Raw genomic sequence first — 109,479 nt, 5'->3', positions numbered from 1 at the left:
ATCAAGTGGGGCCTGGACTACATGAACTCCCGCTACGGCAGCCCCGCCGGCGCCTGGACCTTCTGGCAGAACCACCACTGGTACTAAACCACCAGTGGCAGCAGACGAAGCAGAAGCAGCCGCCCCAGACGCAGGCGCACCAGACGCACCAGACGCACCAGACGCATCAGAACGAGCGGCACATGCGAAGGCCCCGGCGGCCGACCTCCCCAGGTCCGGCCTCCGGGGCCTTCGCGATCCCATCCCACAGGGTCCAAAGGCGGCGCAGCAGTGCCCGCTACAGCCGCTGGATGATGGTGCCGGTCGCCAGTGCGCCGCCCGCGCACATGGTGATCAGCGCGAACTCCTTGTCCCGGCGCTCCAGCTCGTGCAGTGCGGTGGTGATCAGCCGGGCCCCCGTCGCACCGACGGGGTGACCGATGGCGATGCCGCCGCCGTTGACGTTGACCTTCTCCAGGTCCTGGTCGAAGACCTGGGCCCAGCTGAGGACGACGGAGGCGAAGGCCTCGTTGATCTCGACGAGGTCGATGTCCTTGAGGGACATGCCGGCCTTGCCCAGCACGGCCCGGGTGGCGTCGATCGGCCCGTCCAGGTGGAAGTGCGGGTCGGAGCCGACCAGCGTCTGGGCGACGATCCGGGCGCGCGGCCGCAGCTTGAGCGCGCGGGCCATCTTGCGCGAGGCCCACATCACGGCGGCGGCGCCGTCGGATATCTGCGAGGAGTTCCCCGCGGTGTGCACGGCGGTCGGCATGACCGGCTTCAGCCGGGCCAGGCCCTCCATGGAGGTGTCGCGCAGGCCCTCGTCGCGGTCGACCAGCCGCCACATGCCCTGACCGGCGGCCTGCTCGGCCTCGGTGGTGGGCACCTGCACCGCGAAGGTCTCCCGCTTGAACCGCTCCTCGGCCCACGCGGCGGCGGCCCGCTCCTGGGACAGGACGCCGAGGCGGTCCACGTCCTCGCGGGTCAGGCCCCGGCGGCGGGCGATGCGCTCGGCGGCCTCGAACTGGTTCGGGAGGTCGACGTTCCACTCGTCCGGGAACGGCTTGCCCGGGCCGTGCTTGGAGCCGGAGCCGAGCGGGACGCGGGTCATGGCCTCGACCCCGCAGGCGATGCCGATGTCCATGACACCGCTGGAGATCATGTTGGCGACCATGTGGTTGGCCTGCTGGGAGCTGCCGCACTGACAGTCCACGGTGGTCGCGGCGGTCTCGTACGGGAGGCCCATGGCCAGCCAGGCGTTGCGGGCCGGGTTCATCGACTGCTCGCCGGCGTGGGTGACGGTGCCGCCGACGATCTGCTCCACGCAGTCGGGCTGGATTCCGGTGCGGGCGAGGAGCTCGCGGTAGGTCTCGCCGAGAAGGTAGGCGGGGTGAAGATTGGCGAGCGCGCCCCCGCGCTTGCCGATCGGGGTGCGTACGGCTTCGACGATGACGGGTTCCGCGGCCATGAGCTCGTCCTCTCCTGCTCCTGCGTAGCGCACAGCGCGCATCGGCTAGCGCGCCTCAGCTGACGGGCGGGCCGTCCCGGCGCCCCACCCGAACTAGTACGCGTTCTAGTTCTCCCCGCAGTCTTATGACCAGAACACCCGGTACGCAAGGGTCTTGCACGCGGCTTACACGGATTCCACACGCAACAGTTGGCGCGGGGCCCCTTGTCACTTCTAGAACTCGTTACTACCTTCAAGCCAACTTCTGATGGGCCGTCAGACTTTGGAGTCGCCCGATGACCTGCCCCGCGCTGCCCGAAGGCTTCGACGCCACCGACCCGGACGTGCTCCAAGACCGGGTCCCCTACCCCGAGTTCGCGCAGTTGCGGCAGACCGCACCCGTCTGGTGGTGCCCGCAGCCGCGGGGCGTCACCGGCTTCGACGACGAGGGGTACTGGGCCGTCACCCGGCACGCGGACGTCAAGTACATCTCCACGCACCCGGAGCTGTTCTCCTCGACCACGAACACGGCGATCATCCGCTTCAACGAGCACATCCAGCGTGATGCGATAGATGCCCAGCGGCTGATCATGTTGAACATGGATCCGCCGGAACACACCCGCGTACGCCAGATCGTCCAGCGCGGCTTCACCCCGCGGGCCATCCGCGGGCTGGAGGACGCCCTGCGCGACCGGGCCCGCAAGATCGTCGCGGAGGCCCTGGAAGCCTCGGCCGACGGCAGCTTCGACTTCGTCACCCAAGTGGCGTGCGAGCTCCCGCTGCAGGCCATCGCCGAGCTGATCGGCGTACCGCAGGAGGACCGGTCCCGGATCTTCGACTGGTCGAACAAGATGATCGCGTACGACGACCCGGAGTACGCGATCACCGCCGAGGTCGGCGGCAACGCGGCGGCGGAGATCATCGGCTACTCGATGAACCTGGCCGCGGAACGCAAGGAATGTCCGGCCAAGGACATCGTCACGCAGCTCGTGGCCGCCGAAGGCCAGGGCAACCTGGGCTCCGACGAGTTCGGCTTCTTCGTCCTCCTGCTGGCGGTCGCGGGCAACGAGACCACCCGCAACGCCATCAGCCACGGCATGCACGCCTTCCTGACCCACCCCGAGCAGTGGGAGCTGTACAAGGCGACCCGGCCCTCGACGGCCGCCGAGGAGATCGTCCGCTGGGCCACCCCCGTCGTCTCCTTCCAGCGCACCGCCACCCAGGACACCGAACTGGGCGGGCAGAAGATCAAGGCGGGCGACCGCGTCGGCATGTTCTACTCCTCCGCCAACCACGACCCCGAGGTCTTCACCGACCCCGACCTCTTCGACATCACCCGCGACCCGAACCCGCACCTGGGCTTCGGCGGCGGCGGCCCGCACTTCTGCCTCGGCAAGTCGCTGGCCATCATGGAGATCGACCTGATGTTCAACGCCCTGGCCGACGCCCTGCCCGACCTGCGCCTCGTCGGCGAGGGGCCGCGCCGGCTGCGGGCGGCCTGGCTGAACGGCATCAAGGAACTCCGGGTCAGCCACGGCTGACGGTCGCCGCCCGACCCGTGATCCAGGACGGCAGGGGCCCCACCTCCCACGCCCGGCCCCTGCCGTCCGCCCCCGCCCCTGCCCCTGCCGCCCCTGCCGGCCGCCGCTTGTTACCCACCAGTCACCGGTCGTTATCATCCCGCCACCTCCGGGATCATTGCCCTGACGGCGGACCGGACCCCAGACTGCCCGGATGAACCTCGATGACCCCAGCGCGAGACGTTGGCAGCGGCTGCCCACGACGTGGCAGCGGATGGTCGATCTCGGCGATGGGTCCGAGCCCATGAGCCAGGGCGTACTGGCCCTCATCGAGGCCGCCCGCGAGGAGCCGGAACTACGCCGGCTCTACCCGTACACCAGCCACTTCACCCTGTGGTTCAGCGCCTCCGCGGGCCACCCCTTCGCCGTGACCGCCCCGGCCGTGGAACCCCTCCCCGACGGCCGCTTCCGCGTCCGCGGCCCCCGCCAAACCACCGTCCTCGGCGAAGCCGACACGGCCCGGGCGGCGATAGCCCTGGTGGTGGCGAACCTGCCGGCCGAATAGCCCGGCCACCCCGCTGGACCGACCCCAGCGCCAATCCCAGCCCCTCCGGCGTTGGAGGAGCGGGGGTCCGGGGGCCGGCCCCCGGCAACGGCACCGCACCCGGCAACGGGTCCGGGGCACAGCCCCGCAGCAGGTCCGGGGCACCGCACGCGGCAGCGGGTCCGGGGCGCAGCCCCGGGGAACGGGCGAAGGGCGGGTAGGGGACAGCCCCGCAGGGCGGCCCGCACCCCCGGGCCCGCACCCCCCGTCCCCCACCCCACGCCCCCCCAGGGGCGGAAGCCACCCCGCGGGCGGATCCTGACAGCACGCGGCGATCCATCGCGAAGGGGTGCCGGGGCGGGCTGCTACACCGCCCCGGCACCCCTCCGTCGTCGCCGCCCAGGCGGCTAGGCCCGAGTCCGCTCCGCGGACCCCGCGGACCCCGCGGACCCCGCCCCAACCCGCTCGGGCCGCCGCGGCCGCGGCACGGAAACCCCCGCCGGCACGGCATCCCCCCGAGGCCCGGACAGCACGTAGACGAGCCCGAACCCGGCGCCCACGACGACCGCGCCGCCGACCGCGTCGAGCACCCAGTGATTGGCGGTCGCCACGATCGCGCACACCGTGATCGTCGGATGCAGCGCCCCGAGCAGCTTCTGCCACCGCTTCGGCGCGATCATCACGATCACGATCCCGCACCAGAGCGACCACCCGAAGTGCAGCGAGGGCATCGCCGCGTACTGGTTGGAGATCGCGGTCATGGCCCCGTAGCTCGGGTTCGCCAGATCCTGCACCCCGTGCACGGTATCCACGAAACCCAGCCCGGGCATCAGCCGCGGTGGCGCCAGCGGATACAGCCAGAACCCTATGAGCGCCAGCACGGTGGCCAGGCCCAGCGAGGCCCGCGCCCAGCGGTAGTCCTTGGGGCGGCGCCAGTACAGGACGGCGAGTATCGCCAGCGGCACCACGAAGTGGAAGGAGGTGTAGTAGAAGTTGAAGAACGCCTCCAGCCAGGGCGTGTTCACCACCGCGTGGTTCACCGCGTACTCGATGTCGATGCCGAGCGCCTTCTCGATCCCGTGGATCTGGCTGCCGTTGCCCTCCGCGAGGGTGCGACTGGTGGGGGCGGCGGCCCGGATGTGCGAGTAGAGCGAGTATCCGACCCGTATCAGGAGCAGTTCCAGCAACAGGTTCGGACGCGACAGCACCCGCCGCCAGAACGGCAGCAGCGGCACCCGCGCCCACCGCGCGGGCGCGGGCCGGCCGTAGGCGGTCGGCACCGGCTCGCGCCAGTACGGGGAGGAGCGCGGCAGGAACGGCACCGCGCAGGCCGCCGCGAGGGCCGCGAGCAGCAGCACGTTGTCCCGTACGGGGGCCAGCGCGACCAGGTTGGGCAGCAGTACGTCGCTCGGCAGGGTCATGGCGAGGACCACGGCCACCGGCCACACCGGCCGGTCGGCGGCCCGCTTGCCGACCTTGCCCGCGACCGCGAGCAGCACCCACACCAGCTGGTGGCGCCAGCCGGTCGGGGACACGGCGACGGCCACGCAGCCGGTGATCGCGACGGCGAGCAGCAGCTGGCCGTCGCGCGCGTAGCGGGCGGCGCGGCGCAGGCCGATCCAGAGGATCGGGGCCGCGAGAGCCGCGTAGAGGAGGATCTCACCGGGGCCGGAGAGGCCCAGGCGCAGCAGGGCACCGTGCACGGACTGGTTGGCGAGGCCGTCGGGTGCGCCACCGAGGCCGGTGCCGGCCAGGTGCTGGACCCAGTACGTCCACGAGTCGCTGGGCAGGGCCGCCCAGGACAGGGCGGTGGCGCCGGCGAAGGTCAGGGCCGCCGAGCGCGCGGTGGTCCTGCGTCCGGACATCCACAGCAGCGGCGCGAAGACCAGCAGTGCGGGCTGGAGAGCCGCGGCCAGGCCGATCAGGAACCCGGAGGGGCGCTCGCTCGGGACCCGGAACACGGCGAGGAGCACCAGCAGCACCGGCAGCACGGCGGTCTGCCCGGGCAGCGCGGCCTCGCGGACCGGCAGCGAGACCATCATCAGCGCGACCAGCACGGGCGCGGCGAGCAGCGCCGTGCGCCGGGGCACGGGATCGGGCAGGGCGCGCGCGGCGACCAGCCCGACGGCGGCGACGAGCAACAGGGTCACGCAGGTCCAGGCCACCTCCAGCGAGGGCGCGGCGAGGCCCAGGAGCGGCTTGAGGACCAGCCCCGCGAAGGGGGTCCCGGTGAACTGGCCGTTCGTGTAGAGCGAGCCCGGCAGGCTGCCCGGGAGGTGGAAGCCGCTGAGCCACTCGCCCGGTGGCACGCGCAGCACGACCGAGGCCTGCCTGACGGCGAGCAGCAGGGCCAGCGCCCACAGCATGAGGCGCGCCGCCCCGAGTCTTCCGCCGCTACCGCCTATGACCCCGGCATGTCCGTTCGCACCACTGTGCTCCGCCGCGTTAGCCACGCCTCGCCGGCCTCCCGCCCTGTTGACTGCAACCCTGACTTCGCCTGGCTGCCGCGTTTCGTACTGCGTTTCATCCCGCGTGCTTCATTTACCGGGACGACGATATCCCCCGCGCGATACCTAGGATGGCGGGCATGAGCATCGTGAAGATCAACGCCCTCACCGTCCCGGACGAACAGCGAGAGGTTCTGGAGCAGCGGTTCGCCTCCCGCGCCGGCTCCGTGGAGAACTCGGACGGCTTCGAATGGTTCGAGCTGCTGCGGCCCGTCGAGGGCACCGACCAGTATCTCGTGTACACGCGGTGGCGTTCCGAGGAGGACTTCCAGGCGTGGATGGAGGGGCCCATGAAGGCGGCCCACCAGGGTGGCGGCGCGGGTGGCGCGGGTGGCGGCGCGGGCAGTGCTGGTGGCGGCGCGGAGCGGCCGAAGCCCGCTGCCACGGGCTCTACGGTGTGGTCGTTCGAGGTCGTGCAGCAGGCGGCGCCGAAGCAGGGCTGACGCGGGCGGAGGGGCCCGGAGCCAAGGCTCCGGGCCCCTCCTCCGTTCTCTCCGGCCCAGCCCAGCCCAACTCAGCCCAACTCAGCTCAGCCCAACTCAGCTGAGCTGAGCTCAGCTCCAGAAGGCGTCCATCTCGTCGATGTCCTCGATGCAGACGTCGAGGTCGCTGATCTTCCCTCCGACGATCGTGAAGAAGACGCCCTCGTGGATCTCCATCCCGCGGTCGCCGCGATCGGCGCGCGTCGTGTGGAAACTCATGACGTGGCCACGGCCGTCAGCGAGCAGTCTGTCCAAGTGGAGCCGCATCGTGCCGTGCGTCTCCTCGCCCATCCGTCGGTAGAGGTCGAGGACGGCTTCCCGCCCCTTGTGGTGCCCGGAGATCGGACTGCTGCCGGGGACGTGCTGGATGACGTCGGCCGTCATCATCGTGCTCAGCTTCTCCATGTCGCCCTGGCCGAATGCCTCGTAGCCGCGGCGGATCAGGGCACAGTCAGGATGCTCCGACATGACGGTCACGCCCTTCGTGCGTACGGTTTGACCCTTTTCCTATCATCGGCCCGGCCCTGTGGATATTCCAGCGCGGGCGGGCGGGGGCCGCTCCACAATGGCGTCATGACCAGCAGAGAGACGCTCCCCACGACCGCACCCACGACCACGGCGTCGCACACCCGCACACCCGCGGTGTCGCCCGTCACCCCGCCCCGGGGCGGGACCTGGCAGGTCACCGCCGAGCCGTTCACCACCCCGGACGCCACGCTGCTGCGCCGCGCGTACTACGCGGAGGTCGCCGGCCGGTACTGGCGGCGGTCCGTCACCGAGGCCGAGATCGACCAGGGCCTCCTGGACTTCCCGGACGACGATCTCGCGGCGCCGACGGGCCGGTTCGTGGTCGGCAGACTCGACGGCCGCCCCCTCGCCTGCGGCGGGATACGCCTCCTGGACCCCGTCACCGCCGAGCTCACCCGGGTGTACGTGGACCCGCGCGCCCGCGGTACGGGTGGCGGGGCCGCTCTGCTCCGGGTCCTGGAGGACGCGGGCCGCGCGCTGGGAGCCGAGCGGGTCCGGCTGGACACCCGCTCCGACCTGGTGGAGGCCCGCGCGTTGTACGCGCGCCACGGGTACGCGGAGATACCCGCGTACAGCACCGGCCCCTATGCCGAGCACTGGTTCGAGAAGCGCCTGGCCTGACCGTTCACCGGGCGCGGCGGTTCACCGGGCTCGGCGGTTCACCGGGCTCGACGGTTCACCCGGCTCGGCGGTTCACCGGGCGGAGTGGTCCCGGCGGGGCAAGGTCTCGTAGGGCTCCTCGTCGACGGAACCGCAGAGCTCCGAGTTGATCTCGGCGACCAGCTCGGACAGGTCGGTCGGCCGGTCCGCCGTCCACCAGTCGCCGAGCAGCTCGGCGAGCGACTCCTCCCGCGCGGCGGACAGCTTCAGCGCGCTCTCGCGCCCCTTGTCCGTCAGGACCAGTGGCAGCCCGTCACGGACGGCGAGCCCCCGCCCCTCGATCTGGCGGCCCGCGTCCGTGATGGCCCGCAGCGGCACCATGGTCCTCTCGGCGAGCACGGCCGGGTCCGCGCTGCCGTACTTGTTGATCCGCAGCAGCAGCCAGCTGGCGGCGGGCAACAGGTCGTAGCCTGCCTTCTCGGTGATCTTCTCGTAGACGTGCTTGCGGCCCTGGAGGGTCCCGAGCGTCGTCAGGGCGCGGGCGACCTCCTCCCGTGAGGAGCGGTGGACGGGGTTGGAGGCGAGGGTCTCGGTGACATCGGGAGCCGTCACCGAGGCGCGCAGCTTGTCCTCCTTGAGGAACCAGGCCACGACGAAGGCGATCAGCACCACGGGCGCCGCGTACAGGAAGACGTCGGTGATGGAGGTGGCGTAGGCGTCGAGCACGCGCGGTCGCAGCGCGGCGGGGAGGGCGCCGATGGCGCGCGGGTCGGCCTCGAGCTTGCTCGTGTCCAGCCCCGGCGGCAGCGGAATCCCCTTGAGCGCACCGGCCAGCTTGTCGTCGAGCCGGTTGGTGAAGATCGTGCCGAAGATGGCGACGCCGAAGGAGGCGCCGATGGAGCGGAAGAAGGTGGCGCCGGAGGTGGCGACGCCGAGGTCGGCGTAACTGACGGAGTTCTGCACGACGAGGACGAGCACCTGCATGACCAGTCCGAGGCCGGCGCCGAAGACGAAGAAGTAGACGCTCATCTCCCAGGTGGAGCTGGTGCGCTCCAACTGGTGCAGGAGCAGCAGCCCTACCGCGGTCAGGGCCGTGCCCGCGATCGGGAAGACCTTCCAGCGCCCGGTACGGCTGACGATCTGGCCGGACACGGTGGAGGTGATCAGCAGTCCGAGCACCATCGGCAGCATGTGGACGCCCGACATGGTCGGGGAGACACCCTGGACCACCTGGAGGAAGGTCGGCAGGTAGACCATCGCTCCGAACATCGCGAAGCCGACGATGAAGCTGATCAGCGAGCAGAGGGTGAAGGTCCGGATCCCGAACAGCTTGAGCGGGAGCACGGGCTCCACGGCCCGCCGCTCGACGATGACGAAGGCGATCAGCAGGACGATGCCGAGTGCCGCGAGCCCGAGGATCTCCGGGGAGCTCCAGCCCCAGGTGCCCCCGAGCGAGGCCACGAGCACCAGGCAGGTCGCGACGGAGGCGATGAGGAAGGTGCCGAGGTAGTCGATCGTGTGCTTCTCGGAACGCACCGGGATCTTCAGGGCCGCGGCGATGACGACGAGGGCGACGAGACCGATGGGGAGATTGATGTAGAAGACCCAGCGCCACGACAGGTGGTCCACGAACAGTCCGCCGAGCAGCGGACCCAGCACGCTGGTGGCTCCGAAGACCGCACCGAAGAGCCCCTGGTACTTGCCGCGTTCGCGCGGCGGGACGATGTCCCCGACGATCGCCATCGACAGCACCATCAGCCCGCCGCCGCCCAGTCCCTGGAGCGCGCGGAAGCCGATGAGCTGCGGCATGTTCTGCGCCAGGCCGCACAGGGCGGACCCGATCAGGAAGAGCACGATGGCGGACTGGAAGAGCTTCTTGCGCCCGTACTGGTCCCCGAGCTTGCCCCACAGCGGAGTGGCGGCCGTCGAGGCGAGCATGTAGGCCGTGACCACCCACGACAGGTGCGACATCCCGCCGAGATCGCTGACGATCGTCGGCAGGGCCGTCGACACGATCGTCTGGTCGAGCGAGGAGATGAGCAGTCCCAGCAGCAGCGCGCCGATGGAAACGAGCACCTCACGCGAGGCATGTTCGGCGCTGGGGCCGGATGTCCGCTTCCGCGGGTCGGGCTCCGTGGTCACGTCCTGCACCATCGGCTCCTCCTCGGGCCTGATCGACTCCTCCATCCTGAGCGGTGTGTCCCGTTATGGCCTCTCGGGCGGGTTGGGCGGGTTACCGGGGGTCTGCATAATCGCAGGCAGCGGCCAGGGGAGGGATTCGAGTGAGCACTGAGCACTGTCCGGATTGCGGCACGGCGGAAGGAGCCTGCGACTGCGCACCAGGCTTCCAACCCCTGCGCGTCCGCCCCTACGTCACCCTCCCCACCCCGCCACCCCTACCCCGCCCGGCCACCCCGCCACCCCCGGGCCCGGAAGGCACCCCAGCGCCCCAACCGGGCCCGGAAGGCACCCCGGCGAACCCGGGTGCGCCCACCTCCACGTCCCGCACCGCGCCGCTCCCGACGGGGGCCGGGACTCCGCCGTACGGAACACCCGTGGCGTCCCCGCCCGAAGAAACGATGCAGCTGCGCCCCGTCCCGGCGTACGGGCCCTACGCGGCGCCCGGGACCCACGGCCCGTACGGGTCACCCGCGGCCCACGCGGAGGACCCGGCCGGCCCGGCTCACGGCGCATACGGGACGGGCGGCGCGGGCAGCACACACGGCATGGACCGCACGGGCGGCCCTTACCCGTCCGGCCCGCACCCGTCCGGCCCCGCGCGGCGCCGCATACCCGCGCTCCCCGCCGCCGCGGCCGCCGTCGTGCTGATCGGCGCGGCCGTCATCGCGCTGCGGGCCGTCTCGGGCTCCGCCTCACCGGAGGCCACCCTCGTCGACGCGAAGCCCTCCGCACCCCTGACCAGCCTCGCCCAGGTCGCCCCGTCACCGCCCGCCGAGAGCACCGGCCCCTCTCCGTCGCCGTCGCCCTCCCCGTCACCCTCCCCCAGCCCCTCCCGGTCGGCGTCCGCCTCCCCGTCCCCCTCGGCCTCCCCCACCCCGAGCCGTACGGCGACCCCCTCGGTCGCCCCGTCGCCCACCCCGAGCCGATCATCCGCGCCGACCTCGCGGCCCCCGACGCACGCGCCGACCCTCCGGTACGGGGATTCGGGCCCCGAGGTGAGGAAGCTCCAGCGCCTGCTCGCGGCGCAGGGCATCTACCACGGGAGGTACGACGGCCGGTACGGCACCAGTACGGAATCGGCCGTATCGACCTTCCAGGCGTACAACGGCATCGACGAGGACCCGTGGGGCGTCTACGGTCCGGCGACCCGTCGCGCATTGGAGGGATAGAACACACCGCATCTGGTGGCGAGCACCCCTCCGCGTTTTGTATTGTTCAGGAACAAAGTGGTTCCGTCCTCACTCCCTGACCGGTGGACGGAACCACTTGTTCTCTTTCCCGTCCCGTCTGGAGCCTCTCCGATGCCGGCCAGCACCACCGCCACCACCCCCACCGTCCTGACCGCCAAGGCACTGCTCCTGGACATGGACGGCACCATCGTCAACTCGGACGCGGTGGTCGAGCGCTGCTGGTACGACTGGGCCGTCGCCCACGGCCTGGATCCGGAGGAAGCCCTCAAGGTGGTCCACGGCCGCCAGGGCTACGCCACGATGGCGATCCTCCTCCCGGACCGCCCGATGGAGGAGAACCTCGCCGAGAACGCGGTGATGCTCGCCCGCGAGACCGCCGACACCGAGGGCGTCGTCCCGATCGGCGGCGCTCCCGCCTTCATGGCCGCCCTCAGCACCCTGCCGCACGCCCTGGTCACCTCCGCCGACGCGGCCCTGGCCACGGCCCGGATGACGGCCGCCGCCCTGCCGATGCCCGAGATCCGGGTCACCGCCGAGTCCGTACAGGCCAGCAAGCCCGACCCCGAGGGCTTCCTGATGGGCGCCGCCGCCCTCGGCGTGGACCCGGCCGACTGCATCGTCTTCGAAGACTCGGCCGCCGGCATCGCCGCGGGCCAGGCCGCGGGCATGCGGGTCGTCGGCGTCGGCCCCCGCGCCGCAGCCCACGGCCCGACCGCCCACGTCCTGGACCTGACCGCCGTCGCCGTCACCGCCTCCCCCGACGGCTCGATCACCCTCACCCTCCAGACGGCCTGACCCGGACGGCCCGACAGGCGGCCTGACCCGGACGGCCCGACAGGCGGCCTGACCCGGACGGCCCGACAGGCGACATGGCCTGGCCGGGCGGCGGGACGTTCTCGATCGCCCGCATCCCGTTCCGCACGCACGGACCGGCTCTCCGCGACCGGACCGGCTCTCTGCGACCGCACGGCCCTCCCGACGGACGGCCGGGTCAGCGAGGCCGCAGGGGCCTCGGGCCATCGCGCCCCGCGCATGCTCCTCGCCCCCGGCCCGGCTCCCGAGCGGATGGCCGCAGCCCCCGGCACCGGGCAGGGCACGGCTCTCCGCGGCCGACCCGGGTGACCTGCCCAGGCAGCCCAGGCAGCCCAGGCCCGGCCCGTGGCCGGTTCAGGCCACGCAGAACTCGTTCCCCTCGGGGTCCTGCAGCACCACCGCATAGTGCGTCTCCAACTCGTCCAGCACGCGCAGCACCGTCGCCCCCGCGCCGGTGAGCCGGGCCACCGTGTCGTCGACCCTCCGCGTCCGGAGCTCCATCGGAACACCGCGCCCACCGCTGACCTTCAGGTCCAAGTGCACCCGGTTCTTGCCGGCCTTGGGCTCCGGAACCTGCTGGAACCACACACGGGGCCCCCACCCGGACGGATCCACGATCGACTCCGGCACTTCCCCCACCCCTTCGGGCAGCTCCTCCGCGGGCACCCCCATGCCCTCCCAGTACGCGCGCCAGGTCGCGTGCCCGTCCGGCGCCGGCTCCGGTACGTAGCCCAGCGCTTCGGTCCAGAACGTCACCATCACCCGCGGATCGGCGCAGTCGATGGTCAGTTGCAGCGTGGTCTCCATGGCCTCACCCTCGCAGGCGGGTCCGACAACGCGAGGTACGGTCGACCGTGGCGCATCGAATCACCGGAATGCACAGGTGGAACACGGCGCACGGGGCCACGGACCCACAGAACCTCGGGGGAAATGCCATGACCGAACTGATCGCCCTCTTCGCCCTGATGGGGATCACCGGGTTGTACGCCGTCGCCAAAGTGATGCGCAGGGAAAGGCGCCGCCGCACGAAATCGGCGGACGGACTGCTGATCGAGCTGGAACGCACCGAGCAGCTGCGCAAGGACCGGACCACTTACGGCTCCAACGCCGTCCACAACAGCCCCTTCACCGCCGGACTCTGATTCCGGATCACGGCGCCGCTCCCGGAACGACCGGGCGCGGCGCCGTCGCCATGCCCGCCGCCGGCGCCCCAACCGAAAGCGCCGGCGCAGCGGCAGCGGCAGCGGCAGCGGCAGCGGCAGCGGCAGCGGCAGCGCCTCGAGAACGTTCACCAGCGGGCCGGGACACTGACCCCATTCCGCCCAACCCGGCCCAAACCCCCAACTCCCCCATCCCGAGAGCCGTCACCCACCTCGCCATGACATGCTCATGCCTTCAAACTGTCACCTCACGCCCACCCCCGCGAAACCCGGCGCGGCCAGCATGGCCACGCCCCACAGCTCACCCACCCCGCCACCCCACCACCCACCCACCCCGCTCGCCGGACCCGCCCCTCCCCCTCCCAGGAGCCCTACATGTCCTCCACGCCCTCCGTCTACGCGCGTCGACTCGGCGCGCTCGCCTCCATACTCGCGGCCGCCTCGCTGACCACCCTCCTCGCCGCCCCCACCGCCGCCGCCTCCCCTCCCACCCCCATCAGCGCCGCGGCCGCCCGCTCCTACCTCGCCACGGTCACCCCGAAGACCGAAGGCTCCACCACCGGTTACAGCCGCGACCTCTTCCCCCACTGGAGCACCGTCTCCGGCACCTGCAACACCCGCGAGACCGTCCTCAAGCGCGACGGTTCGGGCGTGGTCCAGGACTCCGCCTGCGCGGCCGTCAGCGGCAGTTGGTACTCCGAGTACGACGGCGCCACCTGGACGGCCGCCTCCGACATCGACATCGACCACATGGTCCCGCTCGCCGAAGCCTGGCGTTCCGGCGCCAACTCCTGGACCACCGCCAAGCGCCAGCAGTTCGCCAACGACCTCACCCGCCCCCAGCTCATCGCGGTGACCGACAACGTGAACCAGGCGAAGGGCGACCTCGACCCCGGCAAGTGGCTGCCGCCGCGCACCGCCTACCGCTGCACGTACGCGCGCATGTGGGTCCAGGTCAAGCAGTACTGGGCCCTGAGCATGGACTCGACCGAGAAGACGGCCCTGGTCAACATCCTCAACGCCTGCTGACACCCCCCGCGCCCACACCCCCGGGTCACCCACACGCCCCCACCCCTGGCCAAAGATCTTTCCCCCGCCAGGGGGAGGTGGACCACCCCCTTCCCGTCGTACGGTGATCGAACGGCAATGCCGGACGAAGGAGGGGGAGTTGCATGGGGACATTGCGCCTGGGACCGCTGCTGCGCCACGTCGACTGGGACACGGGCGGCTCCGCCACAGTGTGGATCGAGGCGGACCGCCCGTGCACCGCCGAGGTGCGCTGCGCCGACGGCTCCGGCGGGAGCGTCCACACCTTCCAGATAGCCGGCCACCACTACGCCCTGATCACCGTCACCGGCCTCACCCCGGACTCCACCACGGGCTACGAGGTCCTCCTCGACGGTCTCCGGGTCTGGCCGCTGCCCGACAGCCCGTTCCCCGCGAGCACCATCACCACCCCGCCCGCGCGACGGCCCGGCTCCACGACCGCTCCCGACCTGCGCCTGACCTTCGGCTCCTGCCGCCAGGCCGCCCCGCCGGCCGACCGGCGCGGACCGCACGGCCCCGACGCCCTCGACACCCTCGCCGCCGATCTGGCCGCCGACCCGGAGGCGGTGCGGCCCGACGTCCTGCTCCTCCTCGGCGACCAGGTGTACGCGGACCACCTCTCCCGCTCCACCCGCCGGTGGCTGGCGGCCCGGCGGGACCTCCGCGAGGCCCCCGGCGCCCAGGTCGCGGACTTCGAGGAGTACACCCGGCTCTACTACGAGTCCTGGCTCGATCCGGAGATCCGCTGGCTGCTCTCCACCGTCCCGAGCCTGCACATGTTCGACGACCACGACGTCATCGACGACTGGAACACCAGCGCCGCGTGGCTGGCGGAGATGCGTGCCACCCCGTGGTGGCAGGAGCGGGTGGTCAGCGGCCTCATGTCGTACTGGGTGTACCAGCACCTCGGGAACCTCTCCCCCGCCGAACTGGCGGCCGATCCCGTCTTCGAGGCGGTCCAGGCGACCCCCGACGGCACCGACGCGCTACGGGCCTTCGCCACCTCGGCGGACGCCGACCCGGCCACGGCGCGCTGGAGCTACCGGCGCGACTTCGGCCGGTCCCGGCTGCTGATGGTGGACACCCGGGCCGCCCGGGTGCTCGCCGAGGACGGGCGGGCCATGCTCGACCCGACGGAGCAGCAGTGGCTCCGGGAGAACGCCCTGACCGGACACGGGGGTTACGACCACCTCCTCATCGGCTCGTCACTGCCCTGGCTGATGCCCCCGCTCGTGCACGACGCGGAGGTGTGGAATGCCGCGCTGTGCCGCGGGGAGCGGGGCCCGAGATGGGCCCGGATCGGCGAGAACCTGCGCCGCCGGAGCGACCTCGAGCACTGGGCGGCGTTCCCGGCTTCCTTCGCGATGCTCAGCGACCTGATCGAGGAGGTGGGCACGGGCCCCCGGGCGCCGGCGACGGTGTGCGTGCTCTCGGGAGACGTGCACCACGCGTACGTGGCGGAACCCCGAATACCGAGCACGGCGCAGGTCTTCCAGCTGACCTGCTCCCCGGTCCACAACTCCATCCACACGGCCGTGAAATGGGGCTTCCGGCTGGGCTGGTCGCGGCTGGGCCGGTGGCTGGGCCGGGGCTTCTCCCGGCACGGCCGGACGGGCAGGCCTCCGCTGAGCTGGCGGCGTACGGGCGGCCCGTTCTTCGGCAACCAGCTCATGACGCTCGCGCTGTCGGGGCGCTCCGCACGGCTGCGCCTGGACCAGGCCCGCAAGGGCCCCCGCCTCGTGACGGTGCTGGACCGCGACCTCACGCCTCCCCACTGACGCGTGGCGGGGCGGCCCCGTCGCACCGGAGCACCGCCCCGGGCGTCCGGTCCGCGGACACCCGGCGTACGCTGTTCCGCTGTCAGCCGCCCCTGCCGCTCCCCCGCGACGTCGCGGCGCCTCACGCCGAGGCACGTCAACCGGACTGGGGAGTCCCGTTTTGCTTGAGACTCTGGGCTCGCTGACTTCGAGTCCGTGGATCTACGCCCTCGTGGCGCTGTCCATCCTGCTCGACGTGTTCCTGCCGGTGCTGCCGAGCGGGGTACTGGTGGTCACCGCCGCTGCCGCCGCGGCGGCAGCGGCCGCGGGGCCCGTGCCCGTGCAGTCCCAGGTGCCGGACATCCTGGCCCTCTTGGCAACGGCCGTCACCGCCTCGGTACTGGGCGACATGGCCGCGTACCGCCTGGCCCGGCGGGGTGGGGCCCGGCTCGACCGGGCCATCGCCCGTTCCCGCCGGCTCACCCGGGCGCACGAGCGCCTCGCCGTCGCCCTCGCGCGCGGCGGCGGCGCCCTGGTGGTGGTCGCCCGCTTCGCCCCGGCCGGCCGCTCGGTGGTCTCCCTCGGCGCGGGCAAGACCCACCGCAAGGTCCGGGAGTTCCTGCCCTGGTCGCTCCTGGCCGCCATCGCGTGGGCCGGCTACAGCATCGCCCTCGGCTACTTCGGCACCCAATGGCTGGGCACCACCTGGCTCGGCAGCGCGATCTCCCTGATCGCCCTCTTCGCAGCCGGCTCCCTGGCAGCCTTCGTAATCCGCCGCCCCACCCCCGCCCCCACCGCCTGACCCCACCCCCGCCACACCCACACTGGCACCCCCGCCCAACCCCACCCCCACGGCTCCCCAAGCCCACCCAGCCACCCAGCCCCACCTTGAGGCCCCTCCGGCTACCCACGCCCCCGCGAGACCACGCTCACCCCGTCCCGACGCAGGCTCCCGTCCCGACGCAGGCTTCGCCCCGAGACAGGCTCCGTCCCGACACAGGCTCCGTCCTCACGCAGGCTCCGTCCCGACACAGGCTCCGGTCAGCCCGTACCTCCGGGCCGGCGCGCCCACCCTCGCCCCTCCCCCAAGCGGAGCAGTCGCTCACCCGTTCACCCGGCAGCGATCGCCGCGGCCGCGCCGGGCTCCTAGCGTCCAGAGAACGGCGCGCAGCAGAATCCGCGCCGCGCCGTTCCCGGAGCCCGAGGAGTCCTCTCCATGCCCGCCACCACCCCCCACAGCCCGCACAGTCCCCGCAGCCCCCGCCGGTACCGTCCCCTCCCCCGCCTGCTGGCCGTCGCCGCCGCGACCGTCGCCTTCGCCGCGGCCGCGCCGCCGACCCTCGCCCAGGCCCAGCCCTCCGGCAGCGTCTCCCCCACCAACGTCGCCCCCGGGGGCCGGGTCAGCCTCAACGTCACCGGCTGCGGCACCCGCACCGGCAAGGCCACCTCCCGCGCCTTCGGCGACGTATGGCTGACCCCCGGCAACGCCGAGGCCACCAACCTCTTCGGCTCCGCCACCGTCTCCCGGAACGTCAGCGCCGGCTCGCATCCCGTCACCTTCGAGTGCGGCGGCCCCGGCGGCGAGCGCGTCACGGTGGCGCTGAACATCACCCCGGGCGCCGCCCGTGGTGGACTCGGCGGCAGCGTCGGCTCCATGAGCCCGGGCCAGATCGCCATCGGCGGCGCCCTCGTGGCCGGCGCGCTGGGCGCCGGTGCCTGGATCCTGCGCCGCCGTACGGGCCACGCCTCCTGAGCCGACCCGACGCCCCCCGCCCGCTCCGAGCCGCCGGCACGGGAGTGGCCGATGGTCCCGCCCCGTTCGAGACTTTCCCCACTCCCGCCGGGAGCTCCCTCCCGCAAGGCTGAGTCCACGCACCGCTGCCCCCGAGGAGCCCGCCATGGACCAGAGCCCGCGCCCCGTGATCGCCGCCGTCGACGGTTCCGCGAACGGCAACCGGGCCCTGGAATGGGCCGTCTCCCAGGCCCTGATGGCCGGAGCCCCGCTGCGGATCGTGCACGCCCGCCTCTCCATGAACACCATCGGCGCAGCCCTGTCCGGCGGCTTCGCCGAGCCGGGCCTCGACGACGATCCCGTACTGGTCCGGGTCCGCGAGGCCCTCGACGGCCGCGCCGGACTCCCTCCGATCGAGTACGCCTCGTACCCCGGCGCACCCGACCGGGTACTGCCCCGGCTGGGCGAGGACGCCCAGGTGATGGTCCTCGGATCGCGCGGCCGCGGCGGCTTCGCCGGCCTGCTCCTCGGCTCGAACGGCATCGCCTGCGCCGGCCAGGCCGCCTGCCCCGTGGTGGTGGTCCCGCGCGCCGAGCCGCCGCTGCACGACCCGTACGGGCAGGTCGTACTCGGCCTCAACAGCGCGGGGCCCGGCTCCAGGTCGTCGTCGCGCACGCCTGGCCCGGCCGGACCTTCACCGCGGCCGGCGCCATCGGCTCGGCCGCCGCGCACGAGGAGACCGGAAACGCCCACGAGGTCGCGGCCCTGGCAGCCGTACACCTGCGTCCGTACGCCGAGCGGTTCCCGGAGGTGGAGATCGAGCAGCCGTCGGCGCCCGGCGATGCGGCCGGCCATCTGGTCGCCGCTTCCCAGGCCGCGGACCTGATGGTCATCGGCCGCCACCGCAAGCGCCCGCTCGCCCCGCGCCTGGGCTCCGTCACCCACGCGGTACTGCTCCACACCGGCTGCCCGGTCGCGGTGGTACCCCTGGAGGAGAGCGCCGTCCCGGCAGCCGCCTGACCGCCGGCCCGGCCCTCACCCAGCGGACACGGCCGCCCCCGCACCCCTCACCCGCAGCCCCTCCAGCAGGTCCCGCGTAGCCTCCGCGACCGCGTCGACGGCGGCGTCGAAGACCTCCTGGTTGTGCGCGGCGGGCGCCCTGAAGCCGGACACCTTCCGCACGTACTGCAAGGCGGCGGCCCGAATCTCCTCCTCGGTCGCCTTCTCCGGAATGGCGGGCGGACGCAACGTCTTAATCGATCGGCACATACCCCCACTATCCCGCTCCGGGACGCGAAGGCCCCCGCCCAAGATCGGTCGGAGGCCTCGTCACTGGCGGGCACGCACGACCACGAACCTCCGACATCCACGGTGCCTCGCCGTGAACGCCCTCCCGAGGGGGCTCGCACAGGTCAGGGGGCCAGCGCGGCGGCCACGCGGGACAGTCGATCGGCCGGCCACGCGAAGGGGTTGGCGGGGTTGCGGAAGGAGTACGCGCCGTCGTTGACGGCGCAACCGCGGCCGTCCGTCGTCCAGCGTGCGGGGCCCGGCGCCCCCTGACCGTCCAGGAGGATGACTCCGAGGGCCTCGGGGTCCTCCACGCCCGAACGAGCGCGCAGCGCGGCCGTCAGCCGGTCCACGGCATCGTCGGGCAGTTCGTCGTCACCCAGCGCGGGAAGCAGGAGGAGCAGCCGGGCATGCGGGTCGGTGGTGCTCCCGCCGGGCAGCGCGTTGTCCGCGGCGGCCACCAGCTCGGGCCAGGACAGGCCCGGCCCCATGAAGTGCCCGTCGTCCTGGGCGAGGTGCTCGGCCGCCTCCCAGTCGGGGTGGTGGAGGAGGTAGTCGGTGCCGGCCTCGTCCGCGAAGGTGCGATAGACGACGTGGAGACGGTGATCCCCGGCAAGGGGGATGGTGAACGCCGGCCACTTGGCCTGCTCCCACAACCGCCGTTGGAACTCGCCCGCCGCGTCGTAGTCAGCGCCGAAGAGCAGTTCCTCGGCTTCCTCGGAATGGACACACGAGTAGAGGTGTCCAAGCCAGAACAAGGGCTCCTCCAGGAACCCCACCCCATGCGTGAGGGGGCCGCCGTCGTACCCCGGTATCCGGTCAGGATGCAGGTCTGCACTGTTCGTCACGCAGGCCATCATGCCGCCCATCGCCAAGCCCTCGGAGCCGGGCGCAGCACCACCCACCACCACGACAGGGCTCCGCTGCTCCGCTCCGCTCCCGCGGGCACCACCGCCCGCGTTGAGGCCCGATCCGGATGCAAAAGACCCCCCGCCATGATCGGCGGGGGGTCTTTCCACTGGTGGGCGCGGACGGTTTCGAACCGCCGACATCTGCTTTGTAAGCTCGCCCAGCACCCGCCCCTGACCGGTCAAGCCCAGGACCCACTAGTCCTGCTCGCCCGCTTGGGATCGCCGTCGACCACCCGTGTTGATGTCAGGCATGGATGTCAGGAGCCGGTCACCACCAGGACCACTTCTTCCTCCGGAGCTCCTGCATCTTCGCCGCGGCTTCCTTCTTCTTGCGCTGCACCCGCGCCTTAGCTGTCCAAGCCCCCTGATGCTTGAAGCACTGGCCAGAGCCCACATCTGCCGGCCTCTTGCACCGCCCTCCAGTCTCCGTAGGAGCCCCACACTTCGGCTGAGTCACTCCCCTCCCCCTCTCCTGCGCAGCCATACAGACCCCGGCATCGTCCTGCCCTCCACACGGGCCGGGAAGGCGCGAACAGGAGCGCAGTGGAGCACACGGCTCCCCAGGCCCCGTGCGTCTCAGGTGTGTAAGCAGGTCAAGAGCCTAGAAGCGGTCTGCCACGTCCGGCCGGTCCACAAATAGTCCGCGCGGTCAGCCGGGCTCGCTCTGCCTGTAGCGGCTGGCCGAGAGGTTAGAAGAACTCGTGTGCTTCAGGTCCACTGTGGCCCTGGCCAGGGCCGTAGCCGTCTATGAGCGCTTCCGGAAACGCCGTGTCCACACCTAGTCACCGGAGCACAGCATTCCGCAGACACCGCACGCTGCGCGTCAGCAGGAAGACTCGCGAGAGCTCTGCCGCCAGACTCGGCAGAGCCGTAGTCTCCCGACCCATGGAATGGACATCGCTAGTCGCCACGGTGCTGGGTGCGGTCATCGGAGTGGGCAGCACGCTCGCCACAGACCGACTGCGTTGGCGACGCGACACGGGCGAGCTCGACAGGGAGACCCTACGCACGGTGTCAGCCCAGTTCCTGGAGGCGCTCACCGAGGCGCGCGACGCCATAAGTGATGCCAGCCGCTCCGAGCACCTACCAGCGGATGAACGGAGCCAGCTCGCCCGCGCGAGCATCCTGGCCCACGGCGTGCACTCGAAGCAGTACCAACTGGAGCTACTGGCGACGCCCGAGGTCGCCCAGTTGGCTGGCGATGCCGCCTACCAGCTGCTCCTCTACCGGGACACGGTGGTCGCTGGCCATACTCGCGACGATCCTGAGTGTGCGCAGGTACGACGCGCCTTCCGGGAGGTCCGCCAGAAGCTCATGGCTGCTATTCGGTCCTCACTGGCCCGGACCTGAGAGCTGCTCAGGCGCACAGTTCACGCTGCGCGCGCTCGGAAGCACAAGTTTGGAAGATCGCGTACGCACCTACCGCCTGACCTGGCAAGTCGCCGAACTGCGTCTTTCTGGAATCTTCACTGCGGTTCCCCGTTGCCCCCCGCCCGTCGCTGCCGGATCGGGCATGTAGAGGGCACGGCGCTAGGGGGGATGTTGAGGTTGGCCTGGGCTGTGGGGCGAAGTCGCTAAAGCTCCGACCCCATCCAGCCGACGGACGATCGAGACGTGGGAACGTACGCCCCCGACGAGACAGTGTCCAAAAATGACGCTAGAATGTCCTCAATAGACGTTCGAAGGAGTCGCCGTGACCGTGTATGCCTTCTGGAACAACAAGGGGGGCACGGGCAAGACCAGCCTGTGTTTCCAGTCCATCTGCTTCTACGCGCACCAGCACCCCGAAGAGCGCATCCTCGCAATCGACGTCTGCCCGCAGGCCAATCTCTCCGAGCTCTTCCTTGGGGGGCTCGCCAACGACGGCAGCGCCAAACTGCTGGCTAGGCAGGGCGAGATCCCGCGGGCCACGATCGGCGGATACTTCCAGCAGAGGCTGCCGTCCCCTTACTCTCCGCCCAACCTGTCCCCCACGGATTTCATCACGCGACCCAGCCACTACAACCCGGCAGTTCCCGGAAACATTGACCTGGTCTGTGGCGACCCGCTCCTGGAGCTCCAGGCGAACGCGATTTCTACGCTGGCGAACAACCAGATCCCTGGGACCAACGCCTGGCTGGCGGTTGTCGACTGGATTCGAGACCTTCTGGATCCCATCAAAGACCAGTACGACGCCATCTTCGTCGACTGCAACCCGAGCTTCTCGATCTACACTCAGATCGCTTTGTCGGCAGTGGACCGTCTGATTCTGCCGGTGATGGCAGATGACTCTTCGCGGCGAGCAATCCAGAACGCCTTCTCGCTCGTCTACGGACTGAAACTGCCGTCCGACATCTATGCCACCTACGCCTTCGCGACGCGATTGAAGGCGGCTGAGCGCACGCTCCCCCAGGTGCATGCGATCGCGAAGAACCGTCTCACGCAGTACATGGGGCCGGCGTCGGCTTATGCGGCGGTGCTTCGTTCCATCGACGAGGACGTGGCCAAACTGCTCTACAGCAACCCGGAGATCTTCACCTTCGATGACCCGAATGACGGCGTGGTCGACATCCGAGACTTCCAGACGACCGGCGTGGTTGCCTTCGCTCGTGGCTGCCCGCTGTACGCGCTCCAGGCTGGACGGTTGGATGTAATGGGACATCGTGTTTCCGTGCACGAGGAATACAGGCAGAACTGTGTTGAGGCGATGAACGATCTAACCTCGATGCTTTAGTTTCAGGGTGGGCCGCCACGGCGGGTGTATGTCGATGGAGTGGCTTGGTCGATAGCCTGGCCGGCTTGCGGCCCGCCACGTGGAGCTGAATGGCTGGCCCAGCCACAATCTGCCCCGCTGTCATCCCGAACCACAACGGAGCCGCGGCCGCACGACTGGCCCCCGCATCCCAGAGTCAGAGCGCCCCCGCCGGAGGCAGCAGTCCTGACGGACAGCTCACCGATCAGGCGGGGCTCATCCAGCCCATCAAGTCCTTAGCCATTGGCGCGCGGCCGGCGTCCCGGGCTGGAGCGGGGCGCAGACAGGAGCGCAGGCCCGGGGCGACGGGCGCGCGACGCCGCCTTGGCGGCGGAAGCGCCCTTGATGAAGTAGGGAAACTTTGACCCCGCTCCACCCGGTGCTCGTCGTCGGTCTGGGCTGCCAGTCGTCGGTGTGCTGGGCTACGGTGCCAGCTGTGCCTTCATCGATGTTGGAGAGCCCCGAAGGGGCCCCCGGGCTGGCCGAATCGTTCTTGCCGCCGCTCGGCAACCGCTGGCTTCACACCCAGACCGTGGCGGAGCGTGCGAGAAAAGCAACGCCGGCCGTTCCGGAGCAGGAGAGGGATCTCCTCGTCGCTGCCGCATGGCTGCACGATATCGGCTACGCACCAGAGCTCCGCGACACCGGTTTCCGTCAGCTCGATGGGGCTCGGCACCTGGAAACGCTCGGAGCCACCTCCCGGCTTGTGCGACTTGTCGCTCATCACTCGGGGGCTGCCTATGAGGCAGAGCAGCGGGGGCTGTCCGCGCACCTTGCCGTCTACGAGCGGGAAGATTCAGCCCTGTTGGACGCGCTGATCTACTCCGACATGACCACGGGCCCGGCCGGGCAGCGCCTCGCCTTCGATGAACACATTGACGAGATCCCTCGTCCGGTACGAGCCGGGTAGCGAAGTCCATATGGCGATCAGCACAGCGCGTCCTTACCTCGCCGGTGCCGTCCATCGCGCCCTTGACCGCCTGAGCGATCAGCCGATGTAGGGCTCGGTTCGGCCGGCCAGCCCGTGGTCGATGCGCATCCTCATGGACGGGGGGATGTTCATCTCGTCCAGACGCTGAGAGAAGCAGATCGAGAATTGCTGGCGCACCTCCCGGTCGTCATAGGCCATGACGTGGTGAGGGTTGGTGTACAAGCCGACCAGTCCCGTGACCTCGACATCGAGTCGGTCTCTTCCTTGGTCTCTCGCACGGCTGCATCTGCCACCGCCTCGGGAGCTGTCGCCGTGGAGCCTCCAGGAGACGTTGGACTTCCTCGCCGCCGGCCGCAAGGACCCGCTGTTCGCCGCCTTCGTGCTGGCCATCGCGCTCGGCTTCCGGCGGGGTGAGATCGTCGGTCTGCGGTGGGAGAACGTGGACCTGGAGAAGCGGGAGATCCGGGTGCGCACACAGCGGCAGCGCGTTGGGGGCGAAGCCTACGAGGACGGCCCCAAGGGCAAGCGGCGCCGGCAGACGCTCCCCCTGCCCGGGATCTGTGTCGCTCCCCTGCGCTGGCAGCGGATGCAGCAGGCTGAGGCGCGGGCCAAGGCCGGGGAGAAGTGGGAGGAGACCGGGTACGTCTTCACCACCAGGACCGGGCGGCCCATCGAACCGCGGAACGTCTATCGGTCCTTCACTCGGGTGGCCAAGGACGCGGGTCTCAGGGTCATCCGGCTGCATGATGCGCGGCACGGGACCGCGACGCTGCTGACCGCCGCCGGCGTGCCGCCCCGGGTCGTGATGGAGATCCTCGGGCACTCCCAGATCGCCGTCACCATGAACGTCTACGCGCACGTCGTGCAGGACACGCAGCGCGAGGCCATCGGGCACATGGACCGGCTGCTCAGGAGGCGGGAGGCGATCCCAATCCGCTCCCGTTGATGTCAGATGTGGATGCAAAAAGGCCCCCCGCCATGATCGGCGGGGGGCCTTTTTGCTGGTGGGCGCGGACGGTTTCGAACCGCCGACATCTGCTTTGTAAGAGCAGCGCTCTACCCCTGAGCTACGCACCCGTGGATGAGTGGACAGCCTACATGCAGCGCGCACCCCCCACGCAAACCCGTTCCCGTGGGGGAGAATGGACCGGGGCAGGGGAATTGCGGACGGACCGGGTACGGGAGAGGCGACTGTGACGACGGCACCCCGGCGGTGGTTCGGCGGCGGGCGGGACGAGAGTCGGCGGGCGGATGCTCAGGCGGCGAAGGACGCCGCGGCGGCGGCGTTCTACGAGCTGGACTCCGCGCAGCGGGATCTGCGGATCTCGATCGAGACGATCGCGGCCGCGGACGGCTCGCCGGAGGCGCGCCGGGTGGGTGAGGGGTTCGCCGCGCTCGGGCAGCGCATCGACCAGGTGAGTCACGTCTACATCAATGCCGTCGACGCACACGATCTCGATCGGGTGGAGCTGGAGGCGTCCGCCGCGACGCGCGCCCGGGACGAGCTGACGCGGGCCAAGGAGGAGCTGGTCCGGGTCAAGGGCGAGCTCGACCGGTTCGCGCAGGGGCTGCAGCCGCTGCTGGACCGGGCCGAGACGCAGCTGGCCCGGGTGGCGCCCGCCCGGGAGCGGGCCAGGGCCGCGCTGCTCGCGGCGAGCACGGCACTGGACGAGGTGCGCGGCAAGGGGATCCGGGCCGATGATCTGGCCGCCCGGCTGGCCGCGCTCGGGCCGGAGCTGACCAAGCTGAACCAGGGCGCCGCGCAGCACGGCGTACAGGAGACCGTGCAGCGGGCCGACCGGATCCTGCGCGACGCCGAGGCGATACGGGCCGAGGCGGCGCGGCTCCCGGAGCGGGCCGCGGAGTTCGACCGGCGGCTGGTGAGCCTGCGGACCCGGGCGCAGGCCCTGCGCAACCGGGCGGACCGGGTGGATCCGGTGCTCAGCGAGCTGCGCCGGCGTTTCAGCGCGGCCTGCTGGCAGGACCTCCAGCACGTCCCGGAGCAGGCGGTACGGGACGTCGCGCAGGCGGAGGACCGGCTCGCGGAGGCCGGCCGGGCGCGCGACCTGCAGCAGTGGGCCGTCGTGGCGGCCCTGGTCGAGGTGGTACGGGCTGCGCTGGACGCCACCGACGAGGCGGTGTCGGCGGCGCAGGACCGGCTGACGCGGCTGGAGGCGGTGGCACGGGATCCGCAGGCGGAGGTGCAGCGGACCCGGTTCGCGATCCGGGACGCGCAGCGCCTGGCGATGGAGGGCCGCACGGTCCCCGAGGACCGGCACGCGCGCCCGCTGGACGACGCGGTGGCGCGGGTGGCCCGGGCGCTGGCCGCGCTGGAGGACCGCCACCCCGACTATTGGGCCTTCCTCCAGGAGATGGAGGCCGTACGGTCCTCCGTGCAGCGGGTCGTGACGGACATCCGGACCGAGCGCGGCCACGGCTGACCAGCCTCCGGCCGGGAGGCCGGACTTGTCGGGGTGGGGGCATCGGCGGATGCTGGAGGGGCCAACCCGGAGCAGAGGAGGGCGCCATGGCCGCCCAGCCTTCACACAGGCCGCAGGAGCCGCAGAAGACGCAGGAGCCTTACGCGCCCCACGCGCTCTACGGGTGTCACGAACCCCATGAGCACTACGCGCCCTACGTGGCCCACGAGCCGTACGCGACGGCGTCGCCGCCCCGGAGCTCGCCGGGGATCCTGCACCGCCTGATGCGTCCCGTCAACGCGCGCCTCGACGAGCACCTGCCCAGCGATCACCGGCTCAGCAAGGTCTACCGGGTGGGCGCCGGCCTGACCGGGCTGCTGCTGGTGGTCTTCGGGATCCTGGGGCTCATCGACCGGATCGGCTTCTTCGACACCGGCGGGGACACGGTGCTGGCGCTGAACACCAACGGCGCGCTGAGCGTGCTGTCGATCTGCTTCGGGCTGCTGCTGTTCGCCGGGATGGTCATCGGCGGCAGCTTCGCCTCGACGCTCAACATCGTGCTGGGCGTGCTGTTCATCGCGAGCGGGTTCGTGAACCTCGCGCTGCTCGACACGAAGATGAACTTCCTGGCCTTCCACATGCCCAACGTGCTGTTCAGCTTCGTGGTGGGCGTGATGCTGATGTGGTTCGGGATGTACGGGCGGGTGGGCAGCGCCCTGCCGCACGACAACCCGTACTGGCGTGCCCGCCACCCCGAGCAGGCGGCTCGGGAGCAGCGGGCACCACGTACGGCGAACCGGAGGCCCGTCGGCAGGCCGGCGTAGGCCTGCGCCTCGATGCCGAGGAGTGCACCTCGGTCGCCTGGCTCACCCCTGAGGAGATCACCGCCCGCATGTCCGAGGTCTACGCCGACCGCCTCCTCGACGCCCTCTCCCTCTCGGCCCCGCACGTCCGCACCCACGACGGCCGAAGCCTCCCTACGGCGCGGTAGCGGTTCCCGGCCGGGGGTCCACTGCGTAGCCTGTCCGCATGCCCCGTTATGAATTCCGCTGCCGGACCTGCGAAGACACCTTCGAGGTCAGCCGGCCCATGGCCGAGTCCTCCGCGCCCGCCGACTGTCCCGCCGGGCACGCCGATACCGTCAGGCTGCTCTCCGCCGTCGCCGTCGGCGGGACCAGTGCGGCCCCCGCCGCGCCCATGGGGGGTGGCGGCGGAGGCTGCTGTGGTGGGGGCGGCTGCGGCTAGCGCTTGCGGGACAGGGTGATGCCGTCGGAGATCGCCAGCAGCACCGATTCCATGCGGGGGTCCGCGGCGACGTGGTCGTTGTAGGCCTGGACCCCCGCCGCCCCACCGGTGGCCGCCGGGTCCAGCACCTGGCCGTGGTACAGCGTGTTGTCCGTGACGAGCAGCGCGCCCGGGCGCAGCCGGGGCACGAGCTCCTCCCAGTAGGCGATCTGGCTCTGCTTGTCCGCGTCCATGTACGCCAGGTCGATGTGCGGCTCGGCCGGCATCGCGCGCAGCGTCTCGATCGCGGGCGCGATCCGCAGGTCGATGCGGTCAGCGACCCCGGCCTTCGCCCAGGCCTCGCGCGCGTACGCCGTCCACTCCTCCGAGACGTCGCACGCGATGAGGCGTCCGTCCGCCGGCATGGCCTGGGCCATGGACAGGGAGGAGAAGCCGGTGAAGGTGCCGATCTCCACGATGTGCCGGGCGCCGGTCAGCCGGACCAGGAAGGCCAGCAGCGGCCCCTGCTCCTGCGCCGACTGCATTCCGGCCGTCTCCGGGAACACCTCGTACGTGGTCGCCACCAGCCCCCGCTGGACCTCGTCCAGCGGGGGGTTGTGCGCGAGGACGTACTGGTAGAGCTCGTCCGTGATCTTCGTGCTGTTGCCCTTGGTCATGGGGCCAGTGTGCCCAAGGTCAGGCGGCGTGCGTGACGAGTCGCGCGACTTCGCGGGTGAACGCGCGCACGATCTCCTCGCCGGCCAGTACGCCCGCCTGGGCCAGCGCCGTCACGTGCGGCGCCGTCCAGTCGGCGTCGGCCAGTTCGCCGTGGCCCGGCCGCCAGGCCGTGTCCGCCGCGAGCAGCAGGTCCGCGTCCAGCAGCGAGTCGCCGGCGGCCAGGGTGCTCGTGGCCCCCGTGCGCCGGGCCACCTCGTGCATGGCCGCGCTCTTGGTCAGCGGCCGCGGGACGGCGTAGATCTTCCGGCCCTGGAGCGAGACCGTCCAGCCGCGCGCCTCGGACCATTCCGCCAGCGCCTTGATCCACTCGGCGGGGACCAGTGCCCGCTCCACGACCAGGTACGCGAACAGGTCCTCGGCCACCCGCGCCTTGCGCAGCCACGCCGGGTCGGCCACGGACGTCAGGTGCGCGTTCATCTCCTCCAGCGGCACGGACTCCGCGGCGAGCCGCGCGGCGACCTGGCGGCGCCAGTCCCGGTCCGGGACCCCGTCCACCAGCAGCTGGCCGCCGTTGGCGCAGATCGCGTACTTCGCCGGCCGTCCGGGGAAGCGGATGCGCTGGTACTGCTTGCGGGTCCGGGTGGTGGTCGGCACGAACACCGCGCCCGGGTCGGCGGAAAGCTCCGCCAGCAGCCCCGCCGCCGTCTCCGTCATGTACGACAGCGGCTTGCTCTCGTGCACCTCCACGCACAGCAGCCGCGGGGCCACCGGGTCGGGCATGGTCAGGCCGAGCGCGGCCGCCGAGTAGATGAGCGTACGGTCGAGGTCACTGGCTACGAGAACGGTCACTTGGTGGCCACAGCCTTTCCGTCGGCGCCCGTGGCGCCGCGCGTGAATCGGGGATGGATGAGTCCTACGCAGCTGTACGGCAGCCCGTCGACCTCTTCCACCGGCACCCCCCGCTGCTCCGCGAGGAGGCGTACGTGGTCCAGGTCGGCCCCGGCGCCGCGCTGCGCGAGGATCTTCCACGGCACCCGGCGCAGCAGCACCCGCGTGGTCTCGCCGACGCCGGGCTTCACGAGGTTCACGTCGTGGATCCCGTACTCCTCGCTGATCCGCTCCACCGCCCGCCAGCCCACCCAGGTCGGTGTGCGGTCGGCGGCGAGGAGCTCCTTGACCTCGGCGTCCACGGCCTCGGCCACCTCCTCGAAGTGCGCGGAGACGGTGTCGACGAACGCGACGGACACATCGGCCCCGGCGAGCTCGCGGTAGAACTTCGCGCCGTGGAAATCGGCGGGCCCGACCAGGTCGGACCTGAGCACCGTACGCGAGACCAGTCCGGAAACGGTGGAATTGAGACAGGCGGAGGGGATCAGGAAGTCCTCGCGGGTGCCGTACGTCTCCACGCACGAGCCGGGGTCGGCGAGGACCACGATCTCCGGGTTGAAGCCCTCGAACTCGCCCAGGGCCTCGCGCAGTTCGCGGGTGATGGCACCCTTGCCGGTCCAGCCGTCGACGAAGACCACGTCGGCCGGGTCGTGGTGGGCGGCCAGCCAGCGCAGCGCGTTGGCGTCGATGCCGCGGCCGCGCACGATGGAGACGGCGTAGTGCGGCAGGTCCAGGCCGTGCCGGGCCTGCGCCCAGCGCCGCATCAGCACGCCCACAGGGGTGCCGGCGCGGGCCAGGGAGACCAGGACCGGGGAAGGTGAGCGCTCGGCGAGGACCGTCTCGGTGACGGTGCCGACGGCGCGGGCCATCCGGGCGGCGGAGGCGGTCAGCGCGCTCTGGTAGAGCTGCTGGTACTCCGGGGACGGCTGGAACTCCACCGGCAGCGATTCCGCGTAGTGCGCGCCGCCCGCCTGGATGGCCTCCTCGCGCTCCTCGGTCGGGGCCTCCAGCTCGACGTCGGAGAGGTCCTGGAGCAGCCAGCCGACGTCCTCGGCGGCGTAGGAGGAGAAGGCGGGCCCGCGCAGCGGCTCGCCCAGCGGTCCGCCCGGCGCTTCGCGCGGGGGCTCGGTCATGATCGGCTCCTGCCGGTCGGGTACGTACGAAGGTATGACCGCCAGCACGACCCGGCCGGTGTGCGGCGCGAGGGCGGCGAGCAGGCCGGTACGGAGTTCCGCGGTGTCCCCGGCCGAGTCCACGACGGCGACCACGGCGTCGAAGCCGGCGCCGGACGTGCCGGCGGCAACGTTGTACGCATACCGGTCACCGGGGCCGTCGGCCGGGGCGTCGTGGGCGGGGAAGACGAGCCGGGTGCGGATCGCATAGCCGGGGTCGTCCACGGCGAGCACCGGCGAGCGGGTGGTGGTGGAGAAGCGCACCTCGACCGGCGCTGCCGCGGCGCCGGACGCCTCCAGGGCCTGCGCGAGGCGCAGCGGGGCGTACATCAGCTCCTCGTTGCCGAGTACGAGGACCCTGGCGGGTTCCGCGCCGAGCGCGGACCCGAGCCGGTCCGCCATGGCGGGCAGCGCCGCGTCTAGGGCTGCGCGGTGCGCGGGGGTGAAACCGTGGCGTCCGCCGTCGGGTATGCCGGCCGGCCAGGCCAGTTCCACGCGGGTGACCGGGTGCGGATCGTCTGCCGGGGCGCCGCCCCGGCCCCCGCTGCTCGCACTCCCCCGGACTCCGTCCGGGGGGACCCCCTGCAGGGGCTGCTTTGGCCCAGCCCCTGGCTGCGATGCGCCGGCGGCGGCAGCGGCAGCGGCCAGGGCCTCGTACTGCTCCACCAGCGCCTGCCCCTTCTCCAGCACCCCCTCCGGGAGGGAGACCGTGCCCGAGGCCAGCGATATGAGGTCCACGCGGGCGCCCAGCTGCTCCGCGAACGCGACGAGGCGGTCGCGGTCGGCCGGGGAGCGCATGTCGACCAGGGCGACGACCACGTAGTGGCCGCGCGGGTGGCGGGCGTGGAGGTCGGCGATGGTGTTCAGGACGGTGTTGCCGGTGGAGAACTCGTCGTCGACGAGGACCAGCGGGCCGGAGCCCGCCAGCAGCTTCGGGTCCTCGGGCAGCAGCAGGTGCGAGGTGGCGTGCGAGTGGGCCTCCTCGAAGCCTCCCGCGGCCTCCACACCGGGCACGGGGCGGCGGGTGGAGTGCAGGTAGGTGGCGCTGCCCAGGCCGTCGGCCACGCAGTGACCGAGCCCGGTCGCGGTCTCCGCGTAGCCCAGGACCACCGCCGAGGCCGCCTCCGCGTCGCCCAGCAGCTCCCGGACCCGCTCGCCGAGCCCGTATCCGGCCGCGTACACGGCCGCCGGGGACTGCGGCACGTGCTTGCCCAGCACCTGCGAGACCAGCAGGTGCGCCCGCTTGGGGTTGCGCCGCAGCGCCAGCCCGAGCAGTTCGTCCAGCCGCGGGCCGTCCCCCGTCCCGTCCGCCAGGCTCACGCCCAGCCGGTCCGCGACCCACGTTCCCGACCACACCGCTTCGATCTTCTTGCCCTTCTTCGCAGTCAACGGCCCGCTCACACCTGGAGCCCGGCCGTGAGGAGGTCGACGAAGCCGACCTCCTCCTTCGCCACACCGAAGACCTCGGCGCGCAGCATGGTGCGCTCGGCCCAGGCCCGGTGGGGCTTCACCTCGTTCATCTTGTTCGTGTAAGCGGAACGCATCACTCCGCCGCCTCCGCTCTCGGGGCGCAGGATGTCTTGAGCATCGCTGAACTCCTCGTGCGACACCACCGAGAGCGCGTGCACCGGGGTGACGTGGGCGGGGTGGATGCAGGTCTTGCCCAGCAGCCCGTTGGCCCGGTCGAGCTCGATCTCGCGCAGCAGCCCGTCCAGGTCGTGCTCGATCAGCGCGGTGCGCAGCTCCTCGACGCCCTCCTCCAGGAAGGGGCTGCGGCGCAGCTGCGGCTTGAAGAGGCGCTGCTGGCTGCGGAAGTACTCCCACACGGGCCCGGTGACGGTGAAGCCGGTGCCGTCGGCGCGGCTCAGCACGTTGACCACGTCGGCGATCACCCCGGCGACGATCTGCACGTCGTAGGCCGTCATGTCGGGGGTGCGGCGCAGCCCATAGGCGGAGCAGAAGTCGGTCACGCCGAGGCGCAGCGCCAGGACCCGCTCGCGGTACTTGTTGACCGTGCGGGAGATCCCGGCGAGGGCCTCGACCCGGGTCTCCAGGTGGAGCAGCTCGGGGGTCTCCAGGACGGGCATCGCGTACAGGCGGGACAGTCCGCTCGCGGCTTCCGCCTGCGCGACGGCGTCGAGGAAGGCGATCCCCCGGCTCTCGCTGAACTTGGGAAGGACGAATCCGGCCAGTCGCGCCGCCGAGCCGCCGAGCCGGTGCACGAGGTCGGGGATCTGCTCGGGTTCCCGGACGCGGATGAAGAGCAGCGGGAGCTCCGCCGGGTCCTCGTGGAGGGCGGCGAACTGCCGGACGAGGTTCTCCTCGCCCCCGACGACGTCCGCGTCGCTGATGGAATCCTCCAGGCAGAGGACCATGGAGACGACTCCGAGGCCGCCCTGCTTGCGGATGTCACGGGCGAGCTGGGGCCGGGTGGCCGGGCTGTAGAGCGTGGCCCCCAGTGCGGCCGCGAGCGTGGCGGAGGGGGAGGCGGCGGTGAACTCCGCCGGCTCCTGGTGGAAGAGGTCCTTGCGGACGGTGGGCGAAATATGCCCGAAGTGACGCATGTGCTTCCCCCGTACAGGCTCGGCGGCCGATCTGGCGTGGCCGGTAATAGTACGTATGAACGTGAGTCAAAAATTCCTCAAGCACATGAAATCCAGGTAACCCTCTTGCACCATGCCCAGGTCTCGCGATTCGGACAAGGTCTACGGGGGGCCGCATTGTCCCGGTCCCGCCCGGGAGGGCAGGATGACCGCCATGACGCACGCGATGCAGAAGGGCTCCAACATCCCCGTGGCCGCCTTGGCGGTCCGCGCGGTGCTGCGCTGGACCGGGGGGCCCGACGTGCCCGACGTGGACGCCTCCGCGCTGCTCGTGGGGGCGGACGGGCGCGTGCGCTCGGACGAGGACTTCGTCTTCTACAACCAGCCCCGGCACCCCTCGGGGGCCGTCTGGCGGCTCGGGAAGAAGCAGCTCGGCGACGGCATCACCGACGCCGTACAGGCGGACCTGCGGGCCGTCACGCCCGCCGTGGACCGGATCCTGGTCGTCGCCTCCGCCGAGGACGTCCCCTTCGAGCGGGTCCGCGACCTGCGGATCCTGCTCTACGACGCCACCGCGACCGGCGGCTCCGAACCGCTGGCCTACTTCGACGTGCGGCCGGAGACGGGCGCCGAGACGGCTCTGATCTGCGGCGAGCTGTACCGGCGGGCCGACGCGTGGAAGTTCCGCGCGCTGGGCGAGGGGTACTCCAACGGGCTCGTCGGCCTGGCCACCGACCACGGGATCTCCGTGGACGAGAACGCCCCCGAGGCCCAGGAGCAGAGCCAGGGACAGGGGCAGGGACAGGCGCAGCCCCAGGGGCAGGCGCAGGCCGCCACGACGGCCCTGGCGCCCCCCACCCAGGCTCCGCCGGCCGCCGAGCCCGCCTACGGCTACCCGCAGCCGGTGGCGCAGGCCCCAGCGCCGGCTCCGGGCGGGGACCGGTCCTTCCGGCTGCCCGCGCAGGGTCCGCAGTTCATCCGCCGGTGAGCACGGGGCCCGCGGGGCCCTGGGGAGCGCCCCGCCGGCCCCGCCGGCCCCGTCAGGTCTTGGTCTTGTAGCCCCGGCCCCACTGGAGCCCCCACCCGTACAGCCGGTCGAGCTCGGCCTGGAACCCGTACACGAAGGTGACCTCCCGCCGCACGATCAGCTCTCCCTTGACGTTCTCCAGGGAGACGACGGCGCAAGAGCGGGCGTGCGGGTGGCGCTCCTCCAGCGGGATCTCGATGCGCGGCCCGGTGATCGGGTAGAGGGTGACCAGGGCGTGCGCCCGGTCGAAGGCCGGGGTCTGGTCGTAGATGTACACGAAGACCAGCAGCCGCTTGATCTCCTCGGCGTGGTCGAGATTGACGAAGATCGTCTCGCCGGAGGGCGCCCCGAACCGGTCGTCCCCGCTGAGCTTCACGTACGGCGGGCTGTTGATGTCCCCGTGCAGGTTCCCCAGCGGCTGGACCACGCCGCGGGTACCGTCGGTCAGCTCGTAGAGGCAGCCGATGTCGAGGTCGACATTGACCATGCCCTGGGTGTGCGCCTGCACCATGTCCGGCTTGAACAGCTTGAACGGGTGCCGGAACAGCTGCCCGCTCGGGCCGGCGCTGCGGCCGCCTATGTCCGAGGTGCGCATCCGCCAGGAGAGGTTCACGCGCAGATTGCCGTGCACCGCCCCCTGTTTGGTGAGCGATACCGTCGGATGGCGTTTGGTCAGCTCGATCGCGTTCGACGAGGCACTGCCCGACTGGAACTGCGTGCCGCGGCTGCCCCTGATGCCGTCGAAGAATCCCATCCCCACAACCCCCTGCTCCCTAGGCCCGCTTGGCCCCCCGCAGGCATGCCGGCGTCCGGTCCCGGCATGCGGACGGGGCGGCCCGGTGGGTCCGTGGACCCGCCGGACCGCCCCGCACTTGAGCGTTCCGCATTACCGCCGCGATCATGCCTCGGCGGTGGAACCCTCCAGCTCCAGGCGCTTGTTTCGGCGCACCGAGGACCAGAAGGACCATCCGATCAGCACGACGCCGACGAGGCCGGTGATGACCTCGTTGATCTCGTACTGGATGGTGACGAGCAGGATGACGGCGAGCGCGCCGATGGCGTAGTGCGCGCCGTGCTCCAGGTAGACGTAGTCGTCGAGGGTGCCCTGGCGGACCAGGTAGACCGTCAGCGACCGGACGTACATGGCACCGACACCGAGGCCGATGGCCATGATCACGATGTCGCTGGTGATGGCGAAGGCGCCGATGACCCCGTCGAAGGAGAAGGAGGCGTCGAGGACTTCGAGGTAGAGGAACATGAAGAACGCGGCCTTGCCGGCCATGGCGACGGCCGAGACGGGCTTGCCGCTCCTCTTCGCCGCTTCCTCGACCTCGTGCTCGTGCTCCTCCTCTTCCTCCAGCTTGTTCTCGAAGTAGCCGGAGAGGCCGCCGACGACCATGTAGGTGATCAGACCGAGAACGCCGGAGATCAGGACCGTCTGGGCCTTGTCCACGTGCGTGCCGCCGTGCTGGTGGGCGTTGACGGCGAAGGTCATCGAGGTGATGAGCAGGACGATCAGCGCGATGCACGCCGACAGCATGTCGATCTTGCCGAGCTTGGCGAGCGGGCGTTCCAGCCAGCCGAGCCACTTGATGTCACGGTCCTCGAAAATGAAGTCGAGGAAGATCATCAGCAGGAACATGCCACCGAAGGCGGCGATGGACGGGTGGGCGTCCGTCACGAGCTGCTTGTACATGTCCTGGTCGCGCAAGGCGAGTTCGACGGCCTCGATCGGCCCGATCTTGGCGCTGATCGCGACGATCACGATCGGGAAGACAAGGCGCATGCCGAACACGGCGATGAGGACACCGATGGTGAGGAAGATCTTCTGCCAGAAGGCATTCATCTTCTTCAGGATTCCGGCGTTGACCACCGCGTTGTCGAAGGACAGCGAGATCTCCAGGATGCACAGGATCGCGACGATCCCGAAGGCCTCCCACCCCCCGTAGAGCACTGCTGCGACCAGTCCGAGCGCAGTGACTGCGAACGACCAGCCGAAGGTTTTCAGAACCACTGGCATCCCATCGTGTTGTACGGCTTTACGAAACGTTGACCCCGAAGTCTAGAGCGATGCCGCGGAGCCCCGACGCGTACCCCTGCCCCACGGCGCGGAACTTCCATTCACCCCCGTACCGATAGACCTCGCCGAAGATCATCGCGGTCTCGCTGGAGGCGTCCTCGGAGAGGTCGTAGCGGGCCAGTTCCTGGCCGTCCGCCTCGTTCACCACACGAATGAAGGCGTTGCTGACCTGGCCGAAGCTCTGCCGGCGGGCCTCGGCCTCGTGGATCGAGACGGGAAAGACGATCTTGTCGACGCCGGCCGGGACCTTGGTGAGGTCGATGATGAGCGACTCGTCGTCGCCGTCACCCTCGCCGGTGAGGTTGTCCCCCGTGTGTTCGACGGAGCCCTCGGGGCTCTTCAGGTTGTTGTAGAAGACGAAGTACTCGTCCCCGAGCACCCGGCCGTTGCTGCACAGGAGTGCGCTGGCATCGAGGTCGAAGTCGGCGCCCGTGGTCGAGCGCGCGTCCCATCCGAGGCCGATCAGAACCCGGGTGAGGTTCGGTGCGGCTTTGGAGAGGGAGACATTGCCCCCCTTGGCGAGTGTGACGCCCATGTTGTGGTCCTCCCCGGACGACGGTGGCGGTGTGGCGATACGGCGATACGGCGGTGTGACGGTACGGCGGTGTGACGGCGCGGCGGAAGGCGGTGGGCGGTACGGCTGAAAGGCCGTAAAGCCGGTCCGGCGCCGTACACACGAGTGCACGGCGCCGGACGGATGCTACGACTGCTCTGGTCGAGCAGGCTCAGACGTTGACGCCGAAGTCCTGCGCGATGCCGCGCAGACCCGAGGCGTAGCCCTGGCCGATGGCGCGGAACTTCCACTCCGCACCGTTGCGGTAGAGCTCGCCGAAGACCATGGCGGTCTCCGTCGAAGCGTCCTCCGACAGGTCGTAGCGGGCGAGCTCGGCGTTGTCGGCCTGGTTCACGACGCGGATGTACGCGTTGCGGACCTGGCCGAAGCTCTGCTGGCGGCTCTCGGCCTCGTAGATCGAGACCGGGAAGACGATCTTGGCCACGTCGGCGGGCACGCCGGCGAGGTTGACCTTGATCGCCTCGTCGTCGCCCTCGCCCTCACCGGTGGTGTTGTCACCGGTGTGCTCGACCGAGCCGTCGGGGCTCTTCAGGTTGTTGAAGAAGACGAAGTTCGAGTCGCCGGTGACCTTGCCCTGGTCGTTGGCCAGGATCGCGCTGGCGTCGAGGTCGAAGTCGACGCCGGTGGTGGTGCGAGCGTCCCAGCCCAGACCGACGATGACCGCGGTCAGGTTCGGCGCGGCCTTGGACAGCGAGACGTTGCCGCCCTTGCTGAGGCTGACTCCCACGGGTCCTCCATAAGGTTTTGTGTGGGGCAGGGCCCCGTCGTGCGATTGCTACCGGATCAACGTTTCGATCCTAGTGACGGGTTCCCGCCTGTACGGGCTTATTCGAGGCGAACGGGCCCGCGTGCCTGACGGCACGCACCCATGAGCCTGCGACACGGACTCAGAGGCTGTCGAGGGCCTTGATGTACTCGTTCAGGTCACGCGCGTCCGGCAGGCCGTTGACGACGCTCCAGCGCACGACGCCCTCGCGGTCGATGACGAAGGTGCCGCGCACCGCGCAGCCCTTCTCCTCGTCGAAGACCCCGTAGGCGCGGGAGGCCTCCCCGTGCGGCCAGAAGTCCGACAGCAGCGGGTACTCCAGCCCCTCCTGCTCGCCGAAGACGCGCAGGGTCGGTACGGAGTCGTTGGAGACGGCGAGCAGCTGCACGTCGTCGTTCTGGAAGCGCGGCAGCTGGTCGCGCAGCTCACAGAGCTCGCCGGTGCAGACGCCGGTGAACGCGAAGGGGTAGAAGAGCAGCACGACGGCCTTCTCACCCCGGAAGTCGGAGAGCCGCACGACCCTGCCGTGGTTGTCCTTGAGCTCGAAGTCCGGGGCCTTGCTGCCGACCTCGATCGCCATCTGTCGCATCCCTTCGTCCCGCGTTCGTCCCGCATCCCTGCGTTGGGCTGTTCGGGTGATCTCAGCTTATGGGTCCGCCGCTCGTCCGGCTCCGCTCCGCCCGCGAAACGCACGCACCCCGCCCGCCGGGAAGCTTCCGGCGGGCGGGGTGCGTGTGTCCGCATGACTGCGGGGCGCGGCTCAGCGCTTGGACTTGGCCGTCTTCGGAGTCGCCAGCTTGGTGGCGGTCCACTCCTTGCCGACGGGGAGACCCTTCGCCAGCGAAAGGCCGGCGGTCTCGGCGGCCTCGCTGATGTCACTGGCCTCGACAAAACCGTCCTTGCCGGTCTTGGGGGTCACCAGCAGGATCAGTGCGCCGTCCTCGACCAGCTCGGTCGCGTCGACCAGGGCGTCCGTCAGGTCGCCGTCGTCCTCCCGGAACCACAGCAGAACCGCGTCTGCGACATCGTCGTAGTCCTCATCGACGAGTTCGGTGACGTGACCCTCTACGGCATCACGGAATTCCTGATCGACGTCGTCGTCGAAGCCGATTTCCTGGACCACCTGTTCGGACTGGAAACCCAGCCTGGCGGCCAGGTTCTCCGCGTGGTCCGCGGTCGCGCTCACGGGGTGCCTCCTGCTCATGTTCGGTGAATGTTCTTCGGCGGCGCGCGTACGCGCAGCATGGGCGTAGTCCACACGGGCGCGGCGGATCGCGCAAGTACCCGGCCGCCGAGACCGTCGAAACGGTGACGATTGCGGCCGTCTCGCCGCAACTTTCAGCCCTTCCGCATGTACCCCTGGTGATTCATCCCACACCATTCCACCTCATTCGGCACGGCCCGGGGACTTTCGCACCTGTTTGAGGGACGAACGGCCTTGCGAAGGGGGTGATCGACGTGGGCGTAAGGTTGCGGTTTGGGCGTTGTCGTCGCCGCAGCCAGCACAATCCCGCCACCTCCAGGGATTACCCAACGGTAAAGATGACGATTTCTGCCGAGCGTAAGACCATGGGAGGCGGCGAGACTCAAGGCACGACTCCCCCGACAGCGAAGGAACAGCGTGGCTTCCGCATCCGATCGCAATCCGATCATCATTGGTGGCCTGCCGAGTCAGGTACCGGACTTCGATCCGGAAGAGACGCAGGAGTGGCTCGACTCCCTGGACGCCGCGGTCGACGAGCGGGGCCGTGAGCGCGCCCGCTACCTGATGCTGCGGCTCATGGAGCGGGCCCGCGAGAAGCGCGTGGCCGTGCCCGAGATGCGCTCCACGGATTACGTCAACACGATCGCCACCAAGGACGAGCCCTTCTTCCCCGGCAACGAGGAGATCGAGCGCAAGGTCCTCAACGCCACCCGGTGGAACGCGGCCGTCATGGTCTCGCGCGCCCAGCGCCCGGGCATCGGCGTCGGCGGTCACATCGCCACCTTCGCCTCCTCCGCCTCCCTCTACGACGTGGGCTTCAACCACTTCTTCCGGGGCAAGGACGAGGGCGACGGCGGCGACCAGATCTTCTTCCAGGGCCACGCCTCGCCCGGCATCTACGCCCGCGCCTACCTCCTGGACCGGCTCTCCGAGCAGCAGCTCGACGCGTTCCGCCAGGAGAAGTCGAAGGCCCCGTACGGCCTCTCCAGCTACCCGCACCCGCGGCTCATGCCGGACTTCTGGGAGTTCCCGACCGTTTCGATGGGCCTCGGCCCGCTCGGTGCGATCTACCAGGCCCGGATGAACCGGTACATGGAGGCCCGCGGGATCGCGGACACCTCCAAGTCACACGTTTGGGCGTATCTCGGCGACGGCGAGATGGACGAGCCGGAGTCGCTCGGCCAGCTCTCCATCGCGGCCCGCGAGCACCTCGACAACCTGACCTTCGTCGTCAACTGCAACCTGCAGCGCCTCGACGGCCCGGTCCGCGGCAACGGCAAGATCATGCAGGAGCTGGAGTCGCAGTTCCGCGGCGCCGGCTGGAACGTCATCAAGCTGATCTGGGACCGCTCCTGGGACCCGCTGCTGGCCCAGGACCGCGACGGCATCCTGGTCAACAAGCTGAACACCACCCCGGACGGCCAGTTCCAGACGTACGCCACCGAGACGGGCGGGTACATCCGCGACCACTTCTTCGGCGGCGACCACCGGCTGCGGGCGATGGTCGAGAACATGACCGACCAGCAGATCCAGCACCTGGGCCGCGGCGGTCACGACCACAAGAAGGTCTACGCGGCCTACGCGGCGGCCAAGGCCCACAAGGGCCAGCCGACGGTGATCCTGGCGCAGACGGTCAAGGGCTGGACCCTGGGCCCGAACTTCGAGGGCCGCAACGCGACCCACCAGATGAAGAAGCTGACGGCCGACGACCTCAAGCGCTTCCGCGACCGCCTGCACATCCCGATCACGGACGCCCAGCTGGAGGACGGCGCGCCGCCGTACTACCACCCGGGCCGCAACTCCCCCGAGATCCAGTACATGCACGACCGCCGCAGCGCGCTCGGCGGCTACGTGCCGACCCGCGTGGTGCGCGCCAAGCCGCTCCAGCTGCCGGGCGACGCCACCTACGCGGCGGCCAAGAAGGGCTCGGGACAGCAGTCGATCGCCACCACCATGGCCTTCGTCCGCATCCTGAAGGACCTCATGCGGGACAAGGAGATCGGCAAGCGCTTCGTGCTGATCGCCCCCGACGAGTACCGCACCTTCGGCATGGACGCGTTCTTCCCGAGCGCCAAGATCTACAACCCGCTCGGCCAGCAGTACGAAGCGGTCGACCGCGACCTGCTGCTCGCGTACAAGGAGTCGCCGACCGGCCAGATGCTGCACGACGGCATCTCGGAGGCGGGCTGCACGGCCTCGCTGATCGCCGCGGGTTCGGCGTACGCGACGCACGGTGAGCCGCTGATCCCGGTCTACGTCTTCTACTCGATGTTCGGTTTCCAGCGCACGGGTGACCAGTTCTGGCAGATGGCGGACCAGCTGGCGCGCGGATTCGTCCTCGGCGCGACCGCCGGCCGGACCACCCTGACGGGTGAGGGCCTGCAGCACGCCGACGGCCACTCCCAGCTGCTGGCCTCGACGAACCCGGGCTGCGTGGCGTACGACCCGGCGTACGGGTACGAGATCGCGCACATCGTCAAGGACGGTCTGCGGCGCATGTACGGCCCCGACGCCGAGGACGTCTTCTACTACCTGACGGTCTACAACGAGCCCATCCAGCACCCGGCCGAGCCGGCCGGCGTGGACGTGGACGGGATCCTCAAGGGCATCCACCGGATCTCCGAGGGCACCACGGGAGCCGTCGGGGCGCAGATCATGGCCTCCGGCGTGGCCGTGCCGTGGGCGCTGGAGGCGCAGCGGATCCTGGCCGCCGAGTGGAACGTCAAGGCGGACGTCTGGTCGGCGACCTCCTGGAACGAGCTGCGCCGCGAGGCGGTCGCCGTGGAGGAGCACAACCTGCTCCACCCGGAGGAGGAGCAGCGCGTCCCGTACGTGACCACCAAGCTGTCCGGCGCGGAGGGTCCCTTCGTGGCCGTCTCCGACTGGATGCGGGCGGTCCCGGACCAGATCTCGCGCTGGGTCCCGGGCAGGTACACCTCGCTGGGCGCGGACGGCTTCGGCTTCGCGGACACGCGGGGCGCGGCCCGGCGCTTCTTCCACATCGACGCGCAGTCGGTGGTCCTCTCGGTGCTGACCGAGCTGGCCAAGGAAGGCAAGATCGACCGCTCGGCGCTGAAGCAGGCGATCGACCGGTACCAGCTGCTGGACGTCCGGGCGGCCGACCCGGGCGCGGCCGGGGGCGACGCGTAGCAGTCACTCTTGCGTAAGGGGCGCCGGGACACCTGTCCCGGCGCCCCTTACTCGTTCTTTACTATGCTCCGCATGAAGCAACCCTCCCCCCAGGCCCGGTGGGAACGCCGGACGCAGACGCCGCTGCTGGTCCTCGCCCTGGCGTTCGGCGTGGCCTACGCGGTGCCCATCGTCCTGCCCGACGCGAGCGCGGCGGTGCACAGCGCCTGCCGGCACGCGGAGTGGGTGGTCTGGGCCGCCTTCGCCGCCGACTACCTGGTGCGGCTGGGCCTGGCGCATTCGAAGAGGGCCTTCGTACGGACCCACTGGCTGGACCTGATGGCGGTGGTGCTGCCGATGATCCAGCCGCTGCGGCTGCTGCGGGTGGTCTCCACCCTGATGCTGGTGGGGCGGCGGGCCCGGATGGCGCCGCAGATCCGGCTGACCACGTACGTGGCGGGCTCGGTGGTCGGGCTGCTGATGTTCGGCTCGCTGGCGGTGCTGAGCGTGGAGCGGGACGCCCCCGACGGCAACATCAAGAACCTCGGGGACGCGCTGTGGTGGTCGGTGACCACGATGACGACGGTCGGCTACGGGGACCACTCCCCCACCACCGGGCTCGGCCGGCTGCTGGCGGTGGGGCTGATGCTGTCCGGGATCGCGCTGCTGGGTGTGGTGACCGCCAACATCGCGGCCTGGTTCATCTCCCGCTTCGAACGCGACGATCGGGTGGAGCGCGCCCAGACGGCGGCGATCTCCGAACTGACGGCGGAGGTACGGGCGCTGCGCGCGGAGGTCGCGCGGCTCGGCGGGGGCCCGGGGGCGGGCGGGGTCGTGCGTGCCCCCGGGGTCCTCGGGGTCCCCGGGGTCCCCGAGGTCGTCCTGGACCCCGGGCCCGCCCGGGGGCCCGGCCCGGGCGCCGGGGTCGGCGCCCAGGGCGGGCCCGGCCGGGCGGGCGACGGCGCCGCCGCCGTCAGCGCTCCCACACCTTGAACGCCCGGACCTGGTAGGGCGACTGGGGCAGCCACACCCCGTCGCCCGGGTAGGTCTGGAACTCGCCGGTCTCGGCGCATTCGGCGGACTGGTAGGTGGTGACCGGTCGGCCGGTCCGGTTCGTGAGGGACTGGGCGGTGGTGCCGGCGGGCAGGGCGGTGCAGCTGTTGATGTCGAGGGTGCTGAGCTCGTGGGTCGTGCGGGCCCCCTTGAACTCCGGCTTCGCCCACAGGCACAGCTGCCCGGTGGCGCAGGTCCCGAGCGCGGGCGGCCCGGCGGCCCGCCCCTTCGTGCGCCCCTTCGTCTGCCCCTTCGTCTGCCCGGAGGCCCGTACGGGAGCCGGAGCATCGGCGCGCGCCTGGGCCCGGGCCTGGTTCGGGGCCTGCGCCGCGGCGAGGACCGGGGCGAGGCCAGCCGCGCGGGCGGATTCCGCGGTGCCCGGGATCAGCAGGGTGGCGGCGAGAACGGTGGCCGTGGCGGCGGTGCGGCCGGAGAAAGTGGTGCTCCACGTACGCATGACGGGTCAACTCCTGGTGGACGTACGGGCCCCGGACCGTTTCCGAAAGCTCCGTCGACACCACGCTGACCTGCGCGGACGTCCCGGCGGAAGGGGTCGCGAGCGGGTCCACCCGGATAGGCGACAGCCCCGCCGGAACCCCCCGGCGGGGCTGTCACGGCCCCGGAGTTGACGCCTCCGGGGCCTCCTCGACCGCCACGGCCGCGCGGCCGGCGGCACAGAGCCAGCGGGACCCTGCGCACGGCCGGGCGGCCGGGGCGGAGCTAGATGTGGGCCGCGCCCGCGCCCGCCGCCGCGTTCTCGCCGCGCTTCGTGAAGCCGGCCACGACCGCGGCGAGTACCGCGACCACGCCCGCGACGGTGAAGGCCGTGCTCATCCCTGACACGAACGTGTCGTGGGCGACGCCCGTGATGGTCGCCGCGAGCTGCTCCGGTGCCTCCGGCGGGATCGGGGCGATGCCGACCTGGATGCCCTTCTCCGCGAGGTCCGCCTGCTCCGGAGTGAGCGGCGGCAGCCCGGCCCCGGCCCAGTTGTCCTCGAAGACGCTGCCGACCTTGCTCGCCATGACCGCGCCGAGCACGGCCGTGCCCAGGCTGCCGCCGACCTGCATGGCGGCCTGCTGGAGCCCGCCGGCCACGCCCGAGAGCTCCAGCGGGGCGTTGCCGACGATGACCTCGGTGGCGCCCACCATGACGGGCGCCAGCCCGAGGCCCATCAGGGCGAACCAGAGCGACATGGTGGGGGTGGAGGTGCCGGGGGTCAGCTGGGCCATTCCGAAGCAGGCGACGGCGGTGGCGACCATGCCCGCGACGAGCGGCGGCCGCGGGCCGACCTTGGTGATGGCGATGCCCGCCAGCGGCGAGCCGACGATCATCATCCCGGTCAGCGGCAGCAGGTGCAGGCCGCTGTCGACGGGGCTCATGCCGTGGACGTTCTGCAGGTAGAAGGTGACGAAGAAGAGCCCGCCCATGAAGGCGAAGGCCATCAGGACCATCAGCACCGTGCCCGCGGACAGCGGCAGGGACCGGAACATCCCGAGCGGGATCAGCGGCTCGGCGACGTGGTTCTCCCAGAGGGCGAAGGCCACGAAGCACAGGACGGACCCGCCGAGGAAGGCCAGGGTCTTGGTGTCTCCCCAGCCCCATTCGGAGGCCTTGATCAGCGCCCAGATCAGCGAGAACATCCCGGCCGACAGCAACAGGATGCCGAGGACGTCGAAGGACCGCGGGGCGTTCTCGGCCCGGTGGTCGACCAGGATGAACAGGCCGAAGGCGAGCGCGAGGATCCCCACGGGCACGTTGATGAAGAAGACGGACTGCCAGCTCACGTTCTCGACGAGCACGCCGCCGACGATCGGCCCGGCGGCGGTGGAGGCGCCGATGACCATGCCCCAGATGCCGATGGCCATGTTGAGCTTTTCGGCCGGGAAGGTCGCGCGCAGCAGGCCCAGCGCGGCGGGCATCAGCAGGGCGCCGAAGACGCCCTGCGCGACGCGGAAGCCGATGACGAGCTCGACTCCGCTGGAGAGGCCGATGGCCGCCGAGGAGACGGCGAAGCCGGCGATGCCTATGAGGAAGGTCTGGCGGTGGCCGAAACGGTCGCCGAGCTTGCCAGCGGTGATGAGGGAGACCGCGAGGGCGAGCAGGTAGCCGTTGGTGATCCACTGGACGTCGGCCAGCGAGGCCCCGAGGTCCTTCTGGATGGCCGGGTTGGCGACGGCGACGATCGTGCCGTCGAGGGTGACCATCATGACGCCGATCGCGACGGCGAACAGGGTGAGCCACGGGTGGCCCCGGAGGCCCGTACGGACCGGCGAGGGGCCCGGTTCCTTGGTGAGCGAGAGCGCGTCCCCGCCGTCGACGGTGATCTGACTAGTCATGCGGACAGATTAGTGACAGCGACTGACACTTCACAGAGCGGTTCGCCAGACAGCTCTGTCAGGTCGGTCACAGGTACCCTGGCGGCCGTGATGACCGATCAGCGGCCCGCGTCCGCACCGCCGGCGGGACTGCGCGAGCGCAAGAAACAGCGCACGCGCGACGCACTGCTGCGCGCGGCCCTCCTCCTCTTCATCGCCCAGGGGTACGAGGAGACGACCGTCGACGAGATCACCGACGCCGTGGACGTCTCCCAGCGCACCTTCTTCCGGTACTTCGCCAACAAGGAAGAGGTCGCCTTCGCCGTCCAGGACCTGGTCGAATCGCACTTCGTCGCGGCGCTGCACTCCCGCCCGCCCGCCGAGGGGCCCTTCGAGGCGATGCGCTCGGCCGTGCTCGCGGCCTGGGACACCGTCGACGAGGCCATTTCGGACCTGGTCCCCATCGACCTGTACATGCGCAGCTACCAGCTGATCGAGTCCACCCCGGCCCTGCTCGCCGTGCACCTGCGCCGCTCCACCGAGCTGGAGGAGCGGATCGCCCGGCTGCTGGCCGAGCGCGAGGGACTGGACGTGGACGCCGACCCGCGCCCGCGGGTGGCCGTCGCCGCGTTCACGGGCGTGATGCGCGTCACCGGACGGCTCTGGGGACAGGGCGAGGACACCAGCGTGGCCGCCATCCGGCGGATGACCGAGGTCTACCTCGACCAGATCGGCCCGGCGCTGGCCTCCGACTGGCGCCGGCCCGCCTGACCCCGGCGGTTCGCACCCGGCCGGGCGAAGACCCGTACGGGCCGGGCGAATACCCGTACCGGGACGGCCGCCCGCGCGCGCGGTCCCGTACGGGAGCACCCGCCGGCGGGCGTCCCACGGTCGGCCGTGACTCCCGTCACCCGGCGCGCAGCCACCCGCGACGGTCTCCTAGGCTGGAGGCAGTGAACCTGCCCGGCCCCGCCCACACCCGCTCCGCCGACGCTCCCGCGCGCCCGGCCGCCCTGCGCGCACTGCTCGCGCTGACGGTGGTCTTCCTGATGCTCGCGACCACCGGCTGGACGGCCGTCTACCGGACGGCGGACGACCCGTCCCCGCGCCAGGCCGCGCTCGCGTCCTGGGCCGGGGCGCGCTTCGAAGGCCGGGCCCTGCCCGGCGCGGACGCCCCGGCGCCCGTGGTCGCACGTTTCTTCGCGCGTCTCGACGGCGCCCAGCGCGCCCGGCTCACCGAGAACCATCCGCTGGTGGTCGGCAATCTCGACGGCGTGCCGCCCGGCGTCCGCTACCGGGCCAACCGGATGGCCCTGCGGCGGGCCGCGCGGGTCGAGGACACCCGTGCCCACGACATCACGCTGGCCCCCTCGGACCGTGCCGTCGCCGCCCGGCGCTCGCACCGCTTCGAGTCCCTCGCCGAGCCCGGCCGGCAGATCCTCGTCTTCGACCCCACCGGCGGCGCCCTCGTCGCGGAGGTCTTCGGCGACCTCGGCGCGGCCCGCCGGGTCTCGGTGGTCGTCCCCGGCGTCGACACCGACGCGCTCACCTTCGAGCGCACGGTGCGCCGGCTGACCGCACCGGTCGGCATGGCCGAGTCCCTGTACGAGGCCGAGCGCGCGGCCGCCCCCGGCAGCCGGACCGCGGTCATCGCCTGGGCCGGCTACACCGCCCCGACCGGCTTCGGTATGGACGCGGCGACCGGGCGGCTGGCCGTGGACGGCGCGGCCAGGCTGCGCTCGCTGGCCTCCGGGCTGCCGGGACGGGCGAGCGTGGCACTGTTCTGCCACAGCTACGGCTCGGTGGTGTGCGGGGTCGCGGCGCACGAACTGCCGCCCCGGGTCACGGACATCGTGGTGGCCGGCAGCCCCGGCATGCGCGCCGGGAGCGCCGCCGAGCTGGGCACCTCCGCGCGGGTGTGGGCGATGCGCGATGCCGGTGACTGGATCGCCGACGTGCCCCATCTGGAGTTCGGGGGCCTGGGCCACGGCGTGGATCCGGTCTCCGGGGAGTTCGGCGCGCGGGTCCTGTCGGCGGCCGGAGCCAAGAGCCACACGGGCTATTTCGAGCCAGGGACCGAATCTCTGGACAACTTCGCCAAAATCGGAACCGGTGCGTTCGGTTCCACCGTGTGCGCCGCCGGGGACGATACGTGCCGACGCGGAACTTCCGGTACGGACGGCGCCTGACCGCTCGGCCGACCCGAAATCGGACCGCGCAGCGGGGGGACGCGCGGGGGTGCGTCCCTTTACGATGTGCCGCATGGGTGACGTACTGGCCGGAAACCATGCCGTCTGGGAGTTCGACCGCACCACGAACTCGCTCATCATCCGCTTCGCACGGGGGATGCGAACGCCCAGACTCTGGCACGCCCTGGGGGAACGCCGGATTCCCCTGGAAGCGTTGTCCGGGGTGGACCTGACCGTGGGACGGCGGGACGCCCTGGTGCTGCGCGCCCGCGTGCGGGTGGGAGCGGACCCGCTGATGGAGGCCGCGGCGGGGCAGTTGCGGGACGTCTGCGATCCGTACCGGCTGGCGCTGCCGGGTGGCGGCGCCGGGGCCGGGGCCGTCCGCGCGGCGGCCTTCGCCGAGGCCCTGCGCGAGCGGATCGGTCCGGCCGGACCGGCCGAGCGGTTCCTCGTCACCGCCCCGGAGCCGCCGGCCACGCTGAAGGCGTACGACGCCCGGCTCACCTTGGACGGCGGCGCCGTCACCTTCCACTGGTCGCGCACCGGGGCCACGAGCACCAAGTGGAAGGCGGGCGACCAGCGGTATCCGCTGGCCGCCCTGGCCGGGCTGGTCTGGCACTCCCCGCAACGGCCCGGCGGCCACCTGCGGCTGCTGCCCCGCGAGGGCGCCGGTGATCCGCGGCCCGACCACGATCTCTCCTCCGCGGTGTTCGGCGTGGGCTACGGGGGCGTGCACGAGTCGCTGCCGTTCGCGGCGGCCGTGCTGGTGGCTCTGCGGGCGCGGGCCGTCGTCGCCTCCGGCGCGGTGGGGACCCGTCTTCCCGGGCCCCGGGAGTGGGAGCGGATCCAGCACCTCACCGAGCTGCACAGCGCGGGGCTCCTCACGGATGCCGAGTACCGGGCGCTGCGGGACCGCTTCACGGCCGGGGCCTGACCTCAACCGCCGGACGGCTGGAACACCTACCCCTCGCGGGCCGCCGACGTGGAGCTCATGTCCGGGTAGCGGTCGCCCGCGACGCCTGCTGCGATCGGGTCCAGGAGGGACAGTTCCGCCGCCGTCAGGGTGATGCGGGTCGCCGCCGCGTTCTCCGCGAGGCGGGAGGGCTTGCGGGTGCCCGGGATCGGGACGACCGTCAGGCCGTGCACCGCCGCCCGCTGCTGCACCCACGCCAGGGCGATCTGCGCCGGCGTGGCGCCGCGGGCCGCCGCGATCTCCCGTACGGGAGTCAGGAGCGCCCCGTTCGTCTTCGCGTTGTCACCGGTGAACCGGGGCTGGTGGCGCCGGAAGTCATCGGACGTCAGGTCCGCCGAGGCGTCCGCGAAGGACCCGGTCAGGAAGCCGCGCCCGAGCGGGGAGTACGCCGCGACGGCCACGCCCAGCTCCGCTGCCGCGCCCACCGCGCTGCGCTCCACGTCCCGGCTGAACAGCGACCACTCCGACTGGAGCGCCGCGATCGGGTGCACCGCGTGCGCCTCGCGCAGCTCGGCTCCGGTCACCTCGCTGAGCCCGAGGTGGCGCACCTTGCCCTCCTTCACCAACTCCGCCATCGCGCCCACGGACTCGGCGAGCGGAACGGCGGGGTCGCGCCGGTGCATGTAGTAGAGGTCGATCACCTCGGTGCCCAGCCTGCGCAGGCTGTCCTCCACCGCGCCGCGGATGTACGCGCGGTCGTTGCGGATCCCCCGGTACAGCGGGTCGTCCGTCCGCTCTATGGCGAACTTCGTGGCGAGGGTGATCCGGTCGCGGTGCGCGGCCACGAACGGCGCGAGGAACTCCTCGTTGGCGCCCCGCCCGTACACGTCCGCGGTGTCGAAGAGCGTGACCCCGGCGTCCAGTGCCGCGTCCAGGGTCTGCCGGGCCGCCGCCTCGTCCGTGTTCCCGTAGAACTCGCTCATGCCCATGCAGCCGAGCCCCTGGACGCCCACCAGCGGTCCGCCCGCGCCCAGTTCGACCTGCTCGATCCGTACCGTGCCGCCCGCCGTGTTCCCTGCCGTGTTGCCGCTCATGTCCGGTCTGCCTCTCCCGCGACGGTGGTGCACATCGCATACGTGTCGATCTTGTAGTCCAGGACGGCGAGCGCGTCGGTCAGTTCCGCGATCCGCGTCCGCACCTCGTCGCGCGTGCGCTCCAGCAGTTCGCGCCGGTCGTCGGCGGTGTGCGGGCCCTCACGGACGAGTTCCGCGTACCGGACCATGTCCGCCACCGACATTCCGGTGGTGCGCAACTTCCCGACGAAGCCCAGCCATTCGAGGTCCTTGTCGGTGAACCGCCGCTGCCCCGAGTGCGAGCGGTCCACGTGCGGCATGAGGCCGATCCGCTCGTACCAGCGCAAGGTGTGCTGGGTCAGACCGGTCCGTGCCTCGACCTCGCTGATCGTGTACCGCGTCCGCGTCTGCAGGGGGGTCTGCGTCAGGCTCATGGCTCCACGCTAAATCCTTGGAGTGCACTCCAAGCAAGTACCCTCGGCCGCATGGAGAGCTTGCAGAGTCTGCGCATCATCGAGAACTGGCCGGTTCCGACCGCGGCCGCGGCCGTGGTCGACTCCGACGGGACCGTGCTCGGTACGCACGGCCCGGTGGACCACCGCTTCCCGCTGGCCTCCGTCACCAAGCCGCTCGCCGCCTACGCCGCGCTCGTCGCCTACGAGGAGGGCGCGATCGAGCTGGACGAACCGGCCGGGCCCGCGGGCTCCACCGTGCGCCACCTGCTCGCCCACACCAGCGGCCTGGCCTTCGACGAGCACCGGGTGACGGCCCCTCCCGGGCAGCGCCGGCTGTACTCGAACGCCGGTTTCGAGGAGCTCGGCGACCACATCGCGAAGGCCACCGGGATCCCCTTCGCCGCGTACCTGGCCGAGGCCGTCTTCGAGCCGCTGGGCATGGCGTCGAGCAGCCTGGAGGGCTCACCGGCCAAGGACGGCGTCTCCACGGTCTCCGACCTCCTGCGCTTCGCGGCCGAGCTCCAGCAGCCCCGGCTGCTGGACGTCCGCACCGTCGCGGAGGCCACGTCCGTGGTCCACCCCGGACTCAAGGGCGTCCTGCCCGGCTACGGCCACCAGTCCCCCAACGACTGGGGTCTCGGCATGGAGATCCGCGACGGGAAGGCACCGCACTGGACGGGCGCCGCGTCCTCGCCGCGCACCTTCGGGCACTTCGGGCAGTCGGGGACCTTCCTGTGGGTGGACCCGGACGCCCGCGCCGCCTGCGTGGCGCTGACGGACCGCGCCTTCGGGCCGTGGGCCGTCGAGGCCTGGCCCCCGTTCACCGACGCGGTGCTCGCCGAGCTCAGGACCCGCTGAGGCCCCTGCGGGACCCGCGCCCGCGGCCACCGTCTACGGGAACTCCCAGATCAGCACCTCGGCCGGCGATCCGGCGACCAGCTCCAGCTCCGGTTCGCCGGTGATCCGCGCCGAGTCCCCGGGGCTGAGCTCCTCGGCGCCGTCGGCGGAACCGCCGTCCAGCCGCAGGTCTCCCCGTACGACGTGCAGGTACACCCGCCCGGCGGCCGGTACGGCCACCCGCTCGCCCGCGCCCGGCCGCCGTACGTGCAGGACGGCCCCGGCGGCGGGCACGGCGTAGGGCGTGCTGTCGGCGATCCCCCGGACCAGCGCGTACGAGGGCTCCCCGGCCGGATCGGCCGGGGCCAGCCACATCTGGACGAACCGCAGCGGGCCGGTGCCGTCGTTGCGTTCCGCGTGCCGGGTCCCGGAAGCCGCGCCCAGGTGCTGTACGTCACCAGGCCGCACCAGGGTGGTGGCGCCCTCGGCGTCCCGGTGGGTGAGCTCGCCCTCGGCCACCCAGGTCACGATCTCGGTGTGGCTGTGGGGGTGCTCGTCGAAGCCCGCGCCGGGGGCGAGGCTCTCCTCGTTGCACGCCAGGACCGGGCCGAACCGCAGGTTGTCGGGGTCGTAGTGCGCGCCGAAGGAGAAAGCGTGCCGGGTGGCGATCCCCTCGGACCCTTCCCCACCCTCGTACCGGTCGGAGCCTCGGCGTACATCAATCATGGGGGCCACGGTAGCCCCCGGGGCCCCGCCCGGGAGGGGACCGGACTCCGCGCAGCGGCCCCGATAGGGCAGTCTTGTCACGTGCCCCAACCCGAACGTGAGCATTCACCCGCGGTCCACCCCGCGCATCCGGCTCCGGCCCATCCGCACGCCGCGACGCTGCGACGACTGGAGAAGTCCTCCGGCCGGCTCGCCGCCAACGCCATCGCGCGCATGGACGAGACGCTGTCGTGGTACCGGGCGATGCCGCCGGAGAACCGCTCCTGGATCGGCCTGGTGGCCCAGGCCGGCATCGCCGCGTTCACCGAGTGGTTCCGGCATCCGGAGACCCCCCAGGCGATCTCCACCGATGTCTTCGGGACGGCTCCGCGCGAGCTGACCCGGGCGATCACCCTGCGCCAGACCGTCGAGATGGTGCGGACCACGATCGAGGTCATGGAAACCGCGATCGACGAGGTCGCCGCGCCCGGCGACGAGTCGATCCTGCGCGAGGCCCTGCTGGTGTACGCCCGGGAGATCGCCTTCGCGACCGCCCAGGTGTACGCCCAGGCCGCCGAGGCCCGCGGTGCGTGGGACGCCCGGCTGGAGTCCCTGGTGGTCAACGCGGTGCTGTCCGGGGAGGCCGACGAGGGCGCGCTGTCCCGGGCCGCGGCCCTCGGCTGGAACTCCCCCGAGCACGTGTGCGTGGTGCTGGGCACGGCCCCGGAGGGCGACAGCGAGCTGACGGTCGAGGCGATCCGGCGGGCGGCCCGCCACCACAAGCTGCAGGTGCTCACCGGTGTGCTGGGTGACCGGCTCGTGGTGATCGCGGGCGGCAGCGACAATCCGATGCAGGTGGCGAAGTCGCTGATCGGGCCGTTCGCGGCGGGTGCGGTGGTCGCCGGACCGGTGGTCCCGGACCTGCTGAACGCCACGAAATCGGCGCAGGCCGCCGCGGCCGGGCTCAAGGCCTGCACGGCGTGGCAGGACGCGCCGAGGCCGGTCCTCGCGGACGATCTCCTGCCCGAACGCGCGATCGCCTCCGACCCTTCGGCCCGCGAGCAGTTGGTGGAGGAGATCTACAGACCGCTCGAAGAGGCGGGCTCGGCCCTGCTGGAAACGCTGAGTGTTTATCTGGAGCAGGCCAGCAGCCTGGAAGGCGCGGCCCGGATGCTGTTCGTACACCCGAACACCGTGCGCTACCGGCTGCGACGTGTGACAGACGTCACCGGCTGGTCGCCCTCGGATGTCCGCTCCGCGTTCACTCTGCGGATCGCCCTGATCCTCGGGCGTCTGGCCGACGGCGATCCTCAGTCCTAAGCTTTTGTCGGACATCAACAATTACCCCGATGGTTCTTCGTCCCTGTCCCCACGGGCGGCGCGGACCGAACACAAGAGAGAGTGTGAGGGTGCTCGTACTCGTCGCTCCCGGCCAAGGCGCACAGACGCCCGGCTTCCTGACTCCCTGGCTCGAACTGCCCGGCGCCGCTGACCGCGTCGCCGGCTGGTCGGACGCCATCGGGCTCGACCTTGCCCACTACGGCACGAAGGCCGACGCGGACGAGATCCGCGACACGGCCGTCGCACAGCCCCTGCTGGTGGCCGCGGGCCTCCTCGCCGCGGCCGAACTGACCACCAAGGCCGGACCCGGCGCCTTCGGCGCCGTGGCGGGCCACAGCGTCGGCGAGATCACCGCCGCCGCGTACGCCGGGGTGCTGTCCGACGCGGACGCGCTGTCCTTCGTACGCACCCGCGGACTCGCCATGGCCGAGGCCGCGGCGACCACCGCGACGGGCATGGCCGCCGTCCTCGGCGGGGACCCGGACGTCGTCGTCGCCCACCTGGAGAAGCTGGGTCTGACCGCGGCGAACGTCAACGGCGCGGGCCAGATCGTCGCCGCGGGGACCGTGGAGCAGATCGCGGCCCTGGAGGCCGAGAAGCCCGAGGGTTCCATGAAGGTCGTCGCCCTCAAGGTCGCGGGCGCCTTCCACACGCACCACATGGCTCCGGCGGTCGCCGGTCTGGAGAAGGCCGCCACGGCCCTCACCCCGGCCGACCCGGCGCTGACGTACGTATCGAACAAGGATGGCCAGGTCGTGACCACGGGCGCCGACGTAGTCGCCCGGCTGGTTGGCCAGGTGGCCAACCCGGTCCGCTGGGACCTGTGCATGGAGACGTTCGCCGCACTGGGCGTCACCGGGATCGTCGAGCTGTCCCCCGGTGGCACCCTGACGGGTCTGGCCAAGCGCGCGCTGAAGGGCGTACCGAGCGTGGCGCTGAAGACCCCGGACGATCTCGACAAGGCCGCGGCGCTCCTCACCGAGCACGCGGTCTGAGAGAAGGAGCCCACTCAGCATGTCGAAGATCAAGCCTGCCAAGGGCTCCCCGTACGCCCGCATCCTCGGTGTCGGCGGCTACCGTCCGATCCGCGTGGTGCCGAACGAGGTCATCCTCGAAACCATCGACTCCTCCGACGAGTGGATCCGCTCCCGCTCCGGCATCGCCACGCGGCACTGGGCCTCCCCCCAGGAGACCGTCGCCGCGATGTCGGTGGAGGCCTCGGGCAAGGCCCTGGCCGCCGCCGGGATCGCTCCGGAGAAGATCGGCGCCGTGATCGTCTCGACGGTGTCGCACTTCAAGCAGACCCCGGCCGTGGCGACCGAGATCGCGCACCGCATCGGCGCGGGCAAGCCCGCCGCCTTCGACATCTCCGCGGGCTGCGCCGGGTTCGGCTACGGCCTGACCCTGGCCAAGGGGCTCGTCGTCGAGGGTTCCGCGGAGTACGTCCTCGTCATCGGCGTGGAGCGGCTCTCGGACCTGACCGACCTGGAGGACCGCGCGACGGCCTTCCTGTTCGGTGACGGCGCGGGCGCCGTGGTCGTCGGCCCCTCGGACGAGCCGGCCATCGGCCCCACGGTGTGGGGTTCGGAGGGCGACAAGTCCGAGACCATCAAGCAGACCGTGCCGTGGGACGAGTACCTCGGCAAGGACGGCGGAAACAAGTTTCCCGCCATCACGCAGGAAGGCCAGGCGGTGTTCCGCTGGGCCGTCTTCGAGATGGCGAAGGTGGCCCAGCAGGCGCTCGACGCAGCCGGGATCACCGCCGATGACCTGGACGTCTTCATTCCGCACCAGGCGAACATGCGGATCATCGACTCGATGGTGAAGACTCTGAAGCTGCCGGAGCACGTCACGGTCGCCCGTGACATCGAAACCACCGGCAACACCTCGGCCGCCTCGATCCCGCTCGCAATGGAGCGGCTCCTGGCGACCGGAGCGGCGAAGAGCGGCGACACCGCGCTCGTCATCGGCTTCGGGGCGGGGCTCGTCTACGCCGCCACGGTCGTTACCCTCCCCTAGGGCCCGGGATCCACATCCCGGACTCCGTTCGACCCCCAGCTAGCTACATAGAAGGAGCGCCATCATGGCCGCCACCCAGGACGAGATCCTCGAAGGCCTCGCGGAGATCGTCAACGAGATCGCCGGCATCCCGCAGGAGGACGTCCAGCTCGACAAGTCCTTCACCGACGACCTGGACGTCGACTCGCTGTCCATGGTCGAGGTCGTCGTCGCCGCCGAAGAGCGCTTCGAGGTGAAGATCCCGGACGAGGACGTCAAGGGTCTCAAGACCGTCGGCGACGCCGCGAGCTACATCCTCAAGCACCAGGCCTGAGCCTGACGAGCGTTTGTCGCCACCTGGCGGTGGCGCCGTGACAATTCACCCCCTGAAACGTGGAGAAAGAATTCCTGTGAGCCCGACCAATCGCACCGTGGTCGTCACCGGTATCGGCGCAACCACTCCGCTGGGTGGCGACAGCGCTTCGACCTGGGAAGGCCTGCTTGCCGGCCGTTCCGGCGTAAGGCCCCTCGAAGGTGAGCGCTTCGCCGAACTCCCGGTCCGTATCGCCGCCACCGCCGCCGTGGACCCCAGTGAGGTCCTCCCGCGGCCGCTGGCCCGCAAGCTGGACCGCTCGGCCCAGTTCGCGATCATCGCGGCCCGTGAGGCGTGGGCCGACGCCGGCTACACCGCCCCGGCGGGCGAGGACGCGGCCATCGCGCCCGAGCGCCTGGGCACCGTCATCGCTTCCGGCATCGGCGGCGTGACCACCCTGCTCGACCAGTACGACGTACTGAAGGAAAAGGGTGTGCGCCGGGTCTCCCCGCACACCGTCCCCATGCTCATGCCCAACGGCCCGTCGGCCAACGTCGGCCTGGAGGTCAACGCCCGCGCGGGCGTGCACACTCCGGTCAGCGCCTGTGCCTCCGGCGCCGAGGCCATCGGCTACGCCGTCGAAATGATCCGTACCGGCCGTGCCGACGTGGTCGTCGCCGGCGGCACCGAGGCGGCCATCCACCCGCTGCCGATCGCGGCGTTCGCCAACATGATGGCGATGTCCAAGAACAACGAGAACCCGACCACGGCCTCCCGTCCGTACGACAAGGCCCGCGACGGCTTCGTCCTCGGCGAGGGCGCGGGCGTCGTGGTCCTGGAGTCCGCCGAGCACGCCGCCGCGCGCGGCGCCCGCGTCTACTGCGAAGTGCTGGGCCAGGGCCTGTCCGCGGACAGCCACCACATCGCGCAGCCGGAGCCCACCGGCCGCGGCGTCTCGGCCGCGCTGCAGAACCTGCTCGACAACACGGGTCTGGACCCGGCCGAGCTGGTCCACGTGAACGCGCACGCCACGTCCACCCCGCAGGGCGACACGGCGGAGCTGAAGGCCCTGCGCAAGGTGCTGGGCGAGGACCTGGACCACATCGCGATCTCGGCGACCAAGTCGATGACCGGTCACCTCCTGGGCGGCGCGGGCGGCATCGAGACCGTCGCGACGGTCCTGGCGCTGTACCACCGCCTCGCCCCGCCGACGATCAACCTCGACGACATCGACGACGACATCGACGCGGACATCGTGCGCGACGAGCCCCGCAAGCTCCCGGCGGAGGGCCCGATCTCCGCGATCAACAACTCCTTCGGCTTCGGCGGCCACAACGTCTCCCTGGCGTTCCGCACTGTCTAGTGCGCCTAAACCGGCGCCGCTCTCGCGGACGTGGTTGCTCGCCGCTGTGGTTGCTCAATTGATGGTTGCGGTGTTCGTCGTTTGAACACGCGAAAGGCCCACCCGGGTGATTCCGGGTGGGCCTTCTGCGTGGGGCCGGCTCAGACGACCTGGTGGAGCCAGCGCACCGGGGCGCCCTCGCCCGCGTAGCGGAAGGGTTCGAGCTCGTCGTCCCAGGGTTTGCCGAGCAGTTTGGCGATCTCCTCCTCCAGGTCCGTCTCGCCGTGCGCGGACCGGGCGAGGGCGGCGCGCAGCCGGTCCTCGGGGATCAGGATGTCGCCGTGCATGCCGGTGACGGCGTGGAAGATGCCCAGGTGCGGGGTGGAGCTGTAGCGCTCGCCCTCGGCGGTCGGACAGGGTTCCGCGGTCACCTCGAAGCGGAGCAGGTGCCATCCGCGCAGCGCGGAGGCGAGTTTCGAGGCGGTGCCCGCCTCGGCCTGCCAGGAGAACTCGGCTCTCCAGGTGCCCGGGGAGGCGGGCTGACGGATCCAGTCGAGGTTCACCCGCACCCCGAGCACCCCCGCAACAGCCCATTCCACGTGCGGGCAGAGCGCGCGCGGTGCGGAGTGCACGTACAGGACTCCACGTGTCGTCACCGGGACCTCCAGTGTGGGACGAGGTCGGGAATAAACTCCAGAAAACGGACAGTATGTGACGTGATGTAATGTAACGGAAATTATTTGACATTGCGTTGCGGGACTTGCGGCCGAACCGCCACGGGAAAAAGCTACCGTGCGCCGGGGGTCATGGTGTGACGTACGGTCGCTCCAAGACCCGTAAACGCAGAGCATTCACTCAGCAGGACGCCGCCGAATGGCACGGGGGCGACGAGGAGGGACCTTCCGCATGCGCACCACCGCCCCACGCCGCCGCGCGCGTCGGACTTCCGCGGGCGCGGGTGCGGGCGCGGCGGCCGCCTTGATGGTGCTGGCCGCGGGTGCGCTGACGGGGTGTTCGGCGGACGCGGCGAAGCCCGGGGGCGAGCGCGGGGCGCAGGCGGCCCCGCGGTGGAACACCGCGCCGGCCTCGGTCGCCGCCGTGGGCGACTCCATCACGCGCGGTTTCGACGCCTGTTCGGTGCTGGCCGACTGCCCGGAGGCCTCCTGGGCCACCGGCGACGACCCCGAGGTGCGTTCGCTGGCCGCCCGGCTGCTCGGTGAGGCCGAGGCGCCGACGCGCAGCTGGAACTACGCGGTGACCGGCTCCCGGATGGCGGACCTGCCGGGTCAGCTCGCCTCGGCCGCCGCGCACAAGCCGGGCCTGGTCACGGTGATGGTGGGCTCGAACGACGCCTGCCGGCCCACGGCGTCGTCGATGACTCCGGTGGCCGCCTTCCGCACGGGATTCGAGAAGGCGCTGGCCGGTCTGCGGGCGGCCTCGCCGGCCTCGCAGGTGTACGTCTCCAGCGTCCCGGACCTCCAGCGGCTGTGGGAGCAGGGCAAGGACGACCCGATGGTGCGGCGGATCTGGAAGCTGGGCATCTGCCAGTCGATGCTCGCCGATCCGACCTCGGCGACCGCCGGTGCGACGGCCCGGCGGGAGCAGGTGCGGGCCCGCGTGGTCGAGTACAACGAGGCGCTGCGCGAGGTCTGCGCGAAGGACGAGCTGTGCCGCTACGACGGCGGCGCGGTCTTCCAGTACCCCTTCGCGGCGGAGCAGTTGAGCCGCTGGGACTGGTTCCACCCGGGCAAGGGCGGGCAGGCACGGCTCGCGGAACTGGCGCACCGACAGGTGACCTCCGCCGAGCCTCCGCGTTGACGCGGCAGGTGGATCGGACCGGGGGCGGGTGTCAGGGCCCGCCCCCGGTCCAGCTTTTTCAATCGCCCCGATAGGGGTGATTTCCGGCCATTACAGGTCGAGGGCCGCCGTCAGCCGCGTGTCGCCGTGCGAACGGCTCGCGCGGACCTCGTAGCCGCCGCCGATCCGCCGCCAGGACAGGGACGGCTGGTCCCAGATCTCGAAGGCGCGCCCCGGCAGCGGGATCTCCACGTCGACGCTCTCGCCGGGACCGGCGGTCACGCTCGCGAAGCCGGCCAGCCAGCTCGCCGGGCGCTCCACGCTGTCCGCGACGGGCGCCAGGTAGACCTGTACGGTCTCGCGGCCCGGCCGGGTGCCGGTGTTGGTGACGCGGACCTTCGCCAGCGCGGGGGTGGCCTCCAGGGACTCGTACGCCCAGTCCGTGTAGCCGAGGCCGTGCCCGAAGGGGAACGCCGGGGCGATCCCGTGCTTCTCGTAGGCCCGGTAGCCGATGAAGAGGCCCTCGGTGTACTCCAGGCGCCCCTCGGTGGGGGTGACTTCGGTGACCGGCGCGTCGGCGAACTCGGCGGGCCACGTGGTGGGCAGTCGCCCGCCCGGCTCGGCCTCGCCAAGGAGTACGTCGGCCAGCGCGGCCCCGCCCTCCTGCCCGGGGAACCAGGTCAGCAGGACGGCCGCGACCTCCTCGCGCCACGGAAGTTCCACCGGGGAGCCCGCGTTGACGACGACCACGGTGTTCGGGTTGACCGCGGCGACGGCGCGCACCAGGTCGTTCTGGCGGCCCGGGAGGGTGAGGTCCTTGCGGTCGAAGCCCTCGGACTCCACCCGCTCGGTGGTGGCGACGACCACGACGGCGGTGTCGGCGGCGCGCGCGGCCTCCACGGCCTCGGCGATGAGCTCCTCGGGGGAGCGCTGCGGGCCGAGGTGGAGGAAGGAGAACATGATCGCCTTGAGCGGCAGGGTCGTCATGTCGGGGACCTGGTAGGTCAGGGAGACCTCGACGGCTTCGCCCTCGGTGAGGGTGAGGCGGGTCCGCACCTGGGGAGCGCCGAAGAAGGCCTCGAAGGGGTCGGCCTCGTCACCCATCGGCTGGACCCCCTCGAAGCGGGTCTCACCGCCGACGGCGAGGGTGAAGGCGCCGAGTCCGCGGGTTCCGAAGGCGTGCTCGCCGCTCTCGCGCGGCACGAACGTACCGGTGACCTCGATGCTCGCCATCGTCGCGTAGGTGACGCCTTCGGGCAGGTCGTCGCCGATCCACTGGACCTGGCCGGTGGGCAGCGAGCCGGTGCCGATGACGGTGCCGGAGGCGTCCCGGCAGACCGCGCGGAGCTGGAAGCCCTTGTCGGCGGGGGTCAGTTCGTCGCTGGGGTCGGCGCCGACGGTGAAGGTCAGCGCGCCGTCGGGCAGGGCCTCGGTGAGTCCGTCGAGCGGGGAGACGATCCGCTCGGGGAAGACGGTGGCGCTGCCGCCGCCGAGGACGCGGGCGTCGCGGGCGGCGGCGCCGATGAGGGCGACGGTCCGGACGGGGGCGAGCGGGAGCACGGGCTTTCCGTCCGCGGCGGGCTCGTTGCGCACGAGGACGAAGCCGCGGACGGCCAGCTCGCGGGCCAGCGCCTGGCCGTCGATGGGGGCCGGAACCTCGCCGACCGCGGCGGGGGCGCCCTCCAGGACGCCGACGCGGGCCGCGAGGCGCAGGACGTTGCGGACGGCCTCGTCGACGGCGGACTCGGGGACCTCACCGGCGCGGACGGCGTCGGCGAGCGGAGCTCCGTAGACGGTGACGGGACCGGGCATGGCCACGTCCATGCCGCCGAGGATGTCGCCGGTGGTGGAGCGGGCGGCCATCCAGTCGGAGACGTTGTAGCCGTCGAAGCCCCATTCGCCGCGCAGGACCTCGCCCACGAGGTAGCGGTGCTCGGTCATGGTCGTGCCGTTGACCCGGTTGTAGGCGGTCATGATGCCCCACGGGTGGGCGTTCGCGACGATGGCCTCGAAGGGTGCCAGGTAGAGCTCGCGCAGCGGGCGCGGTGCGATCACGCTGTCTACGGTGAACCGCTCGGTCTCGGCGTCGTTGCCGACGAAGTGCTTGACGGTGGTGCCGACGCCGCCGTCCTGGACGCCGCTCACGTAGCCGCTGCCGACCGCGCCGGTGAGGTACGGGTCCTCGGAGTAGCACTCGAAGTGCCGGCCGCCGAGCGGGGAGCGGTGCAGGTTGACGGTGGGCGCGAGGAGCACGTGGACGCCCTTGCGGCGGGCCTCCTGGGCGAGGAGGCGGCCGGCCCGGCGGGCGAGCTCGGGGTCCCACGCGGCGGCGAGCGCGGTCGGGGAGGGCAGCGCGATCGACGGGTCGTCGGCGGTCCAGCGCACGCCGCGCACCCCGATGGGGCCGTCGGACATGACCAGGGACTTCAGCCCGATCTCGGGGACGGCGGGCAGCGACCACATGTCCTGGCCGGCGAGCAGCCGGGCCTTGGTGTCGAGGTCCAGCTTGCCCAGGGCCGTCTCTACGGCGTCGTTGCGGACCTGATCGGCATCGGTCACGGCCATGCCTCCTCGTTGAGTGCGGGTAGCGGCGCACAGGACCGGGCGTCCGCCGTGCGGGGCGGACGCGCGGTGCGGCTGGCTCCATCGTGGACCGGTTACCTGTAGAGCGGTAGGGTTCGTAATCTGTTCGTAATGTATCGATGACGTACGGTCCTGCTGGCAGGTGTGGAACAGAAGGGGTGCGGGCGATGGTCAGGGCCAGAACTGAGGAACGGCGCGTGGAGATCGTCCGCGCGGCCGTCGAGGTGATCGCCGAACGCGGCTACCGGGGCGCGGCCCTGGGCGCGGTCGCCGAGCGGGTGGGCCTGACCCAGCAGGGACTGCTGCACTACTTCCCCACCAAGGAGGCGCTGCTGGTCGCGGTCCTGGAGGAGCGCGACCGCTGGGACACCGGCGGCGGCACCGCGCTGGCCGAGGCCTGGCGCCCGGACCTGCTGGCCTCGCTGGTGGAGTACAACGCCATGCGCCCCGGCATCGTGCAGACCTTCTCGGCGCTGCTCGGCGAGAGCGTCACCGAGGGCCACCCGGCGCGGGAGTTCTTCGCCGAGCGGTACGCGCAGGTGCGCTCCGCGATGGCGGCGGTCCTGCGCGCGGAGTACGGCGAGCGGCTCCCCTCGGGCCTCACCCCCGAGCAGGCGGCCCCGCTGCTGGCCGCCGTCATGGACGGCCTCCAGTACCAGTGGCTGCTGGCCCCCGAATCCGTGGACATGCCCGGCACCTTCCGCGCCTTCCTGGACCTGATCCAGGGGCCCCCGGCCAAGGACACGGCCTGACCTCCGGGCTGGCATGCTGGGCCGGGTGAAGATCGCTGCCGCGCAGCTGAGCTGCGTCCCCGCCGACGTGTCCGCCAACGCCCTACGGGCGGCCGAGCTCGCCGTGCGGGCCCGGGAGGAGGGCGCCGGGCTGGTCGTCTTCCCCGAGCTCACGCTGACCGGCTACGAGCTGGCCGCGCTCGGCGCCGACCCCGGTCTGTGGCTGGCCGACGCCGAGGATCCCCGGCTGGACCCCGTCCGTTCCACCGGGATCGCCACCGCCGTCAACGTCGCGCTGCGCACGGACGGCCCCCGGCCCCTCATCGCGACACTGGTCCACGACGCGGACGGCGCGCACGTGACCACGTACGCCAAGCAGCACCTGTTCCGCCACGAGCAGGAGGTCTTCGCCGCGGGGACGGTCCCGGGCCGCTTCGAGCTCGGCGGGATCCGCTTCTCCCTGGGGATCTGCTTCGACAACCACTTCGCGGACGTGCCCGCCGCGGGCGCCGCGGCCGGCTGCCGGGTCCACCTGGCGAGCTCCCTCTACGGCACGGGCGACGGCGTCGCCGAGCGGGCGGCCGTCCACCCGGGGATCGCCCGGGACTTCGGGATGTACGTGGCCCTGGCCAACCACGTCGGACCCGCCGGTCCGTGGACGGGCTGCGGGGGCGCGGCCGTATGGGCGCCGGACGGGACCCTGCTGGCCGAGGCGGACGCGCACACGCCGTCGGTCGCCGTGGCGGAGGTGCCGCCGGAGGCATCGGCGGAGACGTCGGCGGAGGTGCCTGCGGAGGCGTCGGCCTGACGGGGCGTCCGGGCACACGACTCCGGAACTCGTGTGGAAACAGGGCCCGGACCGGCCGGGAAAGGGCCCGTGGGGGCGCCGAGCGGGGCTGTGGGGCGCCTGCCCTCCCCACCCGCGGGAGCGGGGACCGGTCCGCCGGCGACAAGGCGCCAGATGGCCCGTCAGGCATCCCATGCACCCTATCTGACCTGGGATTTTCTCGTGTTCACCGATAAAATTGGGGACATCTGAAAGGGGTTCGGATGGACCGCACCATACACAGTGTCGACGACGTGCTCGCCCTCATGGACGGCCTCTTCGCACCGGAGGCCGACCGCTGGACCGCAGGCGGCTCCGCCTGGTGGGACGGCTTCTACGCGGACCGCGAGCGGCCGGTGCCGTTCTTCGCGGCGAAGCCCGACGAGAACCTCGTCTCCTGCCTCGACCGCGGACTGATCCCCGCGGGCGGCCGCGCCCTGGACCTCGGCTGCGGTCCCGGCCGCAACGCCCTGCACCTGGCCGCCCGGGGCTTCGAGGTGGACGCCGTCGACCTCTCGCCGACGGCCCTGGCCTGGGCCGGGGAGCGGGCCCTCGCCGCGGGGGCCCGGGTCCGGTTCCACCACGGGGACGCCTTCGGCGCGGCCGGCGCCGGGCTCGTGGGCCCGTACGACCTGATCTACGACTCGGGCTGCTTCCACCACCTGCCGCCGCACCGCCGGGTCAGCTACCTGGCCTTGCTGGACCGGCTGCTGGCCCCGGGCGGCCGCTTCGCCCTGACCTGCTTCGCCTCGGGCGCGATGGGCTCCGAGCTGCCCGACGCGGAGTTCTACGGCCGGGCCCGCCTCGAAGGCGGGCTCGCCTACACCCCGGAGGCGCTGCGCTGGGTCTTCGGGGACCTCACCGAGGTGGAGCTGCGCCGGATGAACGACGAGCCCGCGTCCTCCGGTTCCTTCGGCGAGGACTTCCTCTGGACGGCACTGTTCCGCCGCCCGGAATGAGGGCCCGGCAGCCCGGAGCGGGGGCCCGGCCCTCCTCCGGAGCGGGGGCCGGCCCTCCTCCGGAGCAGGGGCCCGGCCCCGACCTCACGCGGGGACCGTCTGGACGGCGTCGGGGAGCAGGTGCTTCGTGCCCCACGCTCCGAGGGCCGCCAGGGCCTCGTTCAGTTCCCGGCCGAGCGGGGTCAGCGAGTACTCCACGCGCGGCGGGACCTCCTCGTAGACCTCGCGGTGGACGATGCCGTCCGTCTCCAGCTCGCGCAGCTGGGCCGCGAGCACCTTCTCCGAGACCCCCGGGACCAGGCGGCGCAGTTCGCCGAAGCGTCGCGGGCGCTGCTCCAGCTCCCACAGCACCGACACCTTCCACTTGCCGTCGATCACGGTCATCGCCGCGGCGATCCCGCAGTGATCCGCCCCCGGCCGCTGTGTCATTGCCATCGCGCACCCCTCCCCACCTGTTCGCTCACCTCGGGGTAACCACGCACTCCGAAGTGCCTACTTGAGCACCTGGCGGCCCTCCACCAGGCTAAACGGCATGACCGACACCAGCACGAACAACGGCACGAAGACCCCGCTCACCCTGCTCGGACTCGGCGCGATGGGCACCGCGCTCGCCCGCACCTGGCTCGCCGCCGGGCACCCCCTCACCGTCTGGAACCGCACCCCCGCCAAGGCCGAGGCCCTCGCGGCCGAAGGCGCCGTCGTCGCCGCGACCCCCGCCGAGGCGGTGGCCGCGAGCGGCCTGGTCGTGGTCTGCCTGCTGGACCACGCCAGCGTCGGCGAGGCGCTGGAGGGGCTGGACCTCTCCGGCAAGGACCTGGTCGACCTGACCACCGGCACGCCCGCCGACGGCCGCTCCCGGGCCGCGTGGGCCCACGAGCGCGGGGCCCGGTTCCTCGACGCCGGGATCATGGCCACCCCGTCGATGATCGGCGCCCCCGCGGCCGGCGGGTACGTCCTCTACAGCGGCTCCCCCGACCTGTTCGAGGAGCACCGGAGCACGCTGGAGGTACCGGCCGGCGCCCGCTACGTCGGCTCCGACCCCGGCCACGCGGCCCTGCACGACGTGGCCCTGCTGAGCGCGATGACGGGACTGTTCGCCGGGATCTCGCACGCCTACGCGCTGATCGAGGGCGAGGACATCTCCCCCAAGGACCTGGCTCCGCTGCTGACCGAGTGGCTGGGGGCGATGGGTTTCTTCGCGGGCGCCGCCGCCGAGCGGCTGGTCTCCGGGGACTTCACCACGGGCGTCGAGTCGAACCTGGCCATGCAGGTCGCAGCGAGCGCCACCTACCTGCGGACGGCCGCCGAGCAGGGGGTCAGCGCCGAGCTGATCAGTCCGTACCTGGACCTGATGCGCGAACGCCTGGACGCCGATCCGGCGGCCCACGGCGGCGAGGACACCGCCGGGGCGATCACCCTGCTCAGGCGCTGAGCCGCTTGCCCTGTCCCTGGCCCGGAGGCTGACCCGGGCCCTGGCCCTGGGCCTGCTCCTGCCCCGGCTCCGCGTTCTCGCCCACCAGGTCCCGGACCATGAGCGTCGCCCCGGCCACCGCGCCGGGCATCAGGAAGACCGCGACGAGCGGCACCAGGAAGGACAGGACGAGCGGCACCCCGAAGCCGAGCGCCAGCATCCGCCGCCCGCGCAGCAGCGCGAGCTGCTCGGTGAGCCGCACCCTGCGGCGCATCAGGGCGACGGAGGTGAGCTCCTGGGCGAGGAAGAAGCCGGAGACGCAGAAGCCGAGGACGGGCACCACGGTCTGCCCGATCACCGGGACGAAGCCGAGCGCGAAGAGCAGGATCCCGAAGAGCAGCACCCGGCCGAGGATCCGCAGGCTGTCCCGGGCGGAGATCCACAGCTCCTGCGCGAGCGTGAGGCCCGACTCGGGGACCTCGCCGCCCTCGGTGCGGTCGACCTGCTCCGAGAGGGACTCGTAGAACGGCTGGCCCACGAGCAGGGTCACGGCGGTGAAGGTGATCACCGCGAGGAAGAGGCCGAGGCTGAAGACCAGGGCGGTCAGGAAGCCGCGGAAGAGCCCGAGCCACGGGGAGGACCAGCCGTCGGCGAAGGGGGTCGCCCAGGCGGTCAGGTCGTCGGCGCCGTAGCCGAGGCCGATGAGGGCGCCGGCGTACAGCACGAGGGAGACGAGCCCGGGCAGCAGCCCGAAGCCCAGCCAGCGTCCGTGGCCCAGTACCCATCGCTGTCCGGCCAGCAGATAGCCGAATCCCCCCGCAAGATCACGCATGGGTCCAGTTTAGGGCGGGCGCCCGGGCGGGCGGACGCCGGGCATGGCGAAGGCCGCACCCCGGTGCCTGGGTGCGGCCTTCGACGTACGGTACGAACCGGATCTACCGGTCGAACCGGTCGAGCGGGTCGGAGATCAGACCGCGAGCTCGACCGTGATGTTGCCGCGGGTCGCCTTGGAGTACGGGCAGACCTGGTGGGCCTTCTCGATGAGGTCCTTGGCGGTGGCCGCGTCCACGTTCGGGATGGAGGCCGAGATCTTGACGATGATGCCGAAGCCGTCGTCGTTCTTGCCGATGCCGACCTCGGCGGTGACCGTGGAGCCGGAGATGTCGGCGTTCTCGTTGCGGGCGACGACGCCGAGCGCACCCTGGAAGCAGGCGCTGTAGCCGGCGGCGAACAGCTGCTCGGGGTTGGTGCCCTCGCCGCTGCCACCGAGCTCCTTCGGCGGGTTCACGACGACGTCGAGCTGGCCGTCGTTGGTGGCGACGCGACCGTCGCGGCCGTTCTCGGCGGTGGCAATGGCGGTGTACGCGACGTCGGACTGCTGGATGGACATGTAAGGAAATCCTCCTGGTAATCGCCGGGACTCGCGCCCACGCGTCACGGCGGTGTGGAGTGAGCCTAACCGGTGAAAGAAACGATCATCTTTCCGGTGTTGTCACCGCGCAGCATTCCGAGGAAGGCGTCGGTGGCGTTCTCCACTCCCCGCACGACCGTCTCGTCGGCGACGAGCTGCCCGGAACGCAGCCAGCCGGCCACGTCCTGGACGAACTGCGGCTGCAGTCCCGCGTGGTCTCCGACCAGCACGCCCTGCAGGCGCAGCCGCTTGCCGATGACGAGGGCGAGGTTGCGCGGCCCGGGCACCGGCTCCGTGGCGTTGTACTGGGCGATGGCCCCGCACAGGGTGGCCCGGCCGTGCACGTTCAGGGAGGAGATGGCGGCCTCCAGGTGGTCCCCGCCGACGTTGTCGAAGTAGACGTCGATGCCCTCGGGCGCGGCCTCCTTCAGCTGGTCGGCGACGGGGCCGCTCTTGTAGTTGAAGGCGGCGTCGAAACCGTACTTCTCCGTGAGGAGCGTCACCTTCTCGTCGGAGCCGGCGGAGCCGATCACCCGGGAGGCGCCCTTGATCTTCGCGAACTGGCCGACGAGGCTGCCGACCGCGCCGGCGGCGCCGGAGACGAAGACGGAGTCGCCCTCCTTGAAAGAGGCGACCTCGAGGAGCCCGGCGTAGGCGGTCAGGCCCGGCATGCCGAGGACGCCGAGGTAGGCGGAGAGCGGGGCGAGCGAGGCGTCGACCTTGGTGGCGTGCTTGGCGTCCAGGTCCGCGTACTCGCGCCAGCCCAGACCGTGCAGCACGTGGTCGCCGACCGCGAAGCGCTCGTCGGCCGAGGCCACGACCTCGCCGACCGCGCCGCCGTCCATGGGCTTGTCGAGCTGGAAGGGCGGGATGTACGACTTCACGTCGTTCATCCGGCCGCGCATGTACGGGTCCACGGACATGTGGAGGTTGCGCACCAGAATCCGGCCGGCGGCGGGCTCGGCGTTCACCGGTACCTCGCGCAGGGCGAAGTCCTCGGCGACGGGCCACCCCTGCGGGCGGCGGACGAGGTGCCACTCACGGCTGACGGCGGGGATCTCGGACATGCGTCACTCCTGGATGGGGGAAGAAGTGCAAAATGCTTCAGGACGTGAAACAACCATGCGCCTGGATATTTCATGTTGTCAAGTAAATGGGTACGCTGGATCCATGCCCAGCCGTCGCGCAGACCCCCTGACCCTCGAAGTCGTCGAGCTCATCGGCGACGTCGTGACCCGCTACCACCAGGAGTACGAGCACGCGGCCTCCAGCCATCAGCTCACCGGCGCCCAGGCCCGCGTGCTGAACCTGCTCTCCCTGGACCCCATGCCGATGCGCAAGATCGCACAGAGGCTGCGGTGCGAGCCGTCGAACATCACCGGCATCGTGGACCGCCTGGAGACCCGCGGGCTGGTCGAGCGCCGCCCCGACCCGGCCGACCGCCGGGTGAAGCTCGCCGCGCCCACCGAGGAGGGCCTGCAGACCGCCGACCGGCTCCGCGAGTCACTGGACTTCGCCCGCGAGCCTCTGGCCGGGCTCACCGCGGCCGAGCGCGCGGTCCTGCGGGACCTGCTCCGGCGGATGCTGGGCTGAGCCGAGCTGAGCTGAGCCGACCGTCAGGCCCTCAGGCCCGGCAGGCCCTCAGCCCCTCAGCCCCTCAGCAGAAGAACCACCAGCAGTCGGGCGGCGTGGGCTTCGGAGTCGGGGTCGGGGTCGGGTTCGGCTTCTTGGTGGGCTTCGGCTTGGACGGCCCCCTCGAGGGCCGGCTCTCGCTGGGACTCGCGGATCCCCCGGTCTCCGAAGCGGTCGGAGCCGCGGACGTGGGAGTCCGGGAAGCGCTCCGCGACGGCCCCGCCGACCCGGAGGCGGAGCCGGAGGACCCGACGGTGGAGGCCCCGGTACTCCGTCCGGTCCCGCCCGGCTTCGCGCCCCCGGTCGTGGCCTTCCCCGAGCCGGCGGCCGGCCCCTTCGGCGTGGCCGTCCCCGGGGGCGCGGCCGGCCCCTCCGTCAGGCCCGGCAGCGGAGCCGGCTCCGCGGGGCCCGCGTCGTCGGTCAGCACCACCGTCGCCGCCCGGTCGGTGCGCTCCCCGTCGACCGCCAGCCGGGCCAGGCCCAGGGTCGCTCCGGCGGCGAGCATCAGCCCGAGCCCCACGGTGAGCGCGGTCCGGCGGCGCCGGCGGTGTCCGGCGCGGCGGCGGTCGGCGGCGCGGTTGCCGGCCCGTCCGCGGCCCCGGCCTTGGCCCCGGCCCCGGCCTTGGCCCTGGCTTTGGCCCCCTTCCCCGGACAGCACGACGAGGGAGTCGGCGTACACGTCGGCGAGTACGGCCGGGTCGCTTCCGAAAGCGGCGGCGGAGCCGGGGGCGGGCGCGGCGGGGGCGGCCGACGCGGCGGATATCAGGTATTCGGCCGGGGTCCCGCATCCGGCGCACGCCAGCGCGCCGTTGAGGTACCTGCGGCAGGCGATGCAATAGTCCATGGCGCCCCGCAGGCTACGCGTTCACTCACAACGGCCGTATACCGGGATCGTGAGGATCTTGTGTGGAAGGGTTCGGGTCCATGACGAAGACTCCGGGGACACCGCCCCTTCCCCCGGGCCCCTTCGGCCCCGCCGGCTTCCAACTGGTGCTGCTGCGCCGGATGGCGGACTTCCAGCCGGGACTCGCGGAGGAGGCCCGCCGGCGGCTCGGCGCCTCCCTCGCCGAGCAGCGGGAGGCCAACAAGCGCTGGCAGGCCATGGTCCGGTCGCCGCGCTCGCGGGGCGCCCTGGCCCGCTACCGCTCGGCGCTCGGACCGCCCGAGGCCGTCTCCCCGCGCACGATCGGCGATCTGACGTGCGAGGCCCTGCTGTGGCCGGTGCCCCTGTGGCCCGACCTCCGCTTCGAAGTGCTCGCCGCGCCGGACGGGGCCGTGTGGAACGAGTGGCTGGTCCGGGCCCCGGGCGCGCCCGGTCCCGTACTGGAGTCGCCCGGGGACCTGCTGCCCTGGTCGGCGACGGTCGACGAGGTGGCGCGGGCCTTCGCCCCGGTCCGCCCGATGGAGGGCACCGCGCCGACGCGGTGGCGGCTTGCGTTCACCGCGTCGGGGCGGTCCCGCGTCGCGGAGTTCACGTACGGGCTGCTCCAGGAGGTCACCGTGGCGGACCTCCCGTAGCCGGCCTAGGACCGCAGGAAGGCCCGTACGCCCGCCGAGGTGGGGTCGTCCCCGAGCAGGTCGTTGTGCTTGAGGCAGCCGACCGGGGTGTTCACCGCCCCGGTGAGCGGGACGCTGTCGTCGGGGTTGATGACCTCGTCGCAGTTCGACCAGAAGGTGGCGTACCGCACCGCGCCGGGGGTCTCGTCCCCGGAGTTCAGGTTCTTCACCACGTACGAGCCGGGGGTCATGTCCCGGCAGGCCTGGTCCCACAGGGCGCAGGCCCAGGCGGTGGAGGTGCCGCGGTTGGGTCCGGCGAGGGAGACCCAGCGCTCCACGTACGGGGCGCCGCCGCCGAACTTGACGTACCAGCGGGTGACCAGCGAGCCGAAGGAGTGCGCGACCAGGTCCACCCGGGCGGCGCCGGTCTGCCGGCGGACCTCGTCCACGTAGGCGGCGAGCCGTCCGGAGAGGACCTCGTTGACCGACTGGTGGGTGTCGTAGCCGAAGGAGAAGAGCTCGGAGTCGGCGTACCCGTCGGCGCGCAGGTCCTCGCGCAGGGAGCCCCAGACGCCGGGGTCGGCGTTGTAGCCGTGCACGAAGACCACCGGATTGCGCGCGACGGCCGGGGCGGAGGTCGCACGGGAGGGCGCCCCCGAGGACACGCCGGAGGGTGCCCCCGAGGATGCGCTGGAGGGTGCCCCCGAGGACACGCCGGAAGGCGTTCCCGAGGACACGCCGGAAGGTGCTCCCGACGTCGCGCCGGTGGCCTGGGCCGGGAGCGCGGGCGCCGCGAGCAGCGCCAGGCAGAGCGTCAGAAGGGCGAGCAGTCGCTGGCGGACCGTCAGCATCGAGTCCCCTTTACCTTGTTACGCACGAGTAGCACGATGGGTGCGGGCATGGTCGCGCCTGGCGTCGCAGAATTCCACCCCCGTGCAGCACTCACCCGCGCCCCTTGTGACCCTTCCGTATCTCACGACACCCCCCACCCGGAGCATCAAATCGGGCAATACGGGTAATTCACCCGAGAAGATACGAAGTGTGACCGGCACTCGCCGGTCTTCTTGCGTCAGCGCTCTCGGGAGGATCTGCCGTGACCGTCAGTCTTGAGCAGTTGCGCCGCTGCCACGTGGCCGTCGACCTCGGAGCGGCCAGGACCCGCGTCTACGTCAAGGGCCTCGGCCTGGTCGTGGACGAGCCCAGTGTCGCCGCCGTGAACACGCGGACCGGCGCACTCATCGCCGTCGGCACTTTCGCCGAGCGGATGACCGGCCGCACGCCCGACTACATCCGCGTCGTCCGCCCCGTCTCCGGCGGCACCGTCGTGGACATCGAGATGGCCCAGCGCATGCTGCGCCACCTCCTCGGCGAGAAGTTGCGCCGCGCCCTGCGCCGCAAGCCCCGGCTCCGGGCCGCCGCCTGCACCCCGCACGACGCCGACCCGCTCGCCCAGCGCGCGGCGGTGGAGACGATGGTCGGACTCGGAGCCCGGCGCGTCGAACTCGTCGACACCCTGATCGCGGCGGCCGTCGGCTGCGGACTGCCCGTGGAGCAGCCGACCGCGACGATGATCATGGTGTGCGGGGCCGCCGCCACCCAGGTCGCCGTCCTGTCCCTCGGCTCGATCGTCACCGCCGTACGGATCCCGGTCGGCGGCGAGGCCATCGACCACGCCGTCGTCCAGCACCTGCGCCACGCGCACGAACTGATGCTGCCCAGCCAGGCCGTCCGCCCGCTCCAGCTGGCCCTGCACGGGAACGGCATCACCGCCGAGGGCCCGGCCTCCACCCTCATCCACGGCCGCGACGTCTCCACCGGACTGGCCCGCTCCGTCCACGTGGACACCGCGGCCGTCCGCGACGCCATCTACACCCCGCTGACCGCCGTGCTCGACGGCATCGGCAAGGTGCTGCGCGACTGCCCGCCCGACCTGGTGGCCGATCTGACGGACCGAGGGATCATGATGGTGGGTGGCAGCGCCCTGCTGCCGGGCCTGGACCAGATGCTCCGCGACGCGACCGGGATGCCCGTGGCCATCGCCGAACGACCGGACGTATGCGCGGTGCTGGGCCTCGGCATGATGATCGAAGGGAAGATCTCCCCCATGGTTCTGAACCCCCTGGCCGAATGACGCACGCCGATCCACCCCCGCCGGCCCCCGGGGACGGGCAGGGCCTCGCCGCCCTGCAGGCGGCCAGCCTGCCCGTCCTCCTGGAGGCGGTCCTCAGCGTCGGTTCCGAACTCGAACTGCGGACCACCCTCCAGCACATCGTGGATTCGGCGACCGAGCTGTGCGCGGCACGGTACGGAGCGCTCGGGGTCGTCGACCCCGAGCGCCTCCGGCTGACCGGGCTCTTCACCTCCGGCATGACCGAGGCCGAGAGGGCGGCGATCCCCCACCTCCCGGACGGCCGTTCCGGGCTGCTCGGCGCCCTGATCGCCGATCCGCGCCCGCTCGTGCTGGAGGACCTGAACCAGGACCCCCGCGCGGCCGGCTTCCCGCCGGGACACCCCCCGATGAAGGGTTTCCTCGGCGTCCCGATCCGGGTCCACACCGAGGTCTTCGGCAACCTCTACCTCACCGACAAGCGGGGCGGCGGCCCGTTCACGGACGAGGACCTCGCACTGCTGCGCGTGCTGGCCTCGCAGGCGGGCATAGCGATCGGCAACGCCCGGCTGTACGAGACCGCGCGCCGCCGGGAGCGCTGGATCGAGGGCGCCGCCGCCGTGACCACGACCCTGCTGGCGGGCCGGCCGGCGGCCGACGCGCTGATGTGCGTGGCCGAACGGGCCCGGCTGCTGGCCGACGCCGCGGCCGGGGTCGTCCTCCAGCCGACCCCCGAGGGCGGCATGGAGATCGTGGCCGCCTCCACGCACGGGGACCCCGGCGACCTGGTGGGCACCGCCATCGCCCCGGGCTCGGCGGTCCTGGAACAACTCCTGGGCGGCGAGCCGGTCTTCATAGAGGACTCGGCGACGGACCCCCGGATGACCACGCACGTGCGCGAGCGTTTCGGCCCCAGCATGATGCTGCCCCTCCAGAGCGGCGGCCAGCTCATCGGCACGCTCGCCCTGCCGCGCGTCCGCGGCGGCCCGGCCTACGACGCGGTCGACCGGCTGCTGGCCTCGCAGTTCGCCTCCCAGGCCGCGCTGGCCCTGGTCTTGGCGGACGCGCAGCACGACCGGGAGCAGTTGGCGGTCTACGAGGACCGGGACCGCATCGCCCGCGACCTCCACGACCTGGTGGTCCAGCGGCTGTTCGCGACGGAGATGATGCTGGAGAGCACCCGGCGGCGCTCCGACAAGGCACCCAGCGGGGACACGGTCGGCGAGGAGCTGGGCCGGGCCGTGGACGAGCTGGACTCCACCATCCAGGAGGTCCGCACGGCCATCTTCGCCCTCCAGCAGCCGCCGACGGACGCTCCGACCACCTTCCGGGGCCGAGTCCTGCGGGAGACCGGCGGGGCCGCCGTCCTGCTGGGCTTCCAGCCGTCGGTGCACTTCGCGGGCACGGTGGACGCGCTGCTGACGGAGCCCGTCGCGGGCGACCTCCTCTCCGCCCTGCGCGGGGCCCTGGCCGCGGCGCACCGCCGCGCGGAGGTCACCGTCATCGACGTCGAGGTCGACGCGGTGCCCACCCGGGTCCGCCTCACCGTCTCCGACGACGGCCGCACGGAATCGGGCACCCGGGGCACGACGCTGACATGGGAAGCCCCGCTCTGACCCTGCCGGACCGACGGGCGGGCGCGGGCGGGCGGCCCCGCAGGGCGGGGTCACCCGGGCCGCGCGAGCCTCGCCCAGGCGACGGCCCGTAGGGTGTCGGCGTGACGACCCGCCCCTCGGCCCGCGCCGCCATCGCCTCCGCCACCGACCCCGGCAGCTTCACCGAACTCCCCACCCCGCCGGGGCACTCCGCCCCCGACGGCCCCCTCGGCTGGGCCGGCTACGACGAGTCCCGCGCCCGCGCCGCCGCGCGGACCGGCGAGGAAGAGTCCGTGGTCACCGGCACCGCCCGCATCGGCGGCCACGAAGCCACCGTGATCTCCTTCGAGTTCGGCTTCCTCGGCGGGTCCCTCGGCCACCGCACCGGCGACCGCCTGGAGGCGGCCTACGCCCACGCCCGCGCCCACCGCCTCCCTCTGGTCTCCCTCATCGCCACCGGCGGCTCCCGCATGCAGGAGGGCATGCTCGCACTGACCCAACTGCAGCGCGTGGCCCGCCAGTCCGCCCTCACCCGCACCGCGGGCCTCCCGCAGATCGCCGTCCTGCGCGACCCCACCACCGGCGGCGGCTGGGCCACCCTCGGGGCGGGGGCCGACGTGATCCTCGCGCTGCCCGGGGCGCAGGTCGGGTTCGCCGGGTCCCGGGTGCGGCCGCCGGACGCGGATCCGGCCGCCTACACCGCCGAGGGGCAGTACGCCGCCGGGCACGTGGACGCCGTCGTCCCCGCCGCGGAGCTCCCCGCGACCCTGGAGGCCTGGCTCCGGGTGCTCGCCGCGCCCCGGTCCGCCGAGCCGGTGGAACCTCCCGCCGCGCTGGCCGACGTAGAGCTGCCTGCGACGGGGTGGGACGCCGTCCGGCAGGCCCGGCACCCCGGCCGGCCGCGCGCCGGGCGGTACCTGGACGCGTACTTCGAGCTCCGCCTCCCCCTCTCGGGCGACCGGGCGGGCGGCACGGACCCCGGGATGCTGTGCGGGTTCGGGCTCCGGGAGGGCCGGGCGGTGGCCTACGCCGCCCAGTGCGGCACCGCCACCCGCCCGGCCGGGTACCGTACGGCGGCCCGCGTCATCCGGCTCGCGGACCGGCTCGGGATCCCGGTGCTCACCCTCGTGGACACCCCCGGCGCGGCCAACGACGCCGCCGCCGAGCACGCGGGCGCGGGCGCGGCCATCGCCGACGCCTTCGCCGCGCTCGCCGCGGCCGCGGTCCCCGTCACCACCCTCCTCATCGGCGAGGGCGGCTCGGGCGGCGCGCTCGCCCTTGCGGCGCCGGGCAACACCTGGGTCACTCCGGACAGCTACTTCTCGGTGATCGCCCCCGAACTGGCGGCGGCCATCCTCAAGCGGCCCCCGGAGTCGGCCCCGGCGACGGCGGACCAACTGCGGGTCCGCCCCCAGGACCTGGTCGCCCTGGGCGTCGCGCGCGGCATCGTCTCCCCCGCGAAGGACGCGGAGGGGTCAGGGGCGCAGGGATCAGGGGCGCAGGGATCAGGGGCGCAGGGATCAGGGGCGCAGGGATCAGGGGCGGACCGGGAGCCGACGGACCGGGGCTGATCCGTCGGCGGGGACGGGGCCAGGCGGCGCACCGCTCCGCGAGTTCCTCGACCGTGCCGGAAGCCCGGAAGAAGCCGTGCTCGGGCGCCTCGTGCAGGTGGAAGAGCTGGTCACAGACCCTCCCGGCCCGCACCCGGGTGCCGTGGAAGTGCACGGCCCACTCGCCGATCACCAGCCGGCGGGCCTCGTCGAGAAGGGTGACGTGGACGGGGAACGAGGACTCGCCCTCGGGCCGACCGACCTGGCTGGGAGCCCACGGCACCCGCCAGCCGTCGGCCCTGGCGCGCAGGGCCGCACGGACTCGGACTCTAGAACCACCGACTCCGCGCCAGCAGCTCCAAGTCCACCCGGTACAGCCGGGTGATCTGCTGCGGGAACTCGTTGTCGTCGCTGGTCAGCAGCAGCCGCACCCGTCCGTTCCCGTCGTGCCCGTCCTGCCCGTCGCGCCCGTCGCGCCCGTCGTTCCCGTCGTAGTCCGTGACCACCATGCCCTCGACGTTGTCGACCAGCGGGTGGTTCTGCGGCAGCTTCGAGGGCGCGCCCAGCGTCGGGCAGCAGTCGAGGTCGCCGATCGGCGTCTTGCGCGCGGTGCGCAGCGCCGGGCCCTCCTCCAGCGCGGCCACCTTCGAGGTGTCCGTGGCGCCCAGGGGGTCGGCGACGTACAGCCGTACCGTGATCTTGAACTGCTGCGTGAAGCCGCGCTCCAGCACGATCAGCCGGCCGTCGCGCGTCGGCGCGAGCTCGACCAGCCCGTGCCCGGCGTCCACCGGGTAGGCGTACTGCCGCCCGAGCACGAACTCACCGTCGCGGCCGCGGCGTTCCCAGGTCTGGATCCGCTGGAGCGTCCGCCCCCGCGCGTCCTTCCCGTCCCCGGCCAGCACACCCTCGACGCCGGCGACGAGGGTGTGCCCACCGGGGAGCAGGGTCAGCGACTCGAAGGTCTGGTTGACCGTGGCCCGGCCCTCGGGCGCGAGCTTGAAGCCGTCCGGGATGAGCAGTGAGCCCAGCACCTCTCCGGTGCGGGCGTGCCGCCGGATCGCCGGGGCGTGCTCGTCCGTCACCAGGTAGGTGCCGTCGCGGTCGACGACGATCCCCTCGGAGTCGAGGGCCCTGCCCGCGCCGTCGGTCAGCGGCAGCCGCGCGGCGGCCGTCGCCGTCGGGGTGTCACCACGGCCCACCTTCAGCTTGTACAGCGCCGACTTGTCGGAGATCGCGGCGATCGTGCCGTCGCGGTCCACCGCGAGCCCGGAGAGCCCGCCGACCAGCTTCCCGCCGATGAGGGTCTTGTCGAGTGAGTCCGAGTAGCCCGCGATCGAGAGGTACGGCGAGCAGGAGCGGTCCTCCTTCGGCGCCCGGGGAGCCGCGGGGGCCTGGGCCTGGGCCTGCGGAACGAGTGCTCCGGCGAGCGCGGCGGTGGCCACGGCGGTGGTGACTAGCGTACGAAGGCGCATGAAGGCCTTTCTCCTGGGTTCGACTGGGGGCGTGAAAGGCGTAGAAGGCACGAAAGGCGTGAAGGGCGCAGAAAGACGTGAAGGGCGTGAACTTCCGAACTGTCATATGCCGAATCGATAGAGAACGGAAGGCCCGGCAACGCGATGGCAACGAACCCGCCAACTTCCCTTCACACTCCCCCGGATCGGGCGAACCGGCCCGGTCCGACCCCCACGTGCCGCCCGAAGTGCCGGGTCAGGTGCGCCTGGTCGTAGAAACCCGCCGCCACCGCCGCCTCGGCCGGCCGCATCCCCGCCAGCAGCAGCCGCCGCGCCTTCGCGACCCGCAGCCCAGTGAGATAGGCGTGCGGAGGGAGCCCGAACGCCTTCCGGAAGCTGCGGATCAGGTGGGTGGGATGGGCGTGTCCCAGAAGCGCGGAAGCCTCCTCCAAGGTGATCCCGCCGAGGACCCGCGCGTCGAGGAGCTCGCGCAGTCGTACGGCCGTATCCGGGCCCGGAGCCCCGTACGGGACCACCGGGCGGCCCTCCAGCCACGTGCGCAGCCGCTCCTGGACGAAGGCGAGCCGCGACTGCGCCTCCAGCCGCTCGACCGCTCCGGCCGGCAACTCCCGTACGCCCAGTGCGCGGTGCAGTCCGTGCACCCGGTCGCGCAGGGCGCCGTCGAGCAGCAGCGGCGCGTCGACGGCGGCCCCGGTCAGCGACTCCGGGAGCACGGAGGCGTCGAGGTAGAGCACGCGCTTGCGGAAGCCCGCCTCGGTGACGGTCCGCCCGTCGTGCACCACCCCGGGCGGCAGCAGGACCACCGTGTCGGAGCCGCCGGCGCCGTGCCGTTCGCGGTCGAGCCCGAAGTCGACGCGGCCGCCGTCGAGGATCATCAGCGTCCACGTGTCGTGGACGTGCGCGGGGTAGGCGTGGTCGGTGAACCGGGCATGGAACACCTCGGCGATCCCCGGCACCGGCGGCCGCCAGGCCGAGACCGTACTGCGCGGTTGCATCGCGGCTGCCATGTCAGGAACGTACAAGACCGGGCGGGGCGCACCCGGGCAGCCTGCCGGTATGACGACACGCGAAAGCACGGACGAGACCACACACGACAACCGGCACCCGGCAGCGCACGTGGTGAACATCGCGGAGAAGCTGGCCGGTTTCACCGAGCGGTGGGCGCCGCACCGGATCGCCCGGATCAACGACTACGAGGTCAAGATCGCCAAGGTCCAGGGCGAGTTCATCTGGCACACCCACGAGGACACCGACGAGCTCTTCCTCGTCGTCAGCGGCACCCTGACGATCCGCCTGCGCGCCGGGGACGTCGTCCTGAACCCCGGGGAGATCTACGTGGTCCCGCGCGGGGTGGAGCACTGCCCGCAGGCCGACGGGGAGACGGCGATCCTGCTGTTCGAGCCCGTCGGCACCGCCAACACCGGCGGGGAGGTCAGCGACCGCACCCGCGAGCCGGTGGACGCGTAAGGGGCCGCTCGGCGAGGAACCCCGGAACCCTGGAAGCCCTTGCGGGCGTCCACCTCGCGGGACACGAGGGAGGGGTGGGCCGTGCGCGGTTCCGGGGAAGGTTCCGGGGAAGGGGCCAACGGCGGGGGACGGCCCGGCAGTCGCCTGTGGGCGCCGGCGCTGGCGAATCTCCTGATCGGAGTGGTCGCCGTCGCTCCGGGCTGGTGCGTCTGGTGGCTCGTGACGCAGTACCCGTTGCTGCGGTGCGGCGAGAGGGCCTGCGTCCCGGACGCGGCCGAACCCGCACCCGTCATCGCGGGCGGCGCCGCGCTCGGCGGCCTGCTCGTCCTGGGGCTGATCCTGATGGTGGACGTCCTCATGCCACGGCAGGAGGGCTGGCGCACGGGCACCTGGCTCGGCATGGCCGTGCTGGTCCCGGTTCCCTTCGTCGCCGGCCGGGCCCTGGGCTGGTTCTAGGCCGTCGCCGCCGGATCCTGCCTGGCGCGCCGGCCCCGTAGGCCAGCGTCTCAGGCCCGCGCCTCAGGCCAGCACCGCAGGCCCGCCCCTCAGGCCCGCCCCTCAGGCCTGCGGCGATCGTGCGTCGTACCGGGCGAACCCCCGCCACCGCACGGCCAGCAGCGCCAGTACGAGGACGCAGCCGAGCCCGCCGCCCGTGATCGCGACGGTCGGGGAGGTGAGCTCGGCGGTGGCCCCGGCGAGGAAGTCCCCGAGCCGGGGCCCGCCGGCCACGACCACGATGAAGACGCCCTGCAGGCGGCCCCGCATCCCGTCCGGTGTCGCGGCCTGCAGCATGGTGGTGCGGAACACCATCGAGACGCTGTCGGCGCATCCGGCCAGCGCCAGGAAGAGCAGCCCGAGCCAGAGGTCGCGGGTCAGCCCGAACACGGCGATGGCCAGCCCCCACGCGGCGACGGAGAGCAGGATGGCCGCCCCGTGCCGGTGGATCCGCCCCTGCCAGCCGGAAAGCAGCCCCCCGAGCAGCGCCCCGACGGCGGGGGCGGCCACGAGCAGCCCGACCGTCTTGGCGTCGCCGCCGTACCAGAGCACGGCAACGGCCGGGAACAGCGCCTTCGGCTGGGCCAGCACCATGGCGGCCAGGTCGGAGAAGAAGGTCATCCGGATGTTCGGCCGGGTCCCCAGGAAGCGCAGGCCGTCGAGTACGGAGGCCCGCCCGGTGCGGCCGCCCGACCCCTCGGGCTTCATCGGCGGCAGCCGCCACGTCGCGTAGAGGGCGGCGCCGAAGGTGAGGGCGTCGATCAGGTACGCGGCCTGGTAGCCCCACCAGCCGACGATGACCCCGCCCAGCGCCGGGCCGGCCGTCATGCCGAAGGTCATGACCACGGAGTTCAGGGCGTTGGCCGCGGGCAGCTGCTCGGCCGGCAGCAGCCGCGGGATCATCGCGGACCGGGCGGGCCCGTTGAGGGCCCCGCAGAGGGACTGGAGCGCGACGACGGAGTACAGCAGCCAGACCCGGTGGTAGTCCAGGAGCGCGGCGCCGGCCAGGGCGAAGGACAGGGCCGCCAGGCCGAGCGCGCTGACGAAGCCGAGCTTGCGGCGGTCGACGGTGTCGGCGATGGCCCCGCCGTAGAGCCCGAAGGCGACCAGCGGGACGAGCGAGCAGAGCCCGACGAGTCCGACGGAGAAGCTGGAGCCGGTGATCTCGTAGACCTGGAGCGAAATGGCCAGGGCCGTCATCGCCTGGCCCAGCCAGGAAACGATTCCGCCGAACCAGAGCCGCCGGAAGTCCGGGGAGGTCCTGAGCGGGGTGAGGTCGGCCCAGATGCGGCGGCGGGCGCGGAGGGGCGGGGACGGGGGCGGAGCGGTCGTACGAGTCACAACGGATGGTAAGCCGCCCCTGCCCGAGCCCGACCGCGGCGGCTCCGCTCCTCCCGCACGCGCACCACTCCTCCCGCACGCGCACCACTCACCCCACCCGGAACCCGGGCCCCGCGGCGGCCGGATCCTTGCCGCTAACTCGCCACTATCACCGGACATTTGACCGAATAGGCGTGCGCTCCTCGCCTGAAGTTCAGCTCATGATGAAAAGACTCGTATGTCCAGGGAGGCGCAGTGATCGAACCTGGCACCAGCACCACGAGCACCAGCACCAGCACCAGCACCACAAGGACGGGCGCGCACAAAGCCACCAGGACGGGGGCACCGCGCGCGACCGCGACCGATCCGGTCTTCCCCCTCACCCTGGGCGTCGAGGAGGAGTTCCTCCTCGTCGACGCCCGCACCCTGCGGGTGGTCCCGGCCGCCCCGCTCGTCCTGTCCACCGCCGCGGGGCTCCCCCACGAACTGCACCCCGAAGGCACCCGCTACCAGGTGGAGATCTCCACCCCCGTCGCCGACTCGGCCGCGACCCTGCGCAGTGAGCTCACCGGCCTGCGGCGCACCCTCGCGCGGGCCGCCCGCGCCCACGGCTGCCGGCTGCTGGCCGCGCCCTCGCCGGTGGTCGCCCTGGAGGGTCCGCTCCACCTGACCGACGACGAGCCGCGCCAGCGCGAGCAGGCCCGGCGCTTCGGCGCGCTCACCGACACCCTGGTCAGCTGCGGCCGGCACATCCACATCGGCACCCTCGACGTGGACACGGCGGTGGCCGTCTCCAACCGGCTCCGGCCCTGGCTGCCCACGCTGATCGCGCTGGCGGCCAACTCCCCCTTCTGGGGCGGCCGCGACACCGGCCACGCCAGCTGGCGGGCGATGGCCTGGGCGGGCTGGCCCTCGGCGGGCCTGCCCCCGCACTTCACCTCGACGGCCCACTTCCGGCGCTCGGTACAGACCCTGCTCGGCTCCGGGGCCGCCCTGGACACCAAGATGGTCTACTGGGATCTCCGGCCCTCGGGGAACTGGCCGACGCTCGAACTGCGGGCCCCCGACATGTCCCCGGACATCGACTCGGCCATCCTCCAGGCCGAACTGTCCCGCGCCCTCGTCGCGACGGCCCTGCGCGAGATCGCCGAGCAGCGTCCCGACCCACCCGTACGGGAGGACGTACTGCGCCTCGCGCGCTGGCGGGCGGCCCACGACGGCCTGGAGGGCTTCGGGCTGGACCCGTACACGGGCGTCGAACTCCCGGCGGCGGACCTGGCGGAGGCCCTGCTCGACCTGGTGGCCCCCGAACTGGCCGCGTCCGGCGACCTCGACCACGCCGCGAGAACCCTGGCCGGCCTCCTGCGCGACGGCTCGGGCGCCCACCGCCAGCGCACAGCCTTCGCCCGCCGAGGCGACCTGAAAGACGTCCTCCGCCACCTGGCAGACGAAACGGAGGCCTCCTGAGCCAAGCCCGCCCGCCGCCCCCGCCCCCGCGGTGTGAACACCCGCGCCGGGGCCGGCCTGCCCGGCACCGCCGGGGCAGGCCGCTTTCAGACGGCCCGGTGGGCGATGAGGCTGCGTGCGCGGTCCAGGACCGTCTCCCGGGCCGGGCGCGGCTGCCAGCCGGGCAGGCGCCGGGCGTTCTCCGTGCTATGCCGGTTGCGGCGCCCCGGGACGGGGGTGATCTCGCGCAGGGTCGGGTCGGTGAACCGGTCCGCGAGGCGGACGGCGAAGTCGGGGATCCGGCGGGTCGGGACGGAGCTGCCCTGCGGGCCGAGACCCTCGAGCAGGATGCGGGCCATGTCGGCCATCCGGACGAACTCCCCCGCGGCCAGGAAACGCTGGCCCGGCGCGTGCGGGGAGGTCATCGCGCGGAGGCGCAGGTCGACGAGGTCCCGTACGTCCACCACCTCCAGCCCGACCCTCGGCACTCAGGGCGCCTTCCCGGCGAGGCGGCCGATGAAGCCCACCCAGCCGGTAGCGGCGGGGGTCAGGACCGGCCCGAAGACGGCGCCGGGCAGCACGGTCGCCAGCTGCGCGTGCTCCCTTCGTGACGATCCATGAAGTCCCAGGCCGCCCGCTCCGCGAAGGTCTCGGACCGGCGGTAGGGGCTGAGCGTGGGGGTCGTCGGGGTCGGTCCACAGGGTCTCGTCGGTAACGCTGTCGTCCGAGTAGGAGGAGGGGCTGGCGGCGTTGACGGCGGAGGTCCTCACGACGCGGCCGCCCCCTGCCCCGGTAGCGGCGCGCATGACGCGCAGGGTGCCGGCCCGCGCCGGGGTCACCTGGTCGGCCTTGGCGTCGCTGCTCGCCCCGAGCGGCGAGGCCACGTGCAGAACGGCGTCGACGCCCTCCATCGCCTCGCGCCAGCCCGCGTCGGCGGTGAGGTCGGCGACGGCGAAGCCGAGACGGCCGGCCGGGCCGGTCTCCCGGGACACGGCGTGAGTGGCCTGTTCGGCACGGGCGGCGTCGTAGCCGCGGCTCAAGAGTTCGGTGACGCTTCGGCACTCGACGCTCACGCCCACTTCGGACACGTACACGTACACGTATACGTACACGATCCTGCTACCCGAGATCGACAAGGAGGTAACGGAGGCGGCCGCGAGGTTCGTTCCGCGGGCTCGCGCGGCATGGGCTCTGGACCCCGCCGCTCACGCATCGCTCACACACGAGGCCGGAAACGAGAAGGTGCCCCGACCCAGGAAGTCCGGGCGAGGCACCGAAGTGGCCGGCCGCAACGTTTCTGCGGGCCAGCTGCGTGGTGGGGCGGGTGGGACTCGAACCCACGGCCGACGGATTATGAGTCCGCTGCTCTAACCGGCTGAGCTACCGCCCCTTCACGGCGTGGCGCGTACATGTGTGCGCGCCGTCTGCCGCAGCATAGCCGCTCATACGATCTCCTGCCTCGGATGCCTCGCATGATCGGCTTCGCCTGCCCAGAGAGACCGCGCCGGGCCCCGGGTGGTTGCGCGCGGGGGGCAGGAAAAAGAAAAAAGGACCCACCAGGGGTCCTCGTTCCTTCTTGCTCCCCCGACTGGACTCGAACCAGTAACCTGCCGATTAACAGTCGGCTGCTCTGCCAATTGAGCTACAGGGGACCGCGCTCCCCCGACTGGACTCGAACCAGTAACCTGCCGATTAACAGTCGGCTGCTCTGCCAATTGAGCTACAGGGGATTGCTGCGTTGCACCGAACAGCCCACCTCTGGCCTTGGCCAGGGGGCGAGCGCCCGTTGCGAGTCATAGATTAGCGCAAGCAGGGGGGTGCTCCGCCAATCGGTATCGCCAGCGGGCCGGGCACCACACGACGAAGGGTGACAGGCATGCGGTACAAGGTCACGTTCGCGGTCGGGCTGGCCCTCGGGTACGTGCTCGGGACCCGGGCCGGACGCGAGCGGTATGAACAGTTGAAGAAGTCCGCGCGTGAGTTCGCGCAGAACCCGGCCGTCCGCAACGCCGCCGAGAGCGCAGGTCAGAGCGGCCGGGAGTTCGCCGGCAAGGCCTTCGCCGCGGTGAGCGAGAAGGTGGGCGACGCGGTGCCGGACGCCCTCTCCGGGCGGGTACGGGGCCTGCGGGCACGGGTCGGCGGCAACGGCGCGGGCGAGGACGGCTGGGGCACCAGCAACACCTGAGCGGGCCCGGTACGGAGCGGGGTCCTCGTCCGGGGGCCCCGCTCCGGGGTGCCCCCCGGCCGCGTGCGCGGGGTTCCACATAAGGGGCGGGGCCGCTCCCGGGCGCTCCGGGGCGGTCGAGCCCGCCCCCGCGTGCGGCAGAATTCACCGCATGGGGATAGTCGCCGGGCTGGACAGCTCTTCCACGTTCACACGCATCGTCGTCTGTGACACCGAGACGGGCGCCGTGCTGCGCCAGGGGTACGCCCCTCATCCGCAGCCCACCGGCGAGGCGGTGCCGCACGAGACCGATCCGCAGGCCTGGCTGCTCTCGCTCGGTGAGGCCGCCGGCGGCGGGCTCCTCGAAGGGGTGCAGGCCATCGGGGTCTCCGCGCAGCAGCACGGGGTGCTGCCGCTGGACGCGCAGGGCGGCCTCGTGCGTCCCGCCCTGATCGGCAACGACAAGCGCGGCCAGGCGGCCGCCGCCGAGCTGATCGAGTCCTTCGGCGGCCGGCAGGCCTGGGTCGAGGCCGTCGGCTCCGTCCCCCATGCGGCGCAGCCCGTCGCGAAGCTCGCCTGGCTGGCCCGTACCGAGCCCGAGGCGGCCCGGCGGGTGGCCGTGCTGATGTCCCCGCACGACTGGCTGGTGTGGCAGCTGCTGGGCCGCCCGGCCCGGCGGACCACCGACCGCGGTGGCGCATCCGGCACCGGCTACTGGTCGGCGGCCGCCGGCGCCTACCGCCCTGACCTGGTCGAGCTCGCGCTGGGGCACCGCGCGCTGCTGCCCGAGGTGCTCGGCCCGGCCGAAGCCGCCGGGACCACGCCCGAGGGGCTGCTGATCTCCGCCGGCACCGGAGAGACCATGGCGGCCGCGCTCGGGCTGGGCATGGGACCCGGCGACGCCGTGGTCTCGCTGGGCGCGTCCGGATCGGTGATGGCGGTGCACCACGAGGCGCTGTCGGAGCCGGGCGGGCTGATCACCTCCCTCGCGGACGCCACCGGGCTGCACCTGCCGGTGGTGAACACCCTGAACGCCGTACGGGCCCTGCGCGGCACCGCCGAACTGCTGGGCACCGATCTGGAGGGGCTGAGCGAGCTCGCGCTGAAGTCGACCCCGGGCGCGCACGGACTCGTACTCCTGCCGTACCTGGAGGGCGAGCGGACGCCGAACCTGCCGCACACCGCCGGGACCCTGTCGGGGCTGCGCCGGGACTCCATGAAGCCGGAGCACCTCGCGCGGGCCGCCTTCGAGGGCATGCTCTGCGGGCTGGTGGACGCGCTCGACGTGCTGCGCAGCCGCGGCGTGGAGATCCGCCGGGTGTTCCTGCTGGGCGCCGCCGCCGAGCTGCCGGCCGTACAGGCCTTCGCGCCGGGGCTGTTCGGGACACAGGTCCTCGTCCCCGCGCCGGCGGACTACGCGGCTCTGGGCGCGGCCCGGCAGGCCGCGTGGGCGCTGGGCCTGGCGCAGGGCGGCGCGGCCTCGAAGACCCCGCCGGTGTGGCCGGCGCCCGCGGCGCAGCTGTTCGAGCCGGACGAGGAGTACCCGGCCTGGCAGGGCGCGCGCCAGCAGTACGTCGCGACCCGGGACCAGATCCACCCGGGGGCGTTCTAAAAGGCCGCCCGGCCGCCCGCCCGGCCCCCCGCCCGGGCGTCAGCCCAGCTGCGCCTTCACGTGCTCGACGACCGCCCGGAACTCCTCCGTGGGCGAGAAGTCGACGTACTCGGTGTCCTCCAGGGCGACCGGGGCGTGGCCGGGCGGCCAGTAGCAGGCCTCCCCGGCCGAGTAGACCTGGTCCCCGTCCTTCGTGTGCATCATGAGCCGGCCCTTGATCACGTAGGCGTAGTGCGGGCACGGGCACAGGTCGTCGGGCAGGCCCTTGAACGCCGGGGTCATGTCGACGCCCTTGGCGAAGCGACCGAAGGCGACGGAGAACCCGCCGCCGAGCTCCAGCACGCGCAGTTCGGCGCCGTTGCCCTCCAAGAGGACGGGGATCTGCTCCCGTTTGGCTGCCGTCATGGTTCCTCCACGGCTGCTGATCCGTCCCGAGACTCCCCTCCCCCATCGTCCTCCCGGCACCGGCAGTCGGCGCGGTGACCCCCGTCCGGAACCGGGCCGGAACCCGGCCGGAACCCGGCCTGCGCCCTCCCGCGCCCGGCCTACTCCTTTTGACCGGGCTTTACGAAAAGCGGTGGGTTCCGGCCTCCGGTTGGCAGAAGATGGAGTGAACCCCCTCGATCATGCCGACCGGAGCCTGCGCGTGCTCATACGACTTCTGCGGACCCATCTGGGCCCGTACCGGAAACCGATCGCCGTGCTGGTCCTGCTGCAGCTGCTGCAGACCAGCGCGAGCCTCTACCTGCCCACGCTGAACGCCGACATCATTGACAACGGTGTCGTCAACGGCGACACCGGCTACATCCTGCGCTTCGGCGCCCTGATGCTCGGCGTCTCGCTGGTCCAGCTCGTCTGCAACGTCGGCGCCGTCTACTACGGGGCCCGCACCGCCGCGGCCTTCGGCCGGGACCTCCGGGCCGGCGTCTTCGACCGCGTGCAGAGCTTCTCCGCGCGTGAGCTCGGCCACTTCGGCGCCCCGTCGCTGATCACCCGTACGACGAACGACGTGCAGCAGATCCAGATGCTCGTGCTGATGACCTTCACCCTGATGGTCTCCGCGCCGATCATGTGCGTCGGCGGCATCTTCATGGCGCTCTCGCTCGACGTGAAGCTCTCGGGCGTCCTGCTGGCCGTGGTCCCGATCCTCGGTCTGTCGGTCGGCGCGATCGTGCTGAAGACCCGGCCGCTGTTCCGTCAGATGCAGACGCGTCTGGACACGGTCAACCGGGTCCTGCGCGAGCAGATCACCGGCAACCGGGTGATCCGCGCCTTCATCCGCGACGACTACGAGAAGGAGCGCTTCCGCGAGGCCAACGCCGACCTCACCGGCGTCTCGCTGGCGGCCGGCAAGCTGCTGGCGCTGATGTTCCCGACCGTGATCGTGGTCGTGAACATCTCCAGCGTCGCCGTCGTCTGGTTCGGCGCGATGCGCATCGACTCGGGCGACATGGAGATCGGCCAGCTGACGGCCTTCCTCGCCTACCTGATGCAGATCGTCATGTCCGTGATGATGGCCACCTTCATGTTCATGATGGTGCCGCGCGCCGAGGTCTGCGCCGAGCGCGTCCAGGAGGTCCTGGACACCGAATCCAGCGTGATCCCGCCCACCGACCCGGTCCGGGGGCTGCTCCACCACGGCCGTCTGGAACTGCGCGGCGCCGACTTCCGCTACCCGGGCGCCGAGGCCCCCGTGCTGCGCGGGGTCGACCTCGTGGCCCGGGCCGGCGAGACCACCGCGGTGATCGGCTCGACCGGCAGCGGCAAGTCCACGCTGCTGGGGCTGATCCCCCGGCTGTTCGACGCGACCGGCGGCGACGTGCTCGTCGACGGCGAGGACGTACGGCGCCTCGACCCGGACCTGCTCGCCAGGACGGTCGGCATGGTGCCGCAGAAGCCGTACCTCTTCTCCGGGACCGTCGCCAGCAACCTGCGCTACGGGCGCCCCGACGCCACCGACGAGGAGCTGTGGCACGCGCTGGAGGTCGCGCAGGCCAAGGGCTTCGTGTCCGAGTTGGAGGGCGGGCTCGACGCGCCGATCACCCAGGGCGGCACCAACGTCTCCGGCGGCCAGCGCCAGCGGCTCGCGATCGCGCGCACGCTCGTACAGCGCCCGGAGATCTACCTGTTCGACGACTCCTTCTCGGCCCTGGACTACGCCACGGACGCGGCGCTGCGCTCCGCGCTCGCCCGCGAGACCGAGGAGGCCACCGTGGTCATCGTCGCCCAGCGGGTCTCCACGATCCGCGACGCGGACCGGATCATCGTCCTCGACGAGGGGCAGGTGGTGGGCGAGGGGCGCCACCACGAGCTGATGGCCGGCAATGAGACCTACCGGGAGATCGTGCTCTCCCAGCTGACGGAAGCGGAGGCGGCGTGAGCGGGCCCGGAGGACGGATGATGATGGGACCGCCGACGACGCGGTCCATGGACTTCAAGGGCTCGGGCAAGCGGCTGCTGAGCGCGCTGGCGCGCGACCGGGCCAAGCTGTGGGGCATGATCCTCGCGGTCGTCGGCAGCGTCGCCGCGTCGGTGACCGGGCCGAAGATCCTCGGCGAGGCCACCGACCTCGTCTTCGCGGGGATCGTCGGCCGGGGCATGAAGGAGGGCCAGACCAAGCAGCAGGCGCTGGACGCCCTGCGCGCCAAGGGCGAGGGCGGGATGGCGGACATGCTGTCCGGCACCGACTTCACCCCGGGCAAGGGCATCGACTTCGGCGCGGTCGGGACGGTGGCGCTGTGGGCGCTGGCCGTCTTCACGGTCGCCGGCCTGCTGATGCTGGTCGCCACCCGGCTGTCGAACCGCATCATGAACGCCGCCGTCTACCGGATGCGCGAGGAGCTCCAGGCGAAGCTGTCGCGGCTGCCGCTGTCGTACTTCGACCAGCAGAAGCGCGGCGAGGTGCTCAGCCGGGCCACGAACGACATCGACAACATCGGGCAGACGATCCAGCAGACGATGGGTCAGCTGCTCAACTCGCTCCTGACGATCGTCGGCGTGCTGGCGATGATGTTCTGGATCTCTCCGGTGCTGGCGCTGGTCGCGCTGGTGACCATCCCGGTGTCCGCGTACGTCGCCGCGAAGATCGGCAAGAGGTCGCAGCCGCAGTTCGTGGCGCAGTGGAAGTCCACGGGCGCCCTGAACGCGCACGTCGAGGAAATGTACTCGGGCCACACGCTGGTCAAGGTCTTCGGCCGGCAGAAGGAGTCCGCGGCCCTGTTCGCCGAGCAGAACGAGGCGCTGTACCGGGCCTCCTTCAAGGCGCAGCTGGTCAGCGGGATCATGCAGCCGGTGATGCTGTTCATCTCGAACATCAACTACGTGCTCGTCGCGGTCGTCGGCGGTCTGAAGGTCGCCTCCGGCACCCTGTCGATCGGTGACGTGCAGGCCTTCATCCAGTACTCGCGGCAGTTCTCGATGCCGCTGACGCAGGTCGCCTCCATGGCCAACCTGGTGCAGTCCGGCGTCGCCTCAGCGGAGCGGGTCTACGAGCTGCTGGACGCGCCGGAGCAGGAGGCGGACGCGGAGGTTCCGGAGCGTCCGGAGAACCTGCGCGGGCAGGTCACCTTCGACAAGGTCGCCTTCCGCTACGAGCCGGACAAGCCGCTGATCGAGAACCTCTCGCTGAGCGTCGACCCCGGGCAGACGGTCGCGATCGTCGGCCCGACCGGCGCCGGCAAGACCACACTGGTCAACCTGCTGATGCGGTTCTACGAGGTCACGGGCGGGGAGATCGCCCTCGACGGGGTGGACATCGCGAAGATGACCCGCGAGGAACTGCGCAGCGGCATCGGCATGGTGCTCCAGGACACCTGGCTGTTCGGCGGCACCATCGCCGAGAACATCGCCTACGGGGCCACCCGCGAGGTCACCCGCGCCGAGGTCGAGGAGGCCGCGCGGGCGGCCCACGCCGACCGGTTCGTCCGCACCCTGCGCGAGGGCTACGACACGGTGCTGGACGACGAGGGCGCCGGCGTCAGCGCGGGCGAGAAGCAGCTGATCACCATCGCGCGGGCGTTCCTGTCCGACCCGGTGATCCTGGTGCTCGACGAGGCGACGAGCTCGGTGGACACCCGCACCGAGGTGCTGATCCAGAAGGCGATGGCCCGCCTCGCGCACGGCCGTACGTCCTTCGTGATCGCGCACCGGCTGTCCACGATCCGCGACGCCGACCTGATCCTGGTGATGGAGAGCGGCTCGATCGTGGAACAGGGCACGCACGAGGCGCTGCTGCTCTCGGGCGGCGCGTACGCGCGGCTGTACGCGGCGCAGTTCGCGCAGGCGGTGGCCGAGGTCGACTAGCGCGGCCGGTACGACCGTACGGGAGGGGCGCCCATCCGGGCGCCCATCCGGGCGCCCCCTTTCCGTCGGCACGGGACGCGCATCAGTCCAGATAGCCGCGCAGCTGGTCCGCGAAGGCGTGGTCGCGGAGCTTGTTGAGCGTCTTGGACTCGATCTGCCGGATCCGCTCCCGGGTCACCCCGAAGATCCGCCCGATCTCCTCCAGGGTGCGCGGGCGCCCGTCGGCCAGTCCGTAGCGGAGCTGGACGACTTTGCGCTCCCGCTCGCCGAGGGTCGAGAGCACCGCTTCCAGGTGCTCGCGGAGCAGGAAGAAGGCGGCCGATTCGACAGGTGAGGCGGCGTCCCCGTCCTCGATGAGGTCACCGAGCGCCACATCGTCCTCCTCGCCCACGGGTGCGTGCAGCGAGATCGGCTCCTGTGCGAGGCGCAGCACTTCCAGCACCCGCTCGGGGGTCAGCTCCAGGTGGACGGCGACCTCCTCGGCGGTGGGTTCGTACCCCCGCTCCTGGAGCATCCGGCGCTGGACGCGCACGACGCGGTTGATCAGTTCGACGACGTGGACGGGGACCCGGATGGTGCGGGCCTGGTCGGCCAGCGCCCGGGACATGGCCTGGCGGATCCACCAGGTGGCGTAGGTGGAGAACTTGTAGCCGCGGGCGTAGTCGAACTTCTCGACGGCGCGGATCAGTCCGAGGTTCCCCTCCTGGACCAGGTCGAGCATGGTGAGTCCGCGGCCGACGTAGCGCTTGGCGACGGAGACGACGAGCCGCAGGTTCGACTCGATGAGGCGGCGTTTGGCCATGCGGCCCATGACGACGAGCTTGTCCAGGTCGAGCGTGAGCTGCAGGTCGAGCGGGGTTCCGCCGCCGAGCTTCTCCTCCGCGAACAGTCCCGCTTCCACGCGCCGCGCGAGGTCCACCTCCTCGACGGCGGTGAGCAGCGGGATCCTGCCTATCTCGCGCAGGTACTGCCGGAAGAGGTCGGCGGACGGTCCCGCTCCGCCGGAGCCCTCCGCCGGACGCTTGCGCGGCGTGGGCACCTTCTCCAGCAGCTCCGGGCCCTCCAACTCCTGCGCCTCTTCGGCCTCTTCGGCCTCCTCCTCGTGCATGGCGTCGGCCTCGGCCTCGGGCTCGGGCTCTTCGGCCGCGGGCACTTCGGCGGGCGGGCTGACGGTGACGGTGAGGCTCTGGGTCTGCACGGGGGCGACCTCCACAGGGCTCCGAGGACGGGTGCACCGCACCTCAGTGTGGGGTACGACACATCGCTGCCACGAGGGGCGTGCGACCACTTTCTGGGTCCGGTGCGTGACCCATCGTTACCCCCGGACCAGAACCCCGATGCGGATCGGACGCATGTCCGAGAGGATCGTGGTCATGTCTGTGTACGAAACCCACGTCACCGTGCGCTGCGCCGGTCCGGCGGAGCTGGCCCGGCTCGAATCATGGGCGGCGGAGCGGGAGTTGAAGGTCACGCACATCGTGCTGGCCCGGGGCCGGATGACCTCGCAGCCGATGCTGACGCTGCCCGACCGGGACGGACACGAGGCGCTGGTGCCCCGGCTGCGCGCGGCCGGCTTCGACCCGGTCCGGGTCAAGGTGGAGACGGTCCCGTGGACCGCGGAGCTCCCGGGGCCGGGCGGCGGGTACTTCGAGCATCACCTGAAGCTGCGGCTCCCGGCGGACTGGGACCGGACCGCTCTGGAGGCCCTGGTCGTCCCGCACGCGGCGCACGTCTCCTGGAACGCGCACCGGGTCCTGCCGGGGGCCGGGCAGGAACGTTTCGTGACCCAGCGGTGGTGGGGCACGGCGGCCGAGGCGGGTGCGGCGTGCGATGTGCTGGTCGCCGCGCTGGCGGGGGCCGGGTACGAAATCCGCTCGGAGGAGAGGGAGTTCGTCCTGTACGACAGTGACCTGTCGGTGGACGACGGGTGGATCCAGGAGGGGGACGCGCGATGAGCGACCAGGAGTGGAAGCCGTCGATTCCGGGCGGTCCGGACGATCCCGCGGAGCCTGCGGCGGAGCAGCGGCGGCGGAGGGACGAGCGGCCCCGGACCCTGCGGACGGGCGACCGGGGCGATCCGACCGCGGTGGCCTTCGATCCCGCCCTCAAGCACTTCTCCGAGGCGTACCGGCCGCTGGATCCGGTGGTCTCGGAGCCGGCGGCACGCACGGCCTGGCGGTCGGCCCGGCGGGCTGCGATGGACGTGGCGTTGCGCGCGGTCGGGGCCTCGGGCGACGCCGATTCGCTGGTGCTGCGCGGCAGCAGGCTGATGTCCCAGTGGTTCGGGGAGATCGCGCGGGAGCCGCACGACCTGGACTTCGTCGTGGTCCCCGCGGACTGGATGATCGAGGAGGACCGCACCGGGCGCATGCTGGACGCGATCGCGGCCGGGGCCGAGCGGCTGGCCCCGTACGGCGGCCTGGTGATGCCGGCGGCGGACGCGGTCTCCGAGTACATCTGGACGTACGAACGCGTTCCGGGCCGCAGGCTGGTCCTCCCCTGGTCCGCACCGGGGATGCGGGGCGGCCAGGTCCAGCTCGACTTCGTCTTCAACGAGCCCCTGCCGGTCGCGCCCGAGCCCGTGGTGGTGGCGGGGGTCCCGCTCCTGGGGGTCACACCGGAGCTGTCCCTCGCCTGGAAGCTGGTGTGGCTGGCCGGGGACATGTACCCGCAGGGCAAGGACCTCTACGACGCGGTCCTGCTGGCGGAGAGCCGCACCCTGCCGTACCCGCTGCTGGCGGAGGTGTTCCAGCTCTCCGGCGAATTCGAGACCGGGGGCGTGCAACAACCGCCGAACCCGGAGGTCTTCGAGGGGTTCGCGCAGACGGACTGGGCCACTTTCGAGAAGGAGTACCCGGGGATCCCCGGCTCCGCCGAGTCCTACGCGAACCGCCTGCTGAAGGCCCTGGAGCCCACCTTCGCCGGGGCTCCGGAAGGGCCGGCCTAGGCCGGTTCCACCCGGACCGCGCAAACCTTGAACTCCGGCATCCGGGACACCGGGTCGAGCGCCGGGTTGGTCAGGGTGTTGGCGCGGCCCTCGCCCGGCCAGTGGAAGGGCATGAAGACGGTGTCCGCCCGGATGGTGTCCGTGATGCGGGCCGGGGCGACCGCGCGGCCCCGGCGGGAGGTGACCGCGAGGGGGGCTCCGTCGACCGCTCCGATGCGGGCCGCGAGGCGGGGGTGGAGTTCCACGAAGGGGCCGGGGGCGGCTTCGTTGAGCTCGTCCACCCGGCGGGTCTGCGCGCCCGACTGGTACTGGGCGACGACCCGGCCGGTGGTGAGGAGCAGCGGGTACTCGGAGTCCGGGACCTCGGCGGCGTCGCGGTGGGAGACGGGCACGAAGCGGGCCCGGCCGTCCTCGGTGGCGAAGCGGTCCAGGAAGAGGCGGGGGGTGCCGGGGTGGGGCTCGGCGGCTGAAGCGAGCTCGGCGGCGGGGGTGGGCTCGGCTCGGGAGACGGGCTCCGTGCCGGAGGCGGGCTCGGTGCCGGAGGCGGGCTCCGCCGGGGGACCGGGCTCGGCGGCTGAGGTGGGATCCGCCGGGCACGGCCAGAAGACGCCCTGCTCCGCTTCGATGCGGGCGTACGTGATGCCCGAGTAGTCCGCCGGGCCGCCCGCCGAGGCGCGGCGCAGTTCCTCGAAGACCTGCTCGGGGTCGGTCGGGAAGGCCTTCGGCATACCCAGGCGGGTGGCCAGGCCGTGCAGGACTTCCAGGTCGGAGCGGACCCCCGGCGGCGGGGTGAGGGCCCGGCGGCGGAGCAGGACGCGGCCCTCCAGGTTGGTGGTGGTGCCGGTCTCCTCCGCCCACTGGGTGACCGGGAGGACCACGTCGGCCAGGGCCGCCGTCTCGGACAGGACCACGTCCGCCACGGCCAGGAAGTCCAGGGAGCGGATGCGTTCCTCGATGTGGCCGGCGCGGGGGGCCGAGACCACCGGGTTGGAGCCCATCAGGAGGAGGGCCTTGACGTCGGAGCCCAGCGCGTCGAGGAGTTCGTACGCGCTGCGGCCCGGGCCGGGGAGGGTGTCGGGGTCGATGCCCCAGACCCCGGCGACGTGGGCCCGCGCCGCCGGGTCGGTCAGCTTGCGGTAGCCGGGGAGCTGGTCGGCCTTCTGGCCGTGCTCGCGGCCGCCCTGGCCGTTGCCCTGGCCGGTGAGACAGCCGTAGCCGGAGAGCGGGCGGCCGGCCCGGCCGGTGGCGAGGCAGAGGTTGATCCAGGCCCCGACGGTGTCGGTGCCCTTGGACTGCTGCTCGGGGCCGCGCGCGGTGAGCACCATCGCGGAGTCGGGGGCGCAGAACATCGCCACCGCCTCGCGGAGTTTGGGGACGGGCACGCCGGTGATGCGCTCCACCAGCTCCGGCCAGTGCGCCATCGCGGCCGCGCGGGCCTCCTCCCAGCCGCTGGTGCGCCCGGCGATGAACTCCTCGTCGGTGTGCCCGCCCGCCACCACCAGGTGCAGCAGGCCGAGCGCCAGCGCCAGGTCCGTGCCGGGGCGCGGGGCCAGGTGCAGGTCGGCCTGTTCGGCGGTGCGCGTGCGGCGCGGGTCCACCACGATCAACGTGCCGCCGTTCTCGCGGAGTTCCCGGAAGAAGCGGAGCGCGGGCGGCATGGTGTCGGCCGGGTTGGAACCGACGAGGATGACGCAGCCGGTCCGGGGGATGTCCTCCAGCGGGAAGGGCAGCCCCCGGTCGAGCCCGAAGGCCCGCTGGTGCGCGGCGGCGGCCGAGGACATGCAGAACCGGCCGTTGTAGTCGATCTGCGAGGTCCCCAGCGCGATGCGGGCGAACTTCCCGAGGGCGTACGCCTTCTCGTTGGTCAGCCCGCCACCGCCGAACACCCCGACCGCGTCGGCCCCGTACGACCGCCGCGTGCGGGCGAGGCCCTCGGCGACGGCGTCCAGGGCCTCCTCCCAGGTGGCCGGCTCCAGCCGCCCGGCGTGGGTGCGGACGAGCGGCTCGGTGAGGCGCACCCGGGAGGAGAGCACGGCGGGGGCGGTGCGGCCCTTGCCGCACAGCGCGCCCCGGTTCACGGGGAAGTCGGCACGCTCCTCCACCGTCACGCCCGCGCCGCCCGGCTCGGGGCGCAGGTTCATCCCGCACTGCAGCGCGCAGTACGGGCAGTGCGTGGCGGTGACGGATTCCGAGGTGTGCATGGAGCCCAGCGTGCGTCGGCGGTGTTACACGGGCCGCCGCATCCCGTTACATCCCCGCGTGCTCCACCTCAGCGGGCCCCGGCGGCTCCGGTGAGGCCCGGCGCATCGGGGGGGCACTCGAATATCCGCTCTCCGCCGGGACGCCGGGACGCCGGGGCCGGGATCACTGCCCCGTCAGGTACTTCACCGTGAGGCCGGCCGTCCAGCCGCCGTCGACCGCGAGCTCGGCGCCGGTCATGTAGCCCGCGGCGTCCGAGAGGAGGAAGGCGACGGCGGCGGCGATCTCCTCGGGGAGGCCGACGCGGCCGAGGGGGGCGCCGGGGTAGTTGCCCTCGCCCGCCTGGATGCCGACCGGGGCCGTCATCGGGGTGAGCGTCATGCCGGGGTGGACGGAGTTGACGCGGATCCGGGACTCCGCGAGCTCGACCGCGCCGATCTTCGACAGTCCGCGCACGCCCCACTTGGAGGCTCCGTAGCCGGCGGTCAGGGCGAGGCCGGTGAGGCCGGCGGCGGAGGAGATGTTGACGATGGAGCCGCCGCCGTTCTCCCGCATCAGCGGGATCGCGGCCTTGATGCCGATGAAGACGCCGACCAGGTTGATCTCGACGACCTTGCGGAAGTGCTCGACGCTCTCGTGCTCCAGGAACTGGCCGGTGGCGATGCCCGCGTTGTTGACCAGTCCGTCGATGCGGCCGAATTCGGCGAGGGCGAAGGCGAGGGCCGCGTCCCAGTCGGATTCGCTGGTCACGTCGTGCCGCAGGAAGCGCGCCGCCTCGCCGAGTTTGGCCGCCGTTTCGGCGCCCTCGGCCTCCAGGACGTCGGTGATCAGCACCTTGCCGCCGCCGTCCACGACGGCCTGCGCGGCCGCCGCGCCGAGGCCGCGGGCCCCACCGGTGACGACGACGACCTTGCCGCTCAGATCCACAACAGTCACGGTTCCACACCCCTGACGCACGAGACAGATCGGTATATGACTAATCGGCATATGCCGATCGCGGCGTCAGTCTGCCAGAGAGGCCAGGGCGCGCGACACCCCCTCTTCCTTCGGCCCCAGGAACCGCGGCTCCGGCTTGAGCACGGCGTCCACTGCCGCCTTGCCCGCCGCGAAGACCTCGCGCGCGCCGCCGTAGTACCAGGTCGCGTCGTGCACGTCGTCCACCCCGACCCCGTACGAGTCCACCCCCGCGGCCCGGCACAGCGCGACCGCGCGACGGATGTGGAAGCCCTGGCTGATCAGCACCGCCCGGTGGACCCCGAAGACCTCCTTGGCCCGGACGCAGGAGTCCCACGAGTCGAAGCCGGCGTAGTCGCTGACAATCCGGCCGTCCGGCACCCCGTGTTCCGTCAGGTACGTGCGCATCGCGTCCGGCTCGTCGTACTCGGTGCGGCTGTTGTCGCCGGTGACCAGGACGACCTTGACCCTGCCCGCGCGGTAGAGCTCGACGGCGGCGTCCAGCCGGTCGCGGAGGTACGGGGTCGGGCGGCCGTTCCACAGCAGCCCGGCGCCGAACACCATCGCCACCTCGGCGGCGGGCGCGTCGGCGGTGGTCCGCAGCCGGGGCCCGGCGGACGCGTGCGTCCAGGCCGAGGGCAGCAGCGCGAGCACGCAGCCCGCCATCACCAGCCGCACGGCCCGCCGCCGGGCCCGCACGGTCCGGGGCACGGCGATCCGTACGGTCCGGGGCGCGGCGATCCGTACGGCCTTCAGCCGCTCCCACGCCGCCGCGGGCAAACCTCGTAGTACTGCGCGCCTCAAGGCGATCCCCCTGTTGGTCCTGCGGTCGGTTCCGCTGCTCGCGGTCCTGTCGTCTACGGACGCGTGTACGGTCCCCGCGGTTTCCCGGCCGTCCCCGCGCGGCGGCCGGCCGATGCGTGACACAGCGAAGCACGGCGCGACCCCACCCCCGCCGTCCGCCCCCCTGTGAGCAGGTCGCAAACACCCGTCACGCCCGCGCAACGCACCGGCAACCTGGCGCGCGCAGGATCGGTTCATGACGGAGCCGGCGCATCCTTCCGAGTCCCTGCCCCAGCCCCTCACCCTCCCCCCGCACCTCCCCCCGCCTTCCCTTCCCTCGCACCTCCCCCCGCTGTCCCTCCCCCCGCACCAGCCCCCGTCGTCCCTCCCACCGCTTCCGCCCGCGACCACGGCGGAGCTGCTGACCCGGATCACCGCCCAGCTCGGTACGCAGCTCAGCGGTCTGCGTCCCCGACACCACGCAGGAGTCCTCCCATGCAGCAGCCCGCCCTCGTCGCCGTGGCCCACGGCAGCCGCGATCCGCGCGCCCTCCACACCGTTCAAGCCCTGCTCGAACGGGTCCGCGAGCTCCGCCCCCGCCTCGATGTCCGGCTCGGTCACATCGAGCTGAACCATCCGCTGCTGGACCACACCCTCGAACGGGCCTCCGGCGACGCCGTCCTGGTGCCGCTGCTGCTCGGCCGCGGCACCCACGTCAAGCGGGACCTGCCGGCCGCCGCCGCCCGCGCCGGGCGCCTGCGGACCCGGGTCGCCTCCCCGCTGGGCCCGCATCCGCTGCTCGTCGAGGCCCTGTACGAGCGGCTCGTGGAGGCCGGCTGGAGCGCCGGGTCGGCGGTGGTGCTGGCCGCCGCCGGGTCCCGCGACCCCGACTCCGCCGCCGATGTGCGGGCCACCGCCGGCCTGCTCTCGGAACGCCTCGGCGGGGTGCCCGTGGTGGCCGCCTACGCCTCGGGCACCGCGCCCTCGGTGCCCGCCGCCGTACGGGCCCTGGCCGCGCGGGGCCTCCACCGGGTCGCGGTCGCCTCCTACTTCACCGCCCCGGGCCGCTTCGCCGCCGCGAGCGCCGCCGCCGCCCCGGGCCCGGCCGCCGCCCCGCTGGGCGACCATCCGGCGCTGGCCCGGCTGGTGCTCCAGCGCTACGACGAAGCCGCCGCCGCGCTCGCAGGGCCCGTAGGACGGGAGTACCCGCGGGAGCAGCCGCGGGAGCAGCCGCTCGAACTGGCCACCGCGTAAAGGCAGGGTTGGTTCCCAATCGTTTGAATTGCTCCTCTTGACTCGTCTTGTCGGCGCCTGCGGTTACCGTTCAGGCATGGAAGGCATGGAAGGCACCACCGCACCTGTCCGACCCGGCCCCGATCTGCCCGGCGAGCCGTACGATCCCGCCGATACCGAGCGCTGGGCCACCGAGCCCGACAAACGGCCCGGGCGGACCGCCTTCCAGCGCGACCGCGCCCGCGTGCTGCACTCCGCCGCCCTGCGCCGGCTCGCCGGGAAGACGCAGGTGGTGACCCCGGGGACGCGTTCGTACGACTGGGACGCCAGCCCCCGTACGCGCCTGACGCACTCCCTCGAATGCGCCCAGGTCGGGCGCGAGCTCGGCGCGGCCCTCGGCTGCGATCCCGATCTGGTCGAAGCCGCCTGTCTGTCGCACGACATGGGGCACCCGCCCTTCGGCCACAACGGCGAGGAAGCGCTCAACGAGTTCGCCAAGGACTGCGGCGGCTTCGAGGGCAACGCCCAGTCGCTGCGCCTGCTGACCCGGCTGGAGCCCAAGCGGTTCGTCCCCGACCCGGCGAGCGGCGAGCTGGTCAGCGTCGGGCTCAACCTCACCCGGGCCTGCCTGGACGCCGCCACCAAGTACCCCTGGGCGCGCGGGGACCACCCCACCGATCCGGGCTCGGTGAAGTTCGGCGCCTACGAGGACGACCTGCCGGTCTTCGAGTGGCTGCGCCGCGGCGCGCCCGCGGACCGCAAGTGCTTCGAGGCACAGGTCATGGACTGGTCGGACGACGTGGCGTACTCCGTCCACGACTTCGAGGACGGCCTGCACGCCGGCCACCTCGACCCGAACCTGCTCTTCTCCGAGCCCGAGCGCGCCGAGATCTGGCGGGTGGCCATCGGCCGGTACGTGCCCGCCGACACCGAACCGGAGGAACTGCGCGAGGCGCTGGACCGTTTGATGGAACAGGAGTGGTGGCCGCACGGGTACGACGGTTCGGCCGTGGCCCAGGCCCGGCTGAAGGACGCCACCAGCCAGCTGATCGGCCGTTTCTGCCTGGCCGCCGAGGGCGCCACCCGGCAGACGTACGGAACCGGCCGGCTGACCCGGTACGCGGCAGAGCTGGTGGTGCCGCGCGAGGCCCGCAACGAGTGCGCGGTGCTGAAGGCGGTCGCCGACCTGTACGTCATGCAGCGTGACGAGCAGGAGCGGATCCGAGCCGATCAGCGCATCGTCCTGGCCGAACTGGCGGAGGCCGTCAGCGCCCGCGCGCCCGAGGGTCTGGACCCCCAGTTCCGCGCGATCTTCGACGCGGCCCCGGACGACCGGGCCAGGAAGCGGGCGGTCGTGGACCAGCTCGCGGCCCTCACGGACGCCTCCGCCCGCTCCCTGCACGCCCGCCTCACCCAGCGCGCGCGACGCGCCGAAGGGTGAGCCGATCGGGCCACTCCCCCTTCACGCGGCAGGCTCGTTGCGGGACGCTCGCATGTGGTCGCATGTGGCGCAGAGGTTATGAGGAGGCATCAGGTGGTCGACGCACACCGGACGTTCGTCATCGTGGGCGCAGGGCTCGCCGGGGCTAAGGCGGCCGAAACGCTGAGGTCGGAGGGGTTCACGGGGCGGGTGATCCTCATCGGCGACGAGCGCGAGCATCCCTACGAGCGGCCGCCGCTCTCCAAGGGGTACCTGGCGGGCAAGGAGGAGCGCGAGAGCGTCTTCGTGCACGAGGCGTCCTGGTACGCGGCCTCCGACATCGAGCTGCACCTCGGCCAGCCCGCGGTCCACCTCGACCGGGAGGCCAAGAAGGTGGTCCTCGGCGACGGCACGGCGCTGCCCTACGACAAGCTGCTGCTCGCCACCGGCGCCGAACCGCGCCGGCTCGACATCCCGGGCACCGAGCTGGTCGGGGTGCACCACCTGCGCCGGCTCTCGCACGCGGAGCGGCTGCGCAAGGCCCTGGCCGGGCTGGGCCGGGACAACGGGCACCTGCTGATCGCGGGCGCCGGCTGGATCGGTCTGGAGGTCGCGGCGGCGGCCCGCGGGTACGGGGCCGAGGTCACCGTGATCGAGCCCGCGCCGACCCCGCTGCACGCGGTGCTCGGTCCGGAGGTCGGCCGGCTCTTCGCCGACCTGCACACCGAGCACGGGGTCCGCTTCCACTTCGGCTCCCATCTGACGGAGATCGTCGGGCACGACGGCATGGTGCTGGCGGCCCGTACGGACGATGGGGAGGAGCACCCGGCGCACGCGGTGCTCGCGGCGATCGGGGCCGCCCCGCGGACCGCGCTGGCGGAGACCTCGGGCCTGGCCCTGGTGGACCGGGAGCACGGGGGCGGGATCGCCGTGGACGCCTCGCTGCGCACCTCCGACCCGGACGTGTTCGCGGTCGGGGACGTGGCGGCCGCGCACCACCCGGTGCTGGGGACCCGGCTGCGGGTGGAGCACTGGGCGAACGCGCTGAACGGCGGGCCGGCCGCCGCGCGGGCGATGCTCGGGCAGGAGGTCTCGTACGACCGGGTTCCGTACTTCTTCTCCGACCAGTACGACGTGGGGCTGGAGTACTCGGGGTACGCCCCGGCGGGCGGCTACGACCAGGTGCTGATCCGCGGGGACGCGGGCAAGCGGGAGTTCATCGCCTTCTGGCTCTCGGACGGCCGGGTGCTGGCCGGGATGAACGTGAACGTGTGGGACGTCGCCGAGGACATCCAGGCCCTGATCAGGTCGAAGGCGCCCGTGGACCGGGAGAAGCTGGCCGATCCGTCGATTCCGCTTTCGGCGCTGGTTCCGGCGGAGGGTGCCTGACGGGATCGTCTCCGCACGCCCGTAGACTTGCGCCTGTGGCGGGACGGATCAACGACGACGACGTGAAGGCGGTACGGGACGCGGTCCCGATCGACGCCGTGGTCTCGGAGTACCTCCAGCTGCGCAACGCGGGCGGCGGCAACCTCAAGGGCCTCTGCCCCTTCCACGACGAGAAGTCCCCGTCCTTCCAGGTCAGCCCCAGCAAGGGCTTCTACCACTGCTTCGGCTGCCAGGCGGGCGGGGACACCCTCGACTTCGTCATGAAGATCGACCACCTCTCCTTCTCGGAGGCGGTGGAACGGCTCGCCGGCCTGGCCGGCATCACCCTGCGGTACGAAGAGGGCGGCTACACCGCCGGCAGCAGCGGGCGCGGCGAGCGGATCCGGCTGGTCGAGGCGAACAAGGCCGCGGCCGAGTTCTACACGGACCAGCTCGGCAGCGCCGAGGCGGAGATCGGCCGCAAGTTCCTGGCCGAGCGCGGCTTCGACCAGGCCGCCGCCCAGCACTTCAGCGTCGGCTACAGCCCGGCCGGCTGGGACCACCTGACGCGCTTCCTGCGCGGCAAGGGCTTCAGCGACAAGGAACTGATCACCTCGGGCCTGTCCCAGGACAGCCGCAGCGGGAAGCCCATCGACCGCTTCCGCGGCCGGCTGATGTGGCCCATCCGCGACATCAGCGGCGAGGTCGTCGGCTTCGGCGCGCGCAAGCTGCGCGACGACGACAACGGCCCCAAGTACCTCAACACCCCCGAGACGGCGATCTACAAGAAGTCCCAGGTGCTGTACGGCATCGACCTGGCCAAGAAGGAGATCGCCAAGACCTCCCGGGCCGTCGTGGTCGAGGGCTACACCGACGTCATGGCCTGTCACATGGCCGGGGTCACCACCGCGATCGCCACCTGCGGCACCGCCTTCGGCGGCGACCACATCAAGATCCTGCGCCGGCTGCTCATGGACAACGCGACCGCCGAGGTGATCTTCACCTTCGACGGGGACGCGGCCGGGCAGAAGGCCGCGCTGCGCGCCTTCGAGGACGACCAGAAGTTCGCCGCGGAGACCTCCATCACCATCGCCCCGGGCGGCATGGACCCCTGCGACCTGCGCCTGGCCAAGGGCGACGCGGCCGTGGCGGGGCTGGTCGAGGCCCGCACCCCGCTGTTCGAGTTCGCACTGAAGCACATCGTGGCCCGGCACAACCTGGAGAACCCGGCGGGGCGGGCGGCCGCGCTGGAGGAAGCCGCCCCGATCATCAAGAAGATCAAGAACGTCGCGATCCAGCACGAGTCGGCGGTCCAGCTGGCGGGCATGCTCGGCATGCGCGACGAGCAGTTCGTGGTCAAGCGGATCGCCCAGCTCGACCGCTGGGCCCGGGAGCGCGGCAACCAGCCCCAGCAGCAGCGCCGGGGGCAGTCCTCCGGCGGCCCGGGTCGCTCCGGCCACTCGTACGAGGACATCCCGGCGCCGTCGGCAACTCCCACGGGGCCCGCGCTGAACCTGCGCAGCCCCGCGCACATCACCGAGCGCGAGCTGCTCAAGCTGGCGCTCCAGCGCCCGGCCCTGGTCTCCCCCGCCTTCGACGCGTACGGGATGGACGAGTTCACCGCCCCGCCCTACGCGGCCGTCCGCCAGGCCATCCTGGACGCCGGCGGAGCTTCGCTCGGCACCGAGGACTACGTGACCCGGGTCCGGGACGCCGCGCCGAACGACACCGTCCGCGCGCTGGTCACCGAACTCATCGTGGAGGCGATCCGCGCGAAGACCGTGGACGAGGTCTACGCCGGGGTCCAGCTGGTCCAGGTCAGGCTCCGCGCGGTGGACCGCCGGGTGCGCGAGATCCAGGGCACGATGGCCCGCCTCGGTCACCAGGGGTCGCCCGAGCAGCTGGCGGCCGTCCAGGAGGAGCTGTGGGTCCTCCAGCAGTACGAGCAGCGCCTGCGCAACCGCGGCGCGGAAGGCCTTTAGGGCCTGTCGGCATCCCCGTGGCGGCGCAGCCAGTCGCCGCCCGGGATGGGCGTGCCGGAGCGGGCCAGGCGGTGGGCCAGGGGCGGGGCGGCCAGGTAGACCCAGGCGCGGACCGGGGTGCCGTCGGGGCGCAGGGCCTCGCGGGCGGTGCGGTCGTAGATGTTCGCGGGGTGTCCGGGGCCCGCGTACTCCTCCAGCAGGTCGAGCGCCACGAGGAGTTCCGCGTACGCGCCCGGGGCCGGGGTGATCAGCTCCCCGGCTATGGCGGAGCCGGGGCGGTCCACGGCGTACGGGTATCCGGGACCCTCGTACAGGGCCGCGCCGGGGAGGCGGGCGGGCTCCTCGGCGGCGGTGCGGCCGCGGAGGAAGAGGTCGTGGTTGACCTCTCCGGGGCGGAGGGTGCCGTAGACGAAGAACGGGAGCTCCTGCTGCTGCGGCGGCGGAAGGATCCCTTGGGGAAGCGTCCATTGGGGAAGCGCGCCCTGGGGAAGCGCGCCCCGGGAAACCGCGCCCTGGGAAACCGCGCCCCGCGGAAGCGTCTCTTGGGGATGCGTCCCCTGCGGAAGCACCCCGCGCGGAATCGTTCCTTCGGCGTGGCCTTCCGGCCGATCGGCCGATGTCATGCGGGCCTCCCTCGATTCAGACTGAGCTGCTGACCGGACTCCCCGGCCGCGGGGCGGGTCGAACGTCCCGACCTCGGCCGCGGAAGCCCGCGTACGCACCGCTGTCACCCGCCCGCCCGGTCGCCCGCCCGGTCCCCGTGACCGACGCCGCCTCCCGTCAGTCTGCCTCGCCCCGGCCCGCCCTCCCCCACCACCCGACGGTTCCGCCTTCATGAATCGACCGCCCTTCCGACACCTCGCCGCCGCCGCCCTGCTCTGCATCGGCCTCGGCGGCTGCGGCGCGCCCGGGGGACTCGGTCGCGGCGAGGCCGCACCGCCGGTTTCCTCCCAGCCGGGACCGAAGCCGCTCTGGCCCTCGTGGACCGAGTCGCCCAGCTCCCGCGGTACGGCGGTGTCCGGCCGGGTGCCGCCGCCACGGCCGCTCGACGGCGCTCCGGCCGTGGGGCCGGAGGGGATCGGGAAGGTCGACGTGATGGCGGTGGTCCGCGCGGACAAGGCGATGAAGCGCTTCAGCGCCGGCGGGACGATCGGGGGCCCGGGCAAGGCCGGGATCCGGCCGGCCCGGTACGCGGACCTGACGGGCAACGGAGAACCCGAGCTGATCGTGGCCGCCGACACCGAGACCGGGCGCTCGGTCCTGAGCGTCTACACCGCGGCCGCCGGGAAGATCGTCCCGATCCTGTACACCAGCGGCCGGCGGATGACCGTCGACACCCTCGGCACCGACCTGCTGGTGCGCACCAACGACGACGACGGGTCCGCGCACGACATCCGCTACCACTGGGACGGCCAGCGGTTGAGCGTCCTCAGCGACGAGCACAAGTTCGGCAACGCCATCTCCGGCCCGGGCTCCGGATTCAGATCCGGCCCCGCATCCGCCGCGTGCCCGACCCCGATGCCGTCCCCCTCCGGATCCCCCGCCCCCACGAACCCGGCGGCCAGGTGAAACGCTCCCTGCTCCGCTGCCGCCGCCTCGTGCACTCCCTCGGGCTGCGCTGGAAGATCGCCGTCCTGCTCGCCGTCGGCTGCTCGCTCGTCGCGCTCAGTCTGACGGAGGACCTCCTGGAGGTGGCCCGGCTGGACGGGGACCGGGAGGTGGCCCAGCTGGACGTGCACCTCCTGGGGCCGCTGGTGGAGGCGGTCACCCGGCGTTCGGGGGTGGACGCGCAGGTCCTGGGCGGCGCCGACGGCGGGACCCGCGTCCGCACCGACGTCCGGAGGCTGGAGCGGATCCTGACGAACCTGCTGATCAACGCCCGCAAGCACGGCGGGGACCCGATCACGGTGACGGTGGCCGCGAACACGGTCACCGTCCGGGACCACGGCCCGGGCTTCCCGCAGACGCTGCTGCGGGACGGCCCGCAGCGGTTCCTGACGGGCGCGACCGAACGCGGCCAGGGCACGGGCCTCGGCCTGACCATCGCCCTGGGCCAGGCCCAGGTCATCGGCGCCCGCATCACCCTCGCCAACACCGCCCCCACCGGAGCTTCAGCCACCCTCACCCTTCCCCCGGCGTAGGACGCCCCATCCGGATCTCGCAGGGCCCGGGGCGGGGAGAGGCCCCGCGCGGCGGCGGCGCGCACCCGCCCCCGGCGGGGCCACCGTCACCCGGACGGGGTGGCGCCCTACGGATACCCCTACACCACACCCCACCTGCGAGAACGCCCCGCGACCCCACCCCCCGGGGCGGATCTGACATCACATCAGCAGGCGCGGCCCCCGGCACCGGGGTTACCTCGGAGACACGACCCCGTGTCCACAGGAGACCCCCATGCGTCGACGCACCTCCCACGTGCTCACCGCCACCGCGCTGACCGCCGTCGCGTTCGCCGGCCCGGTGGCCGGCGCGGTCGCCGCCGCGAACCTGGGCATGCCGGGCTTCGAAAAGACGGGCTTCGACATGACGGGCTTCGCGGCCGGGGACTTCGCCCCGCTGGAGGTCTGGCCCACGTCCGCCGCCCCCGGCACCACCGTCACGGTGAACACGAAGGCCTGCGGCCCGGGCAGTCACGCCGAGGGCGATGCCACCACCGTCGGAGGCGGCCGCTTCAAGCTGGCCCCGGGCACCCACAAGGAGGTGGTCGTGGGACAGTTCCAGGTCGCCCGCGGAACCCACCCCGGCACCCACGCGATCGGCGCCACCTGCGCGAACGGCAAGTTCGCCACCGGCGACCTGATCGTCACCGAGCACGACCGCGCCCCCCAGGGCCACGTGCGCACCGGGGTGGGCGGTGGCACGACCACCACCACCGACCCCGTCAAGATCGCGGCGGGAGCGGCAGTGCTGGCCGCGACCGCCGTCGGCGGTACCTGGTTCCTGCGTCGCCGGGCGAGCGGCACGCGGAACTGACGGACGCCCACCGCGGCTCCGGCCGCGGTCCGACCGGTACCGTCCCCCGTCGCCCGCCCCGCGAGGTCCCCCCCGTTCGCGGGGCCGGGCGACGGCCAGTCACCACGTCACCACGTCACCAAGCCGAGGGGGCCGCATGGAGGCAGAGGCACGCCGCGCCCGCGCCCGCGCCGGCGGGCTCGTCGCGCTCGCCACCTGCATCGGCGTCTGGCTCATCGGCAGCGGCTCCGGCGAGCCCGTCCGGCCTCCGCTGCCCTCCCCCGGTGAGGCGCTGAGCGCCCAGGCCCGGTTCCCCGGCGCCATCGCCGCGCTCCCCGGCTCCCCGCCCACCCGGATCCGGATCCCCTCCATCCGGGTGGACGCCCCGCTCACCGGGCTCGGGCTGCAGGCCGACGGCAGTCTCGAAGTACCGCCGCCCGCCCGCCGGGACCTGGCGGGCTGGTACCGGGAGGGCACCACCCCCGGCGCGACCGGCACCGCCGTCGTCGCCGGGCACGTGGACGACGCCACCGGGCCCGCGGTCTTTTACCACCTCGGCGCGCTGCGCCGGGGCGCCCTGATCGAGATCGCCCGCGCCGACGGACGTACGGCCGTGTTCACCGTCCACGCGGTGGAGGTCTACGACGCCGAGGCCTTCCCCGACTCCCGCGTGTACGGGTCGGCGCCGCGCGCCGAGCTGCGCGTCATCACCTGCGGCGGGGGCTTCTCCCGGCGCACCGGCTACCAGGGCAACGTGGTCGTCTTCGCCCACCTGACGGGCACGTACTAGTCCGCCCCCGCCGTCCCTCCGGTGCGGACCACGGCCTGGTCGCCGTGGGGCCCGAACAGGTGCAGGATCTCCACCACCTCGCCTTCGGCGGGGCCGAACCAGTGCGGTTCACCGGTGTCGAACTCGGCGACCTCGCCGGGGCGCAGGGCGAGGGTCCGCTCTCCGATGACGAGGCGGAGCTCGCCGGCGAGCACGTAGAGCCACTCGTAGCCGACGTGGGTCACCAGTTTCGGCTCCCGGTACGCGAGCACCTGCTTGAAGACCTGGACCCGGCCCGGGTACGTCGTCAGGGGGACCAGGACGCTCCCGTCCCGGCGGCGGGGCTTCAGGTGGACGCGCGGATCGCCGGTGACCGGGGCGGCCACGAGCTGGTCCAGGGGCACGCGGTGGGTCCGCGCGAGCGGGATGAGCAGTTCGAGCGTGGGGCGCCGCTTGCCCGACTCCAGGCGGGAGAGCGTGCTCACGGAGATCCCGGTGGCCTGCGCGAGCACCTCCAGGGTGAGGCCGCGCTCGCGCCGCAGCGCCCGCAGGCGCGGGCCGATGGCGTCCAGGGTCCGCGCGAGTTCGGCGTTCTCGGCGTGCTCTGCATGCTCGGCGCGTTCGGCGCGTTCGGCGCGTTCGGCGTCCCTGTCCATGGGGCCATTTTGCGGTATCGGCAAATTTCCTGGGCCACGGCCGCAGCCCGGTCCGAGCATGGGCCGACATCCGAAGCCGGCAGCCGACAGGCCGTCGCGGACCGAAGGCGGACCCATGACCACGACGATCCCGGCCGGGGCGGCCACGGGGCCCGCCGCCGGCGCACGCCGCCGGTGGACGGTACTGGCCGTCTGCGCGCTGAGCATGTTCCTCATCGGAGTGGACACCACCATCGTCAACGTGGGCCTGCCCGCGATCGGACGGGGCCTGGGGGTGGGCACCCGCGGCCTGGAGTGGGTCGTGGACGCCTACACCCTGGTCCTGGCCAGCCTCCTCATCGCCTCCGGCGCCCTCGCGGACCGCTTCGGACGCCGCCGCGTGTTCCGCTGCGGGCTGGTGGTCTTCGCTCTCGCCTCCCTCGCCTGCGCCCTCGCCCCGTCGCCCGGCCTCCTCGTCGCGGCGCGGGCCGTCCAGGGGGTCGGGGCCTCGATGCTGAGCCCGGTGGCCCTGGCGATCGTGGTCAACGCGATGCCCGACCCTCGGGAGCGGGCCCGGGCCATCGGCATATGGGCCTCGGTCTTCGGACTCAGCATGGCGGCGGGCCCGGTCATCGGCGGGGCCCTCATCGCGGCCTTCGGCTGGCGGTCGGTGTTCTGGATCAACGCCCCGGTGGTCGCCGTAGCGCTCGTCTTGGTCGCCGTGTTCGTGCCGGAGTCCCGCGGACAGTGGGCCCGGCGGCTCGACCTGCCCGGCCAGCTGCTCCTGACGACGGCCCTGTTCGTCTCGGTCGGCGTCCTGATCGAGGGCCCCCGCATCGGCTGGGCCTCCCCCGCGGCACTGGCCTGCTACGTGGCCGCCGCGGCGGCCACGACGGCCTTCGTCCGGGTCGAACTCCGCCGGACCGAGCCCCTGATCGACCTCCGCCTGTTCCGGCGGCCGCCCTTCGCCTCGGCGGTACTGGGCGCGGTGGCGGTGTTCGCCGCGCTGAGCGTGAGCCTGCTCCTCACCACCCTGTACCTGCAGAACGCCCTCGGCTGGACCCCGCTCGCGGCCGGCTCCGCGACCCTGCCCATGGCCCTCGGGGCCACCGTGTGCGCGCCGTGGTCCGGCAGCCTGACCGGGCGGCTCGGGCCCCGGCGTCCGCTCCTCCTCGCGGGCGGATTCACCGCCGCGGGCGGGCTCTGCATGGCGGTCCTGGGACCGGACCCGGGCGTACCGCCGCTCCTGGCGGCCCACCTGCTCATCGGCATCGGGTTCGGCTTCGCCAACGCCCCGCTCACCCACACCGCGGTCAGCGGACTGCCGCCGTCCCGCGCCGGTGTGGCCGGGGCCGTCACCTCCACGGCCCGCCAGGTCGGATCGGCGGTCGGCATCGCCGTGGCGGGAGCGCTGGCCGCGGGCGTCGCCCCGGACCGCCTCGCCCGGGCGTCCCGGCCGGGCTGGCTGCTCGTCACGGCCTGCGGACTGCTCCTCTTCGCGGTGGCCCGGGCCTCCCGCAGGGAGCCGGCGGCCTGATCGCCCTACACCGGGAACGCGTACCAGCGGCGGTGGACGTACGGCTCCACGCACAGGGCCGCGGCGCCCGCCACGGCTCCCACCAGGAGCGAGGTCCAGCCGCCCCCGGCGAGCGCGCCCGCGCAGGCTCCGGCCACGAACAGCGGCCTGGCCAGGGTCAGCGGGCCGAGCCCGAAGGCCATGGCGAGCGTGCCGACCCGGTACGGCAGGGTGAAGTACGAGGCGAGCGAGACCCCGACGGCGAGGGCGTAGGCCCAGATCGGGACGAGGAAGCCGGTCCCGCCGTCGGCGAGGAGCTCGTACGCCCGGTCGGGGTCCTCGGCGAGCAGCAGCACGGCGCCGGCCGTGAGGGCGGGGGCCAGCAGCAGGACGGAGCCGACGGCCAGGCCGCGCAGGGCCGCGCGGACGACGGCACGGTGCTTGCGGATCCGGGCGTCCCGGCCGGCGTAGGCGCGGAAGCCGCTGAAGGCGGCATCGACGAGGCCGAGGACGGCGAGCGGGAGGACCGGGTTCATCGCGCGGCGCCGGACCCGGAGGCGGACCCGGCCCCCGCGCCCGACCGGGAAGCGGCGTCGGGCCGCTGCCGTCCGGCGCGGGTCAGGTGCTCCGCGCCCACGAGCCGGCGGGAGCCGCGGCCGAGGGCCTGGCGCAGCGGGTCCTCCAGGTAGGGGCGGATGCCGATGACCGGGCGCAGGGTGGTGCAGAAGGGGTTGGACAGGCCGCGGGGCTCGTAGAGCAGCGGCCGGATGCCCGGTACGGTCGCGGCGCGCAGCAGGGTTTCGTCCGAGTGGGCGCGCCGGGCGGAGACGACCCCGTCGTGGCGGCCGAGCGGATGGCGCATGCGGGCGCGGTGGAACATCCAGGCGCCCACGGGTGCCAGCCGGGTGGCGGCTATGTCGAAGTGGCAGAAGGCGAGTGCCTGGGAGTCGGCCTGGGCCTCGAAGAACTCCGCGAGCGCGGGGCCGCGGAAATGGTGCAGCACCCCGGTGGAGACGTAGACGGTGGCGACCTTCGGCAGGTCGAAGGCGTTGCCGTGGACGAACCGGCAGTCGAGTCCCTCGGCGCGGGCCAGCCGGTCGGCCTCGGCGACGAGGGCGGCGTCGAGGTCGACGCCGATCAGCTCGACGTTGCTTCCCAGGGCGCCGGTGGACGCCAGCCAGCGGACGAGGTAGCCGAGCCCGGAGCCGATGTCGACCAGGCGGAACCGGCCGTTGCGGCCGGCGATCTCCCGGACCGCCTCGAACAGCGGGTCCAGTACGTGCACCAGCCGTTCCCCGATGCGCAGCTCCTCACTGAGCCGCTGCAGCTCGGTGTGGACGCCGATCATCAGCCGGTCCACGGCGAGCGGGTCGAGAACGTCGTCCGGGCCGGCGGGCAGCCCCGCGACGATCCGGGCGGCGCGCGGATCCCCGGCCTCGTCGAGTCGGCGGACCACGTCACCCCGGCGCACGGGCAGTCGCGCCCCACTGAGCGGATCGGTGACGGTGATCAGGTCGGATATCTCGAGGTGGGGCACGACGGAAACCTTATCCCCCGGGCAGGCCCGTCAGAGGCTGGTCGCAGCAGGTCAGCCCCACTGTTCGAGGCCCAGTTTGACCACCAGGGCTCCGACGACCGTCAGGAGCACTCCGCGGACGAAGCCGCTGCCCTTCTTCAGGGCCATCCGGGCACCGATCATGGCGCCCGCGAGGTTGAACACGGCCATCAGGGCGGCCAGTTGCCACAGGACCATGCCCTGGTAGGCGAACATGGCGAGCGCTCCGGCGTTGGTGCACACGTTGACGATCTTCGCCGTGGCGGAGGCCGTGACCAGGTCGAGGTGGAGCAGGGCCGTCAGCGCCAGGACCAGGAAGGTGCCGGTGCCGGGGCCGATGAGCCCGTCGTAGAAGCCGATGCCGAGGCCGGCCAGGGCGATGGTGAGCAGCACTCGGCCGCGGGTGACGGGGGCGGCTCCGGGAGCGGCGCCGAAGGCGGGCCGGAAGAGGACGAAGGCCGCGACGACCACCAGGACCGCCATGATCAGCGGGCGCAGTGCGTCCTTGCTGATGCCGCCGGCCAGGGCGGCCCCGCCCATCGAGCCGACGAGCGCGGCCAGGCCGATGCGGACGGCGAGCTTCACGTCCACCGAGGTCTTGCGCAGGTAGGAGACGGCCGCGCCCGAGGTGCCGACGATGGCCACGGCCTTGTTGGTTCCGAGCACGGTGGCGGGGTGGGCGTTCGGCAGGCCGAGGAGCAGGGCGGGCAGGAGCAGCAGTCCGCCACCGCCGACGACGGCGTCGATCCAGCCGGCCGCGGCCGCCGCCACGCACAGCACGATGATCATGGTTGTCGATATGTCAGGCACGTCCCGACCTTATGGAGCGGTTGGGTGCAGTGGCCATCAATCCCCGGAAACTTGCGCAAAGGTTGAGCTTCGCCCGGCCGGAGCCCGGTCCGGGGCCACGGGAGCCGACGGGTCCACCGCCACCGTCAGCACGCTCGCGGCCAGCACGCTGGCCAGCCCGAGCCCGGCCGCGAGCCGCCTGGCCGGCGGTACGGAACCCAGCGCGGCCCGCACCGCCCGCGCCGGCGAGCGACGCGGCCTGCGATGCCGGGCCGCGACCGCGGCCGCGGGGAGGAACGGCGCCCCCTCGGGCCGCTCCGGCACCCGAACACCGGGCCCGGGCGCAGCCAAACCCAGCCCGCCCGGCACCCAAGCACCGGGCCCGGGCGCAGCCGAATCCAGCCCGTCCGGCC

102 protein-coding genes, 4 tRNA genes and 7 pseudogenes are annotated in these 109,479 nt (G+C 72.3%); 62 read left to right on the top strand and 51 right to left on the bottom strand.

Annotated elements, in window-relative coordinates; all coding sequences use genetic code 11:
- A pseudogene (locus ACIQV3_RS16910) lies at positions 1-87 on the top strand (lytic transglycosylase domain-containing protein); the annotation flags it as partial.
- A gap of 190 nt (positions 88-277) precedes the next feature.
- On the opposite strand, the gene ACIQV3_RS16905 reads toward ACIQV3_RS16910, so the two are convergent.
- Complete coding sequence (locus ACIQV3_RS16905; protein ID WP_327306941.1) at positions 278-1,447, bottom strand: steroid 3-ketoacyl-CoA thiolase; 1,170 nt, start codon at positions 1,445-1,447, stop codon at positions 278-280.
- A 275-nt stretch (positions 1,448-1,722) separates the two neighbouring features.
- Between ACIQV3_RS16905 and ACIQV3_RS16900 the strand changes: the two genes are divergently transcribed.
- Complete coding sequence (locus ACIQV3_RS16900) at positions 1,723-2,967, top strand: cytochrome P450 (RefSeq protein WP_403713146.1); 1,245 nt, start codon at positions 1,723-1,725, stop codon at positions 2,965-2,967.
- A 193-nt stretch (positions 2,968-3,160) separates the two neighbouring features.
- Entirely contained in the window at positions 3,161-3,511 is a 351-nt protein-coding gene (locus ACIQV3_RS16895) for a DUF6193 family natural product biosynthesis protein (RefSeq protein WP_327306939.1), read from the top strand.
- A 386-nt stretch (positions 3,512-3,897) separates the two neighbouring features.
- Here ACIQV3_RS16895 and ACIQV3_RS16890 read toward each other — a convergent pair whose 3' ends face one another.
- On the bottom strand, positions 3,898-5,856 hold the full coding sequence (locus ACIQV3_RS16890) for a bifunctional glycosyltransferase 87/phosphatase PAP2 family protein (RefSeq protein WP_403713145.1): 1,959 nt from the start codon (positions 5,854-5,856) through the stop codon (positions 3,898-3,900).
- A 221-nt stretch (positions 5,857-6,077) separates the two neighbouring features.
- On the opposite strand from ACIQV3_RS16890, the gene ACIQV3_RS16885 reads away from it, so the two are divergent.
- Positions 6,078-6,440, top strand: coding sequence for an antibiotic biosynthesis monooxygenase family protein (locus tag ACIQV3_RS16885; protein ID WP_403713144.1), 363 nt, complete (start codon positions 6,078-6,080; stop codon positions 6,438-6,440).
- Positions 6,441-6,551: 111 nt separating this feature from the next.
- Here ACIQV3_RS16885 and ACIQV3_RS16880 read toward each other — a convergent pair whose 3' ends face one another.
- On the bottom strand, positions 6,552-6,947 hold the full coding sequence (locus ACIQV3_RS16880) for a nuclear transport factor 2 family protein (protein ID WP_403713143.1): 396 nt from the start codon (positions 6,945-6,947) through the stop codon (positions 6,552-6,554).
- Positions 6,948-7,052: 105 nt separating this feature from the next.
- On the opposite strand from ACIQV3_RS16880, the gene ACIQV3_RS16875 reads away from it, so the two are divergent.
- Entirely contained in the window at positions 7,053-7,628 is a 576-nt protein-coding gene (locus ACIQV3_RS16875; protein ID WP_403713142.1) for a GNAT family N-acetyltransferase, read from the top strand.
- Between the two features lie 72 nt (positions 7,629-7,700).
- Here the strand turns inward: ACIQV3_RS16875 and ACIQV3_RS16870 are convergent, their stop codons facing one another.
- Positions 7,701-9,761, bottom strand: a complete 2,061-nt coding sequence (locus ACIQV3_RS16870) for a DHA2 family efflux MFS transporter permease subunit (protein ID WP_403713170.1) — start codon at positions 9,759-9,761, stop codon at positions 7,701-7,703.
- 425 nt (positions 9,762-10,186) lie between these two features.
- On the opposite strand from ACIQV3_RS16870, the gene ACIQV3_RS16865 reads away from it, so the two are divergent.
- Positions 10,187-10,957, top strand: coding sequence for a peptidoglycan-binding protein (locus ACIQV3_RS16865; RefSeq protein ID WP_403713141.1), 771 nt, complete (start codon positions 10,187-10,189; stop codon positions 10,955-10,957).
- Positions 10,958-11,089: 132 nt separating this feature from the next.
- Positions 11,090-11,773, top strand: a complete 684-nt coding sequence (locus tag ACIQV3_RS16860; RefSeq protein WP_403713140.1) for an HAD-IA family hydrolase — start codon at positions 11,090-11,092, stop codon at positions 11,771-11,773.
- A gap of 372 nt (positions 11,774-12,145) precedes the next feature.
- Here the strand turns inward: ACIQV3_RS16860 and ACIQV3_RS16855 are convergent, their stop codons facing one another.
- Positions 12,146-12,598, bottom strand: coding sequence for a VOC family protein (locus ACIQV3_RS16855; RefSeq protein WP_403713139.1), 453 nt, complete (start codon positions 12,596-12,598; stop codon positions 12,146-12,148).
- A 128-nt stretch (positions 12,599-12,726) separates the two neighbouring features.
- Between ACIQV3_RS16855 and ACIQV3_RS16850 the strand changes: the two genes are divergently transcribed.
- The 7 genes and pseudogenes from ACIQV3_RS16850 (at position 12,727) to ACIQV3_RS16820 (ending at position 18,507) form a co-directional block, all read left to right on the top strand.
- A complete protein-coding gene (locus ACIQV3_RS16850; RefSeq protein ID WP_403713138.1) occupies positions 12,727-12,933 on the top strand; it encodes a hypothetical protein in 207 nt (68 codons plus the stop codon).
- A gap of 393 nt (positions 12,934-13,326) precedes the next feature.
- Positions 13,327-13,980 carry an HNH endonuclease family protein gene (locus tag ACIQV3_RS16845; protein WP_403713136.1) on the top strand — a complete coding sequence of 218 codons (654 nt, stop codon included), beginning with the start codon at positions 13,327-13,329 and terminating at the stop codon, positions 13,978-13,980.
- Positions 13,981-14,123: 143 nt separating this feature from the next.
- Positions 14,124-15,776, top strand: coding sequence for an alkaline phosphatase D family protein (locus tag ACIQV3_RS16840; protein WP_403713135.1), 1,653 nt, complete (start codon positions 14,124-14,126; stop codon positions 15,774-15,776).
- Positions 15,777-15,936: 160 nt separating this feature from the next.
- Positions 15,937-16,557 (top strand): DedA family protein, encoded by a 621-nt coding sequence (locus ACIQV3_RS16835; RefSeq protein WP_403713134.1) that lies wholly within the window; start codon positions 15,937-15,939, stop codon positions 16,555-16,557.
- A gap of 414 nt (positions 16,558-16,971) precedes the next feature.
- Positions 16,972-17,508: a hypothetical protein gene (locus ACIQV3_RS16830; protein WP_403713133.1), complete on the top strand. Its 537-nt coding sequence runs from the start codon at positions 16,972-16,974 to the stop codon at positions 17,506-17,508.
- A gap of 145 nt (positions 17,509-17,653) precedes the next feature.
- Positions 17,654-18,013 (top strand): annotated as a pseudogene (locus ACIQV3_RS16825) (universal stress protein); the annotation flags it as partial.
- Positions 17,980-18,507, top strand: coding sequence for a universal stress protein (locus ACIQV3_RS16820; protein ID WP_403713168.1), 528 nt, complete (start codon positions 17,980-17,982; stop codon positions 18,505-18,507). The pseudogene ACIQV3_RS16825 and the gene ACIQV3_RS16820, both read left to right, overlap by 34 nt.
- A gap of 15 nt (positions 18,508-18,522) precedes the next feature.
- Here the strand turns inward: ACIQV3_RS16820 and ACIQV3_RS16815 are convergent, their stop codons facing one another.
- Both ACIQV3_RS16815 and ACIQV3_RS16810 read right to left on the bottom strand, forming a co-directional pair.
- Positions 18,523-18,756 (bottom strand): DUF2277 domain-containing protein, encoded by a 234-nt coding sequence (locus ACIQV3_RS16815; protein ID WP_403713132.1) that lies wholly within the window; start codon positions 18,754-18,756, stop codon positions 18,523-18,525.
- 143 nt (positions 18,757-18,899) lie between these two features.
- A complete protein-coding gene (locus ACIQV3_RS16810; protein ID WP_403713131.1) occupies positions 18,900-19,622 on the bottom strand; it encodes a hypothetical protein in 723 nt (240 codons plus the stop codon).
- 948 nt (positions 19,623-20,570) lie between these two features.
- On the opposite strand from ACIQV3_RS16810, the gene ACIQV3_RS16805 reads away from it, so the two are divergent.
- The 3 genes from ACIQV3_RS16805 to ACIQV3_RS16795 all read left to right on the top strand — a co-directional run bounded on the left by ACIQV3_RS16805 (position 20,571) and on the right by ACIQV3_RS16795 (position 23,326).
- Positions 20,571-21,035 carry a hypothetical protein gene (locus tag ACIQV3_RS16805; protein WP_403713130.1) on the top strand — a complete coding sequence of 155 codons (465 nt, stop codon included), beginning with the start codon at positions 20,571-20,573 and terminating at the stop codon, positions 21,033-21,035.
- 343 nt (positions 21,036-21,378) lie between these two features.
- Positions 21,379-22,398 carry a ParA family protein gene (locus ACIQV3_RS16800; protein WP_403713129.1) on the top strand — a complete coding sequence of 340 codons (1,020 nt, stop codon included), beginning with the start codon at positions 21,379-21,381 and terminating at the stop codon, positions 22,396-22,398.
- 454 nt (positions 22,399-22,852) lie between these two features.
- Positions 22,853-23,326, top strand: a complete 474-nt coding sequence (locus tag ACIQV3_RS16795; protein WP_403713128.1) for an HD domain-containing protein — start codon at positions 22,853-22,855, stop codon at positions 23,324-23,326.
- Between the two features lie 78 nt (positions 23,327-23,404).
- On the opposite strand, the pseudogene ACIQV3_RS16790 reads toward ACIQV3_RS16795, so the two are convergent.
- Positions 23,405-23,646: pseudogene (locus ACIQV3_RS16790) on the bottom strand (NUDIX domain-containing protein); the annotation flags it as partial.
- Here ACIQV3_RS16790 and ACIQV3_RS16785 point away from each other — a divergent pair.
- A pseudogene (locus ACIQV3_RS16785) lies at positions 23,616-24,293 on the top strand (site-specific integrase); the annotation flags it as partial. The pseudogenes ACIQV3_RS16790 and ACIQV3_RS16785 sit on opposite strands and share 31 nt — an antisense overlap.
- Before the next feature lie 56 nt (positions 24,294-24,349).
- Here ACIQV3_RS16785 and ACIQV3_RS16780 read toward each other — a convergent pair.
- Positions 24,350-24,424, bottom strand: a tRNA-Val gene (locus tag ACIQV3_RS16780).
- Between the two features lie 116 nt (positions 24,425-24,540).
- Between ACIQV3_RS16780 and ACIQV3_RS16775 the strand changes: the two genes are divergently transcribed.
- From ACIQV3_RS16775 to ACIQV3_RS16760, 4 genes and pseudogenes are all read left to right on the top strand, one after another.
- A complete protein-coding gene (locus ACIQV3_RS16775; protein ID WP_403713127.1) occupies positions 24,541-25,788 on the top strand; it encodes a hypothetical protein in 1,248 nt (415 codons plus the stop codon).
- A gap of 263 nt (positions 25,789-26,051) precedes the next feature.
- Entirely contained in the window at positions 26,052-26,591 is a 540-nt protein-coding gene (locus ACIQV3_RS16770) for a DUF4383 domain-containing protein (RefSeq protein ID WP_403713167.1), read from the top strand.
- A 20-nt stretch (positions 26,592-26,611) separates the two neighbouring features.
- Positions 26,612-26,758: pseudogene (locus ACIQV3_RS16765) on the top strand (NUDIX hydrolase); the annotation flags it as partial.
- Positions 26,759-26,796: 38 nt separating this feature from the next.
- Positions 26,797-27,012 carry a zinc ribbon domain-containing protein gene (locus tag ACIQV3_RS16760; protein WP_266909095.1) on the top strand — a complete coding sequence of 72 codons (216 nt, stop codon included), beginning with the start codon at positions 26,797-26,799 and terminating at the stop codon, positions 27,010-27,012.
- Here the strand turns inward: ACIQV3_RS16760 and ACIQV3_RS16755 are convergent.
- Genes ACIQV3_RS16755 through ACIQV3_RS16740 form a run of 4 tightly spaced genes read right to left on the bottom strand, consistent with a single transcriptional unit; the run spans position 27,009 to position 32,293 of the window.
- On the bottom strand, positions 27,009-27,668 hold the full coding sequence (locus ACIQV3_RS16755) for an O-methyltransferase (RefSeq protein ID WP_403713126.1): 660 nt from the start codon (positions 27,666-27,668) through the stop codon (positions 27,009-27,011). The two genes, ACIQV3_RS16760 and ACIQV3_RS16755, sit on opposite strands and share 4 nt — an antisense overlap.
- 19 nt (positions 27,669-27,687) lie before the next feature.
- Positions 27,688-28,518: an HAD family hydrolase gene (locus tag ACIQV3_RS16750; RefSeq protein ID WP_403713125.1), complete on the bottom strand. Its 831-nt coding sequence runs from the start codon at positions 28,516-28,518 to the stop codon at positions 27,688-27,690.
- Positions 28,515-31,118 (bottom strand): phosphoribosyltransferase, encoded by a 2,604-nt coding sequence (locus ACIQV3_RS16745; RefSeq protein WP_403713124.1) that lies wholly within the window; start codon positions 31,116-31,118, stop codon positions 28,515-28,517. Before ACIQV3_RS16745 ends, ACIQV3_RS16750 begins: the two co-directional genes overlap by 4 nt.
- 8 nt (positions 31,119-31,126) lie before the next feature.
- Positions 31,127-32,293 (bottom strand): HpcH/HpaI aldolase/citrate lyase family protein, encoded by a 1,167-nt coding sequence (locus tag ACIQV3_RS16740; RefSeq protein WP_403713123.1) that lies wholly within the window; start codon positions 32,291-32,293, stop codon positions 31,127-31,129.
- A gap of 193 nt (positions 32,294-32,486) precedes the next feature.
- On the opposite strand from ACIQV3_RS16740, the gene ACIQV3_RS16735 reads away from it, so the two are divergent.
- Positions 32,487-33,260 (top strand): TerD family protein, encoded by a 774-nt coding sequence (locus ACIQV3_RS16735; protein ID WP_403713166.1) that lies wholly within the window; start codon positions 32,487-32,489, stop codon positions 33,258-33,260.
- A 52-nt stretch (positions 33,261-33,312) separates the two neighbouring features.
- On the opposite strand, the gene ACIQV3_RS16730 is transcribed toward ACIQV3_RS16735, so the two are convergent.
- The 6 genes from ACIQV3_RS16730 to ACIQV3_RS16705 all read right to left on the bottom strand — a co-directional run bounded on the left by ACIQV3_RS16730 (position 33,313) and on the right by ACIQV3_RS16705 (position 37,905).
- Complete coding sequence (locus ACIQV3_RS16730) at positions 33,313-34,053, bottom strand: Tellurium resistance (RefSeq protein ID WP_403713122.1); 741 nt, start codon at positions 34,051-34,053, stop codon at positions 33,313-33,315.
- 144 nt (positions 34,054-34,197) lie between these two features.
- On the bottom strand, positions 34,198-35,313 hold the full coding sequence (locus tag ACIQV3_RS16725) for a DUF475 domain-containing protein (protein ID WP_403713165.1): 1,116 nt from the start codon (positions 35,311-35,313) through the stop codon (positions 34,198-34,200).
- 25 nt (positions 35,314-35,338) lie between these two features.
- The gene (locus ACIQV3_RS16720) at positions 35,339-35,914 is read right to left on the bottom strand and encodes a TerD family protein (protein ID WP_403713121.1); all 576 of its coding nucleotides are present in this window, start codon (positions 35,912-35,914) and stop codon (positions 35,339-35,341) included.
- A 190-nt stretch (positions 35,915-36,104) separates the two neighbouring features.
- A complete protein-coding gene (locus ACIQV3_RS16715; protein WP_403713120.1) occupies positions 36,105-36,680 on the bottom strand; it encodes a TerD family protein in 576 nt (191 codons plus the stop codon).
- A 160-nt stretch (positions 36,681-36,840) separates the two neighbouring features.
- Complete coding sequence (locus tag ACIQV3_RS16710; RefSeq protein WP_403713119.1) at positions 36,841-37,299, bottom strand: peroxiredoxin; 459 nt, start codon at positions 37,297-37,299, stop codon at positions 36,841-36,843.
- A 180-nt stretch (positions 37,300-37,479) separates the two neighbouring features.
- On the bottom strand, positions 37,480-37,905 hold the full coding sequence (locus ACIQV3_RS16705) for a DUF3052 domain-containing protein (RefSeq protein ID WP_327306909.1): 426 nt from the start codon (positions 37,903-37,905) through the stop codon (positions 37,480-37,482).
- A 435-nt stretch (positions 37,906-38,340) separates the two neighbouring features.
- Between ACIQV3_RS16705 and aceE the strand changes: the two genes are divergently transcribed.
- Both aceE and ACIQV3_RS16695 read left to right on the top strand, forming a co-directional pair.
- Positions 38,341-41,073, top strand: coding sequence for a pyruvate dehydrogenase (acetyl-transferring), homodimeric type (gene aceE, locus ACIQV3_RS16700; RefSeq protein WP_403713117.1), 2,733 nt, complete (start codon positions 38,341-38,343; stop codon positions 41,071-41,073).
- 72 nt (positions 41,074-41,145) lie between these two features.
- Positions 41,146-42,045: a potassium channel family protein gene (locus ACIQV3_RS16695; RefSeq protein ID WP_403713115.1), complete on the top strand. Its 900-nt coding sequence runs from the start codon at positions 41,146-41,148 to the stop codon at positions 42,043-42,045.
- Here the strand turns inward: ACIQV3_RS16695 and ACIQV3_RS16690 are convergent.
- Together ACIQV3_RS16690 and ACIQV3_RS16685 are read right to left on the bottom strand one after the other, a co-directional pair.
- A complete protein-coding gene (locus ACIQV3_RS16690) occupies positions 42,026-42,562 on the bottom strand; it encodes a peptidase inhibitor family I36 protein (RefSeq protein ID WP_403713114.1) in 537 nt (178 codons plus the stop codon). The two genes, ACIQV3_RS16695 and ACIQV3_RS16690, sit on opposite strands and share 20 nt — an antisense overlap.
- Positions 42,563-42,825: 263 nt before the next feature.
- On the bottom strand, positions 42,826-44,313 hold the full coding sequence (locus ACIQV3_RS16685; RefSeq protein ID WP_403713163.1) for an MFS transporter: 1,488 nt from the start codon (positions 44,311-44,313) through the stop codon (positions 42,826-42,828).
- A 219-nt stretch (positions 44,314-44,532) separates the two neighbouring features.
- On the opposite strand from ACIQV3_RS16685, the gene ACIQV3_RS16680 reads away from it, so the two are divergent.
- From ACIQV3_RS16680 to ACIQV3_RS16670, 3 genes are all read left to right on the top strand, one after another.
- Positions 44,533-45,192 carry a TetR/AcrR family transcriptional regulator gene (locus tag ACIQV3_RS16680; RefSeq protein WP_403713161.1) on the top strand — a complete coding sequence of 220 codons (660 nt, stop codon included), beginning with the start codon at positions 44,533-44,535 and terminating at the stop codon, positions 45,190-45,192.
- 278 nt (positions 45,193-45,470) lie between these two features.
- Positions 45,471-46,610, top strand: a complete 1,140-nt coding sequence (locus ACIQV3_RS16675) for an alpha/beta hydrolase (RefSeq protein ID WP_403713160.1) — start codon at positions 45,471-45,473, stop codon at positions 46,608-46,610.
- A 73-nt stretch (positions 46,611-46,683) separates the two neighbouring features.
- Positions 46,684-47,544, top strand: a complete 861-nt coding sequence (locus ACIQV3_RS16670; protein WP_403713113.1) for a DUF4429 domain-containing protein — start codon at positions 46,684-46,686, stop codon at positions 47,542-47,544.
- Positions 47,545-47,570: 26 nt separating this feature from the next.
- Here the strand turns inward: ACIQV3_RS16670 and ACIQV3_RS16665 are convergent, their stop codons facing one another.
- Complete coding sequence (locus ACIQV3_RS16665) at positions 47,571-48,617, bottom strand: aldo/keto reductase (protein WP_403713112.1); 1,047 nt, start codon at positions 48,615-48,617, stop codon at positions 47,571-47,573.
- Complete coding sequence (locus tag ACIQV3_RS16660; protein ID WP_327306902.1) at positions 48,614-49,030, bottom strand: MerR family transcriptional regulator; 417 nt, start codon at positions 49,028-49,030, stop codon at positions 48,614-48,616. The genes ACIQV3_RS16665 and ACIQV3_RS16660 overlap by 4 nt, the downstream gene beginning before the upstream one ends.
- 51 nt (positions 49,031-49,081) lie before the next feature.
- Between ACIQV3_RS16660 and ACIQV3_RS16655 the strand changes: the two genes are divergently transcribed.
- On the top strand, positions 49,082-49,909 hold the full coding sequence (locus ACIQV3_RS16655; RefSeq protein ID WP_403713111.1) for a serine hydrolase domain-containing protein: 828 nt from the start codon (positions 49,082-49,084) through the stop codon (positions 49,907-49,909).
- A 33-nt stretch (positions 49,910-49,942) separates the two neighbouring features.
- Here the strand turns inward: ACIQV3_RS16655 and ACIQV3_RS16650 are convergent, their stop codons facing one another.
- A complete protein-coding gene (locus tag ACIQV3_RS16650; protein WP_403713110.1) occupies positions 49,943-50,614 on the bottom strand; it encodes a pirin family protein in 672 nt (223 codons plus the stop codon).
- A gap of 81 nt (positions 50,615-50,695) precedes the next feature.
- Between ACIQV3_RS16650 and ACIQV3_RS16645 the strand changes: the two genes are divergently transcribed.
- The 5 genes from ACIQV3_RS16645 to fabF all read left to right on the top strand — a co-directional run bounded on the left by ACIQV3_RS16645 (position 50,696) and on the right by fabF (position 55,608).
- Positions 50,696-51,913 carry a PucR family transcriptional regulator gene (locus tag ACIQV3_RS16645; protein WP_403713109.1) on the top strand — a complete coding sequence of 406 codons (1,218 nt, stop codon included), beginning with the start codon at positions 50,696-50,698 and terminating at the stop codon, positions 51,911-51,913.
- Positions 51,914-52,002: 89 nt separating this feature from the next.
- Positions 52,003-52,929, top strand: a complete 927-nt coding sequence (locus tag ACIQV3_RS16640) for an ACP S-malonyltransferase (RefSeq protein WP_403713108.1) — start codon at positions 52,003-52,005, stop codon at positions 52,927-52,929.
- A gap of 19 nt (positions 52,930-52,948) precedes the next feature.
- On the top strand, positions 52,949-53,953 hold the full coding sequence (locus ACIQV3_RS16635; protein WP_389434304.1) for a ketoacyl-ACP synthase III: 1,005 nt from the start codon (positions 52,949-52,951) through the stop codon (positions 53,951-53,953).
- 64 nt (positions 53,954-54,017) lie between these two features.
- Positions 54,018-54,266: an acyl carrier protein gene (locus tag ACIQV3_RS16630; protein ID WP_403713107.1), complete on the top strand. Its 249-nt coding sequence runs from the start codon at positions 54,018-54,020 to the stop codon at positions 54,264-54,266.
- A gap of 76 nt (positions 54,267-54,342) precedes the next feature.
- Positions 54,343-55,608: a beta-ketoacyl-ACP synthase II gene (gene fabF, locus ACIQV3_RS16625; protein ID WP_403713106.1), complete on the top strand. Its 1,266-nt coding sequence runs from the start codon at positions 54,343-54,345 to the stop codon at positions 55,606-55,608.
- 140 nt (positions 55,609-55,748) lie between these two features.
- Here fabF and ACIQV3_RS16620 read toward each other — a convergent pair whose 3' ends face one another.
- A complete protein-coding gene (locus tag ACIQV3_RS16620; RefSeq protein ID WP_254385450.1) occupies positions 55,749-56,243 on the bottom strand; it encodes a DUF3145 domain-containing protein in 495 nt (164 codons plus the stop codon).
- 250 nt (positions 56,244-56,493) lie between these two features.
- Between ACIQV3_RS16620 and ACIQV3_RS16615 the strand changes: the two genes are divergently transcribed.
- The gene (locus tag ACIQV3_RS16615) at positions 56,494-57,405 is read left to right on the top strand and encodes an SGNH/GDSL hydrolase family protein (protein WP_403713105.1); all 912 of its coding nucleotides are present in this window, start codon (positions 56,494-56,496) and stop codon (positions 57,403-57,405) included.
- 90 nt (positions 57,406-57,495) lie between these two features.
- Here ACIQV3_RS16615 and ACIQV3_RS16610 read toward each other — a convergent pair whose 3' ends face one another.
- The gene (locus tag ACIQV3_RS16610; protein WP_403713104.1) at positions 57,496-59,949 is read right to left on the bottom strand and encodes a beta-glucosidase; all 2,454 of its coding nucleotides are present in this window, start codon (positions 59,947-59,949) and stop codon (positions 57,496-57,498) included.
- A 185-nt stretch (positions 59,950-60,134) separates the two neighbouring features.
- On the opposite strand from ACIQV3_RS16610, the gene ACIQV3_RS16605 reads away from it, so the two are divergent.
- The 3 genes from ACIQV3_RS16605 to ACIQV3_RS16595 all read left to right on the top strand — a co-directional run bounded on the left by ACIQV3_RS16605 (position 60,135) and on the right by ACIQV3_RS16595 (position 62,483).
- Entirely contained in the window at positions 60,135-60,719 is a 585-nt protein-coding gene (locus tag ACIQV3_RS16605; protein WP_403713103.1) for a TetR/AcrR family transcriptional regulator, read from the top strand.
- Between the two features lie 25 nt (positions 60,720-60,744).
- Positions 60,745-61,506: a carbon-nitrogen hydrolase family protein gene (locus ACIQV3_RS16600; protein WP_403713102.1), complete on the top strand. Its 762-nt coding sequence runs from the start codon at positions 60,745-60,747 to the stop codon at positions 61,504-61,506.
- A 242-nt stretch (positions 61,507-61,748) separates the two neighbouring features.
- The gene (locus tag ACIQV3_RS16595) at positions 61,749-62,483 is read left to right on the top strand and encodes a class I SAM-dependent methyltransferase (RefSeq protein WP_403713100.1); all 735 of its coding nucleotides are present in this window, start codon (positions 61,749-61,751) and stop codon (positions 62,481-62,483) included.
- An 84-nt stretch (positions 62,484-62,567) separates the two neighbouring features.
- Here the strand turns inward: ACIQV3_RS16595 and ACIQV3_RS16590 are convergent, their stop codons facing one another.
- Positions 62,568-62,918 (bottom strand): winged helix-turn-helix transcriptional regulator, encoded by a 351-nt coding sequence (locus tag ACIQV3_RS16590; protein WP_403713099.1) that lies wholly within the window; start codon positions 62,916-62,918, stop codon positions 62,568-62,570.
- A gap of 97 nt (positions 62,919-63,015) precedes the next feature.
- Between ACIQV3_RS16590 and ACIQV3_RS16585 the strand changes: the two genes are divergently transcribed.
- Entirely contained in the window at positions 63,016-63,915 is a 900-nt protein-coding gene (locus ACIQV3_RS16585; protein WP_403713098.1) for an NAD(P)-dependent oxidoreductase, read from the top strand.
- Here ACIQV3_RS16585 and ACIQV3_RS16580 read toward each other — a convergent pair.
- The 3 genes from ACIQV3_RS16580 to ACIQV3_RS16570 all read right to left on the bottom strand — a co-directional run bounded on the left by ACIQV3_RS16580 (position 63,905) and on the right by ACIQV3_RS16570 (position 66,372).
- A complete protein-coding gene (locus ACIQV3_RS16580; protein ID WP_403713097.1) occupies positions 63,905-64,726 on the bottom strand; it encodes an EI24 domain-containing protein in 822 nt (273 codons plus the stop codon). The genes ACIQV3_RS16585 and ACIQV3_RS16580 overlap by 11 nt on opposite strands.
- Before the next feature lie 135 nt (positions 64,727-64,861).
- Positions 64,862-65,284 (bottom strand): organic hydroperoxide resistance protein, encoded by a 423-nt coding sequence (locus ACIQV3_RS16575; protein WP_403713096.1) that lies wholly within the window; start codon positions 65,282-65,284, stop codon positions 64,862-64,864.
- A 65-nt stretch (positions 65,285-65,349) separates the two neighbouring features.
- Positions 65,350-66,372 carry an NADP-dependent oxidoreductase gene (locus ACIQV3_RS16570; RefSeq protein ID WP_403713095.1) on the bottom strand — a complete coding sequence of 341 codons (1,023 nt, stop codon included), beginning with the start codon at positions 66,370-66,372 and terminating at the stop codon, positions 65,350-65,352.
- A gap of 103 nt (positions 66,373-66,475) precedes the next feature.
- Here ACIQV3_RS16570 and ACIQV3_RS16565 point away from each other — a divergent pair, with 103 nt between their 5' ends.
- On the top strand, positions 66,476-66,898 hold the full coding sequence (locus tag ACIQV3_RS16565; RefSeq protein WP_403713094.1) for a MarR family winged helix-turn-helix transcriptional regulator: 423 nt from the start codon (positions 66,476-66,478) through the stop codon (positions 66,896-66,898).
- Positions 66,899-66,962: 64 nt separating this feature from the next.
- On the opposite strand, the gene ACIQV3_RS16560 is transcribed toward ACIQV3_RS16565, so the two are convergent.
- Positions 66,963-67,781, bottom strand: a complete 819-nt coding sequence (locus tag ACIQV3_RS16560) for a hypothetical protein (protein ID WP_403713093.1) — start codon at positions 67,779-67,781, stop codon at positions 66,963-66,965.
- Positions 67,782-67,861: 80 nt separating this feature from the next.
- Here ACIQV3_RS16560 and ACIQV3_RS16555 point away from each other — a divergent pair, with 80 nt between their 5' ends.
- On the top strand, positions 67,862-68,455 hold the full coding sequence (locus tag ACIQV3_RS16555) for a hypothetical protein (protein ID WP_403713092.1): 594 nt from the start codon (positions 67,862-67,864) through the stop codon (positions 68,453-68,455).
- Between the two features lie 5 nt (positions 68,456-68,460).
- Here the strand turns inward: ACIQV3_RS16555 and ACIQV3_RS16550 are convergent, their stop codons facing one another.
- Positions 68,461-69,285: an esterase/lipase family protein gene (locus ACIQV3_RS16550; protein ID WP_403713091.1), complete on the bottom strand. Its 825-nt coding sequence runs from the start codon at positions 69,283-69,285 to the stop codon at positions 68,461-68,463.
- A 242-nt stretch (positions 69,286-69,527) separates the two neighbouring features.
- On the opposite strand from ACIQV3_RS16550, the gene ACIQV3_RS16545 reads away from it, so the two are divergent.
- The 3 genes from ACIQV3_RS16545 to ACIQV3_RS16535 all read left to right on the top strand — a co-directional run bounded on the left by ACIQV3_RS16545 (position 69,528) and on the right by ACIQV3_RS16535 (position 73,707).
- Complete coding sequence (locus tag ACIQV3_RS16545; RefSeq protein ID WP_403713090.1) at positions 69,528-70,565, top strand: rod shape-determining protein; 1,038 nt, start codon at positions 69,528-69,530, stop codon at positions 70,563-70,565.
- On the top strand, positions 70,562-72,157 hold the full coding sequence (locus tag ACIQV3_RS16540) for a GAF domain-containing protein (RefSeq protein ID WP_403713089.1): 1,596 nt from the start codon (positions 70,562-70,564) through the stop codon (positions 72,155-72,157). Before ACIQV3_RS16545 ends, ACIQV3_RS16540 begins: the two co-directional genes overlap by 4 nt.
- A gap of 101 nt (positions 72,158-72,258) precedes the next feature.
- Positions 72,259-73,707: a carboxyl transferase domain-containing protein gene (locus ACIQV3_RS16535; RefSeq protein WP_403713088.1), complete on the top strand. Its 1,449-nt coding sequence runs from the start codon at positions 72,259-72,261 to the stop codon at positions 73,705-73,707.
- A gap of 308 nt (positions 73,708-74,015) precedes the next feature.
- On the opposite strand, the gene ACIQV3_RS16530 is transcribed toward ACIQV3_RS16535, so the two are convergent.
- Both ACIQV3_RS16530 and ACIQV3_RS16525 read right to left on the bottom strand, forming a co-directional pair.
- Positions 74,016-75,158, bottom strand: coding sequence for an esterase-like activity of phytase family protein (locus ACIQV3_RS16530; RefSeq protein WP_403713086.1), 1,143 nt, complete (start codon positions 75,156-75,158; stop codon positions 74,016-74,018).
- Between the two features lie 170 nt (positions 75,159-75,328).
- Positions 75,329-76,165 (bottom strand): AraC family transcriptional regulator, encoded by an 837-nt coding sequence (locus ACIQV3_RS16525; protein WP_403713085.1) that lies wholly within the window; start codon positions 76,163-76,165, stop codon positions 75,329-75,331.
- Between the two features lie 49 nt (positions 76,166-76,214).
- On the opposite strand from ACIQV3_RS16525, the gene ACIQV3_RS16520 reads away from it, so the two are divergent.
- Together ACIQV3_RS16520 and ACIQV3_RS16515 are read left to right on the top strand one after the other, a co-directional pair.
- Entirely contained in the window at positions 76,215-76,625 is a 411-nt protein-coding gene (locus ACIQV3_RS16520; RefSeq protein WP_403713084.1) for a cupin domain-containing protein, read from the top strand.
- 81 nt (positions 76,626-76,706) lie between these two features.
- Complete coding sequence (locus ACIQV3_RS16515; protein WP_403713083.1) at positions 76,707-77,081, top strand: hypothetical protein; 375 nt, start codon at positions 76,707-76,709, stop codon at positions 77,079-77,081.
- 102 nt (positions 77,082-77,183) lie between these two features.
- Here the strand turns inward: ACIQV3_RS16515 and ACIQV3_RS16510 are convergent, their stop codons facing one another.
- Positions 77,184-78,461 (bottom strand): MFS transporter, encoded by a 1,278-nt coding sequence (locus tag ACIQV3_RS16510; protein WP_403713082.1) that lies wholly within the window; start codon positions 78,459-78,461, stop codon positions 77,184-77,186.
- Between the two features lie 234 nt (positions 78,462-78,695).
- On the opposite strand from ACIQV3_RS16510, the gene ACIQV3_RS16505 reads away from it, so the two are divergent.
- Positions 78,696-79,907: a glutamate--cysteine ligase gene (locus ACIQV3_RS16505; protein ID WP_403713081.1), complete on the top strand. Its 1,212-nt coding sequence runs from the start codon at positions 78,696-78,698 to the stop codon at positions 79,905-79,907.
- A gap of 86 nt (positions 79,908-79,993) precedes the next feature.
- Here the strand turns inward: ACIQV3_RS16505 and ACIQV3_RS16500 are convergent, their stop codons facing one another.
- The 5 genes from ACIQV3_RS16500 to ACIQV3_RS16480 form a co-directional block, all read right to left on the bottom strand.
- Entirely contained in the window at positions 79,994-80,374 is a 381-nt protein-coding gene (locus tag ACIQV3_RS16500) for a hypothetical protein (RefSeq protein WP_403713080.1), read from the bottom strand.
- Positions 80,375-80,998: an NAD-dependent epimerase/dehydratase family protein gene (locus ACIQV3_RS16495; protein WP_403713079.1), complete on the bottom strand. Its 624-nt coding sequence runs from the start codon at positions 80,996-80,998 to the stop codon at positions 80,375-80,377.
- 201 nt (positions 80,999-81,199) lie between these two features.
- Positions 81,200-81,276, bottom strand: a tRNA-Ile gene (locus ACIQV3_RS16490).
- 189 nt (positions 81,277-81,465) lie between these two features.
- Positions 81,466-81,538: transfer RNA gene (locus ACIQV3_RS16485), tRNA-Asn, on the bottom strand.
- 5 nt (positions 81,539-81,543) lie between these two features.
- Positions 81,544-81,616: transfer RNA gene (locus tag ACIQV3_RS16480), tRNA-Asn, on the bottom strand.
- A gap of 146 nt (positions 81,617-81,762) precedes the next feature.
- Between ACIQV3_RS16480 and ACIQV3_RS16475 the strand changes: the two genes are divergently transcribed.
- Positions 81,763-82,071, top strand: a complete 309-nt coding sequence (locus tag ACIQV3_RS16475) for a YtxH domain-containing protein (protein ID WP_403713078.1) — start codon at positions 81,763-81,765, stop codon at positions 82,069-82,071.
- A 151-nt stretch (positions 82,072-82,222) separates the two neighbouring features.
- Positions 82,223-83,662 (top strand): FGGY family carbohydrate kinase, encoded by a 1,440-nt coding sequence (locus ACIQV3_RS16470; protein WP_403713077.1) that lies wholly within the window; start codon positions 82,223-82,225, stop codon positions 83,660-83,662.
- Between the two features lie 39 nt (positions 83,663-83,701).
- On the opposite strand, the gene ACIQV3_RS16465 is transcribed toward ACIQV3_RS16470, so the two are convergent.
- Positions 83,702-84,067: a hypothetical protein gene (locus ACIQV3_RS16465; protein WP_403713076.1), complete on the bottom strand. Its 366-nt coding sequence runs from the start codon at positions 84,065-84,067 to the stop codon at positions 83,702-83,704.
- Positions 84,068-84,308: 241 nt separating this feature from the next.
- Here ACIQV3_RS16465 and ACIQV3_RS16460 point away from each other — a divergent pair, with 241 nt between their 5' ends.
- Together ACIQV3_RS16460 and ACIQV3_RS16455 are read left to right on the top strand one after the other, a co-directional pair.
- Positions 84,309-86,042, top strand: a complete 1,734-nt coding sequence (locus ACIQV3_RS16460; RefSeq protein ID WP_403713074.1) for an ABC transporter ATP-binding protein — start codon at positions 84,309-84,311, stop codon at positions 86,040-86,042.
- Entirely contained in the window at positions 86,039-87,964 is a 1,926-nt protein-coding gene (locus ACIQV3_RS16455) for an ABC transporter ATP-binding protein (protein WP_403713073.1), read from the top strand. The genes ACIQV3_RS16460 and ACIQV3_RS16455 overlap by 4 nt, the downstream gene beginning before the upstream one ends.
- An 82-nt stretch (positions 87,965-88,046) precedes the next feature.
- Here ACIQV3_RS16455 and ACIQV3_RS16450 read toward each other — a convergent pair whose 3' ends face one another.
- Positions 88,047-89,162, bottom strand: a complete 1,116-nt coding sequence (locus ACIQV3_RS16450) for an RNA polymerase sigma factor (RefSeq protein WP_403713071.1) — start codon at positions 89,160-89,162, stop codon at positions 88,047-88,049.
- Between the two features lie 175 nt (positions 89,163-89,337).
- On the opposite strand from ACIQV3_RS16450, the gene ACIQV3_RS16445 reads away from it, so the two are divergent.
- Both ACIQV3_RS16445 and ACIQV3_RS16440 read left to right on the top strand, forming a co-directional pair.
- Positions 89,338-89,919 carry a hypothetical protein gene (locus tag ACIQV3_RS16445; protein WP_403713070.1) on the top strand — a complete coding sequence of 194 codons (582 nt, stop codon included), beginning with the start codon at positions 89,338-89,340 and terminating at the stop codon, positions 89,917-89,919.
- Positions 89,916-90,911, top strand: a complete 996-nt coding sequence (locus tag ACIQV3_RS16440; protein ID WP_403713069.1) for a nucleotidyl transferase AbiEii/AbiGii toxin family protein — start codon at positions 89,916-89,918, stop codon at positions 90,909-90,911. The genes ACIQV3_RS16445 and ACIQV3_RS16440 overlap by 4 nt, the downstream gene beginning before the upstream one ends.
- Here ACIQV3_RS16440 and ACIQV3_RS16435 read toward each other — a convergent pair.
- From ACIQV3_RS16435 to ACIQV3_RS16425, 3 genes are all read right to left on the bottom strand, one after another.
- Complete coding sequence (locus ACIQV3_RS16435; RefSeq protein WP_403713068.1) at positions 90,908-93,112, bottom strand: molybdopterin oxidoreductase family protein; 2,205 nt, start codon at positions 93,110-93,112, stop codon at positions 90,908-90,910. The genes ACIQV3_RS16440 and ACIQV3_RS16435 overlap by 4 nt on opposite strands.
- A gap of 163 nt (positions 93,113-93,275) precedes the next feature.
- Positions 93,276-94,046, bottom strand: a complete 771-nt coding sequence (locus ACIQV3_RS16430) for a glucose 1-dehydrogenase (RefSeq protein ID WP_403713067.1) — start codon at positions 94,044-94,046, stop codon at positions 93,276-93,278.
- A gap of 66 nt (positions 94,047-94,112) precedes the next feature.
- Positions 94,113-94,730, bottom strand: coding sequence for a vancomycin high temperature exclusion protein (locus tag ACIQV3_RS16425; RefSeq protein ID WP_403713158.1), 618 nt, complete (start codon positions 94,728-94,730; stop codon positions 94,113-94,115).
- Between the two features lie 469 nt (positions 94,731-95,199).
- Here ACIQV3_RS16425 and ACIQV3_RS16420 point away from each other — a divergent pair.
- The 4 genes and pseudogenes from ACIQV3_RS16420 (at position 95,200) to dnaG (ending at position 100,850) form a co-directional block, all read left to right on the top strand.
- Positions 95,200-96,101, top strand: a pseudogene (locus tag ACIQV3_RS16420) (sirohydrochlorin chelatase).
- Positions 96,102-96,177: 76 nt separating this feature from the next.
- The gene (locus ACIQV3_RS16415; RefSeq protein ID WP_403713066.1) at positions 96,178-97,521 is read left to right on the top strand and encodes a deoxyguanosinetriphosphate triphosphohydrolase; all 1,344 of its coding nucleotides are present in this window, start codon (positions 96,178-96,180) and stop codon (positions 97,519-97,521) included.
- Positions 97,522-97,614: 93 nt separating this feature from the next.
- Positions 97,615-98,889 (top strand): NAD(P)/FAD-dependent oxidoreductase, encoded by a 1,275-nt coding sequence (locus ACIQV3_RS16410; protein WP_403713065.1) that lies wholly within the window; start codon positions 97,615-97,617, stop codon positions 98,887-98,889.
- Between the two features lie 35 nt (positions 98,890-98,924).
- Positions 98,925-100,850, top strand: a complete 1,926-nt coding sequence (gene dnaG / locus ACIQV3_RS16405) for a DNA primase (RefSeq protein ID WP_403713064.1) — start codon at positions 98,925-98,927, stop codon at positions 100,848-100,850.
- On the opposite strand, the gene ACIQV3_RS16400 is transcribed toward dnaG, so the two are convergent.
- Positions 100,847-101,299, bottom strand: a complete 453-nt coding sequence (locus tag ACIQV3_RS16400; RefSeq protein ID WP_403713157.1) for a gamma-glutamylcyclotransferase family protein — start codon at positions 101,297-101,299, stop codon at positions 100,847-100,849. The genes dnaG and ACIQV3_RS16400 overlap by 4 nt on opposite strands.
- A gap of 385 nt (positions 101,300-101,684) precedes the next feature.
- Between ACIQV3_RS16400 and ACIQV3_RS16395 the strand changes: the two genes are divergently transcribed.
- The 4 genes from ACIQV3_RS16395 (at position 101,685) to ACIQV3_RS16380 (ending at position 104,592) form a co-directional block, all read left to right on the top strand.
- Positions 101,685-102,419 (top strand): hypothetical protein, encoded by a 735-nt coding sequence (locus ACIQV3_RS16395; RefSeq protein ID WP_403713063.1) that lies wholly within the window; start codon positions 101,685-101,687, stop codon positions 102,417-102,419.
- Positions 102,416-102,991 carry a sensor histidine kinase gene (locus ACIQV3_RS16390; RefSeq protein WP_403713062.1) on the top strand — a complete coding sequence of 192 codons (576 nt, stop codon included), beginning with the start codon at positions 102,416-102,418 and terminating at the stop codon, positions 102,989-102,991. Before ACIQV3_RS16395 ends, ACIQV3_RS16390 begins: the two co-directional genes overlap by 4 nt.
- 253 nt (positions 102,992-103,244) lie before the next feature.
- Positions 103,245-103,823, top strand: a complete 579-nt coding sequence (locus ACIQV3_RS16385; protein WP_403713061.1) for a hypothetical protein — start codon at positions 103,245-103,247, stop codon at positions 103,821-103,823.
- Between the two features lie 136 nt (positions 103,824-103,959).
- The gene (locus tag ACIQV3_RS16380) at positions 103,960-104,592 is read left to right on the top strand and encodes a class F sortase (protein ID WP_403713060.1); all 633 of its coding nucleotides are present in this window, start codon (positions 103,960-103,962) and stop codon (positions 104,590-104,592) included.
- On the opposite strand, the gene ACIQV3_RS16375 is transcribed toward ACIQV3_RS16380, so the two are convergent.
- A complete protein-coding gene (locus ACIQV3_RS16375; protein WP_403713059.1) occupies positions 104,589-105,227 on the bottom strand; it encodes a helix-turn-helix domain-containing protein in 639 nt (212 codons plus the stop codon). The two genes, ACIQV3_RS16380 and ACIQV3_RS16375, sit on opposite strands and share 4 nt — an antisense overlap.
- 115 nt (positions 105,228-105,342) lie before the next feature.
- Here ACIQV3_RS16375 and ACIQV3_RS16370 point away from each other — a divergent pair, with 115 nt between their 5' ends.
- On the top strand, positions 105,343-106,743 hold the full coding sequence (locus ACIQV3_RS16370) for an MFS transporter (RefSeq protein WP_403713058.1): 1,401 nt from the start codon (positions 105,343-105,345) through the stop codon (positions 106,741-106,743).
- Positions 106,744-106,748: 5 nt separating this feature from the next.
- On the opposite strand, the gene ACIQV3_RS16365 is transcribed toward ACIQV3_RS16370, so the two are convergent.
- The 4 genes and pseudogenes from ACIQV3_RS16365 to ACIQV3_RS16350 all read right to left on the bottom strand — a co-directional run.
- Positions 106,749-107,258, bottom strand: coding sequence for a hypothetical protein (locus tag ACIQV3_RS16365; RefSeq protein ID WP_403713057.1), 510 nt, complete (start codon positions 107,256-107,258; stop codon positions 106,749-106,751).
- Complete coding sequence (locus ACIQV3_RS16360; RefSeq protein WP_403713056.1) at positions 107,255-108,259, bottom strand: class I SAM-dependent methyltransferase; 1,005 nt, start codon at positions 108,257-108,259, stop codon at positions 107,255-107,257. The genes ACIQV3_RS16365 and ACIQV3_RS16360 overlap by 4 nt, the downstream gene beginning before the upstream one ends.
- Positions 108,260-108,310: 51 nt before the next feature.
- Positions 108,311-109,087, bottom strand: a complete 777-nt coding sequence (locus ACIQV3_RS16355) for a sulfite exporter TauE/SafE family protein (RefSeq protein WP_403713055.1) — start codon at positions 109,085-109,087, stop codon at positions 108,311-108,313.
- Between the two features lie 36 nt (positions 109,088-109,123).
- Positions 109,124-109,479, bottom strand: a pseudogene (locus tag ACIQV3_RS16350) (hypothetical protein); the annotation flags it as partial.

This window comes from Streptomyces sp. NPDC099050, from assembly GCF_044759865.1.
Lineage (GTDB): Bacteria > Actinomycetota > Actinomycetes > Streptomycetales > Streptomycetaceae > Streptomyces.
The sequence above is the reverse complement of the archived record's forward strand: the minus strand, read 5'-3'. Positions and strand labels throughout refer to the sequence as shown.

What these genes read in the sequence shown, in the direction of transcription:
- ACIQV3_RS16440 (WP_403713069.1), top strand. Translation starts at nt 89,916, where the DNA reads ATGAGCGACCAGGAGTGGAAGCCGTCGATTCCGGGCGGTCCGGACGAT.
- ACIQV3_RS16525 (WP_403713085.1), bottom strand. Translation starts at nt 76,165, where the DNA reads ATGGCAGCCGCGATGCAACCGCGCAGTACGGTCTCGGCCTGGCGGCCG.
- ACIQV3_RS16880 (WP_403713143.1), bottom strand. Translation starts at nt 6,947, where the DNA reads ATGTCGGAGCATCCTGACTGTGCCCTGATCCGCCGCGGCTACGAGGCA.
- ACIQV3_RS16540 (WP_403713089.1), top strand. Translation starts at nt 70,562, where the DNA reads ATGACGCACGCCGATCCACCCCCGCCGGCCCCCGGGGACGGGCAGGGC.
- ACIQV3_RS16875 (WP_403713142.1), top strand. Translation starts at nt 7,053, where the DNA reads ATGACCAGCAGAGAGACGCTCCCCACGACCGCACCCACGACCACGGCG.
- ACIQV3_RS16895 (WP_327306939.1), top strand. Translation starts at nt 3,161, where the DNA reads ATGAACCTCGATGACCCCAGCGCGAGACGTTGGCAGCGGCTGCCCACG.
- ACIQV3_RS16605 (WP_403713103.1), top strand. Translation starts at nt 60,135, where the DNA reads ATGGTCAGGGCCAGAACTGAGGAACGGCGCGTGGAGATCGTCCGCGCG.
- ACIQV3_RS16670 (WP_403713113.1), top strand. Translation starts at nt 46,684, where the DNA reads ATGGGTGACGTACTGGCCGGAAACCATGCCGTCTGGGAGTTCGACCGC.
- ACIQV3_RS16615 (WP_403713105.1), top strand. Translation starts at nt 56,494, where the DNA reads ATGCGCACCACCGCCCCACGCCGCCGCGCGCGTCGGACTTCCGCGGGC.
- ACIQV3_RS16815 (WP_403713132.1), bottom strand. Translation starts at nt 18,756, where the DNA reads ATGTGCCGATCGATTAAGACGTTGCGTCCGCCCGCCATTCCGGAGAAG.
- ACIQV3_RS16850 (WP_403713138.1), top strand. Translation starts at nt 12,727, where the DNA reads ATGACCGAACTGATCGCCCTCTTCGCCCTGATGGGGATCACCGGGTTG.
- ACIQV3_RS16735 (WP_403713166.1), top strand. Translation starts at nt 32,487, where the DNA reads ATGACGCACGCGATGCAGAAGGGCTCCAACATCCCCGTGGCCGCCTTG.
- ACIQV3_RS16890 (WP_403713145.1), bottom strand. Translation starts at nt 5,856, where the DNA reads ATGCTGTGGGCGCTGGCCCTGCTGCTCGCCGTCAGGCAGGCCTCGGTC.
- ACIQV3_RS16680 (WP_403713161.1), top strand. Translation starts at nt 44,533, where the DNA reads ATGACCGATCAGCGGCCCGCGTCCGCACCGCCGGCGGGACTGCGCGAG.
- ACIQV3_RS16425 (WP_403713158.1), bottom strand. Translation starts at nt 94,730, where the DNA reads ATGGCGGGCTGCGTGCTCGCGCTGCTGCCCTCGGCCTGGACGCACGCG.
- ACIQV3_RS16630 (WP_403713107.1), top strand. Translation starts at nt 54,018, where the DNA reads ATGGCCGCCACCCAGGACGAGATCCTCGAAGGCCTCGCGGAGATCGTC.
- ACIQV3_RS16885 (WP_403713144.1), top strand. Translation starts at nt 6,078, where the DNA reads ATGAGCATCGTGAAGATCAACGCCCTCACCGTCCCGGACGAACAGCGA.
- ACIQV3_RS16740 (WP_403713123.1), bottom strand. Translation starts at nt 32,293, where the DNA reads ATGCGTCACTTCGGGCATATTTCGCCCACCGTCCGCAAGGACCTCTTC.
- ACIQV3_RS16590 (WP_403713099.1), bottom strand. Translation starts at nt 62,918, where the DNA reads ATGGCAATGACACAGCGGCCGGGGGCGGATCACTGCGGGATCGCCGCG.
- ACIQV3_RS16865 (WP_403713141.1), top strand. Translation starts at nt 10,187, where the DNA reads ATGCAGCTGCGCCCCGTCCCGGCGTACGGGCCCTACGCGGCGCCCGGG.
- ACIQV3_RS16905 (WP_327306941.1), bottom strand. Translation starts at nt 1,447, where the DNA reads ATGGCCGCGGAACCCGTCATCGTCGAAGCCGTACGCACCCCGATCGGC.
- ACIQV3_RS16555 (WP_403713092.1), top strand. Translation starts at nt 67,862, where the DNA reads ATGACGAAGACTCCGGGGACACCGCCCCTTCCCCCGGGCCCCTTCGGC.
- ACIQV3_RS16855 (WP_403713139.1), bottom strand. Translation starts at nt 12,598, where the DNA reads ATGGAGACCACGCTGCAACTGACCATCGACTGCGCCGATCCGCGGGTG.
- ACIQV3_RS16385 (WP_403713061.1), top strand. Translation starts at nt 103,245, where the DNA reads ATGCGTCGACGCACCTCCCACGTGCTCACCGCCACCGCGCTGACCGCC.
- ACIQV3_RS16560 (WP_403713093.1), bottom strand. Translation starts at nt 67,781, where the DNA reads ATGGACTATTGCATCGCCTGCCGCAGGTACCTCAACGGCGCGCTGGCG.
- ACIQV3_RS16845 (WP_403713136.1), top strand. Translation starts at nt 13,327, where the DNA reads ATGTCCTCCACGCCCTCCGTCTACGCGCGTCGACTCGGCGCGCTCGCC.
- ACIQV3_RS16840 (WP_403713135.1), top strand. Translation starts at nt 14,124, where the DNA reads ATGGGGACATTGCGCCTGGGACCGCTGCTGCGCCACGTCGACTGGGAC.
- ACIQV3_RS16805 (WP_403713130.1), top strand. Translation starts at nt 20,571, where the DNA reads ATGGAATGGACATCGCTAGTCGCCACGGTGCTGGGTGCGGTCATCGGA.
- ACIQV3_RS16570 (WP_403713095.1), bottom strand. Translation starts at nt 66,372, where the DNA reads ATGTCCGAGATCCCCGCCGTCAGCCGTGAGTGGCACCTCGTCCGCCGC.
- ACIQV3_RS16395 (WP_403713063.1), top strand. Translation starts at nt 101,685, where the DNA reads ATGAATCGACCGCCCTTCCGACACCTCGCCGCCGCCGCCCTGCTCTGC.
- ACIQV3_RS16635 (WP_389434304.1), top strand. Translation starts at nt 52,949, where the DNA reads ATGTCGAAGATCAAGCCTGCCAAGGGCTCCCCGTACGCCCGCATCCTC.
- ACIQV3_RS16675 (WP_403713160.1), top strand. Translation starts at nt 45,471, where the DNA reads ATGCTCGCGACCACCGGCTGGACGGCCGTCTACCGGACGGCGGACGAC.
- ACIQV3_RS16470 (WP_403713077.1), top strand. Translation starts at nt 82,223, where the DNA reads ATGGGGATAGTCGCCGGGCTGGACAGCTCTTCCACGTTCACACGCATC.
- ACIQV3_RS16595 (WP_403713100.1), top strand. Translation starts at nt 61,749, where the DNA reads ATGGACCGCACCATACACAGTGTCGACGACGTGCTCGCCCTCATGGAC.
- ACIQV3_RS16770 (WP_403713167.1), top strand. Translation starts at nt 26,052, where the DNA reads ATGCGTCCCGTCAACGCGCGCCTCGACGAGCACCTGCCCAGCGATCAC.
- ACIQV3_RS16375 (WP_403713059.1), bottom strand. Translation starts at nt 105,227, where the DNA reads ATGGACAGGGACGCCGAACGCGCCGAACGCGCCGAACGCGCCGAGCAT.
- ACIQV3_RS16650 (WP_403713110.1), bottom strand. Translation starts at nt 50,614, where the DNA reads ATGATTGATGTACGCCGAGGCTCCGACCGGTACGAGGGTGGGGAAGGG.
- ACIQV3_RS16365 (WP_403713057.1), bottom strand. Translation starts at nt 107,258, where the DNA reads ATGAACCCGGTCCTCCCGCTCGCCGTCCTCGGCCTCGTCGATGCCGCC.
- ACIQV3_RS16475 (WP_403713078.1), top strand. Translation starts at nt 81,763, where the DNA reads ATGCGGTACAAGGTCACGTTCGCGGTCGGGCTGGCCCTCGGGTACGTG.
- ACIQV3_RS16530 (WP_403713086.1), bottom strand. Translation starts at nt 75,158, where the DNA reads ATGCGCCTTCGTACGCTAGTCACCACCGCCGTGGCCACCGCCGCGCTC.
- ACIQV3_RS16830 (WP_403713133.1), top strand. Translation starts at nt 16,972, where the DNA reads ATGCCCGCCACCACCCCCCACAGCCCGCACAGTCCCCGCAGCCCCCGC.
- ACIQV3_RS16860 (WP_403713140.1), top strand. Translation starts at nt 11,090, where the DNA reads ATGCCGGCCAGCACCACCGCCACCACCCCCACCGTCCTGACCGCCAAG.
- ACIQV3_RS16610 (WP_403713104.1), bottom strand. Translation starts at nt 59,949, where the DNA reads ATGGCCGTGACCGATGCCGATCAGGTCCGCAACGACGCCGTAGAGACG.
- ACIQV3_RS16445 (WP_403713070.1), top strand. Translation starts at nt 89,338, where the DNA reads ATGTCTGTGTACGAAACCCACGTCACCGTGCGCTGCGCCGGTCCGGCG.
- ACIQV3_RS16695 (WP_403713115.1), top strand. Translation starts at nt 41,146, where the DNA reads ATGAAGCAACCCTCCCCCCAGGCCCGGTGGGAACGCCGGACGCAGACG.
- ACIQV3_RS16565 (WP_403713094.1), top strand. Translation starts at nt 66,476, where the DNA reads ATGCCCAGCCGTCGCGCAGACCCCCTGACCCTCGAAGTCGTCGAGCTC.
- ACIQV3_RS16520 (WP_403713084.1), top strand. Translation starts at nt 76,215, where the DNA reads ATGACGACACGCGAAAGCACGGACGAGACCACACACGACAACCGGCAC.
- ACIQV3_RS16760 (WP_266909095.1), top strand. Translation starts at nt 26,797, where the DNA reads ATGCCCCGTTATGAATTCCGCTGCCGGACCTGCGAAGACACCTTCGAG.
- ACIQV3_RS16465 (WP_403713076.1), bottom strand. Translation starts at nt 84,067, where the DNA reads ATGACGGCAGCCAAACGGGAGCAGATCCCCGTCCTCTTGGAGGGCAAC.
- ACIQV3_RS16755 (WP_403713126.1), bottom strand. Translation starts at nt 27,668, where the DNA reads ATGACCAAGGGCAACAGCACGAAGATCACGGACGAGCTCTACCAGTAC.
- ACIQV3_RS16380 (WP_403713060.1), top strand. Translation starts at nt 103,960, where the DNA reads ATGGAGGCAGAGGCACGCCGCGCCCGCGCCCGCGCCGGCGGGCTCGTC.
- ACIQV3_RS16550 (WP_403713091.1), bottom strand. Translation starts at nt 69,285, where the DNA reads ATGCTGACGGTCCGCCAGCGACTGCTCGCCCTTCTGACGCTCTGCCTG.
- ACIQV3_RS16435 (WP_403713068.1), bottom strand. Translation starts at nt 93,112, where the DNA reads ATGCACACCTCGGAATCCGTCACCGCCACGCACTGCCCGTACTGCGCG.
- ACIQV3_RS16870 (WP_403713170.1), bottom strand. Translation starts at nt 9,761, where the DNA reads ATGGTGCAGGACGTGACCACGGAGCCCGACCCGCGGAAGCGGACATCC.
- ACIQV3_RS16415 (WP_403713066.1), top strand. Translation starts at nt 96,178, where the DNA reads ATGGAAGGCATGGAAGGCACCACCGCACCTGTCCGACCCGGCCCCGAT.
- ACIQV3_RS16665 (WP_403713112.1), bottom strand. Translation starts at nt 48,617, where the DNA reads ATGAGCGGCAACACGGCAGGGAACACGGCGGGCGGCACGGTACGGATC.
- ACIQV3_RS16720 (WP_403713121.1), bottom strand. Translation starts at nt 35,914, where the DNA reads ATGGGCGTCACACTCGCCAAGGGGGGCAATGTCTCCCTCTCCAAAGCC.
- ACIQV3_RS16655 (WP_403713111.1), top strand. Translation starts at nt 49,082, where the DNA reads ATGGAGAGCTTGCAGAGTCTGCGCATCATCGAGAACTGGCCGGTTCCG.
- ACIQV3_RS16685 (WP_403713163.1), bottom strand. Translation starts at nt 44,313, where the DNA reads ATGATGGTCACCCTCGACGGCACGATCGTCGCCGTCGCCAACCCGGCC.
- ACIQV3_RS16660 (WP_327306902.1), bottom strand. Translation starts at nt 49,030, where the DNA reads ATGAGCCTGACGCAGACCCCCCTGCAGACGCGGACGCGGTACACGATC.
- ACIQV3_RS16730 (WP_403713122.1), bottom strand. Translation starts at nt 34,053, where the DNA reads ATGGGATTCTTCGACGGCATCAGGGGCAGCCGCGGCACGCAGTTCCAG.
- ACIQV3_RS16370 (WP_403713058.1), top strand. Translation starts at nt 105,343, where the DNA reads ATGACCACGACGATCCCGGCCGGGGCGGCCACGGGGCCCGCCGCCGGC.
- ACIQV3_RS16690 (WP_403713114.1), bottom strand. Translation starts at nt 42,562, where the DNA reads ATGCGTACGTGGAGCACCACTTTCTCCGGCCGCACCGCCGCCACGGCC.
- ACIQV3_RS16710 (WP_403713119.1), bottom strand. Translation starts at nt 37,299, where the DNA reads ATGGCGATCGAGGTCGGCAGCAAGGCCCCGGACTTCGAGCTCAAGGAC.
- ACIQV3_RS16900 (WP_403713146.1), top strand. Translation starts at nt 1,723, where the DNA reads ATGACCTGCCCCGCGCTGCCCGAAGGCTTCGACGCCACCGACCCGGAC.
- ACIQV3_RS16585 (WP_403713098.1), top strand. Translation starts at nt 63,016, where the DNA reads ATGACCGACACCAGCACGAACAACGGCACGAAGACCCCGCTCACCCTG.
- ACIQV3_RS16575 (WP_403713096.1), bottom strand. Translation starts at nt 65,284, where the DNA reads ATGTCCATCCAGCAGTCCGACGTCGCGTACACCGCCATTGCCACCGCC.
- ACIQV3_RS16580 (WP_403713097.1), bottom strand. Translation starts at nt 64,726, where the DNA reads ATGCGTGATCTTGCGGGGGGATTCGGCTATCTGCTGGCCGGACAGCGA.